103 protein-coding genes, 1 pseudogene and 1 riboswitch (1 of these 105 running past the window's edge) are annotated in these 114,248 nt (G+C 73.1%); of the genes and pseudogenes, 21 read left to right on the plus strand and 83 right to left on the minus strand.

Annotation, left to right across the window (positions count from 1 at the left end):
- Positions 1-132 precede the first annotated feature (132 nt).
- The 7 genes from truB to rimP all read right to left on the minus strand — a co-directional run bounded on the left by truB (position 133) and on the right by rimP (position 7,173).
- The gene (truB, locus tag ACH4PU_RS00005; protein ID WP_398263922.1) at positions 133-1,038 is read right to left on the minus strand and encodes a tRNA pseudouridine(55) synthase TruB; all 906 of its coding nucleotides are present in this window, start codon (positions 1,036-1,038) and stop codon (positions 133-135) included.
- Complete coding sequence (gene rbfA, locus ACH4PU_RS00010; protein ID WP_398263924.1) at positions 1,035-1,496, minus strand: 30S ribosome-binding factor RbfA; 462 nt, start codon at positions 1,494-1,496, stop codon at positions 1,035-1,037. Before rbfA ends, truB begins: the two co-directional genes overlap by 4 nt.
- Positions 1,497-1,519: 23 nt before the next feature.
- Positions 1,520-1,816: a DUF503 domain-containing protein gene (locus ACH4PU_RS00015; protein ID WP_185945999.1), complete on the minus strand. Its 297-nt coding sequence runs from the start codon at positions 1,814-1,816 to the stop codon at positions 1,520-1,522.
- Positions 1,817-1,948: 132 nt separating this feature from the next.
- Positions 1,949-4,993 (minus strand): translation initiation factor IF-2, encoded by a 3,045-nt coding sequence (gene infB, locus ACH4PU_RS00020; RefSeq protein ID WP_398263926.1) that lies wholly within the window; start codon positions 4,991-4,993, stop codon positions 1,949-1,951.
- 181 nt (positions 4,994-5,174) lie between these two features.
- Entirely contained in the window at positions 5,175-5,453 is a 279-nt protein-coding gene (locus tag ACH4PU_RS00025) for a YlxR family protein (RefSeq protein WP_185945985.1), read from the minus strand.
- A gap of 191 nt (positions 5,454-5,644) precedes the next feature.
- Positions 5,645-6,637, minus strand: a complete 993-nt coding sequence (gene nusA / locus ACH4PU_RS00030; RefSeq protein ID WP_398263928.1) for a transcription termination factor NusA — start codon at positions 6,635-6,637, stop codon at positions 5,645-5,647.
- A gap of 2 nt (positions 6,638-6,639) precedes the next feature.
- Positions 6,640-7,173 (minus strand): ribosome maturation factor RimP, encoded by a 534-nt coding sequence (rimP, locus tag ACH4PU_RS00035; RefSeq protein WP_398263930.1) that lies wholly within the window; start codon positions 7,171-7,173, stop codon positions 6,640-6,642.
- Positions 7,174-7,368: 195 nt separating this feature from the next.
- Between rimP and ACH4PU_RS00040 the strand changes: the two genes are divergently transcribed.
- The 3 genes from ACH4PU_RS00040 to ACH4PU_RS00050 all read left to right on the plus strand — a co-directional run bounded on the left by ACH4PU_RS00040 (position 7,369) and on the right by ACH4PU_RS00050 (position 9,283).
- Complete coding sequence (locus ACH4PU_RS00040) at positions 7,369-7,830, plus strand: hypothetical protein (protein WP_398265263.1); 462 nt, start codon at positions 7,369-7,371, stop codon at positions 7,828-7,830.
- Complete coding sequence (locus ACH4PU_RS00045; RefSeq protein ID WP_398263932.1) at positions 7,827-8,264, plus strand: ferritin-like domain-containing protein; 438 nt, start codon at positions 7,827-7,829, stop codon at positions 8,262-8,264. The genes ACH4PU_RS00040 and ACH4PU_RS00045 overlap by 4 nt, the downstream gene beginning before the upstream one ends.
- A 77-nt stretch (positions 8,265-8,341) precedes the next feature.
- Positions 8,342-9,283: an aminoglycoside phosphotransferase family protein gene (locus tag ACH4PU_RS00050; protein ID WP_398263934.1), complete on the plus strand. Its 942-nt coding sequence runs from the start codon at positions 8,342-8,344 to the stop codon at positions 9,281-9,283.
- Between the two features lie 194 nt (positions 9,284-9,477).
- Here ACH4PU_RS00050 and ACH4PU_RS00055 read toward each other — a convergent pair whose 3' ends face one another.
- The 12 genes from ACH4PU_RS00055 to ACH4PU_RS00110 form a co-directional block, all read right to left on the minus strand.
- Positions 9,478-11,184, minus strand: a complete 1,707-nt coding sequence (locus ACH4PU_RS00055; RefSeq protein WP_398263936.1) for a proline--tRNA ligase — start codon at positions 11,182-11,184, stop codon at positions 9,478-9,480.
- 55 nt (positions 11,185-11,239) lie between these two features.
- On the minus strand, positions 11,240-11,773 hold the full coding sequence (locus tag ACH4PU_RS00060) for a GNAT family N-acetyltransferase (protein WP_398263938.1): 534 nt from the start codon (positions 11,771-11,773) through the stop codon (positions 11,240-11,242).
- A 54-nt stretch (positions 11,774-11,827) separates the two neighbouring features.
- Positions 11,828-12,673: a GNAT family N-acetyltransferase gene (locus ACH4PU_RS00065; RefSeq protein WP_398263940.1), complete on the minus strand. Its 846-nt coding sequence runs from the start codon at positions 12,671-12,673 to the stop codon at positions 11,828-11,830.
- Between the two features lie 129 nt (positions 12,674-12,802).
- Complete coding sequence (ispG, locus tag ACH4PU_RS00070; protein ID WP_224346955.1) at positions 12,803-13,960, minus strand: flavodoxin-dependent (E)-4-hydroxy-3-methylbut-2-enyl-diphosphate synthase; 1,158 nt, start codon at positions 13,958-13,960, stop codon at positions 12,803-12,805.
- Between the two features lie 177 nt (positions 13,961-14,137).
- Positions 14,138-15,439, minus strand: a complete 1,302-nt coding sequence (locus ACH4PU_RS00075) for a M50 family metallopeptidase (protein ID WP_398263942.1) — start codon at positions 15,437-15,439, stop codon at positions 14,138-14,140.
- Positions 15,436-16,716 (minus strand): 1-deoxy-D-xylulose-5-phosphate reductoisomerase, encoded by a 1,281-nt coding sequence (gene dxr, locus ACH4PU_RS00080; RefSeq protein WP_398263944.1) that lies wholly within the window; start codon positions 16,714-16,716, stop codon positions 15,436-15,438. Before dxr ends, ACH4PU_RS00075 begins: the two co-directional genes overlap by 4 nt.
- Before the next feature lie 74 nt (positions 16,717-16,790).
- Positions 16,791-18,725, minus strand: a complete 1,935-nt coding sequence (locus ACH4PU_RS00085; RefSeq protein ID WP_398263946.1) for an acyl-CoA dehydrogenase family protein — start codon at positions 18,723-18,725, stop codon at positions 16,791-16,793.
- 130 nt (positions 18,726-18,855) lie between these two features.
- Complete coding sequence (locus ACH4PU_RS00090; RefSeq protein ID WP_398263948.1) at positions 18,856-19,554, minus strand: response regulator; 699 nt, start codon at positions 19,552-19,554, stop codon at positions 18,856-18,858.
- A 20-nt stretch (positions 19,555-19,574) separates the two neighbouring features.
- Entirely contained in the window at positions 19,575-20,831 is a 1,257-nt protein-coding gene (locus ACH4PU_RS00095; RefSeq protein ID WP_398263950.1) for a sensor histidine kinase, read from the minus strand.
- 265 nt (positions 20,832-21,096) lie between these two features.
- On the minus strand, positions 21,097-22,548 hold the full coding sequence (locus ACH4PU_RS00100) for an aldehyde dehydrogenase family protein (protein ID WP_398263952.1): 1,452 nt from the start codon (positions 22,546-22,548) through the stop codon (positions 21,097-21,099).
- Positions 22,549-22,899: 351 nt separating this feature from the next.
- Positions 22,900-24,462 (minus strand): PucR family transcriptional regulator, encoded by a 1,563-nt coding sequence (locus ACH4PU_RS00105; RefSeq protein WP_398263954.1) that lies wholly within the window; start codon positions 24,460-24,462, stop codon positions 22,900-22,902.
- 129 nt (positions 24,463-24,591) lie between these two features.
- Positions 24,592-27,036 carry an ATP/GTP-binding protein gene (locus tag ACH4PU_RS00110; protein ID WP_398263956.1) on the minus strand — a complete coding sequence of 815 codons (2,445 nt, stop codon included), beginning with the start codon at positions 27,034-27,036 and terminating at the stop codon, positions 24,592-24,594.
- Positions 27,037-27,412: 376 nt separating this feature from the next.
- Here ACH4PU_RS00110 and gabT point away from each other — a divergent pair, with 376 nt between their 5' ends.
- Complete coding sequence (gene gabT, locus ACH4PU_RS00115; RefSeq protein ID WP_185946118.1) at positions 27,413-28,765, plus strand: 4-aminobutyrate--2-oxoglutarate transaminase; 1,353 nt, start codon at positions 27,413-27,415, stop codon at positions 28,763-28,765.
- A gap of 135 nt (positions 28,766-28,900) precedes the next feature.
- Entirely contained in the window at positions 28,901-29,773 is an 873-nt protein-coding gene (locus ACH4PU_RS00120; protein WP_398263959.1) for a phosphatase PAP2 family protein, read from the plus strand.
- On the opposite strand, the gene ACH4PU_RS00125 is transcribed toward ACH4PU_RS00120, so the two are convergent.
- The 5 genes from ACH4PU_RS00125 to ACH4PU_RS00145 all read right to left on the minus strand — a co-directional run bounded on the left by ACH4PU_RS00125 (position 29,709) and on the right by ACH4PU_RS00145 (position 34,614).
- Positions 29,709-30,161: a hypothetical protein gene (locus ACH4PU_RS00125; RefSeq protein ID WP_398263961.1), complete on the minus strand. Its 453-nt coding sequence runs from the start codon at positions 30,159-30,161 to the stop codon at positions 29,709-29,711. The two genes, ACH4PU_RS00120 and ACH4PU_RS00125, sit on opposite strands and share 65 nt — an antisense overlap.
- Before the next feature lie 122 nt (positions 30,162-30,283).
- The gene (locus tag ACH4PU_RS00130; RefSeq protein ID WP_398263963.1) at positions 30,284-31,696 is read right to left on the minus strand and encodes an NAD(P)/FAD-dependent oxidoreductase; all 1,413 of its coding nucleotides are present in this window, start codon (positions 31,694-31,696) and stop codon (positions 30,284-30,286) included.
- A 4-nt stretch (positions 31,697-31,700) separates the two neighbouring features.
- Positions 31,701-32,525, minus strand: coding sequence for an ABC transporter permease (locus tag ACH4PU_RS00135; RefSeq protein WP_398263965.1), 825 nt, complete (start codon positions 32,523-32,525; stop codon positions 31,701-31,703).
- Positions 32,525-33,433, minus strand: a complete 909-nt coding sequence (locus ACH4PU_RS00140; protein ID WP_398263967.1) for an ABC transporter permease — start codon at positions 33,431-33,433, stop codon at positions 32,525-32,527. Before ACH4PU_RS00140 ends, ACH4PU_RS00135 begins: the two co-directional genes overlap by 1 nt.
- Positions 33,430-34,614 (minus strand): ABC transporter ATP-binding protein, encoded by a 1,185-nt coding sequence (locus tag ACH4PU_RS00145; protein WP_398263969.1) that lies wholly within the window; start codon positions 34,612-34,614, stop codon positions 33,430-33,432. The genes ACH4PU_RS00140 and ACH4PU_RS00145 overlap by 4 nt, the downstream gene beginning before the upstream one ends.
- Before the next feature lie 452 nt (positions 34,615-35,066).
- Between ACH4PU_RS00145 and ACH4PU_RS00150 the strand changes: the two genes are divergently transcribed.
- Positions 35,067-35,672: an NADAR family protein gene (locus tag ACH4PU_RS00150; RefSeq protein ID WP_398263971.1), complete on the plus strand. Its 606-nt coding sequence runs from the start codon at positions 35,067-35,069 to the stop codon at positions 35,670-35,672.
- Here ACH4PU_RS00150 and ACH4PU_RS00155 read toward each other — a convergent pair.
- Positions 35,618-36,457, minus strand: coding sequence for a DUF4190 domain-containing protein (locus ACH4PU_RS00155; protein WP_398263973.1), 840 nt, complete (start codon positions 36,455-36,457; stop codon positions 35,618-35,620). The genes ACH4PU_RS00150 and ACH4PU_RS00155 overlap by 55 nt on opposite strands.
- A 107-nt stretch (positions 36,458-36,564) precedes the next feature.
- Between ACH4PU_RS00155 and ACH4PU_RS00160 the strand changes: the two genes are divergently transcribed.
- Both ACH4PU_RS00160 and ACH4PU_RS00165 read left to right on the plus strand, forming a co-directional pair.
- Positions 36,565-37,599, plus strand: coding sequence for an adenosine deaminase (locus ACH4PU_RS00160; RefSeq protein ID WP_398263975.1), 1,035 nt, complete (start codon positions 36,565-36,567; stop codon positions 37,597-37,599).
- A gap of 73 nt (positions 37,600-37,672) precedes the next feature.
- Positions 37,673-38,356 carry a glycerophosphodiester phosphodiesterase gene (locus ACH4PU_RS00165; RefSeq protein WP_398263977.1) on the plus strand — a complete coding sequence of 228 codons (684 nt, stop codon included), beginning with the start codon at positions 37,673-37,675 and terminating at the stop codon, positions 38,354-38,356.
- A 33-nt stretch (positions 38,357-38,389) separates the two neighbouring features.
- On the opposite strand, the gene ACH4PU_RS00170 is transcribed toward ACH4PU_RS00165, so the two are convergent.
- The 3 genes from ACH4PU_RS00170 to ACH4PU_RS00180 all read right to left on the minus strand — a co-directional run bounded on the left by ACH4PU_RS00170 (position 38,390) and on the right by ACH4PU_RS00180 (position 41,839).
- Positions 38,390-39,577 (minus strand): spermidine/putrescine ABC transporter substrate-binding protein, encoded by a 1,188-nt coding sequence (locus tag ACH4PU_RS00170; RefSeq protein WP_398263979.1) that lies wholly within the window; start codon positions 39,575-39,577, stop codon positions 38,390-38,392.
- Between the two features lie 115 nt (positions 39,578-39,692).
- On the minus strand, positions 39,693-40,277 hold the full coding sequence (locus ACH4PU_RS00175) for a Uma2 family endonuclease (RefSeq protein ID WP_398263981.1): 585 nt from the start codon (positions 40,275-40,277) through the stop codon (positions 39,693-39,695).
- Between the two features lie 110 nt (positions 40,278-40,387).
- Positions 40,388-41,839, minus strand: a complete 1,452-nt coding sequence (locus ACH4PU_RS00180; RefSeq protein ID WP_398263983.1) for a gamma-aminobutyraldehyde dehydrogenase — start codon at positions 41,837-41,839, stop codon at positions 40,388-40,390.
- 165 nt (positions 41,840-42,004) lie between these two features.
- Between ACH4PU_RS00180 and ACH4PU_RS00185 the strand changes: the two genes are divergently transcribed.
- The 4 genes from ACH4PU_RS00185 (at position 42,005) to ACH4PU_RS00200 (ending at position 46,135) form a co-directional block, all read left to right on the plus strand.
- Complete coding sequence (locus ACH4PU_RS00185) at positions 42,005-42,526, plus strand: Lrp/AsnC family transcriptional regulator (RefSeq protein ID WP_398263985.1); 522 nt, start codon at positions 42,005-42,007, stop codon at positions 42,524-42,526.
- Complete coding sequence (locus tag ACH4PU_RS00190) at positions 42,511-43,893, plus strand: aspartate aminotransferase family protein (RefSeq protein ID WP_398263987.1); 1,383 nt, start codon at positions 42,511-42,513, stop codon at positions 43,891-43,893. The genes ACH4PU_RS00185 and ACH4PU_RS00190 overlap by 16 nt, the downstream gene beginning before the upstream one ends.
- 299 nt (positions 43,894-44,192) lie before the next feature.
- The gene (locus ACH4PU_RS00195) at positions 44,193-44,930 is read left to right on the plus strand and encodes an ABC transporter ATP-binding protein (protein ID WP_398263989.1); all 738 of its coding nucleotides are present in this window, start codon (positions 44,193-44,195) and stop codon (positions 44,928-44,930) included.
- The gene (locus ACH4PU_RS00200) at positions 44,912-46,135 is read left to right on the plus strand and encodes a hypothetical protein (RefSeq protein WP_398263991.1); all 1,224 of its coding nucleotides are present in this window, start codon (positions 44,912-44,914) and stop codon (positions 46,133-46,135) included. Before ACH4PU_RS00195 ends, ACH4PU_RS00200 begins: the two co-directional genes overlap by 19 nt.
- A 154-nt stretch (positions 46,136-46,289) precedes the next feature.
- Here the strand turns inward: ACH4PU_RS00200 and ACH4PU_RS00205 are convergent, their stop codons facing one another.
- From ACH4PU_RS00205 to rpsB, 10 genes are all read right to left on the minus strand, one after another.
- Positions 46,290-47,216: a hypothetical protein gene (locus tag ACH4PU_RS00205; protein WP_398263993.1), complete on the minus strand. Its 927-nt coding sequence runs from the start codon at positions 47,214-47,216 to the stop codon at positions 46,290-46,292.
- Positions 47,217-47,335: 119 nt separating this feature from the next.
- The gene (locus tag ACH4PU_RS00210) at positions 47,336-48,364 is read right to left on the minus strand and encodes an ABC transporter ATP-binding protein (protein ID WP_398263995.1); all 1,029 of its coding nucleotides are present in this window, start codon (positions 48,362-48,364) and stop codon (positions 47,336-47,338) included.
- Positions 48,364-50,049, minus strand: a complete 1,686-nt coding sequence (locus tag ACH4PU_RS00215; RefSeq protein ID WP_398263997.1) for an ABC transporter permease — start codon at positions 50,047-50,049, stop codon at positions 48,364-48,366. Before ACH4PU_RS00215 ends, ACH4PU_RS00210 begins: the two co-directional genes overlap by 1 nt.
- The gene (locus tag ACH4PU_RS00220; protein ID WP_398264000.1) at positions 50,025-51,122 is read right to left on the minus strand and encodes a thiamine ABC transporter substrate binding subunit; all 1,098 of its coding nucleotides are present in this window, start codon (positions 51,120-51,122) and stop codon (positions 50,025-50,027) included. Before ACH4PU_RS00220 ends, ACH4PU_RS00215 begins: the two co-directional genes overlap by 25 nt.
- Positions 51,118-51,223: riboswitch (TPP riboswitch) on the minus strand. It overlaps the preceding gene by 5 nt.
- A 68-nt stretch (positions 51,224-51,291) precedes the next feature.
- On the minus strand, positions 51,292-52,398 hold the full coding sequence (gene rlmN, locus ACH4PU_RS00225) for a 23S rRNA (adenine(2503)-C(2))-methyltransferase RlmN (protein WP_398264002.1): 1,107 nt from the start codon (positions 52,396-52,398) through the stop codon (positions 51,292-51,294).
- 144 nt (positions 52,399-52,542) lie between these two features.
- Positions 52,543-53,661, minus strand: coding sequence for a phosphatidate cytidylyltransferase (locus ACH4PU_RS00230; RefSeq protein WP_398264004.1), 1,119 nt, complete (start codon positions 53,659-53,661; stop codon positions 52,543-52,545).
- On the minus strand, positions 53,661-54,218 hold the full coding sequence (frr, locus tag ACH4PU_RS00235; protein WP_004944809.1) for a ribosome recycling factor: 558 nt from the start codon (positions 54,216-54,218) through the stop codon (positions 53,661-53,663). The genes ACH4PU_RS00230 and frr overlap by 1 nt, the downstream gene beginning before the upstream one ends.
- Before the next feature lie 169 nt (positions 54,219-54,387).
- A complete protein-coding gene (gene pyrH, locus ACH4PU_RS00240) occupies positions 54,388-55,167 on the minus strand; it encodes a UMP kinase (protein ID WP_004944811.1) in 780 nt (259 codons plus the stop codon).
- A gap of 160 nt (positions 55,168-55,327) precedes the next feature.
- Positions 55,328-56,164, minus strand: coding sequence for a translation elongation factor Ts (tsf, locus tag ACH4PU_RS00245; protein ID WP_398264007.1), 837 nt, complete (start codon positions 56,162-56,164; stop codon positions 55,328-55,330).
- A 177-nt stretch (positions 56,165-56,341) separates the two neighbouring features.
- Positions 56,342-57,217 (minus strand): 30S ribosomal protein S2, encoded by an 876-nt coding sequence (rpsB, locus tag ACH4PU_RS00250; RefSeq protein WP_398264009.1) that lies wholly within the window; start codon positions 57,215-57,217, stop codon positions 56,342-56,344.
- Between the two features lie 322 nt (positions 57,218-57,539).
- On the opposite strand from rpsB, the pseudogene ACH4PU_RS00255 reads away from it, so the two are divergent.
- Positions 57,540-58,070: pseudogene (locus ACH4PU_RS00255) on the plus strand (M23 family metallopeptidase); the annotation flags it as partial.
- A gap of 251 nt (positions 58,071-58,321) precedes the next feature.
- On the opposite strand, the gene ACH4PU_RS00260 reads toward ACH4PU_RS00255, so the two are convergent.
- The 18 genes from ACH4PU_RS00260 to proS all read right to left on the minus strand — a co-directional run bounded on the left by ACH4PU_RS00260 (position 58,322) and on the right by proS (position 73,423).
- Complete coding sequence (locus tag ACH4PU_RS00260) at positions 58,322-58,876, minus strand: TetR/AcrR family transcriptional regulator (protein ID WP_398265266.1); 555 nt, start codon at positions 58,874-58,876, stop codon at positions 58,322-58,324.
- Positions 58,877-58,995: 119 nt separating this feature from the next.
- Entirely contained in the window at positions 58,996-59,832 is an 837-nt protein-coding gene (gene whiG, locus ACH4PU_RS00265; protein WP_398264011.1) for an RNA polymerase sigma factor WhiG, read from the minus strand.
- A gap of 301 nt (positions 59,833-60,133) precedes the next feature.
- A complete protein-coding gene (dprA, locus tag ACH4PU_RS00270) occupies positions 60,134-61,303 on the minus strand; it encodes a DNA-processing protein DprA (protein WP_398264013.1) in 1,170 nt (389 codons plus the stop codon).
- A gap of 173 nt (positions 61,304-61,476) precedes the next feature.
- On the minus strand, positions 61,477-63,108 hold the full coding sequence (locus ACH4PU_RS00275; RefSeq protein WP_398264015.1) for a YifB family Mg chelatase-like AAA ATPase: 1,632 nt from the start codon (positions 63,106-63,108) through the stop codon (positions 61,477-61,479).
- Positions 63,108-63,467, minus strand: coding sequence for a YraN family protein (locus ACH4PU_RS00280; RefSeq protein WP_398264017.1), 360 nt, complete (start codon positions 63,465-63,467; stop codon positions 63,108-63,110). Before ACH4PU_RS00280 ends, ACH4PU_RS00275 begins: the two co-directional genes overlap by 1 nt.
- A gap of 93 nt (positions 63,468-63,560) precedes the next feature.
- The gene (locus tag ACH4PU_RS00285; protein ID WP_004944840.1) at positions 63,561-63,869 is read right to left on the minus strand and encodes a DUF2469 domain-containing protein; all 309 of its coding nucleotides are present in this window, start codon (positions 63,867-63,869) and stop codon (positions 63,561-63,563) included.
- A 39-nt stretch (positions 63,870-63,908) separates the two neighbouring features.
- Positions 63,909-64,412, minus strand: coding sequence for an NUDIX hydrolase (locus tag ACH4PU_RS00290; protein WP_398264019.1), 504 nt, complete (start codon positions 64,410-64,412; stop codon positions 63,909-63,911).
- On the minus strand, positions 64,405-65,184 hold the full coding sequence (gene lepB / locus ACH4PU_RS00295; RefSeq protein ID WP_398265269.1) for a signal peptidase I: 780 nt from the start codon (positions 65,182-65,184) through the stop codon (positions 64,405-64,407). Before lepB (ACH4PU_RS00295) ends, ACH4PU_RS00290 begins: the two co-directional genes overlap by 8 nt.
- 197 nt (positions 65,185-65,381) lie before the next feature.
- The gene (gene lepB, locus ACH4PU_RS00300; RefSeq protein WP_398265272.1) at positions 65,382-66,431 is read right to left on the minus strand and encodes a signal peptidase I; all 1,050 of its coding nucleotides are present in this window, start codon (positions 66,429-66,431) and stop codon (positions 65,382-65,384) included.
- Positions 66,432-66,620: 189 nt separating this feature from the next.
- Complete coding sequence (gene lepB / locus ACH4PU_RS00305; RefSeq protein WP_398264021.1) at positions 66,621-67,271, minus strand: signal peptidase I; 651 nt, start codon at positions 67,269-67,271, stop codon at positions 66,621-66,623.
- 151 nt (positions 67,272-67,422) lie between these two features.
- Positions 67,423-68,247 (minus strand): signal peptidase I, encoded by an 825-nt coding sequence (lepB, locus tag ACH4PU_RS00310; protein ID WP_398264023.1) that lies wholly within the window; start codon positions 68,245-68,247, stop codon positions 67,423-67,425.
- A gap of 45 nt (positions 68,248-68,292) precedes the next feature.
- Positions 68,293-68,643 carry a 50S ribosomal protein L19 gene (rplS, locus tag ACH4PU_RS00315; protein WP_004944863.1) on the minus strand — a complete coding sequence of 117 codons (351 nt, stop codon included), beginning with the start codon at positions 68,641-68,643 and terminating at the stop codon, positions 68,293-68,295.
- A gap of 130 nt (positions 68,644-68,773) precedes the next feature.
- Positions 68,774-69,595, minus strand: coding sequence for a tRNA (guanosine(37)-N1)-methyltransferase TrmD (trmD, locus tag ACH4PU_RS00320; protein ID WP_398264026.1), 822 nt, complete (start codon positions 69,593-69,595; stop codon positions 68,774-68,776).
- On the minus strand, positions 69,595-70,182 hold the full coding sequence (gene rimM / locus ACH4PU_RS00325) for a ribosome maturation factor RimM (RefSeq protein WP_398264028.1): 588 nt from the start codon (positions 70,180-70,182) through the stop codon (positions 69,595-69,597). Before rimM ends, trmD begins: the two co-directional genes overlap by 1 nt.
- 109 nt (positions 70,183-70,291) lie before the next feature.
- Positions 70,292-70,531 (minus strand): RNA-binding protein, encoded by a 240-nt coding sequence (locus tag ACH4PU_RS00330; RefSeq protein ID WP_004944869.1) that lies wholly within the window; start codon positions 70,529-70,531, stop codon positions 70,292-70,294.
- A 2-nt stretch (positions 70,532-70,533) separates the two neighbouring features.
- The gene (rpsP, locus tag ACH4PU_RS00335) at positions 70,534-70,974 is read right to left on the minus strand and encodes a 30S ribosomal protein S16 (RefSeq protein ID WP_398264031.1); all 441 of its coding nucleotides are present in this window, start codon (positions 70,972-70,974) and stop codon (positions 70,534-70,536) included.
- A gap of 205 nt (positions 70,975-71,179) precedes the next feature.
- On the minus strand, positions 71,180-71,770 hold the full coding sequence (locus tag ACH4PU_RS00340; RefSeq protein WP_398264033.1) for a hypothetical protein: 591 nt from the start codon (positions 71,768-71,770) through the stop codon (positions 71,180-71,182).
- A gap of 237 nt (positions 71,771-72,007) precedes the next feature.
- Positions 72,008-73,423: a proline--tRNA ligase gene (proS, locus tag ACH4PU_RS00345; RefSeq protein WP_398264035.1), complete on the minus strand. Its 1,416-nt coding sequence runs from the start codon at positions 73,421-73,423 to the stop codon at positions 72,008-72,010.
- A gap of 286 nt (positions 73,424-73,709) precedes the next feature.
- On the opposite strand from proS, the gene ACH4PU_RS00350 reads away from it, so the two are divergent.
- Positions 73,710-74,534 carry a class I SAM-dependent methyltransferase gene (locus ACH4PU_RS00350; RefSeq protein WP_398264037.1) on the plus strand — a complete coding sequence of 275 codons (825 nt, stop codon included), beginning with the start codon at positions 73,710-73,712 and terminating at the stop codon, positions 74,532-74,534.
- 93 nt (positions 74,535-74,627) lie between these two features.
- On the opposite strand, the gene ffh is transcribed toward ACH4PU_RS00350, so the two are convergent.
- From ffh to ACH4PU_RS00375, 5 genes are all read right to left on the minus strand, one after another.
- Positions 74,628-76,172: a signal recognition particle protein gene (gene ffh / locus ACH4PU_RS00355; RefSeq protein WP_398264039.1), complete on the minus strand. Its 1,545-nt coding sequence runs from the start codon at positions 76,170-76,172 to the stop codon at positions 74,628-74,630.
- A gap of 269 nt (positions 76,173-76,441) precedes the next feature.
- Positions 76,442-78,820 (minus strand): [protein-PII] uridylyltransferase, encoded by a 2,379-nt coding sequence (locus ACH4PU_RS00360; protein ID WP_398264041.1) that lies wholly within the window; start codon positions 78,818-78,820, stop codon positions 76,442-76,444.
- Between the two features lie 22 nt (positions 78,821-78,842).
- Entirely contained in the window at positions 78,843-79,181 is a 339-nt protein-coding gene (locus tag ACH4PU_RS00365) for a P-II family nitrogen regulator (RefSeq protein WP_398264043.1), read from the minus strand.
- Positions 79,178-80,509, minus strand: coding sequence for an ammonium transporter (locus ACH4PU_RS00370; protein WP_398264045.1), 1,332 nt, complete (start codon positions 80,507-80,509; stop codon positions 79,178-79,180). The genes ACH4PU_RS00365 and ACH4PU_RS00370 overlap by 4 nt, the downstream gene beginning before the upstream one ends.
- A gap of 393 nt (positions 80,510-80,902) precedes the next feature.
- On the minus strand, positions 80,903-82,309 hold the full coding sequence (locus ACH4PU_RS00375; RefSeq protein ID WP_398265275.1) for a hypothetical protein: 1,407 nt from the start codon (positions 82,307-82,309) through the stop codon (positions 80,903-80,905).
- 639 nt (positions 82,310-82,948) lie between these two features.
- On the opposite strand from ACH4PU_RS00375, the gene ACH4PU_RS00380 reads away from it, so the two are divergent.
- Positions 82,949-83,620, plus strand: a complete 672-nt coding sequence (locus ACH4PU_RS00380) for a bifunctional DNA primase/polymerase (RefSeq protein WP_398264047.1) — start codon at positions 82,949-82,951, stop codon at positions 83,618-83,620.
- Positions 83,621-83,889: 269 nt separating this feature from the next.
- Here the strand turns inward: ACH4PU_RS00380 and ftsY are convergent, their stop codons facing one another.
- Positions 83,890-85,128, minus strand: a complete 1,239-nt coding sequence (gene ftsY, locus ACH4PU_RS00385) for a signal recognition particle-docking protein FtsY (protein ID WP_398264049.1) — start codon at positions 85,126-85,128, stop codon at positions 83,890-83,892.
- Between the two features lie 53 nt (positions 85,129-85,181).
- Here ftsY and ACH4PU_RS00390 point away from each other — a divergent pair, with 53 nt between their 5' ends.
- Complete coding sequence (locus ACH4PU_RS00390; protein ID WP_398264051.1) at positions 85,182-85,469, plus strand: hypothetical protein; 288 nt, start codon at positions 85,182-85,184, stop codon at positions 85,467-85,469.
- A gap of 119 nt (positions 85,470-85,588) precedes the next feature.
- Here ACH4PU_RS00390 and ACH4PU_RS00395 read toward each other — a convergent pair whose 3' ends face one another.
- On the minus strand, positions 85,589-85,969 hold the full coding sequence (locus ACH4PU_RS00395) for a toxin-antitoxin system YwqK family antitoxin (RefSeq protein WP_398264053.1): 381 nt from the start codon (positions 85,967-85,969) through the stop codon (positions 85,589-85,591).
- Positions 85,970-86,345: 376 nt separating this feature from the next.
- Between ACH4PU_RS00395 and ACH4PU_RS00400 the strand changes: the two genes are divergently transcribed.
- Positions 86,346-87,842 carry a purine-cytosine permease family protein gene (locus ACH4PU_RS00400; RefSeq protein WP_398265278.1) on the plus strand — a complete coding sequence of 499 codons (1,497 nt, stop codon included), beginning with the start codon at positions 86,346-86,348 and terminating at the stop codon, positions 87,840-87,842.
- 100 nt (positions 87,843-87,942) lie between these two features.
- Here the strand turns inward: ACH4PU_RS00400 and ACH4PU_RS00405 are convergent, their stop codons facing one another.
- The 3 genes from ACH4PU_RS00405 to ACH4PU_RS00415 all read right to left on the minus strand — a co-directional run bounded on the left by ACH4PU_RS00405 (position 87,943) and on the right by ACH4PU_RS00415 (position 90,810).
- Positions 87,943-88,350 carry a hypothetical protein gene (locus ACH4PU_RS00405; RefSeq protein WP_398264055.1) on the minus strand — a complete coding sequence of 136 codons (408 nt, stop codon included), beginning with the start codon at positions 88,348-88,350 and terminating at the stop codon, positions 87,943-87,945.
- 529 nt (positions 88,351-88,879) lie between these two features.
- Entirely contained in the window at positions 88,880-90,124 is a 1,245-nt protein-coding gene (locus ACH4PU_RS00410; protein ID WP_398264057.1) for a helix-turn-helix domain-containing protein, read from the minus strand.
- Positions 90,125-90,246: 122 nt separating this feature from the next.
- Entirely contained in the window at positions 90,247-90,810 is a 564-nt protein-coding gene (locus ACH4PU_RS00415) for an HAD family hydrolase (protein ID WP_398264060.1), read from the minus strand.
- 329 nt (positions 90,811-91,139) lie between these two features.
- On the opposite strand from ACH4PU_RS00415, the gene ACH4PU_RS00420 reads away from it, so the two are divergent.
- Positions 91,140-93,017, plus strand: a complete 1,878-nt coding sequence (locus ACH4PU_RS00420) for an endonuclease/exonuclease/phosphatase family protein (protein WP_398264062.1) — start codon at positions 91,140-91,142, stop codon at positions 93,015-93,017.
- A 61-nt stretch (positions 93,018-93,078) separates the two neighbouring features.
- On the opposite strand, the gene ACH4PU_RS00425 is transcribed toward ACH4PU_RS00420, so the two are convergent.
- From ACH4PU_RS00425 to ACH4PU_RS00445, 5 genes are all read right to left on the minus strand, one after another.
- Positions 93,079-93,852 (minus strand): serine hydrolase, encoded by a 774-nt coding sequence (locus ACH4PU_RS00425; RefSeq protein ID WP_398264064.1) that lies wholly within the window; start codon positions 93,850-93,852, stop codon positions 93,079-93,081.
- Between the two features lie 80 nt (positions 93,853-93,932).
- Positions 93,933-95,351, minus strand: a complete 1,419-nt coding sequence (locus tag ACH4PU_RS00430) for a sugar porter family MFS transporter (protein ID WP_398264066.1) — start codon at positions 95,349-95,351, stop codon at positions 93,933-93,935.
- Positions 95,352-95,634: 283 nt separating this feature from the next.
- On the minus strand, positions 95,635-99,183 hold the full coding sequence (gene smc / locus ACH4PU_RS00435; protein WP_398264068.1) for a chromosome segregation protein SMC: 3,549 nt from the start codon (positions 99,181-99,183) through the stop codon (positions 95,635-95,637).
- A 308-nt stretch (positions 99,184-99,491) separates the two neighbouring features.
- A complete protein-coding gene (locus tag ACH4PU_RS00440) occupies positions 99,492-99,698 on the minus strand; it encodes a hypothetical protein (protein ID WP_004944922.1) in 207 nt (68 codons plus the stop codon).
- A gap of 397 nt (positions 99,699-100,095) precedes the next feature.
- Positions 100,096-100,377 (minus strand): acylphosphatase, encoded by a 282-nt coding sequence (locus ACH4PU_RS00445; protein ID WP_398264071.1) that lies wholly within the window; start codon positions 100,375-100,377, stop codon positions 100,096-100,098.
- Between the two features lie 167 nt (positions 100,378-100,544).
- Here ACH4PU_RS00445 and ACH4PU_RS00450 point away from each other — a divergent pair, with 167 nt between their 5' ends.
- Positions 100,545-102,005: a CAP domain-containing protein gene (locus ACH4PU_RS00450; protein ID WP_398264073.1), complete on the plus strand. Its 1,461-nt coding sequence runs from the start codon at positions 100,545-100,547 to the stop codon at positions 102,003-102,005.
- 124 nt (positions 102,006-102,129) lie between these two features.
- On the opposite strand, the gene ACH4PU_RS00455 is transcribed toward ACH4PU_RS00450, so the two are convergent.
- The gene (locus ACH4PU_RS00455) at positions 102,130-102,714 is read right to left on the minus strand and encodes a flavodoxin family protein (protein ID WP_398264075.1); all 585 of its coding nucleotides are present in this window, start codon (positions 102,712-102,714) and stop codon (positions 102,130-102,132) included.
- Between the two features lie 129 nt (positions 102,715-102,843).
- Between ACH4PU_RS00455 and ACH4PU_RS00460 the strand changes: the two genes are divergently transcribed.
- Positions 102,844-103,263, plus strand: a complete 420-nt coding sequence (locus ACH4PU_RS00460; protein WP_398264077.1) for a winged helix-turn-helix transcriptional regulator — start codon at positions 102,844-102,846, stop codon at positions 103,261-103,263.
- Between the two features lie 4 nt (positions 103,264-103,267).
- On the opposite strand, the gene mutM is transcribed toward ACH4PU_RS00460, so the two are convergent.
- The 10 genes from mutM to ACH4PU_RS00510 form a co-directional block, all read right to left on the minus strand.
- Positions 103,268-104,134, minus strand: a complete 867-nt coding sequence (mutM, locus tag ACH4PU_RS00465) for a bifunctional DNA-formamidopyrimidine glycosylase/DNA-(apurinic or apyrimidinic site) lyase (protein WP_398264079.1) — start codon at positions 104,132-104,134, stop codon at positions 103,268-103,270.
- Between the two features lie 98 nt (positions 104,135-104,232).
- A complete protein-coding gene (gene rnc, locus ACH4PU_RS00470) occupies positions 104,233-105,180 on the minus strand; it encodes a ribonuclease III (RefSeq protein ID WP_398264081.1) in 948 nt (315 codons plus the stop codon).
- Between the two features lie 19 nt (positions 105,181-105,199).
- Positions 105,200-105,373, minus strand: a complete 174-nt coding sequence (rpmF, locus tag ACH4PU_RS00475) for a 50S ribosomal protein L32 (protein ID WP_003951102.1) — start codon at positions 105,371-105,373, stop codon at positions 105,200-105,202.
- Between the two features lie 2 nt (positions 105,374-105,375).
- On the minus strand, positions 105,376-105,972 hold the full coding sequence (locus ACH4PU_RS00480; protein ID WP_223771882.1) for a DUF177 domain-containing protein: 597 nt from the start codon (positions 105,970-105,972) through the stop codon (positions 105,376-105,378).
- Between the two features lie 241 nt (positions 105,973-106,213).
- On the minus strand, positions 106,214-107,374 hold the full coding sequence (locus ACH4PU_RS00485; RefSeq protein WP_398265281.1) for a cell division initiation protein: 1,161 nt from the start codon (positions 107,372-107,374) through the stop codon (positions 106,214-106,216).
- A gap of 108 nt (positions 107,375-107,482) precedes the next feature.
- Positions 107,483-107,962 (minus strand): pantetheine-phosphate adenylyltransferase, encoded by a 480-nt coding sequence (coaD, locus tag ACH4PU_RS00490; RefSeq protein WP_398265285.1) that lies wholly within the window; start codon positions 107,960-107,962, stop codon positions 107,483-107,485.
- Between the two features lie 29 nt (positions 107,963-107,991).
- Positions 107,992-108,600 (minus strand): 16S rRNA (guanine(966)-N(2))-methyltransferase RsmD, encoded by a 609-nt coding sequence (gene rsmD, locus ACH4PU_RS00495; RefSeq protein ID WP_398264084.1) that lies wholly within the window; start codon positions 108,598-108,600, stop codon positions 107,992-107,994.
- Between the two features lie 104 nt (positions 108,601-108,704).
- Positions 108,705-109,148, minus strand: coding sequence for a cupin domain-containing protein (locus tag ACH4PU_RS00500; protein ID WP_398264086.1), 444 nt, complete (start codon positions 109,146-109,148; stop codon positions 108,705-108,707).
- Between the two features lie 112 nt (positions 109,149-109,260).
- Entirely contained in the window at positions 109,261-111,465 is a 2,205-nt protein-coding gene (gene recG / locus ACH4PU_RS00505) for an ATP-dependent DNA helicase RecG (RefSeq protein ID WP_398264088.1), read from the minus strand.
- A 93-nt stretch (positions 111,466-111,558) separates the two neighbouring features.
- Positions 111,559-113,217 carry a DAK2 domain-containing protein gene (locus ACH4PU_RS00510; RefSeq protein ID WP_398265288.1) on the minus strand — a complete coding sequence of 553 codons (1,659 nt, stop codon included), beginning with the start codon at positions 113,215-113,217 and terminating at the stop codon, positions 111,559-111,561.
- A 289-nt stretch (positions 113,218-113,506) separates the two neighbouring features.
- Here ACH4PU_RS00510 and rpmB point away from each other — a divergent pair, with 289 nt between their 5' ends.
- A complete protein-coding gene (rpmB, locus tag ACH4PU_RS00515) occupies positions 113,507-113,692 on the plus strand; it encodes a 50S ribosomal protein L28 (protein WP_004942804.1) in 186 nt (61 codons plus the stop codon).
- 286 nt (positions 113,693-113,978) lie between these two features.
- Here the strand turns inward: rpmB and thiD are convergent, their stop codons facing one another.
- Positions 113,979-114,248: the end of a bifunctional hydroxymethylpyrimidine kinase/phosphomethylpyrimidine kinase gene (gene thiD / locus ACH4PU_RS00520; protein ID WP_398264091.1), read on the minus strand. The gene runs 519 nt beyond the window's last position; the window shows 270 of its 789 coding nt (coding positions 520-789); the start codon falls outside the window, past its right edge; its stop codon occupies positions 113,979-113,981.

Raw genomic sequence — 114,248 nt, forward strand, 5'->3', positions numbered from 1 at the left:
CCGCCGGGCCGCCGGCTGTGGGGGTTTCGGGGGGGGGGCGGGGGGGGGCGGGGGGGGGGGGGGGGGGGGGGGGGGGGGGCCGGGGGGTGCCGCGGCCCCCCCCCCACGGTGTTCCGGAAGCGGTTCCGGGGCTCAGCCGAAGACGGCGAGGCTCTTCGCCCGGCCGCCCTGGTTCTCGACCAGGGCGAGGAAGGTGCCGTCCGGGCCGAAGACGGCGACCGGCCCGGTGGTCTCGAAGAGCGGCATCCGCACGCGGACGCCGTTGCCGAGCAGCTTCGCCTGCTCCTCGGTGACGTCCCAGCGGGTGAACGCGGCGGAGACCGCGTCCGCGACGGGCATCACGGCCAGCTCCTCCTGGAGCTGGTCCAGCGTGCGCGCCTCGCTTATCCCGTAGGGGCCGACGCGGGTACGGCGCAGCGCCGTGAGGTGGCCGCCGACGCCGGTGTCCGCACCCAGGTCGCGCGCCAGGGCGCGGACATAGGTGCCGGACGAGCAGACCACGGAGACCAGCACGTCCTGCACCGGTGTGCCGTCCTCGGCCTCCGCCGGGTGCACGGCATGCACGACGAAGGACGAGACGGTCACCGGGCGGGCGGGGATCTCGAAGTCCTCGCCCTCGCGCGCCCGCTTGTACGAGCGCTTGCCGTCGATCTTGATCGCGCTGACCTTGGACGGGACCTGCATGATGGCCCCGGTCAGCTTGGCCACGCCGGCGTCGATCGCCTCGCGGGTGACCCCGGAGGCGTCGGCCGACGAGGTGATCTCGCCCTCGGCATCGTCCGTCACGGTGTTCTGCCCGAGCCGGATGGTGGCCACGTACTCCTTCTCGGTCAGCGCGAGGTGACCGAGGAGCTTGGTGGCCCGCTCGACGCCGAGGACGAGCACGCCGGTCGCCATCGGGTCGAGGGTTCCGGCGTGCCCGACGCGGCGGGTCTTCGCCATGCCGCGCATCTTGGCGACGACGTCGTGCGAGGTGAAGCCGGCCGGCTTGTCGACGATGACGAGACCGTCGGGGCCGGGCGGTGACTTGCGCTTCATGCGGAGGCGCCGCCCTCGGCGCCCTCGTCGTCGTCCTCGCCCGGCTTGCGGTACGGGTCGGACTCGCCCGCGTAGTCCTTGCCCGAGGCCTCCTGGCGCACCTTGGCGTCCAGGTTGCGGGCCCGGTCGAGGAGGTCCTCGATGGTCCGGGCGTTCTCCGGCAGGGCGTCCGGCACGAACGTCAGGGTCGGGGTGAACTTGATCCCCGCCGCCTTGCCGACCGCGGAGCGGAGCATGCCCTTGGCGCTCTCCAGCCCGGCGGCCGCGCCGGCGCGCTCCTCGTCGTCGCCGTAGACCGTGTAGAAGACCGTAGCCTCCCGCAGGTCGCCGGTGACCCGGGTGTCCGTGATGGTCACGTGGCTGCCGAGCCGCGGGTCCTTGATGCCGCGCTGCAGCTTCTGGGCCACCACCTCCCGGATGAGGTCCGCCAGCTTCTTAGCCCGCGCATTGTCGGCCACTGGTCCGTCTCCTTCTTGGTGTTTCAGTCGTCGTGCTCGCCGTGGAACCGCCGCCGCGCGGACAGCAGGTCCACTTCGGGACGTGCGGCGACCCAGCGCTCGCAGCGGTCCAGTAGGTCCGTGAGGTGCCCCATGTCGCCGGAGACCGCCGCCAGGCCGATCGTGGCCCTGCGGTAGAGGTCCTGCTCGCCGACCTCCGCCACGCTCACCGCGTACTTGCGGTGCAGCTCGGCGACGATCGGGCGGACGACGGAGCGCTTCTCCTTCAGCGACCGCACGTCGCCGAGGAGGAGGTCGAAGGACAGCGTCCCTACGTACATGTGGTGCGGGTTCATGCCACCCGTGGGGCCTTGGGGATCCGTCATGTGTACGGCTCATTCGAAACCGTACACGCAACGGCCGGGGCCGATCGACGGGATATTCCCGTCGACCGGCCCCAGGAGCTGCGGTGATCAGCCTCGCGGCTTCTCGCGCATCTCGTACGTCGCGATGACGTCGTCGATCTTGATGTCGTTGAAGTTTCCGAGGTTGATACCGCCCTCGAAGCCCTCGCGGATCTCGGTGACGTCGTCCTTGAAACGACGCAGACCGACGATGGTGAGGTCCTCCGCGACGACCCGGCCGTCGCGGATGAGGCGCGCCTTGGTGTTGCGCTTGACCTCGCCGGAGCGGATGAGGACACCCGCGATGTTGCCCAGCTTGGACGAGCGGAAGATCTCGCGGATCTCCGCCGTACCGAGCTCGACCTCTTCGTACTCCGGCTTCAGCATGCCCTTCAGGGCCGCCTCGATCTCCTCGATCGCCTGGTAGATGACCGAGTAGTACCGGACGTCGACGCCCTCGCGCTCGGCCATCTGGGTGGCACGGCCCTCGGCGCGGACGTTGAAGCCGATGACGATCGCGTCGGAGCCGGTCGCCAGGTTGATGTCCGACTCGGTGACCGCACCCACACCGCGGTGCAGCACGCGGATCTCGACCTCTTCGCCGACGTCGAGCTGGAGCAGCGAGGACTCGAGAGCCTCCACCGAACCGGACGCGTCGCCCTTGATGATGATGTTGAGGTCCTGGACCAGACCGGCCTTGAGCACCTTGTCGAGGTCCTCGAGGGACACCCGGCGGGTGCGCTTGGCGAAGGCGGCGTTGCGCTCGCGCGCCGCGCGCTTCTCGGCGATCTGGCGGGCCGTGCGGTCCTCGTCGACAACCAGGAAGTTGTCGCCGGCGCCCGGGACGTTGGTCAGACCGAGGACGAGGACCGGGGTCGACGGACCCGCCTCCTCCACGTTCTGGCCCTTGTCGTCGAGCATGGCCCGCACGCGGCCGTAGGCGTCGCCCGCGACCATCGTGTCGCCGACGCGGAGGGTACCGCGCTGGACGAGGACGGTGGCCACGGCGCCGCGGCCGCGGTCGAGGTGGGCCTCGATCGCGATGCCCTGCGCGTCCTGCTCCGCGTTGGCGCGCAGGTCGAGCGCGGCGTCGGCGGTGAGGACGACGGCCTCGAGCAGCTTGTCGATGTTCAGACCCTGCTTGGCGGAGATGTCGACGAACATCGTGTCGCCGCCGTACTCCTCGGCCACCAGGCCGAACTCGGTCAGCTGACCGCGCACCTTGGTCGGGTCCGCGCCCTCGACGTCGATCTTGTTGACCGCGACCACGATCGGCACGTCGGCCGCCTTGGCGTGGTTCAGGGCCTCGATCGTCTGCGGCATGACACCGTCGTTGGCCGCCACCACGAGGATCGCGATGTCGGTCGACTTCGCACCACGGGCACGCATGGCGGTGAACGCCTCGTGACCCGGGGTGTCGATGAAGGTGATCTTGCGCTCTTCGTCGTTGACCTCGGTCGCGACCTGGTAGGCACCGATGTGCTGGGTGATGCCACCGGCCTCGCCCGCGACCACGTTGGTCTTGCGGATCGCGTCGAGGAGGCGCGTCTTACCGTGGTCGACGTGACCCATGACGGTCACGACCGGCGGACGCGCGACGAGCATCTCCTCGCCGCCCTCGTTCTCACCGAACTCGATGTCGAACGACTCGAGGAGCTCGCGGTCCTCCTCCTCGGGGCTGACGATCTGAACCGTGTAGTTCATCTCGCCGCCGAGGAGCTGCAGCGTCTCGTCGGAGACGGACTGCGTGGCCGTGACCATCTCGCCGAGGTTCATCATCACGGCGACGAGCGACGCCGGGTTGGCGCCGATCTTCTCCGCGAAGTCGGTGAGGGAGGCACCACGCGACAGGCGAATGGACTCGCCGTTGCCGCGCGGCAGCATCACGCCGCCCACGGACGGGGCCTGCATGGCCTCGTACTCCTGGCGCCGCTGACGCTTGGACTTGCGGCCGCGACGGGCCGGACCGCCGGGACGGCCGAAGGCACCCTGCGTGCCACCACGGGCACCGGGGCCGCCGGGACGCCCGCCGAAGCCGGGACGCCCGCCGCCGAAGCCGCCGCCGCCACCGGGGCCACCGCCACCGGGACGACCGGCGAAGCCGCCGCCGCCACCGGGACGACCGCCGCCGCCGGGACCGGCCGGACGGCCGGCGAAGCCGGGACGACCGGCGCCGCCGCCGGGACGACCGGCACCGCCACCGGGACCACGGCCACCGCCGGGGCCCGGACGCGGGCCGGCAGCGGGACGCTGCGGCATCATGCCCGGGTTCGGACGGTTGCCCGCCGGACCGGGACGCGGGGCGCCGCCGGGAGCCTGCGGACGGGGCATGCCGCCGGGGGTCGGACGGGGAGCGCCACCCTGGCCCTGCGGGCGGGGAGCGCCACCGGGACCACCCTGCGGACGCGGGGCGCCGCCGGGGCCGGCCGGGCCGCCGCCGGGGCGGGGTGCCTGCGGGCGCGGGGCCTGCGGGCGGGCCATGCCGGTGGAGCCACCGGAGGTGAAGGGGTTGTTGCCCGGACGGGGACCGGCCGGACGGCCGCCGGGACGGGCACCGCCCTGACCCGGACGGGGGGCACGCTGGCCCTGGCCGCCGTCACGCTGCTGACCCGCAGGGCCCGGACGGGCGCCGGGGCGCGGGCCGGGAGCGCCCGGACGCGGGGCGCCGGGCTGCTGCGGGGCGGCCGGCTGCGCCGGGGCCGGCGCGGAGAACTCCGCGGCGGGCACCGGGGTGACCGGGGCGGGCTTGGCCGGGGCCGGCTTCGGACCCGGACGGGGACCCGGGGTGGGGGCGCCACCGGCGGGCTTGGGGGTGCTGGGGGTACTGGGGGCCGCGGCCGGCTTCGGGGCCGGTGCGGCGGGGCGCGGGGCACCCGGAGTGGGCGCGCCCGGCTTCGCGGGGGCCGCCTTGCGCGGCGCCGCGGGCTTCGCAGCGGACTTGCCGGCGTTGCCGCCGGGCCCCTGCAGCGCGTCAGTCAGTTTACGGACGACCGGCGCCTCGATCGTCGAGGACGCCGAACGGACGAATTCACCAAGTTCTTGGAGCTTGGCCATGACGACCTTGCTCTCCACTCCGAACTCCTTGGCGAGTTCGTATACCCGGACCTTAGCCACTTCGCTCCTTCTAGGTCCGGGTTGTCAACCGGACCGTCGCTACTTCATGGGCGTACTCATCGCGTACTCATCGAGTGCTCATCGCAATCTCGACCTACTTCCAAATCGCGAGGTACCTGACCGCACGGGTACCGGGTACCCGTGCCTGGGACATCCCCGCTGATGCGGGGTCCAACTCTTCTTACCGCCCGATCGTCTCGATGTGACGGCGCAGTTCCGCGGTGTCCAGCGGTCCCGGGCTTTTGAAGGCCCGGGGGAACGCCCGGCGGCGGACCGCCAGGTCGAGACAGACCAGTGTGGGGTGCACGGAGGCACCCCGGCCGGGCAGCGTACCGCGCGGATCGGGGACGCAGGCGCCCTCGGTCAGCACGATCCGCAACAGATCGCCCTTGGCCGCTCGCTCCCGGCACCCCACACAGGTGCGCTGAGGGCATGCGCGGGCATGCGTCCGGCCAGACACTGGTTAAGTCTACCTCCCCGAGCCGAGCTCACCCCTTTGGGGCACAGATCGGCTACGTATGCTTTTTGACTCACGCCGCGTGAGACGACGGTTCGGCCCTGGATCGCGGCGGGGGCACGGCGTGGTGAACCGGCGCCGGCTCCTCGCCGCGCGCCCCCGAGTGCTTCCACCCGCCCGCGCCGAGCGCGGGCTTACTCCGGCTTGTCCTGCTGCTCGGTGTCCGGCCGGATGTCGATCCGCCAGCCGGTGAGCCGCGCGGCCAGGCGGGCGTTCTGCCCCTCCTTGCCGATGGCGAGCGACAGCTGGTAGTCCGGCACGGTCACCCGGGCCGAGCGGGCGGCGAGGTCGACGACCTCGACCTTGCTCACCCGGGCGGGGGACAGCGCGTGGGCGACGAGCTCCGCCGGGTCGTCCGACCAGTCGACGATGTCGATCTTCTCGCCGTTGAGCTCCGCCATCACCGCGCGGACGCGGCCGCCCATCGGGCCGATGCAGGCGCCCTTGGCGTTCAGCCCGGAGCGGGCCGAACGGACGGCGATCTTGGTGCGGTGGCCGGCCTCGCGGGCGATGGCCGCGATCTCCACCGACCCGTCGGCGATCTCCGGGACCTCCATGGCGAAGAGCTTCTTCACCAGGTTGGGGTGGGTCCGCGAGAGCGTCACGGACGGGCCGCGGACACCCTTGGCCACCCGTACCACATAGGTGCGCAGCCGGGTGCCGTGCGTGTAGTCCTCGCCGGGGACCTGCTCCTGCACCGGCAGGATGGCCTCCAGCTTGCCGATGTCGACCAGGACGTTCTTGGGGTCCTTGCCCTGCTGGACGACACCGGCGACGACGTCGCCCTCGCGGCCCGCGAACTCACCGAAAGTGATCTCGTCCTCGGCGTCGCGCAGACGCTGGAGGATGACCTGCTTGGCGGTGGTCGCGGCGATCCGGCCGAAGCCGGACGGGGTGTCGTCGAACTCGCGCGGCTCCTCGCCCTCGGCGAGGTCCTGCGGGTCCTCCTTGGCCCAGACCGTGACGTGGCCGCTGGACCGGTCCAGCTCCACGCGGGCCCGGCGGCGGCTTCCCTCGGTGCGGTGGTACGCGATGAGGAGGGCCGACTCGATCGCCTCGACCAGCAGGTCGAAGGAGATCTCCTTCTCTCGCACCAGGCCCCGCAGGGCACTCATGTCGATGTCCACGGCTACGCCTCCTCTTGATTCTCGTCGGTTTCCGCTTCGGCCTGGGCGGCCCCCGCACCGGACGGTCGGTTGAACTCGATCTCCACGCGGGCCTTCGCGATCTCGTCGAAGGCGAGCCGCCGGGCGGTGGGCTTGCGCCCCTTCACGCCCGGCACTTCCATGTCCAGTCCCTCGTCGTCGACGGCGATGATCCGCGCGACCAGCTCGCCGCCCCCGGTGAGCTGGGCCTTGATCAGCCGGCCGGTGGCCCGGACGTAGTGCCGGTGCTCGGTGAGGGGGCGGTCGGCGCCGGGGGAGGTGACCTCCAGGACGTACGGGGCGCCGCCCATGACGTCGCTCTCGTCGAGCTTCGCCGAGATCTCCCGGCTCAGGTCGGCGCACTCGTCCAGCTGGACGCCGTCGTCAGAATCCACCACGATGCGCAGCACACGCCGTTTTCCGGCCGGCGTCACTTCGACCTCTTCCAGATCCAGCTCCCGTGCGCTGACGAGAGGGGCGAGCAGCTCGCGGAGCCGCTCGCTCTGGGTGGTGCTCATCCGGGTGACTCCTCGGCCGCGTGTGCTGTTGTGGGAAAGTCGCGTGTCAGGTCAAAGCCTATCCGTTCCGGCACCCGGCTGACGATTCGGTGCCTTCGTCCGCGGGACACCCGCCGGGCGCCGGTACGCTCACGAACGGTGATCACGACCCCTGGTCCCGACGGTGCCCCGACGACCACCGGCAGGAAGTGGAACGTGGCGTTCACGACGACGGCGCGGGCCCGCGGCCCCCGCAGACGCGCGCTGCTGACGGGTACGGCGGCGCTCCTGCTCACCGGCTGCGCCGGCGGCGGGGACGACGACCGTGCCGACGGCCGGGCCCGCGCCGAAGCGGCCCGGAACGCGGCGGCCCTGCTGGCCCGCTACGACGCGACGCTCGCCGCGCACGCCGGCCTGGCGCCCCGGCTGCGCCCGCTGCGGGCCGAAACCGCCCGCCACGCCCGGGCGTTCGGCGCCGCCCCTTCGTCCCCGGCGCCTCCGCCCGCCGTCCCGGACGACCCCGACGAGGCGCTCGCCGCGCTCGCCGCCGCCGAGCGCCGTACGGCCGACGGCCACACCGCGGCCCTCGCGGCGGCGCCGCCCGAACTCGCCCGCCTGCTGGCCTCCGTGGCCGCGGCCGGCGCGGCCCACGCCTACCTGCTGGGAGCGGACGCATGACGGATCCGGCCGTGCTGACGGCGGCACAGGCGGCCCTGGCCGCCGAGCACGCGGCGGTCTACGGGTACGGGGTCGTCGGCGCGCGCGCCGGGGAGGAGCGGGCCCAGGAGGCCCGTGAGGCGTACGAGGCGCACCGCGCCCGGCGGGACGGGATACGGCGTACCGTCCGCGACCTGGGCGGCGCCCCGGCCGCCGCCGACGCCGCGTACGCGCTGCCGTTCCCGGTGCCCGACGCGCCCGCCGCGGTGCGGCTGGCGGCGGAGCTGGAGAGCCGGGTGGCGGCCGTCTACGCCGACCTGGTCGCGGCGGCGGACGGCGCGCTGCGCGGGGAGGCCGCGGCGGCGCTGCGCGAGGCGGCGGTGCGGGGAACGCGCTGGCGGGGCGGCAGCGTAGCCTTCCCTGGGCTCGTCGGCCGGGCCCCGGACGGCGCGTAGCCCCCGTCCCCGGCCGGCTCCGCCGGCACGGACGCCCCACCGGCAGGGACCGCACGGACGAAAGGGACAGCACAGGGATGGGCCATGCGAACGACCGCCTCGAGCCGCCGGAACGGCTGGTTCACGCCCTGGGCTCCGACCCCGATCCCGCCCGCGCGGAGGCCGCCCGCCACTGGCTGGCCGGGCTCCCGGCGACGGCCCGGGAGTGGCTGGACCGCTGGGAGCTGACGCCCGAACGGGTGCAGGCGCCGGGCGGGCGGACGGGCCTGGTGGTCCTGGCGCACCGGGCCGACGGCACCCCGGCGGCGCTCAAGCTCCTGCCGCCCGGCGACGCGGCGGCGGCCGAGCACGCCGCGCTGGAGCACTGGGGCGGGCTGGGCGCGGTCCGGGTCCTGGCGGCCGCCCCGGAGGCGGGGGCACTCCTGCTGGAGCGGCTGCACCCGGACGTCGGCCTGCGCTCGCTCGCCGAGGCCAAGGCGCAGTTGGAGGCGTCGGCGACGCTCCAGCGGCTGTGGGTCGCACCGCCCGGCGGCGCGGCGGTCCCCTCGGTGGCCGACCACACGGCCGGCCTCGCCGACGCCCTGCGCGCCCGGCGGGACGAGCCCTGGGCGGCGGACGCCCGGCCCCTCGTCGACGAGGCCCTGGAGCTGCGGGACGCGCTGGCGCCGGGGCCGGCCGACGAGCCGCCGAGCCTGCTGCACGGCGCCTACCACCAGGGCAAGGTCCTGGCCGGCGAGCGGCTGCCCTGGCTGGCGGTGGGTCCCCGCCCGCTGACCGGCGAACGCGCCTACGACCTGGCCCGCCTGGTCCGCGACCGCGCCGACACCCTCCTCGCCTCCCCCGGCGCCCCGGCGATCGTCCGCCGCCGCGCGGCCCGCCTCGCGGACGCCCTGGAGGTGGACGCGGAACGGCTGCGCGGCTGGACCCTGTTCCGCGCGGTGGCGGACGGGGTACGGGAGCGGGCGGCCGGCAACCGGAAGGCGGCCGAACTCCTGCTGGAGTTCGCGGCGTTGCTGTAGGGGGACAGCCCGGACCTCCGCACGGCGGGGAGCGGCGCCCGCGCCACCGGACCCGCGCCGGGGACCGGACGGGCCCGCCGGATGCCCGGACGTCGGGCCCCGGAAGGCCCCGGCGCCGCACCGGGACCCGTTCACCACACGTCCATGGCCGCCGGGCAGCGCGACGCCAGGACGCCGTACCGGCCCCGAACGCCCTACCGCGGCGCGACGATCCGCTCGACCGCCGCGTCCACGGACAGTTCCTCCCGATCCCCCGTGCGCCGGTCCTTGAGCTCCACCCGGCCGTCCGGCGCGCCGCGGCCGACCGTCAGCAGGGCCGGGACGCCGAGCAGTTCGGCGTCGGCGAACTTGACGCCCGCCGAGACGCCCGCGCGGTCGTCGAGCAGGACGCGGACGCCCGCGTCGGACAGCCGGGCGGTGAGGGCGTCGGCCAGTTCCGCCTGAACGGCCTTGCCGGCGACGACGATGTGGACGTCGGCGGGGGCGATCTCGCGGGGCCAGCACAGGCCGCGTCCGTCGTGGGTCTGCTCGGCGAGGGCGGCGACGGCACGGGAGACGCCGATGCCGTAGCACCCCATCGTGACGCGGACCGGCTTGCCCTCGGGGCCGAGGACGTCGAAGCCGAAGACGTCCGCGTACTTTCGGCCCAGTTGGAAGATGTGCCCGATCTCGATGGCCCGTCCGAGCCGGAGGCCGGTGCCGCAGCGCGGGCAGGGGTCGCCGGGTTCGACGACGACGGCGTCGAGGTACCGGTCGACGGTGAAGTCCCGGCCGCAGACGACGTTCCGCGCGTGGACGCCGGGCTTGTTGGCGCCGGTGATCCAGGCCGTGCCGGGCGCCACCCGGGGATCGGCCCAGTACGGGACGGACAGCTTCTGCGGGCCGACGTAGCCGCGCACCAGGCCGGGGTGGGCGGCGAAGTCGTCGGCGGTGACGAGCTCCACCGCGGCGGGGGCGAGCCGCTCGGCGACCCGGCCGAGGTCGACCTCGCGGTCGCCGGGGACGCCGATGGCGACGATCTCGCCGTCGATCTTGACGAGGACGTTCTTGAGCACCGCCGAGGCGGGCACGTCCAGGAGGGCGGCGAGGGTGTCGATGGTGGGGGTGTCGGGGGTGTCCAGTTCCTCCAGCGGCCCGTGACCGGTGGGGTCGGCGGGACCGACGGCCGTGGTGACGGCCTCCGTGTTGGCGGCGTAGCCGCACGCGGGGCAGTCGGCGAAGGTGTCCTCCCCCGCTTCGGCCGGGGCGAGGAACTCCTCCGAGGCGGAGCCGCCCATGGCGCCGGACACGGCGGAGACCACGCGGTGGTCGAGCCCGAGGCGTTCGAAGATCCGCAGGTACGCCTCGCGGTGGCGGCGGTAGGACTCCGCGAGCCCCTCGTCGTCGAGGTCGAAGGAGTAGGCGTCCTTCATCAGGAACTCGCGCCCGCGCAGCACCCCGGAGCGCGGCCGGGCCTCGTCCCGGTACTTGGTCTGGATCTGGTAGAGGGTGACCGGGAGGTCCTTGTAGGACGCGCACTGGTCCTTGGCGGTGAGGGTGAAGACCTCCTCGTGCGTGGGACCGAGCAGGTACTCGGCGCCCTTGCGGTCGCGGAGCCGGAAGAGGAGGTCGCCGTACTCCGTCCAGCGTCCGCTCGCCTCGTAGGGCTCCCGGGGCAGCAGCGCGGGGAGCAGGACCTCCTGGCCGCCGATGGCGTCCATTTCCTCGCGCACCACGCGGGCGACGTTGTCGAGCACCTTCTTGCCGAGCGGCAGCCACGTCCACACCCCGGCCGAGCTCCGGCGGACGTAGCCGGCGCGGACCAGCAGCCGGTGGCCCGGCGTCTCGGCGTCGGCCGGGTCGTCGCGCAGGGTCTTGAGCATCAGCTGGGAGAGACGCAGGGGGCGCTGTACGGGTGACATGCCCGGAGGGTAGCGGCGGGCCGGGCGGGGCTCACCGGGTTTTCCCGCCGGTCCGTCAGTCGAGCAGCGGCAGCTCCGCGCCCATCACCACGTACGGGCTGACGGCGCTGGGGAAGACCACCTGCCGGGCCAGGTCCCGGTAGCCGAGCTTGCGGTAGAGCGCGCGGGCCGGGCTCTCCACGTCGATGGCGGAGAGGATCGAGCGCGGTTCCGCCGCGTCCGCCGTGAGCGCGGTGATGAGCGCCCGGCCGATCCGCCGGTTCTGGAAGGCCGGGTGGACGTGCAGCTCGGTGATGACGAAGGCCTCGTCCAGCCAGTCCTCCGTCCCCGTGGCCCGAAGGTACGGCTCGACCACGGTGGACCACCAGTGGCCGCGGTCGTTGGGCATGCCGTAGACGAAGCCGACGAGCCGTCCGCCCGGGGTCGTCGCGCCCAGGGCGCGGGCGCCGGGGCTGGTGAGGTGGCGGAGCACGATGTGGCGCCGGACGCCGACCTCCTCGGCGGTGAGTCCGAAGGCCACGGCCTGCACGGCCAGCGCGTCGTCGACCCGCGCGGCGAGGTCCAGCGGGCCGACCACGATGTCATCCATGCGGGGAGGCTACCCGGCCGGCCGGTCTTCCCGCCGGGCGCGGGAGGCGGTGGATCAGAAGAGCACGCTCATGAAGGCGCCGGTCTCCCGGAAGCCGACCCGGCGGTAGGCGGCACGCGCGGCGGCGTTGTAGTCGTTGACGTAGAGGCTGGCCACCGGGGCCACCTCGCGGAGGGCGTAGTCCAGGACGGCGGCCATGCCGGTCACCGACAGCCCGCGGCCCCGGTGTTCGGGGGCGACCCAGACGCCCTGGATCTGGCAGGCGCGGGCGGTGGCGGCGCCGATCTCGGCCTTGAAGACGACCTTGCCGTCCTCTATCCGAGCGAACGAGCGGCCGGAGCCCACCAGTTCGGCCACGCGCGCCTGGTAGAGGAGCCCGCCGTCGCCGGCCAGCGGTGAGACCCCGACCTCCTCGGTGAACATGGCGACGCAGGCCGGGAGGATCAGCTCCATCTCGTCCTTGCGGACGCGGCGGACCAGCGGGTCGGGGGCGACGTCGGCGGGCATCGAGCGGGTGACCATGAGCGGCTGGTGGGCGCGGACCTCACGGGCCGGGCCCCAGTGCGGCTCCAGCAGCGACCACAGGGCGGCGGTGGACTCGGCGGGGCCGACGATGGAGGAGCAGCGGCGGCCGGCCCGGCGGGCGCGGTCGGCGAAGGCGCGGACGGCCTCGGGTCCGGCGCAGATGGGGACGAGGTTGGCGCCGGCGTAGCAGAGCGCCTCCAGGCGCCCGAGGACGTACCAGCCCCACATCTCGCCGCCGAGCCGCCAGGGGTCGAGGCCGGCGACCTGCACGCGGGCGGCGACGAAGGCGTTGGCGACGGGGTCGCGGTCGAGTACCGCGAGGGCGGCGTCGAGGTCGCCGGGTTCCAGGACCTTGGTCGTGGTCGTCGTCAACACGTGTGCGGTTGCCTCACCGTCGCGGCCGGGAGCCGGGAAAACAGATTCCTGGCACTTTACCTCTCCGGTTCGGCGCCTACCCCGTCCCGGCGGGAGGACGACCGGCCTCCCGCCGCGGGGTCGCACACGTCAGCCGGCGACGCTGACCTCGGGCTCGCCGGAGGCGACGCCGTCCTTCTCCATCTGGGCGGCGATCTTCATGGCCTCTTCGATGAGGGTCTCGACGATCTTCGACTCGGGGACGGTCTTGATGACCTCGCCCTTGACGAAGATCTGCCCCTTGCCGTTGCCGGACGCCACACCCAGGTCCGCCTCACGCGCCTCACCCGGACCGTTGACCACGCAGCCCATCACCGCCACCCGCAGCGGCACCTCCATGCCCTCCAGGCCCGCGGTCACCTCGTCCGCCAGCTTGTACACGTCCACCTGCGCCCGCCCGCACGACGGGCACGAGACGATCTCCAGCCGGCGCTGACGCAGGTTGAGCGACTCCAGGATCTGGATGCCGACCTTGACCTCCTCCGCCGGCGGCGCCGACAGCGAGACGCGGATGGTGTCGCCGATGCCCTCCGCCAGCAGCGCACCGAACGCCACCGCCGACTTGATCGTCCCCTGGAAGGCGGGACCGGCCTCCGTCACACCCAGGTGCAGCGGGTAGTCGCACTGCGCCGCGAGCTGCCGGTAGGCGTTGACCATCACCACCGGGTCGTTGTGCTTGACGGAGATCTTGATGTCGCGGAAGCCGTGCTCCTCGAACAGCGACGCCTCCCACAGCGCGGACTCCACCAGCGCCTCGGGCGTGGCCTTGCCGTACTTCTGCAGCAGACGCCGGTCGAGCGAGCCGGCGTTCACCCCGATGCGGATCGGCGTGCCGGCCTCGGAGGCCGCCTTGGCGATCTCCTTGACCTTGTCGTCGAACTGCTTGATGTTCCCCGGATTGACCCGCACCGCCGCACAGCCCGCGTCGATCGCCGCGAACACGTACTTCGGCTGGAAGTGGATGTCCGCGATCACCGGGATCTGCGACTTCGCCGCGATCACCTTCAACGCGTCCGCGTCGTCCTGCGTCGGACACGCCACCCGCACGATCTGGCAGCCCGAGGCGGTCAGCTCCGCGATCTGCTGCAACGTCGCACCGATGTCCGACGTCCGCGTCGTCGTCATCGACTGCACCGACACCGGCGCGTCCCCGCCCACGGCCACGGACCCGACCTGGATCTTGCGGCTGACGCGGCGGTCGGCGAGCTTGGTCGGAACGGACGGCATTCCCAGCGAAATCGCGGTCATCTGGCGAGCAACCCCAAGGTCTGAATCATGGTCCCGAGATCGGCGGGCTCCGGTCTCCGAGGTTACGGCAAGCGCCTCCCCGGAAGCACATCCCGTCCCGAACACCGCACGAACAGGCGGTGGCGGAACACGCTCCGCGCGCGGGGGGCGCGGGGCGGGAGGCGAACCCCGCGCTCCTCACGTAAGGCGCACCGGATTCACCACATCGGCCACGAGGACGAGCAGGGTGAAGCAGATGAAGATACCCGCGACGACGTAGGCGACCGGCATCAGCTTGGCCACGTCGAAGGGGCCGGGGTCCGGGCGGCGGAAGACCTTGGCGAACATCCGGCGCACCGATTCCCAGAGGGCGCCGGCGATGTGCCCGCCGTCCAGGGGCAGCAGCGGCAGCATGTTGAAGAGGAACAGCGAGAGGTTGAAGCCGGCCACCAGGGTCAGCATCAGCGCGATCTGCTGGGACGGCGGGATGTCAAGGGTGAACACCTCGCCGCCGACCCGGGCCGCGCCGACGACGCCCATCGGGGAGTCGGCCTTGCGCTCGCCGCCGTCGAAGGCCGCGTTCCAGAGGTCGGGGATCTTGCCGGGCAGGGCGACCAGGGACTCGACGCCGGACTGGACCATGTCGCCCATCCGGTCGACGGACTGGCCGAAGGACTGCTGGACGATGCCGCTGGCGGGCGCGAAGCCGAGGAAGCCGGCGGTGATGTACTCGCCGCGGACGGGGTTGCCGTCGCCGTCGTACTTCTGGACCTGGTTCTTGATCAGGTTGGCGTGCAGGTCGAGGCGCTTTCCGTCGCGCTCGACGGTGATCGTCGCCGGTCCGGTGGTCTTGCGGATGTCCTTCTGGATCGTCTTCCAGTCCGGCGTGGGGTGGCCGTCGAAGGCGACGATCTTGTCCTTGGCCCGCAGGCCGGCCGCGTTGGCCGGGGACTTCGGGGCGTCCTTGGGGCAGGTGTCGGTGGCGCTGGACGCCTTGACGACGCAGTCCTGGACCGAGCCGACCTGCGTCGTCTCGGTGCGGACGCCGAAGGTCATCAGCACGCCGAGGAAGAGCACCACGGCGAGGACCAGGTTCATGAAGGGCCCGGCGAACATCACGATCACGCGCTTCCAGGGCTTGCGCGTGTAGAACAGCCGGCTCTCGTCGCCGGGCTGGAGCTCCTCGAACGCCGCCGACCGGGCGTCCTCGATCATGCCGCGCCAGGGGGACGTGGACCGGGCCGCGATCTTGCCGTCCTCGCCGGGCGGGAACATGCCGATCATGCGGATGTAGCCGCCGAGCGGGATCGCCTTGATGCCGTACTCGGTGTCGCCCTTCTTCCTGGAGAAGATCGTCGGGCCGAAGCCGACCATGTACTGCGGCACGCGGATGCCGAACAACTTGGCGGTCGAGAGGTGGCCCAGCTCGTGCCAGGCGATGGAGAACAGCAGGCCCACCACGAAGACGACTATCCCGAGGACCGTCATCAGAAGGGTCATGCGCGGGCCTCCGAGGTCGCTCCGGCCGTACGGACCGCGGTTGCCGTACGCGCCACCAGTTCGCGGGCCCGGGCGCGGGCCCAGGTCTCCGCCTGCAGGACGTCCGGGACCGTGAGGAGGGTTCCCCGGTCGGGGGTGCCGTGCTCCGCCACGACCTCGGCGACGGTGTCCACGATGCCATTGAACGGCAGGCCGCCGGAGAGGAACGCGTCGACGCACTCCTCGTTCGCGGCGTTGAAGACCGCCGGGGCGGTGCCGCCCAGCGAGCCCACGTGCCGGGCGAGCGCGACGGAGGGGAACGCCTCCTCGTCCAGTGGGAAGAACTCCCAGGTGGACGCCTTGGACCAGTCGAAGGCCGGGGCGGCGTCGGGCACCCGCTCGGGCCAGCCGAGGCCGATGGCGATCGGGCCCCGCATGTCCGGCGGGGTGGCCTGGGCCAGCGTGGAGCCGTCCGTGAACTCGACCATGGAGTGCACGTACGACTGGGGGTGGACGACGACCTCGATGCGGTCGAAGGGGATGTCGTAGAGCAGGTGGGCCTCGATGACCTCCAGCCCCTTGTTGACCAGCGTGGCGGAGTTGACGGTGATGACCGGGCCCATCGCCCAGGTCGGGTGCGCCAGTGCGTCGGCCGGGGTGACGGCGGCCAGCTGCTCCTTGGTCCGGCCGCGGAACGGACCACCGGAGGCGGTCACCACCAGCTTGCGGACCTCGCTGCGGGCACCGCCCAGCAGCGCCTGGAAGAGGGCGGCGTGCTCGGAGTCCACCGGCACGATCTGCCCGGGCTTGGCCACCGCCTTCACCAGCGGACCGCCGACGATCAGCGACTCCTTGTTCGCCAGCGCCAGCGACCGGCCCGCCTCCAACGCCGCCAGCGTCGGCGCCAGACCGATCGAACCCGTGATGCCGTTGAGGACCGTGTGGCACTCGCTCCGGGCCAGCTCCGTGGCCGCGTCCGGGCCCGCCAGCACCTCCGGCAGCGGCCGGGCGCCGTACCGGGCGGCCAGCGCCGCCCGCAGCGCCGGGGCCGCCTCCTCCCGCGCCACGGCCACCGCCCGTACGGCCAGCCGGTGCGCCTGCTCGGCGAGCAGCTCGACCCGGCCGCCGGCGGCGGACAGGGCCGTCACCGTGAACCGGTCGGGGTTGCGCAGCACGAGGTCGATGGCCTGGGTCCCGATCGAGCCGGTCGAACCGAGGATCACGATCTCGCGCGGGCCACCGCTCCGGTGCGTGGGGGCGGAGTAGCGCAGATGCGGGTCAGCGAGGGAGTCGGTCATCCCCCCATTGTGGGGGCTGGGGCGGTGCGGGCGCCCAGGCCCCCTCCGGTCCCGGCGGACCGGAGGGACTCGGGTCAGGGGACCGGCCGGTGCACGTTGTCGTACTTGGCCGGGCCCGGGGTGGCGTCGGCGATCCAGGGGCCGTCGTCGCTCGGGTCGAGGATGCCCTCCTCCAGCCAGGTGCAGGCCCCGGCCGTCACCGCGTTCACCACCGAGCGGTCGAGGGCGTCGGTGTTGGTCCACAGCCGGGCGAAGAGCTCGTCGGCGCGGATCCGCGCCTGCCGGCAGAAGGCGTCCGCGAGCCCGTACGCCTCCCGGCCGTGCGCCCCCTCGGTGCGCAGCTTCTCGGCCCGGACGCAGGCCGCGCTCATGGCGAACAGCTCGGCGCCGATGTCCACCACGCGCCCCAGGAACCCCTGCTTCGTCTCCAGCCGGCCCTGCCAGCGGGACATGGCGTAGAAGGTGGAGCGCGCGAGCCGGCGCGAGGCGCGTTCGACGTAGCGCAGGTGCCCGGAGAGATCCGTGTGGCCGGCCGGGTGGAACTCCGCGTAGCTGGTCGGGAGCTGGCCCGGGCCCGCGACGAGCTTGGGCAGCCAGCGGGCGTAGAAGCCGCCGGCCCGGGCGCCGGCCCGCGCCTTGTCGCTCAGGGACTTCTCCGGATCGATGAGGTCGCCGGCGACCGACAGGTGGGCGTCGACGGCCTCCCGGGCGATCAACAGGTGCATGATCTCGGTGGAGCCCTCGAAGATCCGGTTGATGCGCATGTCGCGGAGCATCTGCTCGGCGGGGACGGCGCGTTCGCCGCGGGCGGCGAGGGAGGCGGCGGTCTCGTAGCCCCGGCCGCCACGGATCTGGACCAGTTCGTCCGTCATCCGCCAGCCCATCTCGCTGCCGTAGAGCTTGGCGAGTGCGGCCTCGATGCGGATGTCGTTGCGGTCCTCGTCGGCCATCTGGCCGGAGAGGTCGACGATCGCCTCCAGGGCGAAGGTGGTGGCTGCGATGAACGAGATCTTCGCGCCGACGGCCTCGTGGCGGGCGATGGACTTCCCCCACTGCTCGCGGGCCGCGGACCACTCGCGGGCGATCTTCAGGCACCACTTGCCGGCGCCGACGGACATCGCCGGGATGGACAGCCGTCCGGTGTTCAGCGTGGTCAGCGCGATCTTCAGGCCGGCGCCCTCGGGTCCGATGCGGTGCGCCGCCGGCACCCGGACCCCGTGGAAGCGGGTGACGCCGTTCTCGATGCCGCGCAGGCCCATGAAGGCGTTGCGGTGCTCGACGGTGACGCCCTCGGACGCCGTCTCCACGACGAAGGCGGTGATCCCGCCCTTGTGGCCCTCGCTCTTCGGCACCCGGGCCATGACGACCAGCAGGTCGGCGACGACGCCGTTGGTGGTCCAGAGCTTGACGCCGTCGAGGACGTAGTCGTCGCCGTCGGGCACGGCGGTGGTGGCCAGCCGGGCCGGGTCCGAGCCGACGTCCGGCTCGGTGAGCAGGAACGCCGAGATGTCGTGGCGGGCGCAGCGCGGCAGGAACGCGTCCTTCTGCTCCTGGGTGCCGAAGAGCTTCAGCGGCTGCGGGACGCCGATGGACTGGTGGGCCGAGAGCAGCGCGCCGACGACCGGGCTGACCGAGCCGACCAGCATCAGGGCCTTGTTGTAGTACACCTGGGTGAGGCCGAGGCCGCCGTACCGGACGTCGATCTTCATCCCGAAGGCGCCGAGCTCCCTGAGGCCCGCGACCGTCTCGTCGGGGATGCGCGCCTCGCGTTCGATGCGGGCGCTGTCGATGCCCGTCTCGCAGAACGCGCGCAGCCGGGCGAGGAACTCCTCGCCGCGCCGCACGTCCTCCTGCGCGGGCGTCGGGTACGGGTGGATCAGGTCGAGCCGGAACCTGCCGAGGAAGAGTTCCTTGGCGAAGCTGGGCTTCTGCCAGCCCTGCTCGCGGGCCGCCTCGGCGACCCGGCGGGCTTCACGCTCGGAGACCGGCCGTACGGATGGTGCGGTCATGGGGCACCTCGCCGCTTCAGTCGTCGCGGTTGTCACGGTCGATACCGACCGGTGCTACCGGTCCGTATGTACCCGATTCGAGGGGTGTCTACCAGACCGCGCGCGGGATTCCGGCCGGGCCGGACGGTCGTCAGGACGGCGCGCCGGGCGTCACCAGGCCGCTCTCGTAGGCGACGACCACGGCCTGGGCGCGGCTGCAGAGGCCGAGTTTGGCCATGGCGCGGTTGAGGTGGGTTTTGACGGTGGCCTCGCTGATGACGAGCTCGGTGGCGATCTCGCCGTTGGACAGGCCGCGCCCGGTGTGGCGCAGCACCTCCCGTTCGCGGCCGGTGAGCACGTCGAGGGCCTCGCTCCGCGGCGGCTCGGGGGCGGACCGCGGCCGGGTGAAGGCCTCGACGAGGCGGCGGGTGACGCTGGGCGAGAAGAGGGTGTCCCCGCCCGCCACGGCGGTGACGGCGGCCAGCAGCCGCTGCGGCCCGGCGTCCTTGAGCAGGAAGCCGGAGGCGCCGGCGCGCAGCGCGGCGTAGACGTACTCGTCGAGGTCGAAGGTGGTGAGGACGAGGATCCTGGGCGCGGGGACGAGGCCGGCGGCGAGGATGCGCTCGGTGGCGGCGATGCCGCTGAGGCCGGGCATCCGGATGTCCATGAGGACGACGTCCGGGTGGTGGGCGACGGCCAGGTCGACGGCCTCCTGCCCGTCGGCGGCCTCGGCCGCCACGGTCACGCCGGGGGCCGCGCGCAGCAGGGCCGCGACGCCGGCCCGGATGAGGACCTGGTCGTCGACGACGAGGACGCGTATGCCGGTGCCGCCGCCGTGCTCGCCGGTCATGTCCGTACCGCCCCCGCCGGTCACTGGAGGGGAAGCGTCAGCCGGACCTCGAAGCCGCCGTCCGCCCGCGGGCCGGCCGCGAGTCTTCCCCCGTAGATCCTGGCGCGCTCGCGCATGCCGATCAATCCGTGTCCGCCGGACGGCACCGGGTTGGCCGGAACGTTTCGTCGGCGCCGGGGCGAGGGCCGGCCGTCATCGGTGACGCTCAGTTCCAGTTCGTGCGGGCGGAACGCGACGCGGACCACCGCGCGGGCGGCGCCCGCGTGCTTGATGATGTTGGTCAGCGCCTCCTGGACCACGCGGTACGCGCACAGGTCGGGGCCGGCCGCCAGAGGCCGCCGCTCCCCCGTGACCTCCAGGTCCACCCGGACGCCGACCGACCGCATCCGCTCCACGGTCGCCTCCAGCCGGTCGAGGCCGGGCATCGGGTGGTACGGGCAGTCGCCTTCCGGGTGGCCGCTCTCGTCCCCGCCCTCCGGGCCGACCCGGAGCACGGCCAGCAGCCGGCGCATCTCCTCCAGCGCCTCCCCGCTGCTGGCCGATATCGTGCCCAACGCGTCCCGGGCGGTGGCCGGATCGCTGGTGAAGACGTAGCGGGCGAGCCCGGCCTGCACCGACACCACGGACATGTGGTGGGCGACCACGTCGTGCAGCTCCCGGGCGATGCGGACCCGCTCCTCGGCGACGGCGCGGCGGGCGTTCTCCTCGCGCTCCCGGCGGAGCTGGGCCGCCAGGTCGGAGAGGTCGGCGTTGCGCTGGGCGAGCTGGCGCGCGTTGCCCCCGAACTTCAGGATGATGAGGAGCATCACCGCGGCCTGGGCGACCGTCGTCACCAGGTCGCCGGTGTCGCCGAGCAGCGAGGAGAGCACCGCGCATCCGGCGCAGCAGACGCCACAGACCATGGCCACCGGCGCGGGGCGGCTCGCCGCGACCGCGTACAGCGTCACCATCGGGCAGAGGCTGTTGACGATCGGCCAGTATCCGGCGGCGACGAACACCATCCACAAGGTGCTGGTCAGGGCGAACGTGAGGACGGGCGCCAGCCGGCGGGCGGCCAGGCTCAGGTTGATGACGCAGATCAGCGCGTAGGCCAGGGCGTCGGGCCGCTCCCAGAGGTCGTTCGCGGGCGACGGCGTGCTGACGTAGACCACGGTGGCCGCGGTGCAGCACAGTGCCAGCGGCGCGTCCCGCACCCACAACGGCCAGGCCGCGGACCGCCGTTCCAGCGTCCGTATCCACGCGCGCGACCGCGCCGCTGCCGCCCCTGCCGTCCGCACCGCCGCAGCGTACCCGCGCGGCACGCGGTCCGGCATCGGCCGGGCGCGGGCAGTGCCGCCTGCCGCGCCGGGTGGAGGGAAAGGGCTCGGATACCGCAGGGGTTGACCCGGGATTCAACCGGCGAGGGGATGGGTCCCGCCCGCCGGGTCCCTAGAGTCGTTCCCGTCGGCACCCCGGGGCTTCACGGGGGAAATCGGGGGAACGTGCCGGCAGCACGGGGGCACAGTGCGCTCCGGGCCACGGGCCCGGAGCGCACTGACGTGCTCAGAGAGCCAGGCCGGTCAGGACCAGCACCCGGTCGTAGGTGTAGTCGTCCATGGCGTAGCGCACGCCCTCGCGGCCCACGCCGGACTGCTTGGCGCCGCCGTACGGCATCTGGTCGGCGCGGTACGACGGGACGTCGCCGATGACCACGCCGCCGGTCTCCAGCGCGCGGTGGGCGCGGAAGGCGGTCTGGAGGTCGTGGGTGAAGACGCCCGCCTGGAGGCCGTAGGGCGAGTCGTTGACGGCCGCGAAGGCGGCCTCCTCGCCGTCGGCCTTGGAGAGGGTCAGCACCGGTCCGAAGACCTCCTCGCAGGCGATGGTCACACCGGCGGGGACGTCGGCGAGCACGGTCGGGGCGTAGGTGGCGCCCTCGCGCTTGCCGCCGGCGAGCAGCTTCGCGCCCGCGGCGACGGCCTCGTCCACCCAGGACTCGACGCGCTTCGCGGCGTCCTCGCTGACCAGCGGGCCGACGTCGGTGGCCGCGTCCGACGGGTCGCCGGTCACCTGGGCCTCGACGGCCGCGACGACCTTGGGCACCAGGCGCTCGTACAGCGACGCGTCGGCGATGACGCGCTGCACCGAGATGCAGGACTGGCCGCCCTGGTAGTTGGAGAAGGTGGCGATGCGCTGCGCCGCCCAGTCCAGGTCCGCCTCGGAGGACCAGTCCGCCAGGACGACGGCCGCGCCGTTGCCGCCCAGCTCCAGGGTGACGTGCTTGCGCGGCGCGGAGTCCAGGATGGACCAGCCGACCGGACCGGAACCGGTGAACGAGATCACCGGCAGCCGCTCGTCCTGGACGAGGGCCGGCATACGGTCGTTGGGAACGGTCAGGACGCTCCAGGAACCGGCCGGCAGCTCCGTCTCGGCCAGCAGCTCGCCGAGGACCAGCGAGGACAGCGGGGTCGCCGGGGCCGGCTTGAGGATGATCGGCGCACCGACCGCGATGGCGGGCGCGACCTTGTGCGCGGCCAGGTTCAGCGGGAAGTTGAACGGCGCGATGCCGAGCACGACGCCGCGCGGGAAGCGGCGGGTGAGGGCCAGGCGGCCCGTGGAACCGGGGTCGGTGTCCAGCCGCTGCGCGTCACCCGCGTTGAAGCGGCGCGCCTCCTCGGCGGCCCACCGGAAGACGGAGACGGCACGGCCGACCTCACCGCGCGCCCACTTGATGGGCTTGCCGTTCTCGGCCGAGATCAGCTGGGCGATCTCCTCCGTGCGCTCGGCCAGCCGCTTGGCGACGTGGTCGAGGGCGGCCGTACGGACGTGCGCGGGGGTCCCCGCGAACTCCTCGCGCACGGCGTGCGCGGCGGCCACGGCCTCCTCCACCTGCGCCTCGGTGGGCACGCTCACGGTGCCGACCAGGCGGCCGTCCCAGGAGTTCGTGACGTCGAAGGTCTCCTCGCCGGTGGCCTTGCGGCCGGCCAGCCAGAACGCGTGCGGGGCGGTGTCGGTCACGGGTCCGGCCCTTCCGAAGTGGGGGTGGTTGATTCGCTCCCCCACGGTAGGGGGCGGGTCGACGGGCGCGGTTTGTCCGCAGTGGAGCGGTGAGCGCGGTGGGCGCGCCGGATCGGCGCGGTGGGGTGCCCCGGTCCCGCCCTTTCACCGTTTCTTGCGGGGGCAAGCCCCCGCACCCCCGAAACCGCGCTCCGCGCGGTTGTCCTCAAACGCCGGACGGGCTGGAGTGGGCGCCCTATTCAGCCCGTTGGGGGTCCCCCCTCTGGGGGAGTTTGAGGACGAGCGGCGAAGCCGCGACAAGCGGGGTCTGGGGCGCAGCCCCAGGAAACGGCGAAGGGGTGGGGCTGGGGCCTACTCCCCCGCCCCCGGCGAAGCCTTGAGCGCCAGCCACAACTCCATCCGCACATCGGGATCATCCAGCGACCGCCCCAGAATCTCCTCCACCCGCCGCATGCGATACCGCAACGTATGCCGATGCACCCCCAGATCAGCAGCCGCCGCATCCCACTGCCCATGCCGCGCGAGCCACGCCCGCAGCGAGGCGACGAGATCCCCCCGCCCGGTCGCGTCATGCGCCCGCAGCGCCCGCAGCAGCCCGTCGGCGAACGCCCGCACCGCGTCGTCGCCGAGCAGTGGCAGAACGGATCCGGCGGCGACGTCCTCGTGCTCGACGAGGGGACGCCCCCGGCGCCGGGCGACGGACAGGGCCTGTTCGGCCTGGCGGAGGGCGGCGGCGGTGGCGCCGGGCAGGGCCGGGGCGGACAGCCCGAGCGCGACACCGGAAGCCTCCTCCCGCACGGCTTCCGCACAGGCGGTGGCCGCCGCTCCCCCGTCGGGAGCCAGTAGCACCAGCCGCCCGGCCTCCGGCACGGCGAGCACCGGCTCCGCCGCCCTGCTGGCCGCCGCCTCCGCCGCGTCGGCGAGGGCGGCGAGCGGGTCGCCGGCGTCCGGACCGGCGTCGTCGGCGGGCACGGGCTCGGCGACGAGGACCCGGAAGGGCCGGTCGAGCAGGGTCCCGTAGAGCTCCCCGGCGACGGCCCGCGCGTGGTCCGCCTCGCCGGACAGCAGCATCCGCAGCACCGCCGCGCCCAGTCGCTGCTCGGCGGCCTGGAGGGCGCGGGAGCGCTCGGTGGCGAGGGTGAGCAGGGCGACGGCCGAGTGGACGGCGTACCGCTCGGAGGTGCCGAGCGGTGCCCCGGTGCCGACGGCGAGGACACCTCGGGCGCGCCGGCCGGTGCCGAGGGACTGGAGCTCGACCCGGTCGTCGCCCTCCTCCGGTGCGACGACGGCGCTGGCGGGCGCGGGCCGGCCGCGCAGCCGCTCGACGTCCGGGCCGAAGCGGGCGGCGCGCCGGGCCGCCCAGTCGGGGGCCGCGGCGACGACCGCGCCGGACGCGTCGTACAGGGCGGCCCAGCCGTCGAGGTACGCGGCGAGCCGGACGAGCAGCCCGGCCGGGCCGTCGGGGCCGAGGGCGGCGCGGGTCAGCTCCCGCTGGGCCGCGAAGCCCGCGGTGACCGCCCGGTACTGCTCGGCGGCGATGGCGGCCGAGACGGCCTTGCTGATGGCGATGAAGGGGGTGCGCCGGGGCACCTCCAGCAGCGGAAGCCCCGCTTCCTCCGCGGCCTCGACGAGGGCGGGCGGCACCTGCTCGTAGTTGACGCCGACGGCGAACCCCAGGCCGACGACGCCCGCCCGGACCAGCCGCCTGACGTAGGGGCGCACGGTGTCCGGGTCCGCCGCGTCGATCTTCATGGCGGTGATCAGCAGCAGTTCGCCGCCCTCCATCCAGGGCACCGGGTCCGCCAGTTCGCTGACGTGCGCCCAGCGGACGGGGGTGTCCAGCCGCTCCCGGCCCGCGAGAACGGTGAGCTTGAGGGAGGAGTGGTGGACGAGCGAGGCGAGCGTGGGGGGCATGGCACCTTCGGGTGGGCGGCTTCGACGAAGCGGCGCGGGACGGCACGGCGATCGGGCCGTCCCGTATGAACTGCTGTGACCGATTCTCCCTCAGTGGAGCACAGGGCGCGGTCTCGCGAAGGGCCGCCCTCAGTCCCGCAGGTTCACCAGCACCGGCGGTGTCATCACCCCCCGTACCGACGTCACCGACAGCACCGCGTGCCCCGGCGGCACCCCGTGCGCCAGCTCGGAGGCCGACCAGCGCTCGCGCTCCACCGTGCGCACGGTGACCGACTGGGCGGTGACCGCGCGGCCGGTGACCACCCGGCGCAGCACGTGCAGGGCGCGGGTGAGCGGTTCGTGGGCGATGATCTGGCGGTCGGTGACGTCGCGGGTCTCCACCCACTCCTTCCCCCAGACCTCGGCGAACCGCGCGCCGTCCCAGGTGGTCACGCCGGAGAAGGCCATCCGGCAGCCGACGGTGCCGAGCAGGGCGCTGCGCAGCGCCTCGGGCACGTCGTCGAGCGTGCGGAGGGTGAGGACGGCGCCGGCGTGCGCCGAGCGCAGCCGCTGGAGGCCGCGCACCGACTCGGCCGTCACCGTGTGGGTGGCGTCGTCGAGCACCAGGCAGGCGAAGAGGGAGCGGTCGGCGCGGGCGGCGGCGGACTCGGTGAACTGGGCGAGGATCAGCCGGGCCAGCATCCGGGACGCTTCCGCGTGCCCGCGCTCCGGCAGGTCGATCCGGACCCGCAGCGGGTGTTCGAGGGTGCGGAGGGAGAAGGTGCGCCGGGGGTCGCCGGTGTCGAAGAAGCCCGCGAAGGCCGGGCGGTCGAGCAGCGCGACGCGGTCGGCGAGCATCGGCGCCGGGTCGCCGGGCCGCCGCGCCTGCCGCTCACGGGCGTCCAGTTCACGGGCCAGCGCTTCCTGGCCGGTGACCGCGAGCCGGTCGCGGAGCGCGTCGAGCGCCGTGGGCGAGCCGTCGAGCAGCTCCCGCAGCTCCTGGACGGACGGGAAGCGGCCGTGGGCGCCGTGGTACGGGCCGAGGATCTGGGCGAGGGCGGTGGCCGCGCGGCGGCCGTCCCCGCCGGGGAGCCCGGCGGCGAGGTCGCCGACCAGCCCCTCGGCGAGGATCGCCGCGGCCTCGTCGGGGTCCTCGGTGCCGCCGTACAGGTCCAGGTCGTAGGCGGAGTCCGGCCGGCCGATGCGGATCACCACGTCGAACGCCTCGTCGGGCGCCAGGCCGGTGCCCGCGGCCCCGACGGCGACGACGGCGGCGCGCCCGGCGAGGGCCTGGAGGCACAGCGACTCCAGCACCGGCCGGACCAGGCCGGCGGTCTTGCCGCAGCCGGGCGGGCCGACGGCGAGCAGGGAGGTGCCGAGCAGGCCGGGCTCCAGCGCCCAGCCGACGCCCCGGTGGTCGTAGGGATTGCGCCGGTCCTCGGCGGCGGTGCCGATCCGGACCTGCCCGGTGACCAGGTCGTGCCGGGCGGCCCGGACGGGCAGGTCACGGGCGCCGGAGGGGTGGGCGCAGGCGGCGGCGCCGGCCCGCAGCACGGCGTCGGTGAAGGCGGGCCGCCACTCGGGCCGGTTGCGGACGGCCTCCCAGGCGCGTTCGATCCGGGCCCGGTCCACGTCGTTCATCAGGCCCCGGCGGGCGTCCGCGGCGAGCCGCTCGGCGGCGTCGGGGGCGCCCTCGGCGCGCAGCCGGGGCCAGTCGGCCGGGTCCTCGTCGGGAGCGGGGGCGACGGTCCCGGCCGGCCGGCCGGGGAGCCGGGGCGGCCGGTCGGGGGCCGTGTACCGGCGCCAGAGCTCGCCCCAGCAGCCGAACCGGGCAGCGAGGGTGAGGAAGAGGGCGATGAAGAGGGTGTAGTAGGCGTAGCTGGCGTAGAAGAACATCGGCGGCTGCATCCAGGAGACCGGGATGACCCGCATCAGCGGCCACAGCCAGATCTCGCCGAACACGTCGTAGCAGAGCTCCCAGGCGACGACCGCGCCGGCCAGGGCGAGGGCGGCGCGGCGGACGAGCAGCGGCCGGGGGATGCGGTCGGGCCGCTCGGGGAGCAGGGCGGGGGGCAGCCGGAGGCCCGTCCGGCGCTTGAGGGAGGACCAGGCGGGGCGGCCGTGGCGGCGCCACAGCTCGGGGACGCGGCCGATGCGGGCGAAGAGGACGCCCAGGCCGCAGAACCATAGGGCGTAGTAGACGTAGGAGGACAGCATCCACTCGCGGGACAGCTCGTCCCAGTCGCCGGGGACCAGCGCCTTCAGCGGCCACTTCCAGTACGGGCCGAAGTAGCCGTGCCACAGCAGGGACCAGACGAGCCAGCCGCACAGCATCGAGATCACCGCGCCGCCGAGGAGCTGCCGGCCGGGGGTGCGGCCGGGCTCCTCCGGCGGCTTGGGGCGGTGGCCGAAGCGCCAGACGCCGGGCTGGGCGGCCGGTCTGGGGGTGCGCAGCCAGGCCAGGAACGGGTGCTCGGCCTCGTCCGGCGCGGGCGCCGGCGGCCGGCGCGGTGCCGGCGGGACGGGCCGGGCCGCCCGTCCGCCGTGGAAGGGAGGCGCGCCGTACGCGTCCCCGTACGTGTCCTCGGTCGCCATCGCTGCCCCTTGCCCCCGCCGGCCGGTCCTGCCACTGCCACCACTGCTGCTGCCTGCCCGGCGTACGGCCCGGCTGCGGCCGGACCGACGTCGCGTGGCCAATCTAGCGGCCCTGAGCGGGGAGTTCAGCGTCTCCGGGTGGAGTTCCGGGGTGACTCCGGGTCGTCTCGGGGCTGACTCGGGGTGGTCCCGGAGGCGGCACCGCCCGGTCCGGCGGGGGCGGCCGCGGGCGGCAGGGCGGCCGACACGGCCCGTCTCGCCATGTACCGTCCGGACAACGGCGCGCCCGTACTTCTCCCGAACGGAACATGCCGGGCCCGTCGGCCCGCCCTTAGCCTGCGGTCAAAAGTCCGCGTTCTTCCCCCGGGAGCCCACCATGACCGCACTGACCGGAGGCTCGGCCCTCCCCCAGGAGCGCCGCGTCGTCACCGCCATCCCCGGCCCGAAGTCGCTGGAGCTCCAGGCGCGTCGCACGGCGACGGTCGCCGGGGGCGTCGGCTCGGTGCTGCCGGTGTTCACGACCCGCGCGGGCGGCGGCGTGATCGAGGACGTGGACGGCAACTCGCTGATCGACTTCGGTTCGGGCATCGCCGTGACGTCGGTGGGCGCCAGCGCCGAGGCCGTGGTCCGCCGGGCGTCGGCCCAGCTGGCGAACTTCACCCACACCTGCTTCATGGTCACCCCCTACGAGGGGTACGTGGAGGTCTGCGAGCGGCTCGCCGAGCTGACGCCGGGCGACCACGCCAAGAAGTCGGCGCTGTTCAACTCGGGCGCCGAGGCCGTCGAGAACGCAGTGAAGATCGCCCGCGCGTACACCAAGCGCCAGGCGGTCGTCGTCTTCGACCACGGCTACCACGGCCGCACCAACCTGACGATGGCGCTGACGGCCAAGAACATGCCGTACAAGCACGGCTTCGGCCCGTTCGCCCCCGAGGTCTACCGGGTGCCGGTGGCCTACGGCTACCGCTGGCCGACCGGCCCGGAGAACTGCGGCCCCGAGGCCGCGGCGCAGGCCATCGACCAGATCACCAAGCAGGTCGGCGCGGAGAACGTGGCCGCGATCATCATCGAGCCGGTGCTCGGCGAGGGCGGTTTCATCGAGCCGGCCAAGGGCTTCCTGCCGGCGATCGTGAAGTTCGCCAACGACAACGGCATCGTCTTCGTGGCGGACGAGATCCAGTCCGGCTTCTGCCGCACCGGCCAGTGGTTCGCCTGTGAGGACGAGGGCGTCGTCCCGGACCTGATCACCACCGCCAAGGGCATCGCGGGCGGTATGCCGCTGGCCGCGGTCACCGGCCGCGCGGAGATCATGGACTCGGCGCACGCGGGCGGCCTGGGCGGCACCTACGGCGGCAACCCGGTGGCGTGCGCCGCCGCGCTCGGCGCGATCGAGACCATGCGCGAGCTGGACCTCAACGCGAAGGCGAAGCGCATCGAGGAGGTCATGAAGGCCCGCCTCGCGGTCATGCAGGAGAAGTTCCCGGTCATCGGGGACATCCGCGGCCGCGGTGCGATGATCGCGATCGAGCTGGTCAAGGACCCGGAGACCAAGGCCCCCGCCCCGGAGGCGGCCGGTGCCCTGGCCAAGGCGTGCCACGCCGAGGGCCTGCTGGTGCTGACCTGCGGCACCTACGGCAACGTGCTGCGCTTCCTGCCGCCGCTGGTCATCGGCGAGGACCTGCTCAACGAGGGTCTGGACATCATCGAGGCGGCCTTCGGGCAGCTCTGATCCGCCGGTCCGGTCCTTCCGATCCGGCGTGCGCGGGCGTCTGCACGGGCGCCCGTGAAGAACCTGTGCGGGGCGGGTGGTGGACGGGTGACACGGCTACCGTCCGCCGCCCGCCCTGCCGTACGGTTTCTGCAGATGAGTGAGACACCCCGTCCGCAGGGGACTGCGGACGACGCCCCGCCGGTACGTCCCCAGTGCCGGCGCGGCCGTGCCACCGCGCACGCGACCGGGGCCGCGGCAGGAGCGGGCCCCGGGACTCCTCACCGATCGGACGGCCGCCCGTTCCACACCCCCCGGGGCGAGCGGCACGCCGACCAGGCCGGCGGCCTCGGAACCTCCCCCCCTGTTCCGGAGCCGCCGGCCCTTCGGCCGTCCCCGCTCCGGAGGGTCCTCCTCCCAGCGCTCTCCGCCGTCCTGTTCGCCCTGGTCACCTGGCAGGTCGCCGGGCACGGCCCGCTGCGCGCGCTCGACGAGCGGGTCGGGCGCGCCGTCGCCGGTGCCGCGTTCCCGCGGGCGGTCACCGGGTTCCTCGCCGATCTCGGCAACGCCTCCGTCGCCGTACCCGTGCTGGTCGCCGCGGCGCTGTGGGCGGTCCTGCGGCGCGGCCGGCCGTGGTCGCACGCCCTGGCCGCCGCCCTCGCCATGGCGGCGGTGCCCGCCCTGGTCGTCCCCCTCAAGACGCTCGTGGACCGCCCGGGCCCGCCCGCGATGGGGGCCGGCCCGCACGACGGCTTCTTCCCCTCCGGCCACGCCGCCACCGCCGCCGTGGCCTACGGCGCCGCGCTGCTGCTGCTCACCCGCTCCCGCCGCGCCGCCGCCGGGTACGTGCTGCTGAACGCGGCGGTGGGGGCGGCGCTCGTCCACCGCGGCTACCACTGGCCGCTGGACGTCCTGGGCTCCTGGTGCCTGGCGGCGCTCGTGCTGTGGTGCCTGTCCCGGGCGCTCAGCCGCGGGCGAGCCGGGCGGCGGCCTCGTGCAGGGAGAGCTCCAGCACCACCGGATCGGTGAGCGCCCCCGACCCGTCGGGCGGCACCAGCCAGCGGACGAGGGAGGCGTTGCGGACCGGGTGCGGCACCACGATCCAGGTGCCGGGCCCGGCGCCGCGCACCCCGGTCGCCAGCCACCGGGCCGCCGTCCCGGGCGGGACCAGGAAGCCGATCCGGCCCGCCCGTTCGTCGGCGAGGACGGGCCCGGGCCGGCCGGCGCGCTCGGCCAGGACGTCCACCGTGGGGCGGCCGAGGCCGCCGGGAAGAATGAGGACGTCCCAGAGCCGACCGGCGGGCAGCAGGGTGATCCCGAAGGGATTGCGCTCCCACTCCCACCGGCAGCTCGCGGGATCGGGCGCGGCCGCCGCCAGCCAGTCCACCGCGCTCGTCCTCCCCGTACCGCCGCTCATACGCCGTCCTCCTCCGTGTCGCGTGGGTGCGTCCACGAGGGAGAGGGGGCGGCCGGGCGGCCGTTACGCGGGTCCGGCGGGATTCCCCCGACCGGGTCCGCCGGGCGAAGGGTCGGCCGGCGTCAGCTGTCGAAGCCGAGCCCGACCTTGTCCATGGCCTTGAGCCAGAGGTTGCGGCGCCCGCCGTTCTCGTCGGCCCGGGTCATGGACCACTGGGTGATGCCGATGCCCACCGACCGCACCGGCTCCGGCGGGAAGGGCAGCGGTCTGCTGCGGACCATCTCCAGCTCGGTGCGCTCCGTCCGCTCCCCCGCCAGCAGGTCGAGCATCACGTCGGCGCCGAACCGGGTGGCCCCCACGCCGAGCCCGGTGTAGCCGAGGGCGTAGGCGACCCGGCCGCCGTGCGCGGTGCCGAAGAAGGCCGAGAAGCGGGAGCAGGTGTCGATGGCGCCGCCCCAGGCGTGCGAGAAGCGGACGCCCTCCAGCTGCGGGAAGCAGCGGAAGAAGTGCTCGGCGAGCCGCTGGTAGGTGGCCGGGTGGTGGTCGTACTCGGCCCGGACCTCGCCGCCGTAGTGGTAGACGATGTCGTAGCCGCCCCACAGGATCCGCCGGTCGGCGGTGAGCCGGAAGTAGTGGAAGTGGTTGGCCGAGTCGCTGAGCCCCTGCCGCCGCTTCCAGCCGACGGCCGCCAGCTGCTCCTCGGTCAGCGGCTCGGTGACGAGCACGTAGTCGTAGACCGGGGCGATGAACGGGCGCAGCCGCTTGACCAGCGACGGGTACACGTTGGTGCCGAGGGCGGCCCGCCGGGCGAACACCCGCCCGTAGGGGGTGCGGACGGCGACGCCGGCGCCGCGCGAGGACAGGCCGCTGCCGGGGGTGTGTTCGTAGATCCGTACGCCCAGCTCCAGGCAGGCGCGCTTGAGGCCCCAGGCGAGCTTGGCGGGGTGCAGCATGGCGACGCCGTCGCGGTTCCAGAGGCCGGCGAGGAAGGTCGGGGAGTCGACCTCGGCGCGCAGGGCGTCGCGGTCGAGGTACTCGTGGCCGGTGATGCCGAGGGACGCGTACTCCTCGGCGGCCTCGCGGAGTTCGGCCACCTGGTGCGGGGCCGTGGCGATGTCGATCTCGCCGGTGCGTTCGAAGTCGCAGTCGATGCCGTGGCGGCGGAGGGCGGCCTCGATGCCGTCCAGGTTGCGGCGGCCGAGCTCCTCCAGGCGGAGGAGTTCACCGGGCCAGCGGGCGAGGCCGTTGGCGACGCCGTGGGTGAGGGAGGCGGCGCAGAAGCCGCCGTTGCGGCCGGAGGCGGCCCAGCCGGTCTCCTCGGCCTCGATGAGGACGACGTCGCGGGCGGGGTCGCGTTCCTTGGCGTTGAGGGCGGTCCAGAGCCCCGAGTAGCCGCCGCCGACGACGAGCAGGTCGCAGTGCTCGTCGCCGACGAGGGCGGGGCGGGGGTCGGGCCGGCCGGGGTCGTCGAGCCAGTAGGGGCGCAGAGCGGTGTCGGAAAGTGATTGGGCAGGGTTCATGGCACGAGCGGCCATGTTCTCAGCTCCTTCGGCTGCCTCTTCGTCTGTTCTTCCGGCGCCCGGCCAGCTGTCCGGCCAGGACGCACAGGACGGCGACGGCGAACATCGCCGTGCCGACGACATTGATCTGAACGGGGGTGCCCCGCTGCGCGGCTCCCCAGACGTACATGGGGAAGGTCACAGTGGAACCGGCGTTGAAGTTGGTGATGACGAAGTCGTCGAAGGAGAGCGCGAACGACAGCAGCGCCCCGGCCGCGATGCCGGGCGCCGCGATCGGCAGGGTGACGCGGAGGAACGTCTGGAGGGGCGTGGCGTAGAGGTCCTGCGCGGCCTGTTCGAGCCGTGGGTCCATGCTCGCCACCCGGGCCTTGACGGCCGTGACGACGAAGCTCAGGCAGAACGTGATGTGGGCGATGAGGATCGTCCAGAAGCCGAACGCGACGCCGGTGTTGAGGAAGAGGGTGGCCATCGAGGCGGCCATCACCACCTCGGGCATCGCCATCGGCAGGAAGAACAGGCCGCTCGCCGCGCCGCGGCCCCGGAAGCGGTGCCGGGCCAGGGCGAACGCGGCGAGGGTGCCGAGGACGGTGGCGCCCACGGTGGCCCAGAGGGCGATCCAGAGGCTGAGCGAGAGCGAGCCGCAGAGGCCGGCGACGTCGCAGGGGTGCGTCCAGGCGTCCGCGGAGAACCGCCGCCACTCGTAGTTGAAGCGGCCGGCGGGCTTGTTGAACGAGAAGACGGTGACGATGACGTTGGGCAGCAGCAGGTAGGCGAGCGTGCCCAGGCCGGCGATCACCACCAGGTGGCGGCGGAGCCAGTGCAGCGGGCGGGCGGCGGTACGCATCAGACGACGTCCTCCGTCCCGGCCCGGCGGAGGTAGACGGTGACCAGGGCGAGGATCACGGCCATCAGCAGGAAGGACAGGGCGGCGGCGGTCGGGTAGTCGAGGACGCGCAGGAACTGCGACTGGACGACGTTGCCGATCATCTTCTGGTCCGGGGAGCCGAGCAGTTCGGCGTTGATGTAGTCGCCGGCGGCCGGGATGAAGGTGAGCAGCGTGCCGGCCACGACGCCGGGCATGGACAGCGGGAACGTCACCCGGCGGAACGTGGTGAGGGGGCCCGCGTAGAGGTCGCCCGCGGCTTCGTGGAGCCTGCCGTCGATGCGTTCCAGGGAGGTGTAGAGCGGCAGGATCATGAAGGGCAGGAAGTTGTAGGTGAGGCCGCAGACGACGGCGAGCGGGGTGGCGAGGAGCCGGTGCCCCTCGGTGACGCCGAGCGCGTCGGTCAGGCCGAGGACGTGCAGCGAGTCGAGGGCGCCGACGACCGGTCCGCCGTCGGAGAGGATCGTCTTCCAGGCCAGCGTGCGGATCAGGAAGCTGGTGAAGAACGGCGCGATGACCAGCACCATCAGCAGGGTGCGCCAGCGGCCGGCCCGGAAGGCGATGAGGTACGCGAGCGGGTAGCCGAGCAGCAGGCAGAGCACGGTGGCGGCGGTGGCGTAGCCGATCGAGCGGAGGAACTGGGGCCAGTAGGTGCTGAGGGCGTCCCAGTAGGTGGCGAAGTGCCAGGTGACCCGGAAGCCGTCCTCCAGCGAGCCGGTCTGGACGGAGGTCGACGCCTGGTAGACGAGGGGGGCCACGAAGAAGACGAGCAGCCAGAGGATGCCGGGGAGGAGCAGCCAGTGGGGGACGCGCCGGCCACGGCGGGCAGGGGTGGCGTCCTGGACGGTGTCGGGGGTGACCGTCGTCATGAGGGGGCCTCCCCCAGGTCCACGTCGGTGCCCGCCTCGATGCGCTGCGCGGCGTCCAGTCCGAAGCCGTGGCCGGGGTTCCAGTGCAGGAGCACCTCGGCGCCGGGGACCAGGCGGGGGTCGCGGTCGACGTTCTGGGCGTAGACGGACAGACCGGTGCCGCCCGTGGCGACCGGGGAGTCGACGAGGTACTGGGTGGAGACGCCGATGAAGCTCGCGGAACTGATGCGTCCACGCAGCCGGTTGCGGCCCTCGGGAACGGTCGCGGCGTCGTCGGCGTGGGTGAGCGCGATCTTCTCCGGCCGTATGCCGACGAGGACCTTGTCACCGGGGCGTGCGGGGACCTGGCAGCGGGCGGCGGGCAGCGCGAGCTTGCCGTCGGCGGCGCGCAGCACGAGGTCGTCGCCGGAGGCGTCGAGGACGTCGGCGGTGATGAGGTTGGAGGTGCCCAGGAAGTTGGCGACGAAGGTGGTGCGCGGGGTCTCGTAGAGGTCGGCGGGGGCGCCGAGCTGTTCCACCCGGCCGGCGTTCATGACGGCCACGGTGTCGGCCATCGTCATGGCCTCCTCCTGGTCGTGCGTGACGTGCACGAAGGTGATGCCGACCTCGGTCTGGATCCGCTTGAGCTCCAGCTGCATCTGGCGGCGGAGCTTGAGGTCCAGGGCGCCCAGCGGCTCGTCGAGCAGCAGCACCTGCGGGTGGTTGATGAGCGCCCGGGCGACGGCCACGCGCTGCTGCTGGCCTCCGGAGAGCTCGTGCGGCCGGCGCCGGGCCAGATCGCCGAGCTGGACGAGGTCGAGCATCTCGCCGACCTGCTTGCGCACCGACTTCACGCCGCGCCGGCGCAGGCCGAAGGCGACGTTCTCGTGGATGTCGAGGTGCGGGAAGAGGGCGTAGCTCTGGAAGACGGTGTTCACCGGGCGCTTGTACGGCGGCAGGGCGGTCACGTCCCGGCCGGCGAGGACGACGTTGCCGGTGGTGGGGGTCTCCAGGCCGGCGATCATGCGCAGGGTGGTGGTCTTGCCGCAGCCGGAGGCCCCGAGCAGGGCGAAGAAGGAGCCCGCGGGGACGGAGAGGTCCAGCGGGTGCACGGCCGTGAAGGCGCCGTAGCGCTTGCTGATCCCGGCCAGGCGGACGTCGGTTCCGCTGCCGCCGGGGCCGCTCGGGGCGGTTGCAGTCATGGGTGTGGATCCATCGGATGTGGGGGCGTAGAGCACATAACAGTGACATACGGACGGGGATGTCCGCGTACGGGCCGTGCGGGTGCCGCATCGCTCACTCCTCCGCTGCCCGCTCGGGCCGGGACCGCGGCGGTCCCAGCCGTCGCTCCTAACGGATGTGATCGCCGATCCTGGCAGAGGAGGCGGCCCGCAACAAGAGATTCCGTCGTGGAGATTTGACTCCTCGACGGATTCGGTGCTGCGGGGGGTGAGGGTCACGCGGTGCGGTCCCGACGCCGCGCCATCGGTCGCCGTCGGCCCGCCGTCGGTCCGGCATCGGCCGCCGGACCGGACGGGACGATCTTCTCATTGCCCGCCCCGTGCCCCGTGCGCCGGTCCGCCCCCCTATTCACTCTGCGTTGTCAGTGGGGGGTGCCAGAATGGTCGGCATGTCGAGGGGAACGGGGAATGACATGGTGAACAGGGGTGTGGCGGGCGCGCGGACCGTCGAGGAGCTGATGGCGGCCATTACGCGCGGTGAGCGTCCGAAGTACGTCTTCTTCTGGGGGCACCGGCCGCGGCGGGACGGCTCGGTGGGGCCGGGCTGCTTCAGCCAGTGGTGGCCGTCGCCCTTCACGGTGGACGGCACGGTCTACGCGACGGCGGAGCACTGGATGATGGCGGGCAAGGCCCGGCTGTTCGGCGACGCCGAGGCCGAGGCCCGGGTGCTGGCGGCGGCCCACCCCAAGCAGGCGAAGGACGCCGGCCGGACGGTGCGCGGCTTCGACGAGGAGGAATGGCGGCGGCACCGCTTCGAGCTCGTCGTCGAGGGCGGCGTGCACAAGTTCGGCCACCACCCGGAGCTGCGGGAGTATCTGCTCGGCACCGGGAGCCGGGTGCTGGTGGAGGCCAGCCCGCTGGACCGGGTGTGGGGCATGGGTCTCACCGCGGACGACGAGCGCGCCGCGGATCCGGCCCGCTGGAACGGGCTCAATCTGCTGGGCTTCGCGCTGATGGAGGCGCGTCAGCGGCTGGCGGGCAGCACCAGCGGCCCCCGGCCGGAGGCGCCCGCCGCGTAGCCGCCGGGGGCACCGGACGTGCCGGACGCCCGGTAGACCACGTCGGAGATCTCGGTGACGTCGGGGTCGTCGACGTAGTGGTCGTCGTCGTGCGAAGGGTCGTCCGGGGTGTTGAGCACCAGGACGAGGACGGCGACGGAGGCGGCCAGCCCGAGCGCCCCGAGGATCAGCCCGGCCAGGGCCTGGCCGCGGTTGGTCGCCACGCCCCGGACGGCCTTCGCCCGTCCGACCGCGCCGAATATGACGGCGAGGACACCGAGGACGAGTCCCAGCACCACGGAGACGGCGAGGACGAGCGACACGATGCCCAGGACGAGGGCGGCGGTGCCGAAGCCGTTGTCGGGGACGGCCGGCGCCATGGGCGCCATCGGCCCGTAGTACGCCGGCAGTCCCGAGCCGCCGGGAGGACCCGGGGCGTGCGCCGGGCCGGGGCCCGGGTAAGGGCCCGGCCCCTGGGGCGCGGCGCCGTACGCCGGGTACGCCGGCCCGTACGGCGAGCCGGGCTGCGGCACGTTCGCGTAACCGGCCGGCGTCCCGTAGGGGGCGGAGGGCCGCCACGCGCTCGGGGTGCCGGGGCCCGTCGGGGCCGGGGGGACGGGCGGCACGACGCCTTCCGGCGGCGGAGGGACCTGGGGTGGCACGGCCGCGTGCCGTGGCGGGCGGACGGCGTCCGGGCCCTTGCCGAGCGGGACCCCACCGCCGTCGAGCGGTACGCCCCGCTCCGGCGGCGGCGCCCACGGGTCGCGGTCCCGCGGCTCCTGCTGCGCACTGCCCGTGTCGGACACTGACCCTCCCCTGCTCCACCGCCATGCTACGGCCTCCCGAACGGCGGCGGCGGCCCCCCGCATACGATGATCGGCACCCGCCGACCGACCAGCCCCCGGAGGCCCGCATGTCAGCGCTCGACCCCTTCATCGCCGGTCTGCCCAAGGCCGAGCTGCACGTGCACCACGTCGGTTCGGCCTCCCCGCGCATCGTCGCCCAACTGGCCGCCCGGCACCCGGACTCCCCGGTGCCCACCGACCCCGAGGCGCTGGCCGACTTCTTCACCTTCCGCGACTTCGCGCACTTCATCGAGGTCTACCTCTCGGTCGTCGACCTCGTCCGCGACGCCGAGGACGTCCGGCTGCTCACCTACGAGATCGCCAGGGACATGGCCCGGCAGAACATCCGCTACGCGGAGCTGACGGTCACGCCCTTCAGCTCGGTGCGGCGCGGCATCCCCGACGTGGCCTTCGTCGAGGCGATCGAGGACGCCCGCAAGGCGGCCGAGGCCGAGCTGGGCGTGGTGCTGCGCTGGTGCTTCGACATCCCCGGCGAGGCCGGCCTGGACGCGGCCGAGGAGACCGCCCGGATCGCCTGCGACCTGCGGCCGGACGGCCTGGTCTCGTTCGGCCTCGGCGGCCCCGAGATCGGCGTTCCCCGCCCGCAGTTCAAGCCGTACTTCGACCGCGCCATCGCCGCCGGGCTGCACAGCGTGCCGCACGCCGGGGAGACCACCGGCCCGGAGACGATCTGGGACGCGCTGACCGCGCTGCGCGCCGAGCGCATCGGGCACGGCACCAGCGCCCCGCAGGACCCCCGGCTGCTCGCCCACCTCGCCGAGCACCGCATCCCGCTGGAGGTCTGCCCGACCTCCAACCTGGCCACCCGGGCCGTGACCGACATCGAGCGGCACCCGATCCGGGAGATGGTCGCCGCGGGCGTCCTGGTCACCGTGAACAGCGACGACCCGCCGATGTTCGGCACCGACCTGAACAACGAGTACGCGGTCGCCGCCCGGCTGCTGGAGCTCGACGTTCGCGGCGTCGCGGACCTCGCCAAGAACGCCGTGGAGGCGTCGTTCATGGACGCGGCGGGCAAGGCGCGGCTCGCCGCGGAGATCGACGCGTACACGGACGCGTACACGGCGGCCCGCGCGGGCTGACCGGCGGCGCGCGCCCGGCCGGGCCGCCGGGGCCCGTCCGGCGGACCGCGCGCCCTCCGGCCACAATGGGCGGATGCCGATCACCCGCGCCTTCCAGGCCGTCGCCCACCGCGGCGACCCGTACGTCCACCGCGAGAACACCCTGCCGTCCATCCGCTCGGCCCGGCGGGCCGGCGCGGCGGCGGTGGAGATCGACGTCCGCCTCACCCGCGACGGCGTGCCCGTCCTGCTGCACGACGCCACCCTGCGCCGGCTGTGGGGCCACGACCGCGCCCTCGCCTCGGTGACCGCCGACGAGCTGCGCGCCCTGACCGGCGGCGGCGTGCCGACGCTGCGGGAGGCACTGGCGGACGACGGCCCCGGGCGGCTGTTCGTCGACCTCCCCGACCCCTCGGCGGCGTCCGCCGCCGTCGCGGAGGTGCACGCGGCGGGGGCCGCGGGCCGCGTCTACTACTGCGGCGGCACCGACTCCATGCGCGAGGTCCGGCGGGCCGACCCGGAGGCGGAGATCGCCCTCACCCGGACCACCCTGAACCCGCCCCCCGCGGCCCTGCTCGCCGCGGTCCGCCCGCACTGGCTCAACTACCGCTTCGGGCTGGTGAGTCCGGAACTGGTCGCCCGGCACCACGCCGACGGCTACCTGGTCTCCGCGTGGACGGCGGACACCCGGCGCTCCATGCGGCGCCTGCTGGCCGCCGACGTCGACTCGATCACGACGAACCGGGTGGGCACCCTACGGGCCCTGCTGGACGCCTGACGCCGGCTGCCCTACGGCGCGCGGCCGGGGCCTTCACAGCCCGACGATCTCGTTCCACTCCTTCGCGAACCCCGGCCGCTCCCTCGCCGTGATGTCGCGCGCCGTCGCCAGCCGCTTCCGCATGTCGTCCGTCGGGAAGACCAGCGGGTTCTCCGCCAGCTCGGCGAGCTCCTTGTCCTTCGACGCGGCGAGCACGTCCCGCGCGGCGGGCACCGGGCAGACGTAGTTGACCGCCGCGGCCAGCTCCGCCGCCACCTCGGGCCGGTAGTAGTGGTCGATCAGCTGCTCGGCGCTCGCCTTGTGCCGGGCGAGATCCGGGATCATCAGGCTCTCCGCCCACAGCTCCGCGCCCTCCTCCGGCACCACGAAGGCGATGTCCGGGTTGTCGGCCTGGAGCTGGATGATGTCACCGGAGTACGCCTGGCAGGCCAGCACGTCGCCCGACGACAGTTCCTTGATGTAGTCGTTGCCGGTGAACCGGCGGATGTGCCGCTGGGCGACCAGGCGGCGCAGCCGGTCCGTCATCCGGTGGAAGTCGTCGGCGGTCCACCGGGTGACGTCGACGCCGTCGCCCAGCATCAGCAGGGTGAACGCCTCGTCCATCCCGGACAGCAGGGTGACCCGGCCGCGCAGGTCGTCCTTCCACAGCTCGGCCGTGCTGCGGATCTCGCGGCCCAGCTTCTTGCGGTGGTAGGCGATGCCGGTGATCCCGGACTGCCAGGGCACGGAGTGCTTGCGGCCGGGGTCGAACGACGGCTTGCGCAGCAGCGGGTCGAGGTTCCGGGCGACGTTCGGCTGTGCGGCCCGGTCCATCTCCTGCACCCAGCCGAGGCGGACGTAGCGGGCGCACATCCAGTCGCTGACGACGATCAGGTCGCGGCCGGTGTCCTGATGGTTCATCAGGGCGGGGCTGATCTTCCCGAAGAACTCGTCGTTGTCGTTGATCTCCTCGGTGTACTTCACCGAGACGCCGCTGCGCTTCTCGAACGCCTCCAGTGTGGGGCGCCGGCCGGGATGCTTCTCGTCGGTGTCGATGTACAGCGGCCAGTTGGCGAACGACAGCCGCCGGTCGGTGGCGGAACGATCCTTCGCGGAGCGGTCGCCGGGGGCGATGTAGGCGGCCGGCACTCCGCAGCCGGCGAGCGCGGCGGCACCCGCGCCGGCGGCCGTCGCGCGCAGCAGGGAGCGGCGGGACAGGTGCTTCACGGGCTTCTCTCGCATGACGGCAGGATGGGGGAGGCGATCTTCACGGACAAGGGGCGGGGTGTCCGGAGATCGCGGGTGCCGGCAGACGCTTCGCCGGGCCGTCGATGATACGGGAACGCCGGGGGCGGGGTCAGTCGCGGGGGAACCTGTCGGTGGCGATCGTCAGGCCGAGCGGGGTGCAGGTGAGATCGATCGGGTCACCGAAGTCGACGGTGACCTCGCTCCGGTAGGTGTCGCCCTTCGGAGACGTGAAGACGTGGCACTGCCCGCTGTACGGATCGGCGATCACGTAGACGGGTACCTCCGCCTCGGCGTACGTCTGCTTCTTGGGTCCGTAATCGTTGACCGCGGTTCCCTGGGAGATGACCTCCACGATCAGTTCCGCGTCGGAAGGGGAGAACCTTCCCTTGCCGTCGGGTGTCGCCCCGTCGGCGATTTTCACGAGATCGGGACAGAACCCGTTCAGGTAGCCCGGGAAGTCGATGCGCACGTCCGAGTCGATTTCGGCGTCTTCGCCGAAGTGCTGCCGGAGCCGACAGGCGATCTCAAAAATGATCTTCCAGTGCGTGCGACGCTGCGGTGACATGTGGACGACCCCTCGGACAACCTCGACCCTGTATCCCTCGGGGACCGGCTCCAGCTGGTCGAACAGCTCGTCCAGGCTGAGGCCATCGTTGTCGGTCACGGCGATCCTGTCCGTCAGTTCGACTGTCATCGTGCCGCTCCTCCCCCTCCCGCGCGTACGTACGCGCAGCCGCACGGTTAAACGATAAACGCGGGCCCGGGACACGGCCTGTCCCGGAACCCGCGTTCGGACGCGTGGCGTCAGCCCAGCGACGTCATCACGTGCTTGATCCGCGTGTAGTCCTCGAACCCGTACGCCGACAGGTCCTTCCCGTAGCCGGACTTCTTGAAGCCGCCGTGCGGCATCTCCGCGACCAGCGGGATGTGGGTGTTGATCCACACGCAGCCGAAGTCCAGCCGCTTGGACATCCGCATGGCGCGCGCGTGGTCCTTGGTCCACACCGACGAGGCGAGGGCGTACTCGACGCCGTTGGCGTGGGCGACGGCCTGGTCCTCGTCCGTGAAGGACTGGACGGTGATGACCGGGCCGAAGACCTCGTTCTGGACGATCTCGTCGTCCTGCCTGAGGCCGGAGACGACGGTCGGGGCGTAGAAGTAGCCCTTGTCGCCGACGCGGTGGCCGCCCGCCTCGACCTTGGCGTGCGCCGGGAGGCGGTCGATGAAGCCGGCCACCTGCTTCAGCTGGTTCGCGTTGTTGAGCGGGCCGTAGAGCACGTCCTCGTCGTCCGGCTGCCCGGTCTTCGTGTCGGCCGCGGCCTTGGCGAGGGCGGTGACGAACTCGTCGTGGACGGACTCGTGGACGAGCACGCGGGTGGCGGCCGTGCAGTCCTGGCCCGCGTTGAAGTAGCCGGCCATGGCGATGTCCTCGACGGCCTTGGCGAGGTCGGCGTCCTCGAAGACGACGACGGGCGCCTTGCCGCCGAGCTCCAGGTGGACGCGCTTGACGTCCTTGGCGGCGGACGCGGCGACCTGCTGGCCGGCCCGGACGGAGCCGGTGACGGAGGCCATCGCGGGCACCGGGTGCTCGACCATCAGGCGGCCGGTGTCGCGGTCGCCGCAGACGACGTTGAAGACGCCCTTGGGGTGGCCGAGCTCCTCCAGCACCCCGCCGATGATCTCGGCGAGCAGGACCGTGGAGGCCGGGGTGGTGTCGGACGGCTTGAGGACGACGGTGTTGCCCGCGGCGAGAGCCGGGGCGAACTTCCAGACGGCCATCATCATCGGGTAGTTCCAGGGCGCGACCTGGGCGCAGACGCCCACCGGCTCACGGCGGACGATGGAGGTCATCCCCTCCATGTACTCGCCGGCCGAGCGGCCCTCCAGCAGCCGGGCGGCGCCCGCGAAGAAGCGGATCTGGTCCACCATCGGCGGGACCTCTTCGCTGCGGGTGAGGGCGAGGGGCTTGCCGGTGTTCTCCGACTCGGCGGCGATCAGGTCCTCGGCCCGCGCCTCGATCGCGTCGGCGATCTTGAGCAGGACCTTCTGGCGCTCGGCCGGGACCAGGTCGCGCCAGGCCGGGAACGCCTCCTCGGCGGCGGCCATGGCGGCGTCCACGTCGGCGGCGCCGGACAGCGGAGCGGTGGCGTACACCTCGCCCGTGGCCGGGTTGACCACGTCGGTGGTCCGCCCGTCCGCGGCGTCCCGGAACTCCCCGTTGATGTAGTTGCGCAACCGGCGCGGCTCGGTGGTCACGGTGTGCACCTCTCCTGTGAGATGTCCGAAGGGTGAGACGCCCAGCCTAGCCAGGAGGACCACGTTTTCGATATACCCACCAGCCAGGAGCAACGGAATCGGTCATTCAACTGCCCCGCCACAACGGATTTCATCGCCGGACGCTTGTCATACGGCGGACTCCTCATGCACAGTGGCCGGGTGGCCACGCGTAACACGGATTCAGCGGTTTCAGCGGTTTCAAGGGGCGCCCGCGGCGCACCACCCCTCGACGCCATCTCCCTGGCGATCATCGAACAGCTCCAGGAGGACGGTCGTCGGCCCTACGCCGCCATCGGCAAGGCCGTGGGGCTGTCCGAGGCCGCCGTCCGGCAGCGCGTGCAGAAGCTCCTGGACCAGGGCGTGATGCAGATCGTCGCCGTCACCGACCCGCTCACCGTGGGCTTCCGCCGGCAGGCCATGATCGGAATCAATGTCGAGGGGGACCTCGACCCGGTCGCCGACGCCCTCACCGCGATGGACGAGGTGGAGTACGTCGTGGTGACGGCCGGCTCCTTCGACCTGCTCATCGAGGTCGTCTGCGAGGACGACGACCACCTGCTGGACGTGATCAACAAACGCGTCCGCGTCCTGCCCGGTGTGCGCTCCACCGAGAGCTTCGTCTACCTCAAGCTCCGCAAACAGACCTATACATGGGGAACCCGATAGCCGTGAGCAGCAAGGACCTCTCCCAGACGGCGTACGACCACCTGTGGATGCACTTCACCCGCATGTCGTCGTACGAGAACGCCCCCGTGCCGACGATCGTGCGCGGCGAGGGCACGTACATCTACGACGACAAGGGCAAGCGCTACCTCGACGGCCTGGCCGGGCTGTTCGTGGTCCAGGCGGGCCACGGCCGCGCCGAACTGGCCGAGGCCGCCGCCAAGCAGGCGCAGGAGCTGGCCTTCTTCCCGGTGTGGAGCTACGCCCACCCCAAGGCGATCGAACTGGCCGAGCGGCTGGCCCACTACGCGCCCGGTGATCTCAACAAGGTCTTCTTCACCACGGGCGGCGGCGAGGCCGTCGAGACGGCGTGGAAGCTGGCGAAGCAGTACCACAAGCTCACCGGCAACCCCGGCAAGTACAAGGTGATATCCCGTGCGGTGGCCTACCACGGCACCCCGCAGGGCGCGCTGGCCATCACCGGGCTCCCGGCCCTCAAGGCCCCCTTCGAACCCCTGGTCCCCGGCGCCCACAAGGTCCCCAACACCAACTTCTACCGCGCGCCGATCCACGGCGACGACCCCGAGGCGTTCGGCCGCTGGGCCGCCGACCAGATCGAGCAGCAGATCCTGTTCGAGGGCCCCGACACCGTCGCCGCCGTCTTCCTGGAGCCGGTGCAGAACGCCGGCGGCTGCTTCCCGCCGCCGCCCGGCTACTTCGCGCGGGTACGCGAGATCTGCGACCGGTACGGCGTCCTGCTCGTCTCCGACGAGGTCATCTGCGCCTTCGGCCGGCTCGGGACGATGTTCGCCTGCGACAAGTTCGGCTACGTCCCGGACATCATCACCTGCGCCAAAGGCATGACCTCCGGCTACTCCCCCATCGGCGCGGCCGTGGTCTCCGACCGGATCGCCGAGCCGTTCTTCAAGGGGAAGAACACCTTCCTGCACGGCTACACCTTCGGCGGCCACCCGGTCTCGGCCGCCGTCGCGCTGGCCAACCTCGACCTGTTCGAGCGCGAGGGCCTCAACCGGCACGTGCTGGACCACGAGTCGGCCTTCCGCGCCACCCTGGAGAGGCTGCGCGACCTGCCGATCGTCGGCGACGTGCGCGGCGACGGCTTCTTCTACGGCATCGAGCTGGTGAAGGACCAGGCCACCAAGGAGTCGTTCACGCCCGAGGAGTGCGAGCGGCTGCTCTACGGCTTCGTGTCCAAGCGGCTGTTCGAGGACGGCCTCTACTGCCGGGCCGACGACCGCGGCGACCCGGTCGTCCAGCTCGCCCCGCCGCTCGTCGCCGACCAGGGCACGTTCGACGAGATCGAGCAGATCCTCCGCGGCGTCCTCACCGAGGCGTGGGCGCGAATCTGACGATCCGACGGGCCCGGCGGGGGTCCGCGCGCGCCACGTCGGCGGTGTGCGCGGGCCCCCGCCGCATGCCGACCGCCCCTTCCCGCCCCTCGAGGCCGTTTCCGCCCCCGCACACCCTCTTCACACCCTCGCGCCATGAGCCCGATGGGAGGAAAGTGGGCCACTCCTGGACCACTCCCGCGCCGAGCCTGGACCGGGGCTAGGATCCCCGTTCCGTACGGTGCCAGTGACCCAATGGCCCCCGGTTCGTTCACCCGGACAGGGGAACGGACCCTCCAGCGACCCGAGGTGTGCTCGAAATGGTGGCCCCGCCGGACAACGACGTGCTCTGGGCACGCGGCCTGCACTACTCCTACAACGGTTCCCCCGCCCTCGCAGGCGTGTCCATCGGCATCCGCGAGGGCGAGGTCCTCGCGGTCACCGGGCCGCGCGGCGCGGGGAAGACCACTCTCCTCAAGTGCCTCTCCGGGCAGCTCGTGCCCGACTCCGGCGAGGTCTGGTTCAACAGCGCGCCGGTGCACACCCTCCCCCGCGCGGGGCGCGAACGCCTGCGGCGCGAGCGGTTCGGCTGGATCGACAGCACCCCGCACCTGGTGCCCGAGCTGACCGGCTGGGAGAACGCCGCCCTCCCCCTGCTGGCCCGGGGCACCGGCCACCGCACCGCCAAACAGGCCGCCGCCGAGTGGCTGGAACGCCTCGACGTGGGCGACTGCGCCCGCAAGCGGCCCGCCGCGCTCTCCCGCGCCCAGTGCCAGCGGATCGCCGTCGCCCGCGCCCTGGCCTGCGAGCCCGCCGTCGTCTTCGCCGACGACCCCACCGCGCCGCTGCACAGCACCGACCGGGCCCAGGTCCTGCGCACCCTCACCACCGCGGCCCGCTCGCACCACATCACCGTCGTCCTCGCGACGCCGGACGACGAGGGCGCCGCGCTCGCCGACCGGGCGGTCGGCCTCGCCGACGGCCGCCGGGGCGGCGGCATCCCCGCACCGGACGCGCCCGACGGGGAGGGCAGGGCCGCGTGCTCAGTCTCCGCCTGACCCGGGGCGCGCACCCGCTCGTCCTGCTGCGGCGCGTGCTGGTCGCCGCCGCCGCGGCGGGCGCCGCCTTCCTGCTGCTCTGCGCCCTCGGGTACGCCGTCGCGCACCCGAAGCGGCCGGAGGAGGGGGTCGTGCGGCTGCTGTGGTGCGCGGTCCCCTGCGCGGCGGTCGTGCACTTCGCCCTGGCGGTGGCCCGGACGGACCCCGCCACCCGGCCCCGGGACGGCCTGGACGCGATCGGCCTCGGGCCGGTGCGGCTCGCCCTGCTGGCGGCCGCCTCGACGGCCCTCACCTGCGGCGTCGGCAGCGGCGCGGCCCTGCTCGCCTACCTCGAACTGCGGGGCGACCTCGGCGGCACCCCGCTGAGCGGTACGGCGAACCGGCTGCTGGACGGCGGCCACGCCCTGCCGTGGGCCGCCACCGTGACCCTGCTCGCCCTGTTGCCCGCCGTGAGCGCCGGCGTGTGCGCCCTCGTCCTGCGCCCGCGCGAGGAGCAGCGCAAGCGCCCGGGACCGGCGCACGCCCGTCCGCAGCCGGACGACGCCCCGGCGCCGCGGCGCGGCGCGTCCCCCCGGCCCTCCTACGCCGGGCTCCCGTGGGGCATCGCCGTCATCGCGACCGGCCTGGCGCTGGTGGCGTACGTGGGCCACGCGCCCGCGCCGGAACCGGGCCGGCTGCTCGCCCTCCCCGGCCAGGACGGCGGGGCCTCCCCCGGCCTCCTCGGCGGCTGGCTGCTCACCGTGTTCGGGCTGGTCCTGGCGGGCCCGGGGCTGACGCACTGGTGCGGGGCCGCGCTCGCGGCCGGGCGTCCCGGTCCGGTACGGATGCTGGCGGGGCGCATGCTCCAGGACGCGGCGACGCGGCTGGGCCGGCCGCTGGGCGTGCTGTGCGCGGTCGCCGCCGGCGCGCTGGCCGCCGCCGAGCTCTACGGGGTGGCCTGGGAGGGCGCGGGCCCCCGGCCGTTCGGCCCGCTCACGGGGCTGGGCGCGGCCGTGGTCATGGCCTGCGCGACGGCCACGGCGATCACCGCCGCCCTGGATACGCGGCAGATTCGCTCCGAGACCACGGCGGCGCTGCTGCGGCTCGGTCTGCCGGGGTCGCTGCTGCGCGGCGCCGCCGCTGTCCGGGCTGTCGCCCTGGTCGCCGTTCTCGCCCCGCTGACGTGGGTGGTCGCGGAGCTGGCGGCGCTGCCGCTGACGCGGTGAGGGCCCCGGTCCCGCCCTCGCCGGACGGGCTGACTGGTCAGCCCGTCCGGCGATTGAGGACGCGCGCCGCAGGCGCGCTCGGGGGTGTGGGGGCCCGCCCCCGCAAGAAACGGTGAATGGGGGTGCCCCCTCTGGGGGAGGGACCGGGGCACTCCTACACGCGCTGCGCGGGCGCCTTCGCCTCCTCCACGGCGGGCGGCGTCACGCCGTGACTGTCCGGCTCACCGAACCACGCGACGGCAACCGCCCCCGCCACGGCCAGGATGAACCCCAGAACGGCCACCCAGGCGAACCCCGCCCGAGAGGCGTCACCGAGCAGCAGGACCCCGATGATCCCGGGCAGAATCGTCTCGCCGACGACCAAGGCGGCCGTAGCCCCGTTCACGGACCCGATCTGCAGAGCCACCGTGTGCAGGTACATCCCCACACCACCCGAGATCAGAATCGCGTACAGCGCCGGATCGGCCAGCATCGTGGGCAGATCGAACGGATCGATCCCATCGAGGATCCGGACGCCGACCCCGATGGCGCCGAAGCCCAGTCCGGACAGCAGACCGGCGAGAATCGCGGCCCGGGACCCCATCAGACGCACGGCCACCGTGCCACCGGCCATCAGCACCACGGAGATGATCAGCAGCCACCAGTGCGTCGACCGGGCCGTCTCCCCGCTGCCCTCGTGCCCGGCGGCCGTCGCGAGCAGCACCAGGGCGGCGCAGACGACCGCTATGGACGCCCACTCGGGACGCTTGAGCCGGATGCCGAGCAGCTTGATGCTGAGCAGCGCGGTGACGATCAGGTTGGCGCTGATGACCGTCTGGGAGAGGAAGAGGGGCAGCATCCGGGCCGCGAGGGCACCGAGGACGAAGCCGAGGAAGTCCAGGACCGTGCCGACCATGAACTCCCAGGTCACAGCGGCCTTGGCGGTGGAGGACAGGCTGGGTCCGCCGTGCTGGGTCACGCCCGCCTCGGGGGACGAGGCCGCCTCCCGGAGGGCGGATTTCCGCGATCCGACGGCTTGCAGGACCGAACCCGTGCCGTAGCACGCCGAGGCCGCGACAGCCGTCACCAGGCCGATGATCACCAATTGCTCCGTTCGCCAATGAACCGCCTGCTCCTGAACCAGACGTTCAACGCGGCGCCGAAGTTGCCCAGGGTCAAGAAAAGGTCAAGAAAAAGGTGGGCGCCTTCTCGCCGTATCGCTCAGCCGCCCAGCACTACCACGTGCTCGGCGTCGAACGCGACCCCTGCCCATGCTCCCACCTCCGGCGCGTGCGCCAGCGCGCACGCCGCCTGGAGCGCCGGACCCCGCTCCGGACGGAGCGAGAGCAGCACGTGGTCGCCCCGGAAGGTCCGGGCGGTGACCTCGCACGGCAGTCCATCCGCCACCAGCCGGACGCCACCCGGCCGCACCAGGAGCGAGCACGGGCCCTCCGCCGCACCCGCCGGGACGGGCACCTTGCCCCACGGGGTGTCGGCCCGGTCGCCGGTCACGGTCGCGGGGACGACGTTGTCGAAGCCCAGGAAGCGGGCGACGAACTCGGAGGCGGGCCGCCGCCAGACGTCCAGGGGCGTGCCCTGCTGGGCGATCCGGCCGTCCCTCATCACCACCACCCGGTCGGCGAGCGCGAACGCCTCGCCCTGGTCGTGGGTGACCGCCAGCACGGTCGTGCCGAGCCGTCCGAAGAGCTGCCGCAGTTCGGTCACCAGCCGCTCGCGCAGGCTCCGGTCGAGCTGTCCGAGGGGCTCGTCGAGCATCAGCAGCCGGGGGCTCGGGGCGAGGGCCCGGGCCAGCGCGACGCGCTGCTGCTCGCCGCCGGACAGCGCCGCGACGGACCGCCGCCCGGCGCCCGGCAGACCCACCAGGTCGAGGAGTTCGGCGACCCGTCGCCGGGCCTCGTCCCGTCCGGCGCCGCGGGTGCGCAGCCCGAAGGCGACGTTCGCGGCCACGTCGCGCTGCGGGAAGAGCTGGTGGTCCTGGAACATCAGCCCCACGCCCCGCCGGTGCACGGGCACCCCGCCGACGTCCTCGCCGGACAGGAACACCCGTCCCGCGTCGGCCCGCTGGAGCCCGGCGACCACCCGCAGCAGCGTGGACTTGCCGCTGCCGCTGGGGCCGAGGACGCAGACGACCTCGTGCTCGGCGACGTCGAGGCCGACGGCGTCCAGGACGGTCCGGTCGCCGAAGCGGACGGTGACGCCTTCCAGGCGCAGCATCGGAGCGGACGCCATCAGAACTCCCCCGTGCGGTCGGTACGTACGCGTTCCAGCACCAGCAGCGCCACGGCGCACACCAGCATCAGGATCGTGCTCAGGGCCATCGCCTGCCCGTAGTTCAGCTCCCCGGGCCGGCCCAGCAGCCGGGCCACGGCCACGGGAAGCGTGGGGTTGTCGGGGCGGGCGATGAAGACGGTGGCACCGAACTCGCCCAGGGAGACGGCGAAGGCGAAGCCCGCCGCGACCGCCAGGGCCCGGCCGACCATCGGCAGGTCCACCTCCCGCCAGACCCGGAGCGGAGACGCGCCGAGCACCGCCGCGGCCTCCCGCAGCCGCGGATCGACCGCCCGCAGCACCGGCAGCATCGTCCGCACCACGAACGGCACCCCGACCAGCGCCTGGGCCAGCGGCACCAGGATCCAGGAGGTCCGCAGATCCAGCGGCGGCTCGTCCAGGGCGATCAGGAAGCCGAAGCCGACGGTCACGGCGGAGGTGCCCAGCGGCAGCATCAGCAGCGCGTCGAAGCCGCGGACCAGCCGGCCCTCGCGCCGGGTGAGCGCGGCGGCGGCCAGGCCCCCGACGACGACGGCGATGGCGGTGGCCGCGAGGCCGTACGCCAGCGAGTTGCCGATCGTCTCCAGCGGGGCGACGCCGAGCACACCGTCGTCCCCCGCCGAGGCCAGGGCGCGGTAGAAGGCGAGGCCGTAGCCGTCGGGCCCGTCGAAGGAGCGCAGCACGAGCACCGCGAGCGGCAGGACGAGCAGCCCGGCCACACTGGCCAGCACGGCGGTCAACAGCCAACACTGGGCGGCGCCGCGCGGCCGGCGCGCGGTGCGGCGCGCGTCCACCAGGCGCAGGACGGACTCGCGCCGGCGCACGGTCCACGCGTGCACCAGGAGCAGCGCGGCGACGGCGGCGAACTGGACGAGGGTGAGGACGGCGGCCGTCGGCAGGTCGAGCAGTTCGGCGGTCTGCCGGTAGATCTCCACCTCCAGCGTGGCGTACCTGGGGCCGCCGAGGATCTGGACGGCGCCGAAGGAGGTGAAGGTGAACAGGAAGACCATCAGCGCCGCGGCGGCCACGGCCGGGGCGAGGGCGGGCAGCGTGATCCGCCGCCAGGCGGCGAATCGGCCGGCGCCGAGCACCCGCGCGGCCTCCTCCTGCCGGGGGTCGAGCTGCGCCCAGAGCCCGCCGACGGTCCGGACGACCACGGCGTAGTTGAAGAAGACGTGGGCGAGCAGGATCGCCCAGACGGAGTTGTCGAGCCGGACGCCCCACAGCTCGTCGAGCAGCCCCCGCCGCCCGAGCAGCGCGAGGAAGGCGGAGCCGGCCACCACCGTGGGCAGCACGAACGGGACGGTGACCACCGCCCGCAGCAGTCCCTTGCCGGGGAAGTCGAAGCGCGCCATGACGTACGCGCCGGGGAGCGCGAGCACCAGCGTGAGCGCCGTGGAGGCCGCCGCCTGCCAGGTGGTGAACCACAGGACGTGCCCGGTGGCCGGGTCGGTGAGCACCTCGCCGATCCGGCCGAACCGCCACCGCCCGTCCGCCTTCAGCCCCCGCGTGACGATCGCGGCCACCGGATAGGCGAAGAAGAGGCCGAAGAAGGCCAGCGGGACGGCCATCAGGCCGAGGCGGACGCCCGTCCCTCGCGCTCCGCGATCCTTCGGTGCGGCTACTTCAGGACGATCGAGGACCATGCCTTGACCCACTGATCACGGTTCTTCGCGATCTTCTCGGGGGCGAGCGTCTGCGGGGCGTCGACCGTCGCGCCGAACTTGGTGAACAGCTCGGGCAGCTTGGCGTCCGTCACCACCGGCTTGACGTACATGCTCAGTGGCACGTCCTCCTGGAACCGCTTGCTCAGCAGGAAGTCCAGCAGCGCCTTGCCGCCCTCGGTGTTCTTCGCGCCCTTGAGCAGCCCGGCGTACTCGGTCTGCCGGAAGCAGGTGCCGGTCGCGACGCCGGTCGGCGCCTCGTCCGCCGACTTCGGCCGCTGCTTCATGCCCTGCACCTCGGCCGGCGGGCTGGACGCGTAGGAGACGACGAGGGGCCGGTCGCCCTTGGCCTTGCGGCCGGCGGCGGAGCCGGAGAAGCGGTCGTTGTACGCCTGCTCCCAGCCGTCGACGACCTCGACGCCGTTGTCCTTGAGCTTCTTCCAGTAGTCCTGCCACTTGTCGTCACCGAACTTGGCGACGGTCCCGAGCTGGAAGGCCAGGCCCGGGGAGGAGGTGGCCGCGTTCTCGGTGACCAGCAGGCCCTTGTACTCGGGCTTCACCAGGTCGTCGAAGGTCTTCGGCGGCGCCAGCTTGTGGTCGGTGAAGTAGGCGCGGTCGTAGTTGACGCAGATGTCACCGGAGTCGACCGGCGTCACCCGGTGCTCGGCGTCGTCGGCCCGGAACTCCTTCGCCACCCGGTCCAGGCCCTTGGCCTCGTACGGCTCGAAGATCCCGTTGTCGAGGGCGCGGGAGAGCAGCGTGTTGTCGACGCCGAAGAACACGTCGCCCTGCGGGTGGCTCTTGGAGAGGATCGCCTGGTTCACCGCGCGTCCGGCGTCGCCGCTCTTGAGCGTCTTGACCTTGTAGCCGGTCTGCGCGGTGAACTCCTTGAGCACGTCCGGCGAGGCGACGAACGACTCGTGCGAGACGAGGGTGACCGTCTTGCCGCCGTCGGTCTCCTTGGCCTCGTCAAAGCCGCCGCAGGCCGCGAGGGCCGGAGCGGCCAGGGCGATGACGGCGGCGGCGCCCAGGGCACGCCGGAGGGTGGTGTTCATGGTCGAGCTGACTCCCTACGCCGGTACTAACCGGATCAGGTCCGAGGGTCTGCGGCGCGGGCCGCACTCTCAGCGCTGTGTGCGCTCCCCTGTCGGATTGTTCATTTGTACGAGCGGTGCGAGTGCACCGTACCAGTGCGCCCGCCCGCTCCCCCGCCGTCGGCGGGGCTCAGCGCTCGGTCGCCGCCAGCTGGCCGCAGGCGCCGTCGATCTCCTGACCGCGCGTGTCCCGGACGGTGACCGGGACGCCGTGGGCGGCGATCGCCGCGACGAACGCCCGCTCGTCCTCCGGACGGGACGCCGTCCACTTGGAGCCCGGCGTGGGGTTCAGCGGGATCAGGTTGACGTGCACCCGCTTGCCCTTGAGCAGCCGGCCCAGCAGGTCACCACGCCACGCCTGGTCGTTGATGTCCCTGATCAGGGCGTACTCGATGGAGATCCGGCGGCCGGACTTCTCCGCGTACTCCCAGGCCGCGTCCAGGACCTCGCGGACCTGCCAGCGGGTGTTGACCGGGACGAGCGTGTCGCGCAGCTCGTCGTCGGGCGCGTGCAGCGAGACCGCGAGGCGGCACTTGAAGCCCTCGTCGGCGAACCGGTGCATCGCGGGCACCAGGCCGACGGTGGAGACGGTGATGCCGCGCTGCGACAGCCCGACGCCGTCGGGCTCCGGGTCGGTCAGCCGGCGGATCGCGCCGACGACGCGCTTGTAGTTGGCCAGCGGCTCGCCCATGCCCATGAAGACGATGTTCGACAGCCGCGCGGGCCCGCCGGGCACCTCGCCGTCGCGCAGCGCCCGCATGCCGTCCACGATCTGGTGCACGATCTCGGCGGTCGACAGGTTGCGGTCCAGACCGGCCTGGCCGGTGGCGCAGAACGGGCAGTTCATCCCGCAGCCGGCCTGTGAGCTGATGCACATGGTGACCCGGTCCGGGTAGCGCATCAGGACGGACTCGACGAGCTTGCCGTCGTGCAGCCGCCACAGCGTCTTGCGGGTGGTGTCGTCGTCGCACGAGATGTGCCGCACCACGCTCATCAGCTCCGGCAGCAGTTCGCCCGCGAGCTTCTCGCGGGCGCCGGCCGGGATGTCCGTCCACTGCGCGGGGTCGTGCGCGTACCGTGCGAAGTAGTGCTGGGACAGCTGCTTCGCCCGGAAAGGCTTCTCACCGATGGCGGCGACGGCCTCCTTGCGCTCGGCGGGCGAGAGGTCGGCGAGGTGCCGCGGGGGCTTCTTGGCTCCGCGGGGGGCTACGAAAGTCAGTTCTCCGGGCTTAGGCATGATGTTTCAAGTGTCGCAGATGTGCGGGCGGGGCCCGCCGTCCTGTGGACAACGGGCCCCGCCCGAGGGGAATACGCAGGTCAGCCCAGGTTCAGCCGGCGCCGACGAAAGCGACCAGCAACAACCACGCCGCTGGCGCCCTCGTCAGCCCGCGCCGACGAAAGCCACCAGCAACAGCCACACCACCGGCGCCGTCGGCAGCAGCGAATCCAGCCGGTCCATGATCCCGCCATGCCCCGGCAGCAGCCGGCCCATGTCCTTGATGCCCAGGTCCCGCTTGATCATCGACTCGCCGAGGTCGCCCAGAGTCGCGCTCACCGCGACGGCCAGGCCGAGCAGCAGGCCCTGCCACCACACCCCGTCGTCGATCAGGAAGCGCATGCACAGCGCGCCCGCCGCCATGGCGAACAGCACCGCGCCGATCAGCCCCTCGCGGGTCTTGCCGGGGCTGATGCGCGGCGCCAGCTTGCGCTTGCCGAAGCGCCAGCCCACCGCGTAGGCGCCGGTGTCGCTGACCACCGTGAGGATCAGGAAGGTCAGCACCCGCCAGGCACCGTCGGCGGCGGCGAGCATCAGGGCCACGAAGGTGGCCAGGAACGGCACGTAGAACGCGGCGAAGATGCCCGCCGTGACGTCCTTGAGGTAGTCGTCCGGCGGCTCGGTCATCCGCCAGATCAGCACGGCGAGCGCGGTGAGGGCCATGGCCACCCACGCGCCCTCGGCACCGTCGGCGTACCCGGCGACGATCATCGCGGCCCCGCCGATGGCGAGCGGCACCAGGGGCGCCTTGATGCCCTTGCGCTCCGCGAGCCGGGAGGTGAGCTCCCACAGCCCGACCACCACGGCGATCACGATCACGCCGAGGAAGACGGGCTTGTAGACGAAGAGCGAGGCGACGATGACCGCGCCGAGCCCCAGGCCCACCCCTATCGCGGCCCGCAGATCGCGGCCCGCGCTCTTCTTCCCCGCCTTGGGCGCCTGGGGGGCGGCGGGTTCGTGCGGCCGGATGTCGGGCTCCCCTCGGTCACGGTCGTCGCGATGGTCACGGCCGTCGCGTTCGTCACGGAACAGGGGGCCACCGAGGTGAGCGGCCCCCTGGTCACGGTCCTCCTGGTCTCCGCCTGCGTCGGGCACGATCGGCATGGGCCGAGTCTGCGCCGCCACGGCCGCTTCGCGCACTGGACCCGCCGGGAACGGGGTGTGCCGGTCGGCGGATCCCCACTGCCCGGCGCGCGACGGGGTTCCCCAGGATGCGTCGTTCATCAGACCTCGAGCAGCTCGGATTCCTTGTGCTTGAGCAGCTCGTCCACCTGCGCCACGTACTTCGCGGTGGTGTCGTCGAGCTCCTTCTCGGCGCGGCGCACCTCGTCCTCGCCGGACTCCTTGTCCTTGACGAGCTTGTCCAGGGCGTCCTTGGCCTTGCGGCGGATGGAGCGGATCGAGACCTTGGCGTCCTCGCCCTTGCCCTTGGCGACCTTGATGAACTCCCGGCGGCGCTCCTCGGTGAGCTCGGGGAAGTTCACTCGGATGATGTTGCCGTCGTTGCTGGGGTTGACGCCCAGGTCGGAGTCGCGGATGGCCTGCTCGATGTTGCGCAGGGCGCTCTTGTCGAACGGGGTCACCACGGCCATGCGCGGCTCGGGGACCGAGAACGACGCCAGCTGGTTGATGGGCGTCAGCGCACCGTAGTAGTCCGCCACGATCTTGTTGAACATCGCCGGGTGGGCACGCCCGGTGCGGATCGCCGCGAAGTCCTCCTTGGCGACCACAACGGCCTTCTCCATCTTCTCCTCGGCTTCGAGGAGGATCTCTTCGATCACCACTTGCTCCTGGTGTTATCAGTAAGCAGAGCCTCGCCCCTGCGCGCGTCTTCTCCTGCACGGTGTCCGACCGGCAGGCGGTTGTCCATCCCCGGGCCGTGGTCTTCCCGCGGCCCCGGGTTGCCGTCCGCCGGTGCCCGGGGGCGCGGCGGACGGCCGTACGGGCGTCTCAGTCCCGCGTGCCCTGGTCGCTCACGAGCGTGCCGATCTTCTCACCCTTGACGGCGCGGGCGATGTTGCCCTCGGCGAGCAGCTCGAACACCAGGATCGGCAGCTTGTTGTCCATGCACAGGCTGATGGCGGTGGCGTCGGCGACCTTGAGGCCGCGCGCCAGCACCTCGCCGTACTCCAGGGCGTCGAACTTCACCGCGGCGGGGTTCTTCTTCGGGTCCGAGTCGTAGATCCCGTCGACGCCGTTCTTGCCCATGAGGATCGCCTCGGCGTGGATCTCCAGGGCGCGCTGGGCGGCGGTGGTGTCGGTGGAGAAGTAGGGCATGCCCATGCCGGCGCCGAAGATCACGACGCGGCCCTTCTCCAGGTGGCGCACGGCGCGCAGCGGGATGAACGGCTCGGCGACCTGGCCCATGGTGATGCCGGTCTGGACCCGGGTCTCCACGCCTTCCTTCACCAGGAAGTCCTGGAGGGCGAGGCTGTTCATCACCGTGCCGAGCATGCCCATGTAGTCGGAGCGCGCCCGGTCCATGCCGCGCTGCTGGAGCTCGGCGCCGCGGAAGAAGTTGCCGCCGCCGATGACGACGGCGATCTCGTAGCCCTCGCGGACCACGGCCGCGATCTCCCGGGCGATGGCGTGCACGATATCGGGGTCGACACCGAGCCCTCCGCCGCCGGCGAAGGCCTCGCCGGACAGTTTCAGCAGGAACCGGCGGGGTTTCCCGTGGTCGTCGCTCTTGCCGTCGGCGGCCCTGTGGGCGTCCGCACCCTGATTCATTGGAGTTCTCCTCGTGCACATACGAAGAAGGCCATTGCCGGTGGGTCCTTTCGGTTCCCTGTGCGGCAATGGCCTCCTCGTCACATCAGCGGCCGGCCGGTGACCGGTCGGCTGCGTACGACCCTAGCGGGTCGCGGGTCAATCGCTGCCCTGCCGGGGCTCAGGCGCCGACGCGGATGCGGGCGAAGCGCTTCAGCGTGACGCCGGCCTCGTCCAGGATCTTCTGGACGGTCTTCTTGTTGTCCTTGGCGAAGGGCTGGTCCAGCAGGACCTGCTCCTTGAAGAAGCCGGTGACGCGACCCTCGACGATCTTCGGAAGGGCGGCCTCGGGCTTGCCCTCCTCACGCGCGGTGGCCTCGGCGACGCGGCGCTCGTTCTCCACGACGTCGGCCGGGATGGCGTCACGGGAGAGGAACTTCGGCGCGAACGCGGCGATGTGCTGCGCGACGTCCTTCGCGACCTCGGCGTTCTCCTTGTCCAGCTCGACCAGGACGCCGACCTGCGGGGGCAGGTCCGCGGCGGTGCGGTGCATGTACGCGGAGACGTAGCCGCCGGCGAACGCGGCGAAGCGGTCCACGACGATCTTCTCGCCCAGGGTGGCGTTGGCCTCGTCGATGAACGCCTGGACGGTCTTGCCGGCCTCGATCTCGGAGGCGAGCAGGGCCTCGATGTCGGCGGGGGCGGTCTTGGCGACGTGGGCGGCGAGCGCGTCGGCCACGGCGATGAACTTCTCGCCCTTGGCGACGAAGTCGGTCTCGCACTTCAGCTCGACGATGACACCGGAGGTGTTGTCGTCGGCGATGGAGGAGACGACGGCGCCGTTCTCGGTCGTGCGGGACTCGCGCTTGGCGACGCCCTTCAGGCCCTTGACGCGGACGATCTCGACGGCCTTCTCGAGGTTGCCCTCGGCCTCGTCGAGCGCCTTCTTGCAGTCCATCATGCCGGCGCCGGTGAGCTCACGGAGCTTCTTGACGTCAGCGGCGGTGAAGTTCGCCATCGTTGAAATCCTTCTTGTGCACTGTGCCCCGCCGTGCCGCTCGGCACCCGGCGGGGCAGGTCCGTCTTGAGGTCACCACGACGGCCGGTCCCGTCCACCGGACGGAACCCGGCCGTGGATCCACCAGGGACGGCGGGGTCACGCTGTACGTGGCCCCCGCCGTCCGGTACGGCAGGGTCAGGCCTGCTCGGCGTCCGCGGCCGGCTTCTCGGCCTCGGCCTCGGCGGGAGCCTCGGCAGCGGGAGCCTCGGCGGCGGCCGGGGCCTCCTCAGCCTTCTTCTCGCCCTCGAGCAGGTCGCGCTCCCACTCGGCCAGCGGCTCGCCGGCCTTCTCGCCCGGCTTCTGGTCGCCGGTCGCGGCACCGGAACGGGCGATGAGGCCCTCGGCGACGGCGTCGGCGATCACGCGGGTGAGCAGGGTGACGGAGCGGATCGCGTCGTCGTTGCCCGGGATCTTGTAGTCGACCTCGTCGGGGTCGCAGTTGGTGTCGAGGATGGCGACGACCGGGATGCGGAGCTTGCGCGCCTCACCGACGGCGATGTGCTCCTTCTTGGTGTCCACGATCCAGACGGCGCTGGGCACCTTCTGCATCTCGCGGATACCGCCGAGGGTCTTCTCCAGCTTGGCCTTCTCGCGGGAGAGGACCAGGAGCTCCTTCTTGGTGAGGCCGGAGGCGGCCACATCCTCGAAGTCGATGAGCTCGAGCTCCTTCAGGCGCTGCAGGCGCTTGTAGACGGTCGAGAAGTTGGTGAGCATGCCGCCCAGCCAGCGCTGGTTGACGTAGGGCATGCCGACGCGGGTCGCCTGCTCGGCGATCGCCTCCTGGGCCTGCTTCTTCGTACCGACGAACATGATGGAGCCACCGTGCGCGACGGTCTCCTTGACGAACTCGTAGGCGCGGTCGATGTACGACAGCGACTGGAGCAGGTCGATGATGTAGATGCCGTTGCGCTCCGTGAAGATGAAACGCTTCATCTTCGGGTTCCAACGACGGGTCTGGTGACCGAAGTGGACGCCGCTCTCCAGCAGCTCCCGCATCGTGACGACGGCCATGGCCGTGCTCCTTGTGATATTCGGTTTCCACGGCGGCCGGGCGGCCGCCGCTCCTGACGCCCCGGAGCGCCCGCCGTGCGCCGCTCCCCTGTCGGGGAGCCGTTCACGGACCGAGGGACGCGGCCACCGCGCTGCCCGGAAAGGGTCTGACGCGACGGTGGCGGGGCGTGCGAAGTCGACCCGGTGACCCGGATCGCCAAGAGAAGTGTACGGGACCGGGGAAGGGGCGGGTGACGGGCTTGTCCACAACCGGCGAGTAGTCCACAGGCACGGGTCAAGATCCCCTGGAATCGCGGGGTTCCGCCACGGTGGGCGCATGTCTATGCGAAGGATCTTGCGGCTTCTTCTGGCGGCGGCGGTGGCCGCGGTCACGCTCGTCTGTGCGCTGCCGGCGGCGGCCGGTGACGAGGCCCCGGCCCCGCCGGCCGCCCGGGCCTGGCCGGTGGGCACCCGGCCGGCGGTCCTGCGCGGCTGGGATCCCCCCGCCGCGCCCTGGGCCCGTGGCCACCGGGGCGTCGACCTGGCCGCCACCCCCGGCGACCCGGTCCGGGCGGCCGCCGACGGCGTCGTCTCCTTCGTCGGGACGGTGGCCGGGCGGGGTGTGGTGTCCGTGGAGCTTCCGGGGACCGGTGACCCGCCGTTGCGGACGACGTACGAGCCGGTGGTGGCCGGAGTGCGGCGAGGGGATCGGGTGGCGGCGGGTGCGGTGCTGGGCGAACTGGGGCCCGGGCCCTGGCATTGTGCTGCGGGCTGTCTGCACTGGGGGTTGTTGCGGGGGCGGGAGTATCTGGATCCGCTGGGGTTGCTGCCGGGGTGGATGGTGCGGCGGGGGCCGTCGCGGTTGTTGCCCCTGTCCCTCCCCCAGAGGGGGGACCCCCACTTCGCCGTTTCCTGGGGCTACGCCCCAGACCCCTTTGTCCTCAAACGCCGGACGGGCTGGTATAGCGCGCCCGGGCGCGCTATACCAGCCCGTCCGGCGTTTGAGGACGAGCGGCGAAGCCGCGACAAGGGGGTGCGGGGGCTCGCCCTCGCAAGAAACTGGGGGCACCTCCCAGCGGTAGCTGGGGGAGAAAGGGCGGGACCGGGGCACCCCCACCCGGGGCGTCAGCCCCGAACCCCCCGCAACGCCATCCCCACCGCGACAGCGGTGACCCGCTCCGGCTCCTCCACACCCAGCTCGATCCGCCGGACAGCCGCGTCCACGACACCCTGAAGCATCATGGCGACCAGCCGCGGCTCCTCATGCCCGAGCGCCACCAAAGCCTCGCCCACCATCGAGATCAACCCGCCATGCGCGGCCCGAATCTTCTCCCGAGCGGCAGCGTCCAGCTCACCGGCGGAGATCGCGACGACGGCACGGTGCCGCCGGTCCCCCACCAGCGCCAGCTGCCGCCGCACATACGCCTCGATCTTCGCCTCCGGCGTATCCGCCTCCGCCATGGCGGACTCGACCTCGGCCGCCCAGACGGGGAAGTCGACGGCGCACAGCTCCTCGACGACGGCCGCCCGGGAGCGGAAGTACTCATAGACGGAGGACCGGGCGAGTCCGGTGCGCTCGGCGAGGGCGGGGAAGGTGAGCGCTTCCGTACCACCCTCGGACAACAGGGAGCGGGCGGCGTCCAGCAGGGCGTCGCGCTGCATCGTCCGGTGCTCGGCCACTGAGGCCGCTCGAATCCTGGGCACGGTTCCACTTTACGGACCTGGGAGGAAAGAGACGAGGTCGGAGCGGCGGTTGGACGCCGGGACCGGCCCGGCCCCGGCCGCCCCCGGCCCGTTCCTCAGCGGCCCACGTCCGCGAGCTTGGCCCGCAGCTGGAGCACCGACTTGGTGTGGATCTGACTGACCCGGCTCTCGGTGACACCGAGCACCTGGCCGATCTCGGCGAGGGTGAGTCCCTCGTAGTAGTAGAGGGTGACCACCGTCTTCTCCCGTTCCGGGAGGGTGTTGACGGCCCGGGCGAGCAGCCGGCGGAGTTCGTGGTCCTCGGCGACCTCGACGGGGTCGTCGGCCGCCGTGTCCTCCAGGGTGTCCATCAGGCTGAGCCGGTCGCCGCCCTCGCCCCCGACGTGCAGCAGCTCCTCCAGGGCGACGACGTTCGCCAGAGACAACTGGCTGAAGACGGTGTGCAGTTCGTCGAGGGGGATGTCCATCTCGGCGGCCACCTCCGCCTCGGAGGGCGTCCGGTGGAGGGTGGCCTCCAGGGTGGCGTAGGCGCGCTCCACGGCCCGCGCCTTCTGCCGGACGGACCGGGGGATCCAGTCCAGCGCCCGCAGTTCGTCGATCATCGCGCCCCGGATGCGGGTGATCGCGTAGGTCTCGAACTTGATGGAGCGGGCGGGATCGAACTTCTCGATCGCGTCGATCAGTCCGAAGATCCCGGACGAGACGAAGTCCGCCTGCTCCACATTGGACGGCAGCCCGACGCTGACCCGTCCCGCCACGTACTTCACCAGCGGTGAGTAGTGAAGGATCAGCTGCTCCCGCAGCCTTTCGTCACCCGACGCCTTGTACGAGCGCCACAGCTCGTCGAGGGTCGAGGGTGCGGGCGGGCGGGCGGCGCCGCGCGCCGCGGGCGGCGCCGCCGCGCGGTCCGATCCGGAGGGTTGCTGGGGCATTCGTCGTCTTGAGCCGTTCTGCTGTGACGTGGATCAGGTGCGACAGGATCCATCCGCATGGCCGGAATCCCGTGAGCGTAGCGTGACCGGCGCGCTGCGGGGAGCGACCGTGTCCCTCGGGCCCGCTCGGCGGTCCGCACGGCCGCCGGCCGAGAGCACAGCCACCGGACGTGCTCTCGGCCGGCGGCCGTGCCCCGGGACCGTGCGGGGCCCGGCGGGGGCGCGGCCCGGCGCCGGGGCCGCCGGGGTCACCGCGGTCTTGGCGGTCATGTCCTTAACCCTTTCACCCGATCGCCCCAGGTCAAGAACCGCCTCGCCGCATGGAGGGGCGCCGTCCGAGGGGCTTGGAGGGGACGGATGTTGACGCCCGCGCGACCGGGCGCCAGTGGTCGCCCCGGCGTGCGACGAAGCCCAGGCCGTGCAGTTCGTAGAGCCTGCCGAGCGTGGTGTCCCTGCTCAGCCCGGCGTTGAGGGCGATCCGGGCGGTGTCGCCGCCGGAGCCGGGGACGGCTTCCAGGACGGCCGCCGTCTGAGGGGCGAGCAGGTCCCGGGGGACGGCGGGCCCCCGGCGTTCGGGCGCCAGCTCCCCCATGGCGCCCACCAGTTCGGCGACCTCGTCCGCGTCGGTCACCAGTGTGGCGCCCTCGCGCAGCAGTTCGTGCACGCCGGCCGAGAGGCCGGAGGTGACCGGGCCGGGGACGCCCATCGTGTGCCGGCCCAACGCCCGGGCGCGCCGCGCCGTGACGAGCGAACCGCTGCGGTACTCCGCCTCCACGACGACCGTGCCGCGGGTGAGGGCGGCGATGACCCGGTTCCGCAGGACGAACCGGCCGCGGGTGGGGTGGCCGCCCGGCGGCAGTTCGGCGAGGACGAGGCCCTGTTCCGCTATCCGGCCGAGCAGTTGGGCGTGGCCGCGCGGGTAAGGCACGTCCACTCCGCAGGCCAGGACGGCCGCGGTCGCCCCGCCGGCGGCGAGCGCCCCGCGGTGGGCCGCGCCGTCGACCCCGTACGCGGCGCCGGAGACGACCACCCAGCCGCGCTCGGCGAGGCCGGCGCCGAGGACGGCGGCCATGTGCGAGCCGTAGTCGCTGCACGCCCGGGCGCCCACCACGGCCACGGAACGCAGCGCCCACAGCCGGAGGTCGGCGGTCCCCCGCACCCAGAGGCCGAGCGGCCGGGCGTCCCCGAGGTCGTCGAGCTGCGTCGGCCACTCGGGCTCGCCGGGACAGACGAACCGCCCGCCGAGCCGTGCCACGGAGGCGAGGTCACCCGCCGGATCGAGCGCGGCGGCCCGGGCCCGGCACCCGGCCAGCCGCTCGCTCCTGGCCCCCTTGGGCGGCGGCCCGCCCCCGAGGAGCCCGCGTACGAGGGCGGGGGCGCCCAACTCCCGCAGCCAGCGGCCCACGACCTCGTCCCCGGGCTCGGTGAGCCGCGTCAACGCGACCCGGGCCAGCCGCTCCTCGTCGCCCACGGCCCCACGGGCGACAACGGCCCCGGCAGCGGCCCCGGCACCGGCGTCCGCACCGTCGGCGGCGGTCGTCCGTGCGCCCGCCCGTCCGCCGGCCACCACGCCGGCGTCCCGGCCGGCTTCACCGGCTCCGGCGCCCCCTCCGGCCCCGGCACCCACACCGTCCCGCACCCCCGTCACAGCAGCCCCCCGGCCCCGGCCGCCACCGCGCCCCGCCGGACGCCGGTGCGCAGTTCGAGCGCCTGACGGACGTCGTCCGCCGACGGCCGGGCGTGGCCCGCCAGGTCGGCGACGGTCCAGGCGACCCTGAGCACCCGGTCCAGCCCGCGCGCGGTGAGCAGGCCGCGTTCCATGTCCCGTTCGGCATCCCGCAGGGCCTCCGGCTCGACGAGCCAGCGGGTGCGCAGTTCGTGCCCCGGGACCTCGCTGTTGGTGCGCCAGGGCGTGCCCGCGTACCGCGCGGCGGCCCGTTCGCGGGCGGCCCGCACCCGGGCGCCGACCGTCGCGGAGCTCTCGGCGCCCGGGCCGAGCCCCACCAGCTCCGCGCGGGCCACCGGTTCGACGGTCACCCGGAGGTCGACCCGGTCGAGCAACGGCCCGGAGAGGCGGGCCAGATAGCGCCGTACGGTCCTGGGCGCACAGTCGCAGCCGTCCCCGCTGAGCCCGTGCCGACCGCACGGACAGGGATTGGCGGCCAGGGCCAGCAGGAACCGGGCCGGGAGCCGCATCACCCCGCCCGAGCGGGCCACCACCACCTGCCCGGACTCCAGCGGCTGCCGCAGGGCGTCCAGGACACGAGGGGAGCATTCGGGCGCCTCGTCCAAAAACAAAATCCCATGGTGAGCCAGCGACACCGCGCCCGGCCTGGGCATCCCCGAGCCCCCGCCGACCAACGAGGCCATCGAGGCCGAGTGGTGCGGTGCGCAGTAGGGCGGCCGGTCGATCAGCGGCTGGCCGGCCGGGAGGGTGCCCGCCACCGAGTGGACCGCCGTGACCTCCAGCGACTCCTCCGGGGTGAGCGGCGGCAGCAGGCCGGGCAGCCGCTCGGCGAGCATGGTCTTGCCCGCGCCCGGCGGGCCCAGCAGGAACAGGTGGTGCCGCCCGGCGGCGGACACCTCCAGCGCCCGGCGCGCCCGCTGCTGGCCCGCGACCTCGGCGAGGTCGGGCGTGTGCCCGCGGTCTCCGCCGGAAGCCGCGCCCGCGCCCATGCCCTGGCCCGCGCCGGGCACCGCCAGCCCGGCGAGCAGCGGGTCGGGGCGGCCGTCCCGTTCGGGGTCCGCCTCCTCGGGCACGGGCTCGTCGGTGAGGACGGCCACCAGCTGGCGGAGGCTGCGCACCCCGAGCACCGCGACGCCGGGCACCAGCGCCGCCTCGGCGGCGGCGCGCTCGGGGACGACGACCTGCCGGTACCCGGCGTCCGCCGCCGCGAGGACGGCCGGCAGCACGCCCCGCACCGGGCGGACCCGGCCGTCGAGGCCCAGTTCCCCGATCATCACCAGGTCGGCGATCCGCCGCGGGTCGATGCGCTCGGCGGCGCCCAGCACCGCGCAGGCGACGGCCAGGTCGAAGCCGCTGCCGCCCTTGGGGACGGACGCGGGGCTCAGACCCACCGTCAGCTTCCGCTGTGGCCACTCGCCGCCCGAATTGGAGATGGCGGCGCGGACCCGGTCCCGGCTCTCGGAGAGGCTCTTGTCGGGCAGCCCGACGAGGGTGAAGGCGGCGACGCCGGGTTCGAGGTCGGCCTGGACCTCGACCACCACCCCTTCCACCCCGACCAGGGCGACCGAGCACGTACGGGCGAAGCCCATCACGCCACCCCCCTGACGTGCTGCACCTCGGGGGCGCCCCGCTCCGGGAGCACCACGCCGACCAGGTCGATACGGACCCCGCCCGGGGGCGGGCCGCCGTACCGCTCCAGCCAGCGCCCCGCGAGCCGGCGCAGCCGCTCGGTCTTGACGGCCGTGAGGGCCGCCATCGGATGCTGGTAGGCGCCCGCCCTGCGGGTCTTCACCTCGCACACGACCAGCGCGTCCCGGTCGTGCGCCACCACGTCGATCTCGCCCTCGCGGCAGCGCCAGTTGCGGGCCAGCACCGTCATCCCGGCCTCCGTCAGCCGGCGTACCGCCAGGTCCTCCCCGTAGCGCCCCAGCGCCCGTCGCGCGTCCATCCGCACCACCTCCCGGGACCGACGGTGCGGCCTCCGGGCGGAAGTGGGGGATCTTGGTCGAATCCTGTGGACAACCCGCCGGTTGTGGAGAACTCAGCCACTCGGAAGGTCGAGATCGCTCTTGTTGAGCTCCTCGATGTTGACGTCCTTGAACGTCAGGACCCGCACCTGTTTGACGAAGCGGGCGGGCCGGTACATGTCCCAGACCCAGGCGTCCGCCATCGAGACCTCGAAGAAGACCTCGCCCTGGACGGAGTGGACCTGCATCTCGTAGTCGTTGGTCAGGTAGAAGCGCCGCTCGGTCTCGATCACGTATTTGAACAGACCGACGACGTCGCGGTACTCCCGGTAGAGCTTCAGCTCCATCTCGGTCTCGTACTTCTCGAGGTCCTCGGCGCTCATGGCATGTTCCCCTTCAGCCGTGCGTCCCCCCATTGTGCGTCAGGCGCGTTCCGTCTCCAGGCGCACCGGCACCTGCGGGGGACCGTCTCGGAGCAGCGTGCTCAGCAGCTCGGCGAGCCTGGTCGGATACACCGTCTCATGGGTGGCGAGGAGTTCACCGCAGGTCCACCAGCGGAGTCCGGTCACACTGCGGCGTTCCAGCTCGGTCCCGCCGCCGGTCCAGGCGCCCGCCTGCCGGGTGCGGGCCAGGTAGTAGCGCTCCTCCTGGTCCCACCGGCGGCCGTCGAAGGGGAACGAGCAGGTGCGCCGCCACAGCGGCGGGCCGAGCTCGATCTCCGTGATCCCGGTCTCCTCGGCGAGCTCGCGGCGGGCCGCCGCCTCCCAGTCCTCGTCGCCCTCCAGTCCGCCGCCCGGAGTGAACCACCAGGTCCGCCCGGGGTCGGCGGGTTCGAAGCCGTGCAGCAGCAGGATCCGGTCCCGGGCGTCGAGCAGGACGACGCGGGCCGCCCGCCGGGTCTCCTCGGTCCGTGCCGCGTCAGCCATGGGGCGCCACCGCCTTCCCGGTCCCGTCGGAAGACCCGCGCGAAGCCGTCCGCCGCGTCAGCAGGCGGGCGAGCGGGCCGTACGCCGCACCTCCCAGGATGAGCGCCGCGCCCACCACGACGGCGATGGCCAGCAGGCGCACGGGGCCGGGCCGCGACGTACCGCCGGGCAGGGCGTCGAACGCGGCGGGGCGGGACAGCACGCCCAGGTCACCGGCCGGCCAGAGCACGGCGTCCACCCGCGCGCTCACCGCGTCGCGCGGGATCGCGCCCTGGTCCTTGCCCAGGTGGGAGCGGGAGTCGACGGAGTCGGCGCGGTGGTCGCCGAGCAGGAACAGCTCCCCCTTGGGCACGGTGGCGGAAAAGCCGCTGGAGACCGGGCCGAAAGCGCCGGACGCCGGTCCGTCGCCGTGCAGATACGGTTCCTCTACGGGGGTGCCGTTGATCGTCATCCGCCCCCGCCGGTCGCAGCAGGCGACGGTGTCGCCGCCGACCCCCACCACGCGTTTGACCATGGCCATGTCGCCCCACACCTTGTCGTGGAAGACGACGACGTCGCCGCGCCGGACGTCGTCCCCGTCGATCCGCTGGGCGAGGACGCGCGCGCCGCGGGCGATGGTCGGGGCCATGGAGTCGGTGGGGACGGTGTACGGCTTGTAGACGAGCGCCGCCCACGCGAAGCCGCCGAGGAAGAGGACGGCGCCGAGGGCCACGGCGATCCCGGACACCAGCCTGCCGGCACGTCCCGGACCACCGCGTTCCGCTCCGCCCATCGCGTCCCCCACCCGTAGAAGATCCGCTCCCCGCGCCGGGGCATGGAATCGCACCCTACCCGCGGTACGGGAGCGGCGTCAGCCCTCCCGGCCGGGAGGCCGGGGGCGGGCGGACGGGGGCGGACGGGCGGGCGGACCACGCCGTCAGGCGCCCGGAGGCCGGAACACACCGCCAGGCCCGGGGCCGGAGCGCGCCGTCAGTCGCGCACGGCCGCGGCGCGGGAGGCGAGCAGCCGGCGGCGGCGCCACAGCACCAGCGGGACGGCCCCCGCGAGGCCCAGCGCCGAGGGCGCCCCGGCGGCGGCCGCGCCCAGACCGGGCTGGTCGAAGGTGTCGGGGACGGGCAGCGTCGCCCAGCGGTTCAGCGGCCAGGCGACGACGATCGCGCGGCCGACGACGTCGTCCACCGGCACGAAGCCGCCGTCCTCGTCCTGGTGCCAGCGCGAGTCCATCGAGTTCTGCCGATGGTCGCCCATCACCCACAGCTTGCCCTTGGGCACCGTGACCGGCCCGAAGGGCTTGTCGCTGCACGGGGTGTCCCCGGGGAAGATGTACGGCTCGTCGAGCGCCTTGCCGTTGACGACGACGGGGTTGTTGCCGCCCTTGCACTCGACCTTGTCGCCGCCGACCGCGATGACCCGCTTGATCAGGTCCTTCTCCCCGGCGGACGGCATGAGCCCGACGAAGCTGAGGACCTTCTGCACCCCGTTGCCCACCGGTCCGGACTGTTCGCCCGGGGTGTCCTTCAGCCAGCTGCCCGGATCGTGGAAGACGACCACCTCGCCGCGCTCGGGCTCGGCGCCGAACCAGGGGGTGAGCTTGTCGACCAGCACCCGGTCGCCGCGCTGGAGGGTGTCCTGCATCGACTCGGAAGGGATGGAGAACGCCTGCACCAGGAACGTCTTGATGAAGAGCGCGAGGATCAGCGCGACGCCGATCAGGATCGGCAGTTCCTTCCAAAAGGACCGCTGCTTCCCGGCTTTTCCGTCCTTTCCGGACTTACCGCCCTTCCCCGGCGACACCGGCTCCCCGGGCTCCCGGCCTTCCGGCAGGTCACCGCCCGCCGGCCCGTCCGGAACCCGGCCGAGATCGTCCGGTGGCGGGGGCCCTCCCGGGCCCCCGTGAGGCCCTTGGGGCGAAGGGGGCGAGGCAGGCGAGAGGGGAACGCGTTCCCCCGCGGCCGGGTCCCCGGCACCGTCCGGGCGCTTCTCGGGCTCTCCATGGCCGGACCGGGCGCCGACCGCCACATCCCCCACATCCACTCCTCACTCCGCGCTGTCGCCTGTCGCCATCCGCCGCAGGCCCGCCACTCCCTTAACGAGCGGGAGTTCCACAGGGGTCGGGGTCCGGATCATCCCGTTCACCCCGCCCGTCCAGGAACGTCCTCACCCTCCGGAACGGGCCCGCCGGAGCCGAGGAGACGTCGGCCACCTCCGTCACCCCGGCAGCCGGCGCCAGTGCCCCGGCGGCCAGGCGATCACCATGGCACGGCCGATGACCAGGTCTTCCGGGACGGTACCGTGCCCGGACTCGGCGAGGTGGAACCGTGAATCGGCCGAGTCGGAGCGGTGATCCCCCAGCACGAACAGCCGCCCGCGCGGCACCCGTACGTCGAACGGCAGCTCGGACGGCGGATTTCCGGGGTGCACATACGGCTCGCGGACCGGCGAACCGTTGACCATGATTTTGCCGCTCGCGTCACAGCACTTGACCCTGTCCCCGCCGACCGCGACCACCCGTTTGATCAGGTCCTGCTCCCCCGCGGACGGCAGCAGCCCGACGAACGACAGCACCCGCCGCCCGGCCCTGACCGCGGCCGACCCCTCCCCGGGCTCCCCCGCCTCCCCCAGCCAGTCCCCCGGGTCCTTGAACACCACCACGTCCCCCCGGCTCGGCCGGTCGCCGAACCAGGGCGTCAGCTTGTCGACCAGCACCCGGTCGCCGATCCGGATCGTCTGCTCCATGGAGCCGGAGGGGATCACAAACGCCTGCACCAGGAACGTCTTCAGCACCAGAGCGATCAGCAGTGCCACCGACAGCAGCACGGGAACCTCGGTGACCAGGGACTTCCGCCGGTTCCGCCGCACCCGTCGCGCCGCCAGACGACGCGCCGCCCTCCCGCCCGGCGCGGAACCCGCCGGCCGGGGCCCGTACCGCACCCGGGGACGCCCGTACCGTCCGTGGGGGCGCCCGTACCGCCGGCCCGCCCCCGTACCCCGCCACCACCGGGGCCCGCCCCTACGGTGCCCCACGCGCACCCCCGCCATGGCCGCGCGGCTCGGGCACGTCGTCGAAGGTGCCCGGCCGGTCCAGCGCGGTCCACCGGCCGAGCGGCCAGCCGATCCACTCCGCCCGGCCGATCACCCGGTCCACCGGAACCATGCCGCCGCCCGGCTCCCCCAGGTGGTCGCGCGAGTCCCGGGACGCGCTGCGGTGGTCGCCCAGGACGAACAGCCGCCCCTCCGGCACCACCACCTGGAAGGGCACCCGCGAGGCCGTGTCGCCGGGGAAGAGGTAATTCTCGGTGATCACACGTCCGTTGACCGACAGCCGGCCCCGGTGGTCGCACACCACCCGGTCCCCGCCGACCCCCACGACCCGCTTCACATAGTCCGTCGGCGCCGGCTGCATCAGGCCGACCGAGGAGGCGACCTTGCGCACCGCCTTCGTCACCGCGTTCTCGGCCGGCTCCTCCTGGACGAACGACCCCAGGCCGTCGAAGACGATCACGTCCCCGCGCCGCGGCTCGTCGCCGAAGCGGTAGGCCAGCTTGTTGACCAGTACCCGGTCGCCGGGCCGCAGGGTGTTCTCCATCGACGCCGACGGGATCACGAACGGCTGCACCACATACGCGCTGACCAGCATCACGAGGCCCAGGCAGCAGACCAGCAGCACCCCCGCCCGGCGCAGCGGCCCGCCGCCGGTCACCCACCGCCACACCCGCCGGGGCGACCCGGCGAGCGTCGAACGGCCCGGTATGCGCGAAGAGCGCGACCGCTGCTCCTCGCCCCCTTCGGGGTGGGGAGAGCGGTCGCGCTCCGAAAGCTGTGCGTCGGTGTCCATCGGTCCGAGAGCCTATCCGGCCGGACCCGGACGCCGGGCGGAAGCTCAGTTGTCGCGCTTCTCCTTGATCTTCGCGGCCTTGCCGCGGAGCTCACGGAGGTAGTACAGCTTGGCGCGACGGACGTCACCGCGGGTCACGAGCTCGATCTTCTCGAAGATCGGGCTGTGGACCGGGAAGGTGCGCTCGACGCCGACCGAGAAGGAGACCTTGCGGACGGTGAAGGTCTCGCTGATGCCCGCGCCCTGGCGGCGGATGACGACACCCTTGAACTGCTGGATGCGGGAGCGGTTGCCCTCGATGACGCGGACGTGGACGTTCACGGTGTCACCGGGACGGAAGGCGGGGACGTCGGTGCGCAGCGACGCGGCGTTGACGTTGTCGAGCAGGGAGGACATGAGTCGTCTCTTCCTCGCCGATGCCACAGGTCATCGGCGGAATTCGTGCGGAAAGTAAGGGCGCCGTACTGCCCCCGGCGAACGTCGTTCCCCCTGTGGCAGGGGCGCGCGCCGGACGCAAGGCAACGGCTTATTCTTCCACGTCCGGGGCCACTCGCCCAAATCGGCCGTCGGGACCCGGGGCCCAGCCGAGGATGGAGAGCATCTCGCGGTCCTTCTTGTCGAAGGACGCGGGGTCGGCGCGCTCGATGAGGTCCGGCCGGTTGACGTCGGTGCGGCGGAACGCCTCGTCGCGGCGCCAGCGGGCGATCTTCCCGTGGTGGCCGCTGAGCAGCACGTCGGGGATGCCCCGGCCGCGCCACTCCGGCGGCTTGGTGTAGACCGGGCCCTCCAGCAGGTCGGCCATGGCGCCGGGGGCGAAGGAGTCGTCGCGGTGCGACTCGGCGTTGCCGAGGACGCCGGGCAGCAGCCGGGCGATGGCCTCGACCATGACGAGCACCGGGGCCTCGCCGCCGGCCAGCACGTAGTCGCCGATCGAGACCTCGCGGACGTCGAACCGCTCGCCGTACTCCTCGATCACCCGGCGGTCGATGCCCTCGTAGCGGGCGGGGGTGAAGACCAGCCAGGGCTTGGCCGACAGCTCGACGGCCAGTTCCTGGGTGAAGGGCCGGCCGCTGGGCGTGGGGACGACGATCGTCGGCACGTCCTCGCCGGAGCCGGAGCCCGAGCCGACGACGGAGTCCAGCGCCTCACCCCACGGCTCGGGCTTCATCACCATGCCGGGGCCGCCGCCGTACGGGGTGTCGTCGACGGTGTTGTGCTTGTCGTGCGTCCATTCCCGCAGGTCGTGGATGCGGACGTCGAGCTGCCCACGGGCGCGGGCCTTGCCGACGAGCGAGACGTTCAGCGGTTCGAGGTACTCGGGGAAGATCGTGACGACGTCGAGGCGCATCAGCGGTCACCCTCGTCACCGCTCTTGTCACCAGACTCTTCGCCGGACTCGTCCCGGCTGCCGGCGATCACGGCCCGCTCGGCGTCGAGCAGCCCGGGCGGCGGATCGACGACGGCGCGCTGCGCGTCCAGGTCGATCTCGGTGACGATCTCCTCGACGAAGGGGATCATCACCTCGCCGCCGTCGGGGCGTTCGACGATGAAGAGGTCCTGCGACGGCAGGTGGGCGATCTCGGTGATGCGGCCGACCTCGGTCCCGTCGACCGTGACGACGTCCAGGTCCACCAACTGGTGGTCGTAGAACTCGTCGGGGTCCTCCGGGGTCTCGTCCGGGTCGACGTCCGCGATCAGGAGGGTGTTGCGGAGCGCCTCGGCGGCCGTCCGGTCGGGGACGCCGGCGAACCGCAGCAGCAGCCGGCCGCTGTGCACCCGGCCGCTCTCGACGGTGAGCGGTCCCACGCCGGCGGGGTCGGTGACCAGTACGGCGCCCGGGCCGAGCCTCAGCTCGGGCTCGTCCGTCCGCACCTCGACGGTGACCTCGCCCTTGATGCCATGGGCGCGGCCGATCCTGCCCACTACGAGCTGCACGATTCCGTTCCTTCTCCACGATCCTGGGGCGCCCCGAAACGCCCCTCCCACACGACAACGGGCCGGGAAGGGGATCCCTTCCCGGCCCGTGCCGATGCCTGCCGCCCGTTCAGCGAACCTGGTCCACGTCGACGAGGTCGACGCGGATGCCCCGGCCGCCGATGGCGCCCACGACGGTCCGCAGCGCTCGGGCGGTACGGCCGTTGCGGCCGATCACCTTGCCGAGGTCGTCCGGGTGGACCCGGACTTCCAGCACGCGCCCGCGGCGCAGGGTGCGTGACGCCACCTGCACCTCGTCGGGGTTGTCGACGATGCCCTTGACCAGATGTTCAAGGGCCTCCTCCAGCATGCTCAGGCCTCGGTCGACTCAGCGGACTCGGCGGCGTCGGCAGCCTCGTCCTTCTTCCCCGACTTCTTGGCCTTCGGGGTGATGGCCTCACCCTTCGCCTCGTTGGCCTCGAGGGCCTTGGTGAACGCCTCGAACGCGGCGCGCTTGTCCTTGGGCTCGGCCACGAGCATCGGGGCCGGGGCCGGGAGGCCCTTGAACTTCTGCCAGTCGCCGGTGACCTTGAGGATGGCCATGACGGGCTCGGTCGGCTGCGCGCCGACACCCAGCCAGTACTGGACGCGCTCGGAGTTCACCTCGATGCGCGAGGGGTTCTGCACCGGGTGGTACAGGCCGATCTCCTCGATGGCCCGGCCGTCACGGCGGGTACGGGAGTCGGCGACGACGATGCGGTAGTGAGGCGAACGGATCTTGCCCAGACGCTTCAGCTTGATCTTGACTGCCACTGGAGTGGTGTCTCCTGGTCTTGACGTGGTGGGCACAACAAGATGCCACGTGGGGTTGCGGTACTCGGAGTGCCCGATGGACGCGTCAGCCGGAGGAGAGAGGGGTCCTGTACGACTGTCGAGTACAGCCCCCCATTGTGCCATACGCGCCCGGACGCACGAACATCACCCGACCCCGGCCGGAGGGCGCCGGCCGGGGCCCGCGTCACCCCACGGACATCGCCTCGGGGATGCGGAACGGCTGGCCGCAGCCACCGCACATGATCGGCGCCTGGGCGAGCACGGACGGCACCACGCGGACGTTCCGCCCGCAGTCGCACACGGCCTTGACCCGCACGCCGCCGCCCGACGAACCGTGCCGGGCGGCCGGTCCGCGGAAGGTGCGCGAGGTGTCGGCCGTGGTGGCCATCGTGTGCGCCTTCAGGGCGCGCTGCAGTCTGTCGATGGTGGCGCGGTAGCGGCGGCGCGCCTCCGGGTTGAGCACGACCAGGGAGAAGCCGCTGCTGGGATGCGGCTCGTCGCTGTGGTCGAGGCCCAGCTCCTCGGCGATCGCCAGGAACCGGCGGTTGTGGTAGCGGCCGGCGCGTGAGGTGTCCCGGACACCGCGGGCGGCCGCGATGCCGTGCACTGCCTCGTGCAGCAGCCTTTCGAAGGAGAGCTCGGCGCCGCACGCGGACGACGACTCCCCGATCAAGGATTCGGGCGCGGCGAGATCCGGCAGCTCGGGGTGGAACCGCTGAATGTCGGCCCACGCCTGCGCCAGTTCTGCGGCGAGAACAGGTGGTGTCGTGCTCACGTCGTGACAACGAGTCGGGACCGCCCGGTGTTCCGATACCGGGCCATCCCAAATAATTTGCACGTACCAGTCAGTATCCCTGCGATACCGGGCCACCCGCCGCGACGAGGGCGGGTACCCCGATCTGCACAGAAGTACGGAGAAGCCGCAGAAGTACGCGCACCTGTTCGCAAGCCGGGGCGAAACTGACGCACGAGTCAGTCCCGCCCCGGCCGGGGTTCGGTGACGCCCTGAACCTCAGTAGGCCCGCGCGACGATGGCCAGCGCGCCCGGGGCGTCGTCCGTCTCCGGCACCCCGCCGTCCTCGGTCACCAGGCAGCGCACGGTCACCGCCCGCTCGGCCAGCTTGGCCTCGCCCTCGGCGCCCAGCACCGACCACGGGATCCGCGCCCAGCCACCGGCGACGGCGGCCTCGGCGGCCTCCTCGATGGTGGACACGTCCGACGTCCGCTCCTCGCGGCGCTCACGGGACTGGCTCAGCAGCAGCGCCTGGTCCTCCTCCAGCACCTTGGGCAGCAGCGCGGTGAGCTCCTCGATGCGCACCGGCTCCTTGCCGCCGGGGATGCGGCGGGCCAGCATCGCGGTGCCGTTCTCCAGGTCGCGCGGGCCGATCTCGATGCGGACCGGAACGCCCTTGAGCTCCCAGTCCACGGCGCGGCGGCCGAAGGGGGTGTCCGTGCGGTCGTCGACCTGGACGCGGACGCCCGCGGCCTTCAGCCGGTCGCCGATCTCACGGACCTTGGCGATGACGGCGTCGTCGCCCTTGATCGCGAGGACGACGGCCTGCACCGGCGCCAGGCGCGGCGGGACGCGCAGGCCGCTGTCGTCGCCGTGCGACATGATCAGGCCGCCGACCATACGGGTCGAGACGCCCCACGAGGTCTGCCAGACGAGCTCCTGCTGCCCGTCCTTGGACAGGTACGAGGTGTTGAACGCCTTGGCGAAGTTCTGGCCGAGCTCGTGGCTGGTGCCCATCTGGAGGGCCTTGCCGTCGCGCATCATGCCTTCGAGCGTGAGGGTGTTGATCGCGCCGGCGAAGCGCTCCTTGGGCGTCTTGCGGCCGAGGACCACGTCGATGCCCAGGACGTTGACCATGAAGTCGTAGTACACGTCCCGGTGGATGCGCGCCGCGTAGTCGCGCGCGTCCTCGTAGGTCGCGTGCGCCGTGTGGCCCTCCTGCCAGAGGAACTCGCTGGTGCGCAGGAAGACGCGGGGGCGCATCTCCCAACGGACCACGTTGGCCCACTGGTTGATCAGCAGGGGCAGGTCGCGGTAGCTCTGCACCCACTTGGAGAAGTACTCGTTGATGATCGTCTCGGAGGTGGGCCGGACGACGACCGGCTCCTCCAGCTCCTTGCCGCCGCCGTGCGTGACGACCGCGAGCTCGGGGGCGAAGCCCTCCACGTGCTCGGCCTCGCGCGTCAGGTACGACTGCGGGATGAACAGCGGGAAGTACGCGTTGGAGGCGCCCGCGTCCTTGATCCGGGCGTCCATCTCCTGCTGCATGCGCTCCCACAGCCCGTAGCCGTACGGGCGGATGACCATGGTGCCGCGCACCGGGCCGTTGTCGGCCAGTTCGGCCTTGTTGATCAGGTCCTGGTACCAGCGCGGGAAGTCTTCCGCCTGCGGAGTGAGAATGGGAGCCTTTGCCATGGTGCGAATGGTACGGGCCCGGTCGGGCCGAGTGTGAATCCGTCCGGCCGCAACCCCGCGTTGTCGGCCCGTTCAGGGTTTGCGGCTGGGTATTCATCTCATGCGGTCCGGCGCGGCACATGCCATCTTGGGCGGTGGGGGAACTTCTCGCCGTACCCCCTGGACTCCCGGGCGGAAGCGGGGTTCCCTGGCTTGGGGGGCGGTTCGGCGGAACCGCGTGCACGACAGCACATGGGGGGCGGCACTTCGGTCAGGAAACCGAATTCGGTGGATTGGGGCGCATGCGATGACACCCACGCTCGTGCGACGGCACCGGCCGTCCCCGTCGCCGCCCCGGTCGCGGGTCCGCGACTGGGCGGAAATCCAGGAACGCATGCTCGTGCCGCTGTACGAAGCGGTCTACGAGCGGCTGGAAGTCGATGACGGGACCCGGTTGCTGAGCCTGGGCTGCGGATCGGGACTGGCCTTGCTGATGGCGGCCTCCCGCGGAGCCACCGTCAGCGGCATCGACACGGACGAACGCCGGCTCGACCTCGCCCGGGAGCGGCTGGCGGCCCACCCCTCCAGCGTGCCGGTCCGGCTGGGACACGGCGACGTGAACGGCGTCGCGGATCCCGCGGACCCCCCGTTCACCCTCGTCACGGCCTTCGACCCGCTCTACTGCGCGGGCGGCGGCGCCCGGGAGATGGCGGAGGCGCTGCGGCAGGCCGCCGCGCGGTCCCGGCGCGGCGCGCCGGTCGTGCTGGCCGGCTGGGGCCCGCCGGAGCGCTGCGCTGCCTCCGGAGCGCTCCGGGTGGCGGCCCGGCTGGCCGACCCGATGGCCACCGCGGCGCACTGGCGGCCGAGCGGCCGGGACGACCTGGAGGACCTGGCCCGGATGGCCGGGCTGCGGCCGGACGGCTCGGGGCGGGTCTCCTGCCCGTACGGCTACGCGGATCTGGCGAGCGCGGTCCGCGGGCTGCTCTCGACGGGCGCCTTCGACGCGGCCACCCGGACCACCGACCAGGAGCAGGTGTCGAAGGAACTCACCGAGGCCGTCCACCCGTATCTGCGCGGGGACGGCACGGTGTGGATGCCGAATGTGTTCCGCTATCTCATCGCACGCGTGTAGTAACGGCGGGTGTGACAACGGCGGGGCGCCCGGGGGCAGGTGAAAAGCCCCCGGCCGGCGGCCGGGGGCTTGTTCGGTCTCAGGCGGTGCGCCTCAGCCCATGAACTTCTTGAATTCGTCGGGGAGTTCGAAGTTCTTGGCGTCCTGGCCGGCGGGCAGGCCCAGCGGGTTGGCCGCGGCCTGTTCCCGGCGCGCGGCGGCGGCCTGCTCCTCCGCCTTGCGCTTCATCGGGTTGCCGCTCTGCCGCTTGCCCTTGCTCTGCTTCTGCTGCTTCTTCTTCTTGCCGGCGCCGCCGCCCATCCCGGGGATCCCCGGCATGCCCGGCATACCGCCGCCCTGCGCCATGCGCGACATCATCTTGCGGGCGTCGAAGAAGCGCTCGACCAGGTTCTTGACCGCGCTGACGTCCACGCCCGAACCCTTGGCGATACGCGCCCGGCGCGAACCGTTGATGATCGTCGGGTCCTGGCGCTCGGCCGGCGTCATCGACTTGATGATCGCGGCCGTGCGGTCCACGTCGCGCTCGTCGAGGTTGTTGATCTGGTCCTTGATCTGCCCCATGCCGGGCAGCATGCCGAGCAGCTTGGAGATGGAGCCCATCTTCCGGACCTGCTCCATCTGGGCCAGGAAGTCGTCGAGCGTGAACTCCTTGGGGCCCTTCGCCAGCTTGGCCGCCATCTTCTCGGCCTCGGCCTGGCTGAAGGTCTGCTCGGCCTTCTCGATCAGGGTGAGCATGTCGCCCATGTCGAGGATGCGGGACGCCATGCGGTCCGGGTGGAACGCGTCGAAGTCGTCCAGCTTCTCGCCGTTGGAGGCGAACATGATCTGCTTGCCGGTGACGTGCGCGATAGAGAGCGCGGCACCACCGCGGGCGTCGCCGTCCAGCTTGGACAGCACGACGCCGTCGAAGCCGACGCCGTCCCGGAACGCCTCCGCCGTGTTGACGGCGTCCTGGCCGATCATCGCGTCGACGACGAACAGCGTCTCGTCCGGGTTCACCGCGTCGCGGATGTCCGCGGCCTGCTGCATCATCTCGGCGTCGATGCCGAGGCGGCCGGCGGTGTCCACGATGACGATGTCGTGGACCTTGGACTTCGCGTACTCGATCGAGTCCTTGGCCACCTGCACCGGGTCGCCCACGCCGTTGCCCGGCTGCGGCGCGTAGACGGCCACCCCGGCGCGCTCGGCGACGACGCTGAGCTGGTTGACGGCGTTGGGGCGCTGGAGGTCGCAGGCGACCAGCAGCGGGCTGTGGCCCTGGCTCTTCAGCCAGAGGCCGAGCTTGCCGGCGAGGGTCGTCTTACCGGCACCCTGGAGACCCGCGAGCATGATCACGGTCGGGGCGGTCTTGGCGAAGCGGAGGCGGCGGGTCTCGCCGCCGAGGATCCCGACCAGCTCGTCGTTGACGATCTTGACGACCTGCTGGGCCGGGTTGAGGGCCTTGGAGACCTCTTCGCCGGTGGCGCGCTCCTTGACCTGCTTGATGAAGGCCCGGACGACCGGAAGGGCGACGTCCGCTTCCAGCAGGGCGATGCGGATCTCGCGAGCGGTGGCGTCGATGTCCGCCTCGCTCAGGCGCCCCTTGCCGCGGAGGCTCTTGAAGGTGGCTGCGAGGCGATCGGAAAGGGTATCGAACACGGCGCTCGTCGGTCCTCGGGGTCGGGGGCGGTGTGAATCGCCCTCCAGGGTATCCGCACCTTCGGTGGGGGTGGCCCCGGTCCCGCCCTTTCTCCGTTTCCTGGGGCTGCGCCCCAGACCCCCTTGTCGCGGCTTCGCCGCTCGTCCTCAAGCGCCGGACGGGCTGGATTCAGCCCGTCCGGCGCTTGAGGACAACCGCGCAGGGGGCTGGGGGCTCGCCCCCAGGAAACGGAGAAAGGGCGGGACCGGGGCACAGCCCGCCGCAGGCGCTACCGCAACGCCCGCTCCACCGCCTCAGCCACAGCCCCCGCCTCCCGCAGAGGAACCCCATCCACCCCCGTCACATAAAACGCATCCACCACGCTCGCCCCCAACGTCGACACATGCGCACTCCGCACCCACACCCCCGCCCCCTCCAGCGCCCGCCCGATCCGGTACAGCAGCCCGGGAGCGTCCTCGGCCCGCACCTCCAGGACGGTCGCGTCGTGGGATCCGCCGTCGCAGACGGAGACGGAGGGCGCGGCCGGAGGCAGGGCACGGCGGCGCCCCGCGTAAGCCGCCTCGCGCTCCGCCAGCCGCCCCCCGACATCCAGCGACCCGTCCAACGCCCGCACGAGATCGTCCCGCAGCCGCACCCCCGACGGCGGATCGCCGTACTCCGCCGCCACCCGCCACCGAAGTAGCAGGACGCCGGCGACCGACCGCAGATCCGCGGCCCGCACGGTGAGCCGCCGCAGCGCGAGCACGCCCGCGGCGGCGGCCAGCACGCCGGGCTGGTCGGGGACGGCCATCAGCAGCTCCACACCGTCGTCCCCGACGGACAGCGTCACCACCGGCGAGCCGGAGCTCCGTGCCTCCGCCGCGAGGCGCTCCTGCGCGGCGGAGGGCTCCGGGGCCTGCGCGCGCCCGGCGGCCGACTCCCCCGCCAGGGCCGCCGCCGCCCGCCGCACCAGACCGGAAACCAGCGACGCCCGCCAGGAGTTCCACGCCGCCGGCCCGGTCGCGAGCGCGTCCGCCTCCGTGAGGGCGTGCAGCAGATCCAGCGTCGGAGCGTCCGGAACCGCCTCCGTCACCACCCGCACCGTCGCCGGATCGTCGAGGTCCCGCCGGGTCGCGGTCTCGACGAGCAGCAGATGGTGCCGGACGAGAACGGCGAGGGTGGCCGCGTCCCCGGGCCCGAACCCGAGCCGCGGCGCGACCTCGCGGGCGACGGCCTCCCCGGTCACCGAATGGTCACCGGGCAGCCCCTTCCCCAGATCGTGCAGGAGCGCCGCGACGAGAAGAAGATCCGGGCGGTCGACCCGACGCGTGAGGGCGGCGGCCCGGACGCACGTCTCGATCAGGTGCCGGTCGACGGTCCACCGGTGGACGGGATTGCGCTGCGGCCGGCAGCGGACGCGTTCCCACTCCGGCAACAGCCGGGACATGACGCCCTCCGCCTCCAGCGCCTCCCACACGGCGACGGTGTGCGGGCCGGCCCCGAGGAGCGTGACGAAGTGCTCGCGCGCCTCGGCGGGCCAGGGTGCGGGCAGCGGTCCGGCGGCGGCCAGCCGGCGGACGGTGTGCGCGGCGAGCGGCAGTCCGGCCCGGGCGGCCGCGGCGGCGGCGCGCAGGGGCAGGACGGGGTCGTGCTCGGGCCGGGCCGTCCGGGCGAGGACCGCCTCGCCGTCCTGTTCGACGACGCCCTCGGCGAGCGGGAGCCGTTCCGGTTCGGTGAAGCCGCCGCGCCCGCCCCGGCCCCCGAGCACCCGCCGCACCCGGGGCCGTCCGGAGCGCGCCCGCAGGACCCGGCCGGCCTCGCGCCAGACGACGTCGGCCGCGTACGCGACGGTGCCCGCCGCCTCGTAGACGCGGCGCAGCAGCGCGTCGGCGTCCGGGTGGCCGAGGGCGGCGGCGACCTGGTCCTGTTCCTGGAGGGTGAGGCGGTCGGTGGCGCGGCCGGTGGTGAGGTGGAGGGCGTCGCGGGTGTCGAGGAGCAGTTCGCGGGCGGGCTCCAGGCCAGCGCGGGGGGCGTCGGCGAGCCAGGAGGCGGCGACGGCGCGCAGCGCGGTGGCGTCGCGGAGGCCGCCACGGGCCTCCTTGAGGTCGGGTTCGAGGAGGAAGCGCAGGTCGCCGTGGTGGCGGGCGCGTTCCTCGCCGAGTTCGCGGAGTTCGGGCAGCCGGGCGGGGGCGCGGTCGCGCCAGTCGGCGTAGGCGGTGGCGCGGACGGCGGCGGTGAGGGCGGGGTCGCCGGCGAGGTGGCGGGCGTCGAGCAGGCCGAGGTGGACCTTGAGGTCGTCGGCGGCGGTCCGGCGGGCGCCGGCCGGGGTGCGGACGGCGTGGTCGAGGGCGAGGCCGAGGTCCCAGACCGGGTACCAGAGGCGGTCGGCAACGGCGGCGACGTGCGCCGGGTCGGCGCCGGGCGCGTGCAGCAGGAGGAGGTCGAGGTCGCTGCGGGGCGACAGTTCGCCGCGGCCGTAGCCGCCGACGGCGGCGAGGGCGACGCCGTCGGCGCGGCCGAGGAGGCCGGTGAGCCAGCCGTCGGTGAGCCGGGCGAGCTCGGCCCGCAGGGCCGGCCCGCTGCGGCCGCGGTCGTGCAGCAGGCGCAGCCGGGCCGCCGCGTAGCAGTCGGTGCCCGAGTCGGCGGATCGCAGGTGGGTTTCGGTCAACTCGGGCTCCCTGGTGGGTGGTTCAGAGGGCGTCGGGTCCGCGTTCGCCGGTGCGGACGCGGACGACGGTCTCGACGGGGACGACCCAGACCTTGCCGTCGCCGATCTTGCCGGTGCGTGCGGTGCGGACGATGACGTCGACGACGTCGGCGGCGTCCGGGTCCTCGACGAGGACCTCGATGCGGGACTTGGGGAGGGTGTCGATCCGGTACTCGGCTCCCCGGTAGACCTCGGTGTGGCCGCGCTGCCTGCCGTGTCCCTGCACGTCGCTGATGGTCAGCCCCTGGATGCCGAACCGCTGCAGGGCGTCCTTGATCTCGTCGACGCGGTGCGGTTTGACGACGGCGGTGACGAGCTTCATGCGTCCACCTTCTTGTTGTCCGGCGTGTTGTCCGGTCGGTCTTCCGGCCGGTCTTCCGCCCGGAGGGACTCCGGCCGCCGGTCCGGGGCGGGCGCGCCGCGGAGGGCCGTGGTGGCGCTGGTACCGCCCACCGCGCTGTGGTCGTACGCGGTCTCGGCGTGGAACGCCCGGTCGAGCCCGGCGATCTCGTCGTCCTCCGTGGCGCGGAAGCCGACGATACGGTCCACGAGCTTGGCGAGCAGCCAGGAGACGGCGAACGAGTACGCCATGACCGAGAACGCGCCGGCGGCCTGCCGGCCGAGCTGGGTGGCACCGCCGACGCCGTCGACGGCGAGGACGCCGACGAGGAGGGTGCCGATGACGCCGCCGACGAGGTGGACGCCGATGACGTCGAGCGAGTCGTCGTAGCCGAGGCGGAACTTGAGGCCGACGGCCCAAGAGCAGGCGATTCCGGCGACGAGGCCGATGAGGATCGCGCCGAAGGCGTTCACGGCGGCGCCGGACGGGGTGATGGCGACGAGGCCGGCGACGGCTCCGGAGGCGGCGCCCAGGGTGGTGAAGGCGCCGTGCCGGACGCGTTCGTAGGCGAGCCAGCCGAGCATCGCGGCGCCGGTGGCCACCTGGGTGTTGAGGGCCATGGTGGCGGCGGTGCCGTTGGCGGCGAGCGCCGAACCGGCGTTGAAACCGAACCAGCCGAACCACAGCAGGCCCGCGCCGAGCATCACCAGGGGGAGGCTGTGCGGGCGCATGGGGTCCTTGCGGAAGCCGATGCGCTTGCCGACGACGAGGAGGGCGGCGAGGGCACCGACGCCCGCGTTGATGTGGACGGCCGTACCGCCCGCGAAGTCGATCACCTTGAGCTTGAACAGCCAGCCGTCCGCGTGCCAGACCCAGTGGGCGACCGGGAAGTAGACCAGGCTGACCCAGAGGGTGATGAACAGGCACCACGCGCTGAACCGCACCCGGTCGGCGAGGGCGCCGCTCATCAGGGCGGGCGTGATCACCGCGAACATCAGCTGGAAGAGGGCGAAGGCCAGGACCGGGATCCCCTCCTTGCCGCCCGTGAGCGTCTCCGGCCTGATCCCCCTGAGGCCCACGTGCCCGAGGTCGCCGAGCACTCCTCCACCGATGTCGTCACCGAAAGCGAGCGAGTAGCCGTAGAGCACCCACAGCACGGTGACGATGCCGAGGGAGACGAACGACATCATCAGCATGTTCAGAGCGCTCTTCACCCGGACCATTCCGCCGTAGAAAAAGGCCAGGCCGGGTGTCATCAGCATCACGAGCGCGGCGCTGATCAGTACGAACGCGGTATCCGCTCCATTCACGATCCGTGTCTCCTCGCAGCGGGGCCCGTGCCCCCGTGCGGGCGGGGTTCGCTGTGGGCCGGTGGTGCCTCGAGGCTGACGCAGCGCGGTTTCGGTCAGGGCAGCCGGTTGTTTCGCGCCGGTGACGAAGGCGGCGGGAGTGTTACGGGCGGGTGAAGCGCGTGGGGGTTCCGGTGCGCGGCGGGGTGACCGTACGGCCGCCGCGGTCACCCTCCGCGAAGAAGGCCGACCGCGGCGGCCGTCCGACGTCTGACTGGCGTGGGGGAGCCGAGTCGGGCTGTACGGGACGGTCGCCGCGGCCGGGGTCTGGGGGCCGTGCGTCCTGCGGGGGCCGAGGGCCCGGCGGGTCAGGCGGGAGCAGCGGGCCGGGTCAGGCGGGCTGTTGAGGCGGGCTCAGGCAGGAGCGGGCTCCACGGATTCCGGCAGATGGAGCGCGAGCTGCTCGGTGAGGTCGCGGACCTCGTCGACGCCCCCGAAGTCGCGGACCGCGGTGTCGACGGTCTTGCGGAGCCGGTTGTTGACCCGCTCCGAGCGCACCTGCTTGGCGATCCGCAGGGCCTTGGCCAGATGGACGGTGGACGCCTCGGGCTCCCGTTCCATGAGGTCGACGGTGGCCAGGCCGATCAGGTTCAGGGCGTAGGAGCGCTGGTGCTCGCCGTCCTCCTCGAAGAGGTGGACGGCCTGCAGCATCTTGGGGCGGGAGAGCGAGGCGTACATCGGGCTGCGGCCGGCGACATAGGCCAGGTCGCGGTAGGAATGGGCGTTCTCGGCGTTCAGCTCGGCCTCGGAGAAGAAGCGGATCCAGTCCGGGTCACCGTCCGCGGGGGTGCAGTCGGAGAAGCAGTCCTCCGCCATGCCGACGGCGCGTTTGCACTTGGCGGGCTGGCCCATGGTGGCGTACGCCCGGGCCTCCATCGCATACAACATGGCCTGGATGCGGGGCGTCGCCGTCTCGCGTGATCCGTACTGCCCGAGGTGGATCAGTTCGAGCGCGTCCTCGGGCCGGCCGAGGTGGATCATCTGCCGGCTCATGCTGGAGAGGACGTACGAACCGAGGGACCGGTCGCCGGCCTCCTTGGCGGCGTGCAGGGCGAGCACGAAGTACTTCTGGGCGGTGGGGTGCAGACCGACGTCGTAGCTCATCCAGCCCGCGAGCTGGGCGAGTTCGGCGGCCACCTTGAAGAGGCGTTTGGACGTCTCGTCGGCCTGCGGCTCCTGGAGCAGGTCGGTGACCTCGTGGAGCTGCCCGACCACGGCCTTGCGGCGCAGGCCGCCGCCGCACTGGGCGTCCCAGGCGCGGAACATCTTGGTGGTGGACTCCAGCAGGTCCAGTTCCGGCTTGGAGAGCCGGCCGCGGCGGGAGCGGTCGCCGCCGGCGGGCGGCGTGGCGCCCGCCGGCGAGGTGGGGACCAGCCAGCGCTGCATGGGCTCGATCAGGGCGGACCCGGCCGAGAGGGCGAGCGAGGTACCGAGGAAGCCCCGCCGGGCGAGCATCAGGTCGCTGCGCGAGAACTCGCTGATCATCTCCACGGTTTGCGGGGCGGCCCAGGGCAGGTCGACGCCGGACGCGGAGGGTGACAGGTGGGCGGTGCGGAGGCCGATGTCCTCCACGCCGACGACGCAGCCGAACCGTTCGGAGAAGAGCTCGGAAAGGATCTTCGGGATGGGCTCGCGCGGCTGCTCGCCGTCCAGCCAGCGGCGGACCCGGGAGGTGTCGGTGCTGATGTGGTGGGCGCCCAGCTGCCGGGCCCGGCGGTTGACCTGCCGCGCCAGCTCGCCCTTCGACCAGCCGCTGCGCAGGAACCAGGAGTTGAGCTGCTCGTTGGGGCGCTTCTCCGACTTCTCGACCTTCTCCGCCTTCCGGGCGCTCCCCGCCGCGTCTTCCGCCTTCTTCCCTGCCTGCTCAGCCCTGTCGGCACCGCCGGTGCCGCTGACGCTGCCGTCCACTGGAACGCCCCCATCCAGACCGTCCGCTCCCGCGCTCACCCGCACGGGACCGCTGAGTCGCGAACCACCGGCGCACCGCGCCGCTCACGCCGCCCGCCACCCACACCACGCCATCGCGGCACAACGGCCGCACGGGCAAAGGGAGAACGGGTGCGAACGTGGTGGCGGCACCCCGTGGCGCCGCCGCGGTTCACACACCGAAAGTAATCCTACGATCACGGTCTAAGCGAGTGCAGTCCAGTAAACGCCACCATTCGCCACCCCAAGGAATGAACGCGCCACGCCCGCCGCGCGATTGACTTGACATGGGCACCGGAGAGCACGGGGGACCGGCGTCCGGCAAGGGGTGAACTGGCGCACGACACGGCGCGCGCCGCAGGTCACACACCCCGCCGCACACCGTCGCGCCGCCATGAAGCAGGTCCCGCGACGGTACGTGTCCAGGACACTCCGACCCGTAACCAACCGCGTAGAGGACCCGTTGGAGGGGGCATGGGCTTCACAATCGGCGGCATCCGGGACCTGCGTGCGAGTTCTCGGCGCCGGGGCCGTACGTCCGATGACGTGACCGTGGTCGCGGAGTGCACCGGACTGTGGGGCTGGGACGTGGTGCCCGGCGCCCGCGCGGTGCGCGCCGGGCAGCAGGTGTCGTGTTCGTGCGGGGCCGGCGACTGTCCCTCCCCCGGAGCCCATCCCCTCCCCTTCGCCCCCGTCGTCCCGGCGGGCGCCACCCTGGACGAGGCCGCGGCCGCCTGGGCGCGGGTGCCCGGCGCCGCCGTCCTGCTGCCGGTGGGACGGTCGTTCGACGCCCTGGAGGTCTCGGAGGCCGCCGGCCGGCACGCGCTCGCCCGGCTGGAGCGAATGGGGCTCCCGCTGGGCCCGGTGGCCCTCACCCCGCACGGCCGCGCCCTGTTCTTCGTCGCCCCGGGGGCCGCCGCCGAACTCCCGCAGCTGCTCTACCGGATGGGCTGGGACGACGCCCGGCTCGACCTGCACGGCCTCGGCATCGGCGATCATGTCACCGCGCCGCCGTCCGACTTCGCCGGGCTCGGCCCGATGCGCTGGCTGCGCCCGCCGGCCCTGGACACCGCCTACCGCCCGCCGGAGGCCCGGCTGCTGCTGGGCACCCTCGCGTACGTCTGCCACCGCTCGGGCGCGGCCTGACGCCCGACCCGCCGGACGCCGACCCGCCGGGCGCCGACGCCCGCACCGCCCCCACGCGCGCTCCCCCACGCGCACCTCCGCCGCCGGCCGGCGAGCCCCGGGCCGTCCAGGACCGTCCAGCAGCTTTCGGCGAGCCCCGGACCGTACGGCCGCACCCCGACCCCGCGCAGCCGCACCCCGCCCTCGTACCGCCGCCCCCGGAACGCGAAACGGGCCCTGCCGCGCGTCTCCGCGGCAGAACCCGTTCCCACGCTCCGGCGAGCCGCCCGTCAGTCCCCGATCAGGGCGTCGACGAACGCCTCCGGCTCGAACGGCGCGAGGTCGTCCGCGCCCTCGCCCAGGCCGACCAGCTTCACGGGCACACCCAGCTCGCGCTGGACGGCCACGACGATGCCGCCCTTGGCCGTTCCGTCGAGCTTGGTGAGCACGATGCCGGTGATGTTGACGACCTCGGCGAACACCCGGGCCTGGACCAGGCCGTTCTGTCCGGTGGTGGCGTCCAGGACGAGCAGCACCTCGTCGACCGAGCCGTGCTTCTCGACGACGCGCTTGACCTTGCCGAGCTCGTCCATGAGCCCGGTCTTGGTGTGCAGGCGGCCGGCGGTGTCGATGAGGACGACGTCCGCGCTCTCCGCGATGCCCTCCTTGACCGCGTCGAACGCGACCGAGGCGGGGTCGCCGCCCTCGGGCCCGCGGACGGTACGGGCGCCGACGCGCTCGCCCCAGGTCTGGAGCTGGTCGGCGGCGGCGGCGCGGAAGGTGTCGGCCGCGCCGAGGACGACGGACTTGCCGTCGGCGACGAGGACGCGGGCGAGCTTGCCGGTGGTGGTGGTCTTGCCGGTGCCGTTGACGCCGACGACCATGACGACGCCGGGCTTCTCCTCACCGTTGACACCCACGCCGGGCTCGGTGTGCACGGCACGGTCGGCGTCGGTGCCGATGAGGTTCAGGAGCTCCTCCCGGAGCAGGTCGCGCAGCTCCTCCGGGGTGCGGGTGCCGAGCACCTTGACGCGCTCGCGCAGCCGCTCGACCAGCTCCTGCGTCGGCGCGACGCCGACGTCGGCGGTGAGCAGGGTGTCCTCGATCTCCTCCCAGGTGTCCTCGTCGAGGTGCTCCCGGGAGAGCAGCGTGAGCAGCCCCTTGCCCAGGGAGTTCTGCGAGCGCGAGAGGCGGGCGCGGAGCCGGACGAGGCGGCCGGCGGTGGGCTCGGGCACCTCGACGGCGGGCGCCTCGGGCTCGGGCGCCGGCTCTTCGGGGGCCTCCGGGGGGGCCGCCTCCTCTTCCGGGGCCGGCGGGAGCTCGACCTCCTCGACGGTGCGGCGCTTCTCTTCGCGCGGGGTCTCGGCCTCCTCGCCGACGTGGGGCTCGGCGGGCGGCGCGGTGACGGACGGGCTGCTCGGCGGCGGAGCCGGGGGCAGCTGCTTCTTCTTGCGGCTGCTGACCACGAGCCCGCTGATCGCGCCGAGCACGACCACAGCGATGACTACAGCAAGGATGACGATTTCCATAACGGACCCAGTATCGGACACCGAAGGTCGCGAATCGCAGAAGCCGCGAACTCGTGACGGTACGCGCACGGGCCGTCACTTCATCTTGCGGCGCCGCGGTCGGCGCCGAGTCCAGCAGCATGCTCGGCTGGGTCATGCTCCTGGCCGGGGTGGCCCTGATCGTGACCGCCTGCCTCATCGGGGGCGGCGGCGCTGCTCCCGGCTCGGCCGGCGTGACCCGCTTGTTCGCCGTGCTCGGCAGCTTCGGGGTGAGGAGCGCGAGCAAGGCCTACCCAGGGGCCGGCCTGGATCGGGACCAGCCCGCCGCCATCCGCGATCCGCACCGGATCTTCGTCCGCTGACGACGGGCCTGGCATCAACCGCTGGGCCTGGGCCCCACAGCCTGCCGGGCCGGGACGGGTAACTCGGTCGACTCGGTCGGGCGAGGAAGCCTCAGGCCGGCTCGTCCGGTGCGGCCGGATCAGCCGGGTCGGCGGATTGCTTTGTCCATGGTGAGCTCACCGGCGGCGTTCCAGCGCTTTCTGCTCATCATCCGGCCGTGCTCGTCCAGGACGACCAGCTCCGACAGCCGGCCGTCGGAGTGCCAGTGCCGCCACTCACCCACGGCGGCGCCCATCCTGGTGACGCCCTCGGTCCGCTTGGTTCCGTCCGGCCACCACGCCTGCTGCGGCCCGTGTTCGACGCCGTCGGCGTAGCTGAAGAGCATCACCAGCTGCCCGCTGTCCGCGTGGCTCTCGACCTCGCCGGTGAAGAGTGCGTCCTGGTAACAGGTGCGCCCGTACTCGTCCAGCTGCACCTGATCGGCACCGATTCGCATCGCCTGCTCCGTCACGGGGGTCATGGCCGCTCTCTCGACCGTGGATCAGTGTTTCTTTGGGGCGTTCTCGACGTCAAGCAGCGTGCGAAACGCTTCGGCCGAAGCGCTTCGCACTGGCGGCACCGGCTGCTCGCGACATCCCGATATCCGACGTCGTCAGTCCTGCCGCCAGGGCGCCTCAACGCCCGACGACGCGGCACTCCCGTGTTCTTCTGTTCTTCCGCCGCCGCTCTTGTGCTTTTCCACAAGGACCAATGGCACTAACTGCGCAAAGTTGGAAGTAAGTACGATGGTCCGGGCTGCGCGACGCGCGTAGAGTCCGACTGTTCCTTTCTGTCCCCCGCTGTTCAGGGCCCGCCCTGTTCACACCCCGCACGGAGCCCCCGATATGGCCCCCACCATGGACAACGCTGCCGAAGGCGCCAACGTGTCCAGCACCGACGGCGTCGCGAGCGCCATCGAGACGCGCGGCATCGAGCCTGTCCCCGACCACGAGCGGCACGGCCGGGTCCGGGAGCTCTTCCCGACCTGGGTCGCCGCCAACATCAGCGTCCTGCTGCTCACCATGGGCGCGGCGCTGATCGTCTTCAACTCCCTGAACTTCTGGCAGGTCCTGATCGTCGCCGCCTGCGCGGCGCTGGTCTCCTTCGGTCTCGTGGGTGTCCTGTCGGTCTCCGGCAAGTGGGGCGGCGCGCCGGGCGCGATGCTCTCCCGCGCGACGTTCGGTGTGCGGGGCAACCTCTTCCCGGGCGCGATCCTCTGGGTGGCCCGTTTCGGCTGGGAGACGATCAACGCGGTCACCGGCGCGTACGCCGTGCTGACCGTCCTCGACCTGGTCTTCGGCGTGAAGAGCAACACCGCGCTGATCGTGGTCACGCTGCTCGCGTTCGTGGCGAGCACGTTCCTGGTGAGCGGCATGGGGCGCAAGGCGCTCAACGTCTGCAACACCTGGTCGACGTACCTCTTCGGCATCTTCAGCGTGCTCGTCCTCGGCTACCTGATCGCCAACATCGACTGGGACGAGGTCTTCTCGAAGCCCGCGGGCACCACGGCCATGGTGGTCGCCGGTGTCGGCACCATCGCCGCCGGCGGCATCAGCTGGGTCCCGACCGGCCCGGACTTCGCCCGCTATCTGCCGCACTCGGCGTCGGGCAAGAAGATCGTCGGGACGACGATCTCCGGCGCGGGTCTCGTCATGGTGCCGATGGTGCTCATGGGTGCCGTGATGGCCGTGTCCACCCCGGACCTGGCGAACGCCGCCGACCCGGTCTCCTTCCTCGGCGACATCCTCCCGACCTGGCTCGCGGTCCCGTACCTGATCACCGCCATCGTCGGCATGCTGCTGATCAACAGCCTCTCCATGTACTCGGCCGGCTTCACCGCCCAGACCATGGGCGTCAAGCTGCCGCGGGCGATGGCCGTGAGCATCAACGCGGTGATCTCGCTGGTCGGCGGCCTGATGCTGATGCTGGTGGCGAAGAGCTTCCTGAGCTCCTTCATCACCTTCCTGATCCTGCTCGCGGTCTCCTTCTCCGCCTGGATCGGCGTCTACGCGGTCGACATGTTCCGCCGCCGTTCGCGCGCCGTGCGCTACGACCCCGAGGCCCTCATGGACACCGGCCGCACCAGCCGTTACTGGTACGTCGGCGGCTTCTGCTGGCAGGCCATGACGTCCTGGGCCGTGGCCCTGCTGGCGGGCCTCTGCTTCACCGACTGCGCCTGGTTCACCGGCCCGCTGGCCACGACCTTCATCGGCAAGTACGGCCTGGGCTGGGCCGCGACCATCGTGATCTCCGCGATCATCATGGCCGTCCTCCCCACCCCGCGCGAGACGGGCGCCGCCCCGGTCCCGTCCCAGCGCGACGACGAGACGGCCCGCCCGAAGGCCACCGTCTGACGGCTCCGCCGTTCACGTCCACCTGACGGCTCCGCCGTTCACGTCCACGACGCCCCCGCACCGGCCACCGGTGCGGGGGCGTCGCGCGTGAAGCGGCCCGTCAGCGCGGCGACGCGCCCCCGAGCAACTCCCGCAGCCGGTCGGGAGCGCACAACATGCCCTCCCCGTCCGGCGCGGGCAACAGCCAGAAGGCGCCCGGCGGACGGCGGCGCGTGGGGACCGGGACGGCCAGGTAAGGGGTGTGACGAGTCGCCCCGAGGCAGTGGGTGTGCACCACGTCCCATCCTGTGGCGGCGTCCGGCGGCACGAGCGCGGTATACCGGTCCCGCAGCCGGGAGACGATCACCGCCGCGGTGATCCCGCCCTCCCGGAACCACGCCTCCACCGCGCCACGCTCCCGGCTCGCGGCCCGCCTCTCGACGAGCGCGGCGGAAACGTGGACGGCGTCAAAGTGGACCCCGGCCCGCAACGTGGCCGGCAGCCCCTTGGCCCGCGCTTCCCGGGCCACCCCGGGGTGCACCTCCCGCGAGACGAGCTAGGCGGCGGGGCCGGTGGCGAGCCAGGGGTGGAGGCGGAGGAGAGAGGTCATGGGCGGGGCTTTCCCTTGGGGGCCGAGATGGCATCGGTGGACCGCGGCTGGCTCCCGGCCCGGCCCGCCACTCGCTCATGGCAAGGGCAGTCGCACAGCGAGCGCTCGGTACGGTCACGGTCGGAGTCGCCGGAGATCCAGCGGATCACCGTGGCTCCGGGGCACCGCGCATGCTGTCCGAAGTGACACAGGTCGGATGTCCGAGGCTGTGCCACGTCCGGGACGGGCCCTTGGTCGCGGTGGTCGGGCCGGGCTCGCAGGTTGCCCGTTGCCGGGCGCCCTGAGGCGCTCTGCTCGGCAGGCAGGGCGGTCGCCCGATCCGTCGTGGTGATGTCCATAAAACTCCCTGAGCCGCTGACGGACGTGGTGTGGCGCCGACCGTACGGCTCTGGGAAAAGCGGAAGGGACAGGATTCCTGCCCCTCGCTCATGAGTTCCAGCAGGCGCAGTCAGGCCGCCAGAACCCCCAGTTTCACGGCGAGTTCGCCGGCACGCCGCCGTCGCTCCGGGCTCCGGGACTCCGTTTCCTCCAGCACGATCCGCCGCGCGTAGCCGTTGTAGGCGATCGTCTCCGGTGCCGTCGCGTGGGCCTCGGCCAGGATCGCCAGGGCGGCGTCCGGCCGGCCGGCGAGGTGGTGGGCGCGGGCTTCCTCGATGCGGTGCCGCGCCCTGCGGGGGCGGGACGGGATCAGGTTCCCGTTCGCCCGGGCGGACTGCCTGACGGACTCGGGGCCCGCACGCAACTCGACGGCGACGGTGACGGCGTGGGCCGACATCACGGTCGTGGAGAACGAGGTGACGGGGTGGTAGTAACCAGAGGGCAGCCCTTCCGCGACCCGACGAGCCCTGTCCCACCAGCCCCACGCGGTCCCCGCCTCACCACGCCGTGCCGCCGTGTACCCCGCCTCGAAGCGCAGAGCCCCGGTGACGGCACGCACCTCGGTGCTCGCCTCGGGGAGCAGCGGCTCCAGGAACCGCAGCGTCTCCGCGTTGACGGTCTCCGCCGCGTCGAAGTGCCCGGCGTCGCGGTGGGCCTGGACGGTCAGCCAGGCGGCCACGCCGATGGCGTGCGGATCCTCGGACTCCTGGGCGGCGACCATGCCGCGTTCGGCCACCCGCCAGAGGAGGGCCGGGTCGGGCTGGTAGGCCACGAAGAACTGGGCCAGGGAGTACACCTCGGACAGGACCGCCTGCACCGCCCGCCGCTCGGCCGACGACTCGGCGGCCCGCGCGCCACACTGCGCGTCACGGATCAGGCCGGGCAGCAGCGCGCCCACGGCCGCACGATGGTGGGCGGCGGAATGGCGCGCCGCCCAGGCGCGGTCGAGCCGCAACCGCAGGTGCGTGGCCGGCACCGGCTCGCGCTCGCACCGGACCGGAAACGCGTCCACCGCCTCCCGTACCGCAGGCAGGAGCCGGTGCCCCGGGCCCGTGAACAGCTCGGCCGACATGCCCGGGTCGCCGGTCAGTTCGACCAAGTCGCGCACGCGCAGGACCTCGGCGATGCGCAGGATCATCGACAGGGACGGCATGTTGAGGACGCCGTTCTCCACCTGCTTCACCCACGACGGCGACCGCCCGAGCAGCCCGGCGAGCACCGGACGGCTCATTCCGCGGCGAGTGCGCAGGATCTGCATCCGCTGGCCGAAGACCAGCGGATGGGCGTACGGGTCCGGGGCGGCCTCGTCCGGCATGGGATGCCCTTCTTCGCGTGGCTCGACACGGCAGCGGCTCGACACGGCAAGCGTAGAGCGCGGGCGCGTGGTCACGTCAGCGCTCACCCCTATGCGGGACTGCAGTTGGGGCGGCGGATCGCCTACTCAGAACTCTGAAGCACATCTTTCGAACGCAGTAGTACAGCGAGCTCCGTCAAGGGCCGGACGCGCCAGTCCGCCACGGCCGCTTCCGCGCTGTCCGCCCAGAGGTGCCCCAACGGCCCTCGCCGCAGGTGCGCCGTGCGGAACCCGGCCGCCGCCGCGGGAACGCAGTCGTGGGCAGGGTGATCACCCGCGTAAACCGTACGCTCCGGCGAGGTCCCGGCCAGCTCGGCCACGCGGGCGAAGAAGGTGGGGTCCGGCTTGGCCACCCCCCACTCCCCCGAGGTCGCGACGGCGTCGACAGGAAGGTTCATGGCCCGGAGCAGGTCACCGGCCCGGGCGGTCTGGTTGCCGGCCAGAAACACGCGCAGACCGGTGGAGCGGAGCGCCCGCAACGCCGGGCGGGCGTCCGGGTACAGATCCGACTCATCCAGCCGTTCGCCGAGTCCCGCCGTTTCCTTGGCGCGGGTCTCAGCGGCGAGGTCGACACCCGGCCGGAACATCCGAATCGCGTCGGCGTTGTCCCGCCCCTGCGCCACGACGGCGCCGACCAGCGCGGACAAAGTGTGCCGGGGAACCGCGAGCCAGTCCGCCCAAGAGGCCCAGCCCCGGTCGTCCTTGATGATCGTTTCACCGACGTGTCCCTCGCCGCCGGAGCGGGATCGCGGTCACGGCCGCCCCGGGCACCACCCCGCGGTCGCCTTCGAACGGTGCCGACGGTCCGTACGCGCGGAAGAACAGGGCGGCTGTGTGGCCGAAAGCCTTACTGCAGAGGGCAGTTGAGGCACGGGAAACCCTTGACGCGGACCTTCCCAACATGAACGGATCGATTCCGCACTTGTCTGCGCTTGTCTGCGCTTGCCCATTCCCGTTCTCCCGTGAGGAGACCACGATGCGCACACCCTTATTACCCGGGCCCCGGCCCCGCTCCCGGCCCGGCCCCGTCTCCCGTTCCGGAACCCCCAGATCGCGGCTGACCGCCGTCCTCACCTCCGGGCTGCTGGCGGCCGGGCTGCTGGTCGGGGCCGGGGCCGCGCCCGGGGCGGGCGGTGACGTGGCGCGGGCGGACGGCCGGGACGTGCAACAGACCGGCGGCGACCGGCCGTTCACCACGTACAACATGCAGGGCTCGGACCACGGGCTCCGCTGGTCCGGCGAGGTGGGCCCGCTGACGATGCGGAACGAGGTGGTCGCCCTCCAGGAGGCGGGCAGCGGGCCGCCCGCCGCGGCGCACCAGCGGTACGGCGTCGGTGAGTCGATCCGCATCCCCGGCCCGTTCCCGTACGGGCTGCCGGGCCATGTGAACCACACGGTGTGGCGCTACCGCCACAACACCCGCCACGTGTACTTCCTCCAGACCGACCCGCAGCGCGACAACAGAACGCGGCGGGACCGCTGGCAGGGCGGCCGGGTCAACCTCGCGGTGGTCACCCACGCCCGCGCGGACGAGATCCGTGTCATCGAGAACCCGCTGTACAACCGGGACGAGCCGCGGAACGAGTACCGCTACCGCCGCGCCCTCGGCGTACGGATCGGCAACACCGTCTACTACAACGTCCACGCGCGCGGCGCGGACGTCGGCCCGCTGCTCCGGCGGATCCGGGCCGCCACCCGGGCCGGCGAGAACTGGGTGATGGTCGGGGACTTCAACCTCGACATCCGCAACCGCACCGACCGGCAGGCCCGCGAGCAGAGCCTCCGCCTGCGGCCCGACGAGCGGCTGGCGCGGACGGGCCGCTCCACCCACCAGCGGGGCGGCGAGCTCGACTACGCGATCACGCGCGGCACGCCCGCGTTCAACGCGGGCATCCCCTCGGCGCGCGGCGCGGACCACTACCCCGTCCAGTTCGAACCGGCTCCGACGCCCGTGCCGGCCGCGCCCGACGGGCCGGTCCAGAACTTCTCCACCGGCCTGGAGAACGCCGGGACCGGTCTGGTCCTGGACGCCCCGGACGGCGCCGGAAACCGGGTGACCACCGCGCAGCGGCGGTACAACACCCGCCAGCGGTTCCGGATGGACACCGTGCAGGGCCACTGGTACCGCTTCGCCCACGGCGGCAGCCCCCGGTTCGCGTCCGGTGCACGCGCCGCCGCCCCCACCCTGTGCCCGGGCGTCAACCCGTTCCTCCCGCTGTCCGTCATCATGCTGCCGTGCGACGCGCCGGGAGCGCAGTGGCGTCCCGAGGACCCGGGCGCGCCCGGCGGCCCGCTGCGCTGGCGCAACTCCCTTCGCTCGGAGCTGTGTCTGACCGGCGGCCGGAACGGCGAGGCCGGCGCGCTCCCGTGCAACGACAGCGCGGAACAGCAGTGGTGGGACAGCTCCCGCGCCGTGCCCGAGCGGGTGTGGGAGGAGACGGACGGACGGGTCCGGCTGCGCGCCTCGAACGGCCTCGACCTGGACACCTACGGCGGGATCGGCCGCGACGGCACCGCCCTGACCGTCCGGCGGCCCGACAGAATCAACAGCCAGCGCTGGGACGTCCAGTACGCGGGCGAGGGCAACAACATCGTCCGGCTGCGGAACATCGCCGGCGGCAAGCTGTGCGCCGACCTCCTGAACGGCGACCGTTCCGTCCTGCACGGCTGCACCGCCGGCAAGAACGACGGCACGAACCACCGCTGGCAGGCGGAGACCTACCGCGACGGTTCCCTCCGCTTCCGCAACGAGACATCACACCTGTGCCTGGTGGCGCCCGCGCGGGAGGCGGCCTACGTGACGATGGAGACCTGCGCCGAGGACGCCCGGCAGCGCTGGACGGTCGTGCCGTGAGGCGGTGACGCCGTAGCGGTGTGACACGACGGGCCCGGGGACGGTCGTCCCCGGGCCTCCGTCACCCGCTCCTACCCCCGCTCCCCCGCCGTCCCCCGAGCTCGTGCCGCCGCTCCCACACCCCCGCCGAGACCCGCGCCAGCAGCCGCGCCGCCGGGTCCTCGACGTCGTCGCCCGAGCCGAGCGGGCCCGTGTAGCAGACGGCGATCGTGTAAGGCGGGGCGTCGGGCGGGTGGACGACGGCGGCGCTGTGGCGAAGGCCGGTGATCCAGCCGTTCTTGCCGGCCAGGCGGGTGCCCGGGGGCAGCCCCGCGGCGAGGTCGACGGCGTGGGCGTTGTGCTCCAGCAGGGCCAGGACCTCGGGTTCCAGCGAGACCAGGAGGGCGCTGAGGTCGCGCGCGGTGACGTGGTTCTGGAGGCCGGCCGCGCGGGCGCGGTGGTCCTCGATGCCGCGGGTGACGGTGCTGCGGGTGGCCCCGGCCCGGCGCCAGACCTCGGCCACGGCCGCGTACCCGGCCTCGGCCAGGCAGAGGTTGGTGGCCAGGTTGGACGAGTGGGTGACCATCCGCTCGGCGAGCCAGCGCAGCGGGACCGTCTCGCCGAGCCGTCGCCAGGGCAGCGGATCGCTGTCCTCGGCGGGGTCGTTGGCGTACGTGCCGCCGGCCGCGGAGGCGAACCGGTTGACGACCGGGACGGGCCGGTCGAGGTCGGTGCCGGAGCGGTGGAGGGCGGCCAGGACGGCCACCTTCATGGTGCTCGCGGCGTAGTGCACCGCGTCCGCGTTCCGCTCGATCACCGGGGGGCGGCCGTAAGGGGCCACGACGAGGGAGAGCACGGTCTCAGAGTAGACAGCGGACAGGCCGCCCCGGTGCGAACCGGGACGGCCTGTCCGTGGAGAAGGGCGGCGGGGGGATGTCAGCCCATCTCCTCCAACGCCTTGCCCTTGGTCTCCTTGACGTACTTGAGCACGAAGGGGATGGAGAGCACGGCGAAGACCGTGTAGATGATGTAGGTGCCGGACAGGTTCCAGTCCGACAGGCTCGGGAAGCTCGCCGTGATGGCCCAGTTGGCGATCCACTGGGCGGCCGCGGCCACGCCCAGCGCCGCGGCGCGGATGCGGTTGGGGAACATCTCGCCGAGGAAGACCCAGACCACGACGCCCCAGGAGAGGGCGAAGAAGAGGACGAAGGCGTGGGCCGCGATCAGGGCGACGGTGCCCTGGGCGGTCGGCAGCGAGCCGTCGCCGGCCTGGGAGGAGAACGCCCAGGCCTCCAGGGCCAGGGAGACGGCCATACCGGCCGAACCGACGATCGCGAGCGGCTTGCGGCCGATCCGGTCGACGAGGAGCATCGCGACCACGGTGCCGACGATGTTGATGATCGACGTGGTGAACGAGTAGAGGAACGAGTCGCTCGGGTCGATGCCCACGGACTGCCACAGGGTCGCCGAGTAGTAGAAGGCGACGTTGATGCCGACGAGCTGCTGGAAGACCGAGAGGCCGATGCCGACCCAGACGATCGGGAGGAAGCCGGCCTTGCCGCCCAGGAGGTCCTTGAAGCTGGACTTGTGCTCGCTGCGCATCGCGTGCTCGATCTCGGCGACGCGGCCGTCGAGGTCGACGTCCTTGCCCTCGACGTCCGCGAGGACGGCCTTGGCCTTGTCGATCTTGCCGACGGAGATCAGGAAGCGCGGGGACTCGGGGATGGCGAAGGAGAGCAGGCCGTAGAGGACGGCCGGGACGACCATGACGCCGAGCATCAGCTGCCAGGCCTCGATGCCCAGCACCTTGCCGCGCTGGTCGCCGTCGGCCATGTTGAGGATGCCCCAGTTGACCAGCTGCGAGATGGCGATGCCGACGACGATCGCGGCCTGCTGGAAGGAGCCGAGGCGGCCGCGGTACGCGGGCGGGGAGACCTCGGCGATGTAGGCCGGGCCGATGACCGAGGCCATGCCGATCGCGATGCCGCCGAGGACGCGCCAGAAGGCCAGGTCCCAGAGGGCGAAGGGCAGCGCGGAGCCGACGGCGCTGATGGTGAAGAGGGTCGCCGAGATCTGCATGACGCGGATGCGGCCGATGCGGTCGGCGATGCGGCCCGCGGTGGCGGCGCCGATGGCGCAGCCGATCAGCGCGATGGCGATGACCTGGGCCAGGGCGGCCGAGCCGATGTCGTACTTCCCGCGGATGCCCTCGACCGCGCCGTTGATCACGGAGCTGTCGTAGCCGAAGAGGAAGCCACCCATGGCCGCGGCCGCGGTGATGAAGATGACGTGGCCGAGGTGGTCCGGCTGGGCCTTGCGGCCCTCGGCCCCCTGCGCCATCGCAGTGCTGGTCAACGTGTACTCCTGGGTTCCTCGGCGACATTGCCGGGAAAGGTGTGGGGGTGGCCTTTCCAGTGGGTCACATGATCCAAGTGCCCACCAGTTGAAGGCATAAGCGACGCAGCAGACCCTATGTCTTCATTTGGCGAAGTCAATACTTTGTGACGAAGAACTATCCCCTGCCTTTGGGGTAGTTTGCCTTCAATACTTGAAGGCGATCATGAAAAATGCCCGGAATGTGGGGCCGTTCGGGGCACAGACGATCACCAGTCCGCCGACCGGCAGGGACGAGATCCGGTCACCGCAACCGCTGGCTGATCACCTTTGAGACACCGTCGCCCTGCATGGACACGCCATAGAGCGCGTCGGCGACCTCCATCGTCCGCTTCTGGTGCGTGATCACGATCAGCTGCGAACTCTCCTGGAGCTCCCGCATGATCCCGATCAGCCGCTGGAGGTTGGTGTCGTCCAGCGCCGCCTCGACCTCGTCCATCACGTAGAACGGGCTGGGGCGCGCCTTGAAGATCGCCACCAGCAGGGCGACGGCGGTCAGCGACCGCTCGCCGCCCGACAGCAGCGACAGCCGCTTGACCTTCTTGCCCGGCGGCCGCGCCTCCACGTCCACGCCGGTGGCCAGCATGTCGTCGGGGTCGGTGAGGACGAGCCGGCCCTCGCCGCCCGGGAACAGCCGGGAGAAGACGCCCTCGAACTCCCGGGCCGTGTCCCGGTACGCCTCGGTGAAGACCTCCTCCACCCGCCGGTCCACGTCCTTCACCACCTGGAGCAGGTCGGCCCGGGTCTTCTTCAGGTCCTCCAGCTGCTCCGAGAGGAACTTGTGCCGCTCCTCCAGCGCCGCGAACTCCTCCAGCGCCAGCGGGTTGACCTTCCCCAGTTGCTGGTACGCCCGCTCGGCGGCGCGCAGCCGCTTCTCCTGCTCGGCCCGGACGTACGGGACGGGCGCGAGCTCCCGCGGCTCCTCGCCCTCCGCCGGGGGCGACGGCGGCACCGGCTGGTCCGGACCGTACTCGGCGGCCAGCGCCGCCGGTTCGATGCCGAACTCCTCCAGCGCCTTCGCCTCCAACTGCTCGATGCGCAGCCGCTTCTCGGCGCCCAGCACCTCGCCCCGGTGCACCGAGTCCGTCAGCTTGTCCAGCTCGGACGTGAGCTCCCGGGCCCGGTTGCGGCCCACGACGAGCTCGCGTTCGCGCTCCGCCTTCGCCGCCTCCGCGGTCCGCCGCTCCTCGTCCGCGCGGACCAGCGACACCTCGACGTGGGCCAGCAGTTGCCGGGCGCCGGCCGCGACGGCCGTGGCGACCTCGGCCTCGTGCCGCAGCCGCGCGCGCCGCCGCTCGGCGCGCTCCCGCGCCTCCCGCTCGGCGCGCGCCGCCCGGTCCAGCGCGTCCGCCCGGCCCGCCAGGGCCTTGGCCCGCTCCTCGTGGGTGCGCAGCTGGAGCCGGGCCTCCATCTCGGTCTGCCGGGCGTTGGCGCCGTCGGCGGCCAGCCGGTCGCGGACGGCGGTGTCCGGTTCCTCGACGAGTTCGTCCTCGCCCAGCTCCTCGGCCGCGGCCAGCCGCGCGGCCAGCTCCTCGGCCTCCTCGCGCGCCCGGACCAGGGCGTCCTCCGCGTGGGCGGCCGCGGCGGCGGCCCGTTCGGCCTCGCCCGCCGCCGCGCGGGCCTGCCCGGCGAGCCCGCCGAGCAGCTGCGCGGACCGGGACTTCTCCCGGTCGGCGGCGCTCAGCCGGGCGGCCAGCTCCTCGACGAGGGCGGCGCGACGTACGCGCTCCTCCCCCGCCTCCTGCTGCGCGCGGGCCAGCGCGGCGCAGCGTTCGTCCAGCCCGGCCAGCTCGGCGGCGGCCTCGTCGACGGCCGCCCGCACCTCCAGCAGGCTGGGCGCGCCCTCGGACCCGCCCTGGGCGAGGTGGGCGCCGAGGACGTCGCCCTCGGCGGTGACGGCGGTCAGCTCCGGCCGCGCGGCGACCAGGCGTTCGGCGTCCTCCAGCGCGTCCACGACCACGACGCCGTCCAGCAACCGCCGCACGGCGGGCAGCAGTTCGTCGGGACCGGTGACCAGGCCGGCGGCGTACCGGCCGACGGGCGGCGCGGGCCGCTCCGGGGTGGCGGCGAAAGGGGCACCGCCGAGCAGCAGGACCGCGCGGCCCACGTCCTCCTTCTTCAGCAGCCGCAGGGCCTCGGCGGCGGCCGGGAGGCCGGTGACGGCGACGCCGTCGGCGGCGGCGCCCAGGGCGGCGGCGACGGGAAGTTCGTACCCGGGGGCGACGGTGAGGAGTTCCGCGGCCGGGCCCAGCAGCCCGTCCCACCGCTCCCCCGCCGCCAGCAGGGCGCCCGTGCCGTCCTTGCGGCGCAGGCCCAGGGCCAGCGCGTCGTGCCGCGCGGTGACGGCGGCCCGGCGGCGCTCGGCGTCCGTGGCGGCCTCGCGGGCGGCGGCCAGCGCGGCGTCGGCCTCGGCCAGCGCCTCCTTGGCGGCCCGCAGCCGGCCGGCGAGTTCGGCGTCTCCGGCATCGGTGCCGTCCGCCTCGGCCTGCCGGAGCTCGTACTCCTCCCGCGCCGCCGCCGCACGCTCCCGGGCCTCGTCGCGGGCGGTCGCCAGCCGGCCGGCCTCGGCCTCGGCGGAGGCCACCCGGCCGCGGGCCGCGGTGACCCGGCCCTGGAGCCGGGCGAGCTGCTCCCGGCGGTCGGCGAGGGCGCGGGCGGCGTCGCGCAGCCGGCGCTCCTCGTCGGCGAGGCGGCGTTCGAGGTCGGCGCGGTGGGCGGAGGTGTCCTCCAGGGCCCGGCCCGCGGCCTCCACGGCGGCCTCCAGCTCGGCCTCCTGCTCGCGGATCCGGGCCGCCTCGCGCTCCAGGTCCTCGGGGTCGCGGCCGCGCCGCTCCTCGGCGGGGGCGGCGGTGGCGCTGGTGACCCGGGCGTCCGCGAGGCCGATGGTGCCGCGCACCCGCTCGGCGAGGCGGGAGAGCTCGTACCAGGTCTGCTGGGCCGTGGCGAGCCGCGGCGCCAGCTCCTCGACCTGCCGCTCCAGTTCGGCCTCCCGGCGGGCCGCCTCGCGCAGCTCGGCCTCGGTGGCGTCCTTGCGGCTCTTGAGCGCGGCCTCGTCGGCGATCTCGGCGCGCAGCGCCTCGCGCAGGGCCGTCAGGTCGTCGGCCAGCAGCCGCAGCCGGGCGTCGCGCAGGTCGGCCTGGATGACGGCGGCCCGGCGGGCCACGGCGGCCTGCCGGCCCAGCGGCTTGAGCTGGCGGCGCAGTTCGTCACTGAGGTCCTGGACGCGGGCGAGGTTGGCCTTCATCGCGTCCAGCTTCCGGAGCGCCTTCTCCTTGCGCTTGCGGTGCTTGAGGACGCCCGCGGCCTCCTCGATGAAGGCGCGGCGGCCGGCGGGGTCGGCGTGCAGGACGGAGTCGAGCTGGCCCTGGCCGACGATGACGTGCATCTCGCGGCCGATGCCGGAGTCGGAGAGGAGCTCCTGGATGTCGAGGAGGCGGCAGGTGTCCCCGTTGATCTGGTACTCGCTGCCGCCGTTGCGGAACATGATCCGCGTGATGGTGACCTCGGCGTACTCGATGGGGAGCGCGCCGTCGGAGTTGTCGATGGTGAGCGAGACCTCAGCGCGGCCGAGCGGCGGCCGGCCGGTCGTCCCGGCGAAGATGACGTCCTCCATCTTGCCGCCGCGCAGCGACTTGGCGCCCTGCTCGCCCATGACCCAGGAGAGGGCGTCCACGACGTTCGACTTGCCGGAGCCGTTGGGGCCCACGACGCAGGTGATGCCGGGCTCGAAGCGCAGGGTGGTGGCGGAGGCGAAGGACTTGAACCCGCGCAGGGTCAGGCTCTTGAGGTGCACGCGGACCGACTTTACCGTTCTGTCCTGCGCCGTTCCGGGCCCGTGCGGGCCGCTGGCGCGCCGCGACGCGATCCGCGGGCCGTGGTTTCGCCTCGGAACGGGGAGGGCACAGTTGCGGTACGGGACGGGGGGCGAACGCCAGTGGACGACGGAAGGAACGACGGGGGACGCCCGGGGAACGGAGCGGCCGGCCGGCGGGAGCCGTCGGCGGAGGCGGGTACGACGAAGGGACGCCGAAGCGTCCCTTGCAGATTCTCGAGCGGCTGACAGTGCAGCCCGACCGGGCCCCCGGAGCGGGACCGTTGCGGTCAGGCGAGCGCAGGCTCCGCCTTGGAAACGTCGATGCTGTCGAGCAGCGAGTCACCGCGGTGAGCGGCGGCAGACAGCGCGTCGTTCTCGGCCTGCATCCGGATGAGCTCGGATTCCAGGTCCTGGACTCGCTGCTGAAGCCGTCGCATCTCGGAGAGGACTCGGGGGTCGGAGCCGCCGACGTAACCGAGAAGCGCCTTTGCCATGATGGATGGTCCTCCACACTGAGTGACCGACCTAAGCGGTGTGGGTCGTGAGGGATTCGCACCCGCGGTGCTTGGCCTTCGCTCTTGCTCGTGTCTTCCATGCCAAACAGCTAAGGTGCGCGGGGCTTCCAGAGTCTCACCAAATGGTTTGACGGTCAACACGATCACACCGCGTATCGACGGGCGTCCCGGCGGTGCGCGGCGGTCGAATGCGCGGCGCCTTTCCCTGACCGGGCCCGGAGGGCGGGGAGATCATCCGTTGGGGTGCAGCCTTCCATGGCGGCGCCGTCTTGGCAACCATCAGGCAATATCCACTGAGCGCATATGCCATTGGCATATAAAGAGACCCCGGGGCGCGCCGGATTCCGGCTTCTTCCGCCCTTTCGGCGGTACCCGGTCAGCGCATCTCGAAGCCGTCGTAGCCGCCGCGCGGTGTGGCCCAGATCTCGGTGACACCGTCCACGCGCCCGGGCGTGTCCCCGCTGCGCAGCCAGTCGAGCAGTCCCTCGCACGCCGCACGGGAACCCTCGGCCACCACCTGGACGCGGCCGTCGGCGAGGTTCGAGGCGAAACCGATCAGCCCGCCGATGCGCAATGCGTTCTCCCGGGTGAACCAGCGGAAGCCGACACCCTGCACATGACCACGAACCCAGGCGGTGAGACGGACACAGTCGTTCATGTCTGCACGCTAACCGGCCAATTAGATAAGCAGCACTTCGACCCCTGATTTCGTGCCGTACAGTCGCGCCTCGAAAAGGACTAGCCCGTACGAGTGACACCCCACGCACCGTGACGCCGAGCACCCAAGGAAGGCAGCGGATGGGTCGCCATCGACGCTCTGCCCCCGTGACCTCCGAAGAAGCGACAGCGAGTCCCCGGGCATCCAGGGATCCCCTGACGAGCGAGACGACCGAGCCGGCCAAGGCCGTCACACCGGCCCCGACGCCCCCCTCACACGCGGCCGCCGAGCCGTACGACCCGGACGAGGCGCCCACCGTGCCCCTCCCGGTGGCGGTGCCGGTGGAGGTCCCCCTCCCGGCCGGTGACGCGCGTACCGGTCCGGGTGCGGCGACGCCGGGCGAGCACCGTCCGGCCAACGGCCGGCATCGCGGCCGGCGCCGGGCCGGGCGCGGGGAACGGCGGGCCGCGACGCCCGAGAGCGGCCGGTACCGACCGGATGAAGGGCCGGACAAGGCGTCCGCGCCGCGGCCGGAGAAACAGCCCAAGGAGAAGAAGGCCGCGCGCGAGAGGCGCGAGTCCGGCCGGGGCGCCGTGGCGAGGACCGGTGCCGTCGGCGGCGGCGCCGTCCGGCCGCCGAAGGCGCAGAAGGCGAAGGCCCCCGCCCGGACCGGCCTGCTCGGCGCCTCGGCCGCGGTGGCCATAGGAGCCGTGGCCATGGTCTCCGGCCTGCTGCCCGGCAATCCGCTGACCGTCGGCGACAGCAGCGGCGGCGGGCGCGGCGGCGTCCCCGGCGGCCAGGTCCGTGCCGACGCCCCGATCGAGGTGCCGCCCGGCGCCCGGCCCGGGCAGCCGCCGACCGGCGGGCACACCGGCCCGACGGTGCCGGTGGCGCGGCCGGGAACAGCGGTCGGTACGGCGTACGACCGCGGGAGCGCCCGTTCGCTGGTGCAGGCCGTCGCCCGGACGTCCGCCGAGCGTCCGCCGGCCGTCGCGGACACCACGACGGCCTCCACCGCCGCGTCCACCGCCTCCACTGCCGCGTCCGCCTCCGCATCCGCCGCGTCGGCGTCCGTCGCCGTCCCCGGCTCCGCCGCGGCCCGGGTCGCGGTCGACGCGCGGCGGCGGGACGCGGTACCGGCCGCGGCCGCGCGGGCGGAGCAGGCGGCGGCCGCCCGGCTGCGGGCCGACCATGCGGAGCATGCCGGCGAGGCGGACGCGCGGGCGGCCGCGGAGGCCGCCGCCGACACCCGGGGCGCCGCGGCGCGGACGGTCGTCGCCCTGGTCAACGCCGAACGGGCGAAGGCCGGTTGCCGGCCGCTGCGCACGGAGGCGCGGCTCACCTCCCTCGCCCAGTCGATGAGCGAGGACATGGCGCGGCGCGGCTTCTTCGACCACACCGATCCGGACGGCCGCTCCCCCTGGGACCGGGCGGCCCGGCACGGCGTCCGGAACCTGGGCGGGGAGAACATCGCCCGCGGTCATGCCGACGCGCACGCGGTCGTCGACGCGTGGATGCGCAGTGCGGGACACCGGCAGAACATCCTCAACTGCGACTACCGGACCCTCGGCGTCGGCGTCCAGCACGGCGCGGGCGGCCCGTGGTGGACGCAGGACTTCGGGTACTGAGAGAGCCGCCGCACGACGAGAACCGCGAACGCCGGCGGGCGGACCGCATCCCGGGCTTCCGGGTGCGGCCCGCCCGCCGGCGCGTGGGGGGGGGCAGCGGTCAGTGCCGTGGGGGGCGCTGCCGTCAGAGGGCGGCGCGGCCGGCCGCGAAGACGCGGGCCTGCTCGGCGACACGGCGGCCGAGGTGCGCGGCGGTCTCGGTGTCCGCCTTGTGGACGCCCTCGGGGCCCTGGTCGTTGTTGCTCTGGGCGCCGGCGCCGAGGAAGAAGCCGAGGCGGTTGAGGTCGTTCTCCGACGCCTCGGAGGTGTTCCAGCCCGGGTGCAGGCCGAGGCTCACCCAGTGCATGCCGTGCTGGCCGGCCAGGATGCCGAAGAACTGGAGGGTGTGCAGCTTGTCGCCGCTCTTGGAGCCGGAGTTGGTGAAGCCGGCGGCCAGCTTGTCGCGCCAGGCGTGGGTGAACCAGCGCTTGGAGGTCGCCTCGGCGAAGGTGTGGAAGGCGCCGGAGGCCGTGCCCATGTAGGTCGGCGAGCCGAAGACGATCGCGTCGGAGGCGTCGAGCAGCGCCCACTGCTCCTCGGTGATCTTGTCGACCTCGATCAGGTGGACGGTCGCGCCGGTCTCGGCGGCGCCGGCGCGGACGGCCTCGGCGAGGACGGCGGTGTGGCCGAAGCCGGAGTGGAAGGCGATCGAGACAACGGGCGTGGTCATGGGGTTCTCCTGAGGCAGAGCTGAGGGGGCCGGCCGGCCGTTGCGGGCCGTGCCGATAACCAAAGGAAAGCACTAACTTTTGGTTAGCGCAACCCCTAGGGAAGCGCTGTGGGAGAGTACGCTGGGTCCATGACAGCCGACGGCACCGCAGCACCGACCAGGAAGATCACCTGTACCGAGGCGCTCGCCTTCAACGTCTACGCCCGCGACTGCCCGTCCCGGGAGACCCTCTTCGACATCACCGGCCGCTGGGGCTCGCTCGCCCTCACCGCCCTGCTGGAGAACACCCTCCGCTTCAACGAGCTGCGCCGCCGCGTCGAGGGCGTCAGCGAGAAGATGCTGTCCCAGACGCTCCAGGCCCTCGAGCGGGACGGCATGGTGCACCGCACGGCACAGCCGACCAACCCGCCGCGGGTGGACTACAGCCTGACGCCGCTGGGCGAAGAGGTCGCCGAGCGGCTGATGGGCGTGATCGAGCTGGTGCAGGCCCGGCAGGCGGACATCGACGCCGCGCGGGAGCGGTACGACGCCGGCCTCCGGCCGGCCTGACGGCTCAGGCGCGCGGCGGCCGCTGACAGCGCGGGCAGAAGTAGCTGGACCGGTTCATCCAGGGGCTGCGCCGCATGGCCGTGCCGCAGCGTCGGCAGGGCTCGTCCTCCCGCCCGTAAGCGTCCAACGAGCGGTCGAAATAGCCGGATTCGCCGTTCACATTGACGTAGAGGCTGTCGAAGCTGGTGCCGCCGACGGCCAGCGCCTCGTTCATGACCTCACGGATATGGGTGAGGAGTTCGGCCGTGCGGGGGCGGGTCAGGCCGGCCGTCGGGCGGTCGAAGTGCAGCCGCGAGCGCCACAGCGCCTCGTCGGCGTAGATGTTCCCGACCCCGCTGATCAGCGACTGGTCGAGCAGGGCGCGCTTCACCGTGGTGCGGCGGCGGCGCAGGGCGGCGTGGAACGCGGCCTCGTCGAAGGCCGGGTCCAGGGGGTCCCGCGCGATGTGGGAGATGACGTCGGGGAGCGCCTCGTCGTCGCCCGGCACGGTGTCGTGGAGCGAGAGCCCGCCGAAGGTGCGCTGGTCGACGAAGCGCAGCTCGGTGCCGGCGTCGTCCTCGAAGCGCAGCCGGATCCGGAGGTGCTTCTCGTCCGGAGCGTCCTCGGGCTGGACGAGGAGCTGGCCGCTCATCCCCAGGTGGGCGAGGACGGCCCGGCCCGAGGGCCCCTCCAGCGGCAGCCACAGGTACTTGCCCCGGCGCCGCGCGGGGCCCAGCCGCTCTCCGGTGAGCTGCGCGGCGAAGTCGGCGGCGCCGGCGAGGTGCCGGCGGACGGCCCGCGGGTGCCGGACCTCGACGGAGGCGACGGTACGGCCGCACGCCCAGGCCGCCAGCCCGCGCCGGACGACCTCGACCTCGGGCAGTTCGGGCACGGTGCTCCTCCGGGGAACGGTTCGTGGGGGGTGCGGACGAGGGGGAACGCGAAACGGCCGGCCCGGGGCGCCGAAAGCACCCCGGACCGGCCGGTCGTTCACTGCGCGGCGGGCTGCGCTCCGCCGCCGGCGGGATCGGTGTCCCCGTCGACGGCCGGCTCCCGCGCGGACGCGGTGCCGGTCGCGGCGGGTGCCGCCGTCCCGTTGGCCTTGACGGCCTTGTCCTGCTGCTTGGCGGCCTTCGCCGGCGAAGCCGGCTTCCCGGTCCGCTCGGCCTCCGCGGCCTTGGCCCGGGCCTCCGCCGCACCGTGGATGGCGCGCCAGGCGGACTCGGCCGCCTGCTGCTCGGCCTCCTTCTTGCTGCGGCCGGTGCCGGTGCCGTACTCGACACCACCGACGCGGGCAGCAGCCGTGAAGGTCTTCTCGTGGTCCGGACCCGTCTCGGTGACGAGGTACTCGGGCACGCCCAGTCCCTCCGTCGCCGTGAGCTCCTGGAGGCTGGTCTTCCAGTCCAGGCCGGCGCCGAGGTTCGAGGACTTCTCGATCAGCGGATCGAAGAGCCTGTGCACCAGTTCGGCGGCGGCGTCGAGCCCCTGGTCGAGGTAGACGGCGCCGATCACGGCTTCCAGGGTGTCGGCGAGGATGGAGGCTTTGTCACGGCCGCCGGTCCCCTCTTCGCCCCGGCCGAGCCGGATGAAGGAACCCAGGTCGAGGCCGCGTCCCACCTCGGCCAGCGCCCGCGAGTTGACCACCGCGGCCCGCAGCTTGGCCAGCTGGCCCTCGGGCAGGTCGGGGTGGATGCGGTACAGCGTGTCCGTGACCACCAGGCCGAGGACGGAGTCACCGAGGAACTCCAGCCGCTCGTTGGTGGGCAGACCGCCGTTCTCGTAGGCGTAGGAGCGGTGGGTCAGCGCACGCACCAGAAGGGCGGTCTCGAGTCTGTACCCGAGCCGCCCTTCCAGAAGCGTGTGAGACGAGGCTGCGTCCTGTGGCGCCGGTCCGGATCCTGTCCCGCGTCCGCGGGACGGCGAATTGGCGTCTGACATGGAGCCTGTCACCCGCCGATCAGACCTCGAGGACCTGACGCTTGTTGTAGGTGCCGCAGCTCGGGCACGCGATGTGCTGCTGCTTCGGCTCGTGGCAGCGCTCGCACGCCACCAGGGTGGGGACCGCAGCCTTCCACTGCGACCGGCGGTGGCGCGTGTTGCTGCGCGACATCTTCCGCTTCGGAACAGCCACGGCTACTTCTCCTGTGAGTCATCCCCGGCGGGCCGGGGTGCGTTGTCCATCTCGCCGTCCTGGTCGGATCCGGCGAGTCCCTGCAGTGCCGCCCAGCGAATGTCGTGGACGTCGTGGTGGTGGTCCGGGTCGTCCGCCAGCCGCGCTCCGCACTCGGAGCACAGGCCGGGGCAGTCTTCCCGGCACACCGGCTGCAGCGGCAGTGCGAGCACCACCGCGTCGCGCAGCACGGGTTCGAGGTCGAACAGGTCGCCCTCGAGGAAGAGCGTGTCCTCCTCGTCCTCGGCGTCGTCCTCCGGTTCCGCCACGGGGCGGTTCCGGCTGTCGGCGTCGGGGTAGGAGTACATCTCCTGGAAGTCCGCTTCGAGCTCTCGCTCCAGCGGCTCCAGACACCTTACGCACTCCCCGGTGAGCGGTGCACGGGCGGTGCCTGTGACGAGCACCCCTTCCATGACCGACTCCAGTCGGAGGTCGAGCTCCACGGTCGCGCCCTCGGCGACTCCGATGACCTCGATGCCGAGGTCGGCGGGGGCCGGGATCGAGCGGGAGAGCCGCTTCAGCGCACCGGGACGCCGGCCCAGCTCGTGCGTGTCGAACACGAGGGGGGAACGGTGATCGAGGCGGGCGTTCAGGGCTTCCTGCTTTCTACGCTGCGGCGAAGGCGGCCCGTGATCACGCGCCGTACGAAACCTCGTACGCCACGACGCGGGCAGCCGGGATCGCGAATGTACGCGCGACCGAACAGTCAGGATACTGGACGGTCCGCCCCTGGCCCAATCGTGCCTTCCGCACCGACTTCGGACCCGGCTCCGGACCGCCCGCGGGACCGGCCGGGCCGGCTCAGCGCCCCTGCTCGTAACGCCGGAGCTGTTCCAGGTCGATCATGCTCGTGTCGAAGAAGCTGGTCTCGTCGAGCGCGCCGCCGCCCTGGGGCGGGACGACGACGCCCTCCAGCGGAGCGTCCTGCCGAGGGGGCGCGGGCGGGTATCCCTGAGCGGGACCCTGACCGTACCCCTGGTCGTATCCCTGCCCGTAGCCGTGCCCGTGCCCATGCCCGTGCCCGTACGCCTGCTGCCCCGCGTCCTGGGCCGGCCAGCCGTAGCCGGTCTCCTGGCCGGTGTGCCCCCCGCCGGCCCCGCCGACCGCGTACGGGTCCGTCTGGCCCGGGTACGGCTGCCAGCCGTACCCCGTCTCCTGGACCGGCTCCGGGGCCGGCTCCTGGTGCGGGACCTGGGGGGGCCAGTCGGAGCGCGGCCCGGCGGCCGGGGCCGGGTGGGCGGCGAGCTCCGCGAGGAAGTCGGCGTCCGTGGCGGGGTGCTCGGCCGGGCGGCCGTCCTGGGCGGCCAGGTGGGCGCCGAGCTCGTCCGCCGGGCGGGCGCCCAGCAGCTTCTCCCGGCCGCGGCCGACCGCCTCCAGCGTCTTCGCCAGCACCGCGGAGACGGCCGTGAGCTTGGCGTCCACGTAGGCGTCGGCGTTGCGCCGCTGGGTGGCGGGGTCGCCGCTGCGCTCGGGAACGTCGGCGCCGGGGCCCTCGGGGTCGTCGAAGCCACTGCCGTCGCCGAGGCCGAGCAGCTTCTCCCGGCCGCGCTCGACCGAGCCGCGGGTCTTGGTGAGGACGACCTCGAAGTTGGCGAGCTTGCCGTCGACGTAGTCGTCGGCCTGGGCGCGGATCTCGGCGGCCTCCCGGCGGGCCTCGGCAAGGATGCGGTCGGCCTCCTCGCGGGACTCCCGGGCGACCTCGGTGTCGGAGATCAGGGAGCCGCGCTGGGCGCGGGCGGACTCGATGATCCGCTCGGCCTCCTCGCGGGCGTCGGCGACCATCCGCTCCCGGCCGCCGATCACCTCCCTCGCCTGTGCGAGGGAGTCCGGCAGGGCGGCCCGGACCTCCTCCAGGAGGCCGAGCAGCTCGGCCCGGTTGACCACGCAGGACGCGGACATGGGCAGCGAACGGGCGCCGGCGACCGTCGCGACGATCTCGTCGAGCTTCTTCTGGACGTCCACCTTGACGATCGCCACTCTCTCCCGGACGACGGCTACGAACGCCACGACTGTACGGCCGCCGGCCGCCGCCCGGCAGCTACTGACGAGTCGTCAGTTCCCGGTGGCGGGTCAGTCGCGCGCGAGGCGCCCGGTGAGAGCGTCCAGCACGGCCGGCGGGACCAGGTGGGAGACGTCGCCGCCCCAGGCCGCGACCTCCTTGACCAGGCTGGAGGAGAGGAAGCTGTAGGTGGGGTTGGTGGGGACGAACAGGGTCTCGACGCCCGAGAGCCCGTTGTTCATCTGGGCCATCTGGAGCTCGTAGTCGAAGTCGCTGACCGCCCGCAGGCCCTTGACGATGGCCGGGATGCCGCGGTCCTTGCAGAAGTCGACCAGCAGGCCGTGGAAGGACTCCACCTCCACGTTCCCGTACTCGGCGGTGACCTCGCGGAGCAGGTCTATCCGCTCGTCCACCGTGAAGAGGCCCTGTTTGGATTTGTTGATCATCACGGCCACGTGCACGACGTCGTACAGCCTGGAAGCGCGGGCGATGATGTCGAGGTGTCCATTGGTGACGGGGTCGAACGACCCCGGACAGACGGCGCGGCGCAACAACGGTGGTTCCTCGCTCTCCGGTGCTTTCATGGCGTGCGTGACGTGCTCGGAGCGTTGTCGGTGCCGCACGCCGAGGCGGCGCGACCGTACCAAAGGGTTCCCTCGCCGTAGCGACGGGCCCTCAGCCCCTCGAAGCCCCCGGGCCACTCGAACGTGCCGCCCCGGGTGGCGCGCTCGACGGTGACCAGCGCGTCCTCTGCGAGCCAGCCGCCGGCGCGGAGTGTGAGGAGGATCTCCCGCAGTTCGTCATCGGTGACCACGTAGGGCGGGTCGAGGAAGACGATGTCGTAGGGCGCGGCCGGGGCGGGTCCCGCCGCGATCTGCTCGGCCCGGCCGGTGCGCACCTCGGCGCCCGGCAGGCCGACGGTGCGGACGTTGTCCCGGATCACCTTCGCCGCCCGGGTGTCGGCCTCCACCAGCAGCGCGTGCGCCGCGCCGCGCGACAGCGCCTCCAGGCCGACGGCGCCCGAACCGCCGTAGAGGTCGAGGACGCGGGCCCCGTCGAGCGGGCCCAGCAGGGCCGTCCAGGTGGAGAACAGGCCCTCGCGCGCCCGGTCGGAGGTCGGGCGGGTACCGGTGCCGGGCGGTACGGCGAGGCGGCGTCCGCCGGCGGTTCCGGCGATCACGCGGGTCATGGGGGTGCGGTCCTTCGGGGGTGCGGGCGGAGGGCGGCGGGGTTCGCCGCTGCCCTCAGCGTAGGCCGTGCCCCGGGGACCCGCCCCGGGGCTCTCCCCGCCGCCTACTCCGCCGGGAGCTCCGTGAGCTGGTAGAGCTCGGGCACGGAGACCTTGATCGGCTCCTGGGTGGTGCGCGCGATCACGACGACCACGGGCTCGTCCGCGGAGGGGTTCTCCTCCCGGTGCGGGACGAACGGCGGGACGAGGAGGAAGTCGCCGGGGTGGGCGGTGATCCGCACCTCCTCGGTGCCGTCGTGGAAGACGAACACCGGGTGGCCGCTCACCACGTAGATCCCGGCCTCCGAGGCGCCGTGGTGGTGGTTGTCGGTGGCGCTCAGCGGCGGGTTCTCCACCATGCCCATCCACAGCTTTTTCGAGCCGACGGTGTGACCGCTGATGGCGGCGTGGCCGTCGAGCTCGCCGGCGCGCACGTGGTGGACGCGGTTGTCGGGCCGCCCGTCCCCGTCGGTGCCCGGCGTGGTCGCGGCGTTCTCCTGCACGGTCATCGTCTGCCTCCCTGATCGCTTACGGCCCCTTGCGGCCGGGTCACAGGCTGCGGCGGGCGTGGCCGGACGGGCAACCTTTGTTGCTCGAATGGCAACGCGGCCTCGAGAGGCGTCACCCCTTGTCCAGGTACTGCTCCCGTTCCTCGTCCAGCAGGGCGTCCAGGGCCGTGCGGAGCGCCGGGAGGGACTCCAGCTCGGGGTCGGCGGCGACCACGGCCGCCGCCTCGTCGCGGGCGGCGGCGATGACCTCCTCGTCGTCAATGACGGTGAGCATCCGGAGCGAGGACCGGACGCCGGACTGGGCCTGGCCGAGGACGTCGCCCTCGCGGCGCTGTTCGAGGTCGATGCGGGAGAGCTCGAAGCCGTCCAGGGTGGCGGCGACGGCGCCCAGCCGGGCCCGCGCGGGGCTGGCCTCGCCGGCCTCGCTGACCAGCAGGCAGAGGCCGGGGGCGGAGCCGCGGCCGACCCGGCCGCGCAGCTGGTGCAGCTGGGAGACGCCGAAGCGGTCCGCGTCCATGATCACCATGACGGTGGAGTTGGGGACGTTCACGCCCACCTCGATCACGGTGGTGGCCACCAGGACGTCCACCTCGCCGGCGGCGAAGCGGCGCATCACGTCGTCCTTGGCCTCGGGCTGCATCCGCCCGTGCAGCACCTCCACGCGCAGGCCCGCCAGCGGCCCCTTCGCCAGCTGCGCGGCGACGTCGAGGACGGCGAGCGGGGGCCGCTTCTCGGGATCGTCCGGCCCCTCGGCGGCCTGCTTCTTCCCGCCCTTGGGACCGCTCTCCTCCTCGTCTCCGATGCGCGGGCACACCACGTACGCCTGGTGTCCGCCCTCGACCTCCTCGCGCACCCGCTCCCAGGCGCGGGTCAGGAAGTGCGGCTTGTCCTTGGCGGGGACGACGTGGGTGGCGATGGGCGAGCGGCCGGCGGGGAGCTGGTCCAGGACGGACGTCTCCAGGTCGCCGAAGACGGTCATGGCCACCGTGCGGGGGATCGGCGTGGCCGTCATCACCAGCAGGTGCGGCGGCTGCTTTCCCTTGGAGCGCAGCGCGTCCCGCTGCTCGACGCCGAAGCGGTGCTGCTCGTCCACCACGACCAGCCCCAGGTCGTGGAACTGGACCTTGTCCTCGATCAGGGCGTGGGTGCCGATCACGATCCCGGCCTCGCCGGTGGTCAGGTCGAGCAGGGCGCGGCGGCGGGCCGGGGCGCCCATCGAGCCGGTGAGGAGGACGACCTTGGTGCCCTGTTCGGCACCGCCGAGCAGGCCGCCCTCGGCGAGCTCGCCCATCATCTCGGTGATCGACCGGTGGTGCTGCTGGGCCAGCACCTCGGTGGGCGCCAGCATGGCCGCCTGCCCGCCCGCGTCCACGACGGCGAGCATGGCGCGCAGCGCGACCATCGTCTTCCCCGATCCGACCTCGCCCTGGAGCAGCCGGTGCATGGGGTGTTCGGTGGCCAGGTCGTCGAAGATCTCGGCGGAGACGGTGCGCTGGCCGTCGGTGAGGGTGAACGGCAGCTTGGCGTCGAAGGCGTCGAGCAGGCCGCCGGGGGCGGGCTTGCGGGCGACGGCGGGGAGCTGGGTGTCGGCGTGCCGGCGGCGGGCGAGGGCGACCTGGAGGACGAACGCCTCGTCCCACTTCAGCCGGGCGCGGGCGTCCTCGATGTCGGCCTTGGTGCGCGGCCGGTGGACCTTGCGGAAGGCGTCCGGCAGCTCGGCCAGGCCGCGGCCCTCGCGGAGCGCGGGCGGCAGCGGGTCGACGAGCCCGCGCCAGCCGTCGGCCTCGAAGAGGTCGAGGAGGGTGTCCACGGCCTTGGTGAGCTTCCAGGACTGGAACTGCTTGCAGGCCGGGTAGAGCGGCAGCAGCCGGCCCGCGAAGTCGGCGGCGGCGTCCGCGCCGCTGTCCCGGTCGAGCAGCTCGTAGTCGGGGTGGAGCAGCTGCCGGGTGCGGTTGAACACCGACACCTTGCCGGCGAACATGCCGCGGCGGCCCGGGACGAGCTCCTTCTCGCGCGCGTAGGCGCCGCGCCCGAAGAAGACCAGGGTCAGGGCGCCGCTGCCGTCGGTGACGACGACCTCCAGGCGAACGCCGCGGCCCTGGTTGAACGTCTTCATGGCGGCCTTGGCGACCTGCGCGACGACCGTGACGTGCTCGTCGAGCGGCAGGTCGGCGAGCCGGGTCAGCTCGCCGCGCTCGGCGTAGCGGCGCGGGTAGTGGTGCAGGAGGTCGCCGGCGGTGTGCAGGCCGAGGTGCTCGGCCATCACCTTCGCGGTGGTGCCGCCGAGGATCTTCTTCAGGGGCTGATCGAGCTGCACGGTGTTCTCCGGGTCCTCCGGACGTCGGGTACGGGCACGGTCCCATTGCACACCACGGCACTGACAACGCCGGGCAGCACCGCTGTCCGGCGCCTACTCGACGCCGATGAGGAGCGGCGCCGGCTGCCGGCCGCCCCGGTAGACGACGGTGTCCACGGCGAGGTGGCCGCCGCGGACGTGCCGTTCCAGCTCCTCGGCGAAGCCGGGCGGGGCATCGTCGGCGACGACGAGGGTGACCAGTTCGCCGCCGGCCGCGAGCATCCGGTCCAGCACGGTGGCGGCGGTGGCGGCCAGGTCGGCGCCGATGACGGCGACGTCCCCGTCGATCAGCCCGAGCACGTCGCCGGCCTGGCAGACGCCCGCCATGGTCCAGGACCGGCTCTCGGCGACGGTCAGTTCCGCGTAGCGGGTGGCGCCGGCGGCGGAGGTCATGGCGACGACGTCCTCGTCGAAGCGGCGGCCGGGCTCGTGGACGGCGAGGGCGGCGACGCCCTGGACCGGGGAGCGGGTGGGGATGAGCGCGACCCGGACGCCCTCGGCACGGGCCTGCTCGGCCGCCGCGGCGGCGGTGTGCCGCAGGTCGGGATCGTTGGGCAGGAGGACGACCTCGCGGGCGTGTGCGCGCCGGACCGCCTCGACGAGCTCGCCGCTGGCGGGCGGTTCGCCGGGCCGGACGGGCACGACGGTCGCGCCGGCCTCGGCGCACAGGGCGGCCAGCCCCTCGCCGGGGACGACCGCCACGACGGCTCGCTGGACGGGCTCGGGGGCGCGGGGGCGCTCGTCGGCGGTGCCGAAGTGGGTGATGCGGATCCGGTACGGGCGTCCGGCGTCCACGCCGGCCTCGACGGCGGCCCCCGCGTCGTCCACGTGGACGTGCACGTTCCAGAGGCCGTCACCGCCGACCACGACGAGCGACTCCCCCAGCGCGTCCAGCCGGGCCCGGAGCCGGGCGACGGCGACGTCGTCCGCCTCCAGCAGGTAGATCACCTCGAAGGCGGGGCCCGCGCCGGGCGCGGTGCCGTGCGCCGTCTCGGTCGGGCAGGTGTCGACGGGCCGGGCGGCGCGGGATGTCCGTGCCGGGCGGCCGGCCGGCGCGGCGCCACCCTCCAGCGCCGCCACGAGCGCCCCCAGGACCTCCACCAGGCCCTTACCGCCCGCGTCGACCACCCCTGCCCGGCCGAGCGCCTCCAGCTGGCAGGGGGTGGCCTCCAGGGCCGTACGGGCGGCGGTGTGCGCCGCGCGGGCCACGGCGGCGGCGTCGCCCTCGGTACGGGCGGCGGCGCCGGCCGCGGCGGTGGCCACGGTGAGGACGGTGCCCTCGACGGGCCGGGCGACGCCCTCGTACGCGGAGTCCACGGCGCGGCGCAGGGCGCGGCCCAGCAGGTGACCCTCGTCACCCGGCCCTTCCCCGTCCGCGCCCCCGTCCCTCAGGACCTCCGCCATGCCGCGGAACAGCTGCGCCAGGATCGTCCCGGAGTTGCCGCGCGCGCCGATCAGGGCGCCGTGCGCCATGGCCCGGACCGCCTCCGACAGCCCCGGCCGGGCCCCCGGCCCGGCGGTGGCGTGCGCCTCGAAGACGGCCTCGACGGCGCGGCCGGCGGACTCGACGGTCAGGTAGAGATTGGTCCCGGTGTCGCCGTCGGCCACGGGATAGACGTTGATCGCGTCGATCTCCTCACGGGCCCGGCCCAGGGCGTCGAGCGCCAGAGCGCACCAGGCGCGTACCGCGGCGGCGTCGAGGGGATGCGGCACCTGGGAGTCCTCCTCGGCGGTGGCGGTGGGTGGCGGTGGCGGTCTGCGGTGACGGTGGGCACAGTAGTCGTGCGGGCCGCTCCACCGGACCGGCCGGGCGGGATACGGGCCGGTCATGGTAGTTTCGTTGTCCTGGAGCGGTCGTTGTATGCTGCTCCGGTTGCCTGACGAGAGTCAGGCCATCCCCCTGATACTGCCGGTCACTCTCTGAGATCTCGGCACGCAGGGATTCACCGTACGTGCCTGTCGTCCTCGCGTGAGCGAGGGTGACCCGTCTTTGGAGTAACCCGTGGCTGCCAACTGCGACGTCTGCGGCAAGGGGCCGGGCTTCGGCAACAACATCTCGCACTCGCACCGCCGTACCTCCCGCCGTTGGAACCCCAACATCCAGCGGGTGCGTGCGAAGGTCGGGGCGACGCCGAAGCGGCTCAACGTCTGCACCTCGTGCATCAAGGCCGGCAAGGTCTCGCGCTAGCGGCTTCGCGTACGCGCAGCCCTTTCCGGTTGCTGAAGGCCGGCCCCCTAGGGGGCCGGCTTTTTGCTGTGCCCCGGTCCCGCCCTTTCGCCGTTTCCGCAGAGAGGGCCCCGCACCCCCGGAACCGCGCTCCGCGCGGTTGTCCTCAAACGCCGGACGGGCTGACTATTCAGCCCGTCCGGCGTTTGAGGACGAGCGGCGAAGCCGCGAAAAGGGGGTCTGGGGGCTTGCCCCCCAGGAAACGGCGAAAGGGCGGGACCGGGGCACCACCCCGCCGCAGGCGGACTCAGCGCAGCGCCCACCCGTGATCCACCGGCCCGATCCCCTCCCCCAGCGGGAAACCGGCGGCGATCGCCCCGGTGACGTACTCCTTCGCCGCCGACACCGCGTCCGGCACGGGCAACCCCTTCGCCAGCCCGCAGGCGATCGCACTCGCCAGCGTGCACCCCGTCCCGTGCGTATGCCGGTTGTCGTGGCGCGGAGCCCGCAGCAGATGCTCCGACGTTCCGTCCGTCAGCAAGTCCACCGCGTCACCGGGCAGGTGACCGCCCTTGAT

Source organism: Streptomyces sp. NPDC021100, from assembly GCF_044333095.1.
GTDB lineage: Bacteria > Actinomycetota > Actinomycetes > Streptomycetales > Streptomycetaceae > Streptomyces.

Coding starts and splice junctions, on each gene's coding strand:
- truB (WP_398263922.1), bottom strand. CDS start 1,038: ATGAAGCGCAAGTCACCGCCCGGCCCCGACGGTCTCGTCATCGTCGAC.
- ACH4PU_RS00015 (WP_185945999.1), bottom strand. CDS start 1,816: ATGTACGTAGGGACGCTGTCCTTCGACCTCCTCCTCGGCGACGTGCGG.
- rimP (WP_398263930.1), bottom strand. CDS start 7,173: ATGAGCACCACCCAGAGCGAGCGGCTCCGCGAGCTGCTCGCCCCTCTC.
- ACH4PU_RS00045 (WP_398263932.1), top strand. CDS start 7,827: ATGACGGATCCGGCCGTGCTGACGGCGGCACAGGCGGCCCTGGCCGCC.
- ACH4PU_RS00050 (WP_398263934.1), top strand. CDS start 8,342: ATGGGCCATGCGAACGACCGCCTCGAGCCGCCGGAACGGCTGGTTCAC.
- ACH4PU_RS00055 (WP_398263936.1), bottom strand. CDS start 11,184: ATGTCACCCGTACAGCGCCCCCTGCGTCTCTCCCAGCTGATGCTCAAG.
- ACH4PU_RS00060 (WP_398263938.1), bottom strand. CDS start 11,773: ATGGATGACATCGTGGTCGGCCCGCTGGACCTCGCCGCGCGGGTCGAC.
- ispG (WP_224346955.1), bottom strand. CDS start 13,960: ATGACCGCGATTTCGCTGGGAATGCCGTCCGTTCCGACCAAGCTCGCC.
- ACH4PU_RS00075 (WP_398263942.1), bottom strand. CDS start 15,439: ATGACCCTTCTGATGACGGTCCTCGGGATAGTCGTCTTCGTGGTGGGC.
- dxr (WP_398263944.1), bottom strand. CDS start 16,716: ATGACCGACTCCCTCGCTGACCCGCATCTGCGCTACTCCGCCCCCACG.
- ACH4PU_RS00085 (WP_398263946.1), bottom strand. CDS start 18,725: ATGACCGCACCATCCGTACGGCCGGTCTCCGAGCGTGAAGCCCGCCGG.
- ACH4PU_RS00090 (WP_398263948.1), bottom strand. CDS start 19,554: ATGACCGGCGAGCACGGCGGCGGCACCGGCATACGCGTCCTCGTCGTC.
- ACH4PU_RS00105 (WP_398263954.1), bottom strand. CDS start 24,462: ATGCCCCCCACGCTCGCCTCGCTCGTCCACCACTCCTCCCTCAAGCTC.
- ACH4PU_RS00110 (WP_398263956.1), bottom strand. CDS start 27,036: ATGGCGACCGAGGACACGTACGGGGACGCGTACGGCGCGCCTCCCTTC.
- gabT (WP_185946118.1), top strand. CDS start 27,413: ATGACCGCACTGACCGGAGGCTCGGCCCTCCCCCAGGAGCGCCGCGTC.
- ACH4PU_RS00120 (WP_398263959.1), top strand. CDS start 28,901: ATGAGTGAGACACCCCGTCCGCAGGGGACTGCGGACGACGCCCCGCCG.
- ACH4PU_RS00125 (WP_398263961.1), bottom strand. CDS start 30,161: ATGAGCGGCGGTACGGGGAGGACGAGCGCGGTGGACTGGCTGGCGGCG.
- ACH4PU_RS00130 (WP_398263963.1), bottom strand. CDS start 31,696: ATGGCCGCTCGTGCCATGAACCCTGCCCAATCACTTTCCGACACCGCT.
- ACH4PU_RS00135 (WP_398263965.1), bottom strand. CDS start 32,525: ATGCGTACCGCCGCCCGCCCGCTGCACTGGCTCCGCCGCCACCTGGTG.
- ACH4PU_RS00140 (WP_398263967.1), bottom strand. CDS start 33,433: ATGACGACGGTCACCCCCGACACCGTCCAGGACGCCACCCCTGCCCGC.
- ACH4PU_RS00145 (WP_398263969.1), bottom strand. CDS start 34,614: ATGACTGCAACCGCCCCGAGCGGCCCCGGCGGCAGCGGAACCGACGTC.
- ACH4PU_RS00150 (WP_398263971.1), top strand. CDS start 35,067: ATGGTGAACAGGGGTGTGGCGGGCGCGCGGACCGTCGAGGAGCTGATG.
- ACH4PU_RS00160 (WP_398263975.1), top strand. CDS start 36,565: ATGTCAGCGCTCGACCCCTTCATCGCCGGTCTGCCCAAGGCCGAGCTG.
- ACH4PU_RS00165 (WP_398263977.1), top strand. CDS start 37,673: ATGCCGATCACCCGCGCCTTCCAGGCCGTCGCCCACCGCGGCGACCCG.
- ACH4PU_RS00170 (WP_398263979.1), bottom strand. CDS start 39,577: ATGCGAGAGAAGCCCGTGAAGCACCTGTCCCGCCGCTCCCTGCTGCGC.
- ACH4PU_RS00175 (WP_398263981.1), bottom strand. CDS start 40,277: ATGACAGTCGAACTGACGGACAGGATCGCCGTGACCGACAACGATGGC.
- ACH4PU_RS00185 (WP_398263985.1), top strand. CDS start 42,005: ATGCACAGTGGCCGGGTGGCCACGCGTAACACGGATTCAGCGGTTTCA.
- ACH4PU_RS00190 (WP_398263987.1), top strand. CDS start 42,511: ATGGGGAACCCGATAGCCGTGAGCAGCAAGGACCTCTCCCAGACGGCG.
- ACH4PU_RS00195 (WP_398263989.1), top strand. CDS start 44,193: ATGGTGGCCCCGCCGGACAACGACGTGCTCTGGGCACGCGGCCTGCAC.
- ACH4PU_RS00210 (WP_398263995.1), bottom strand. CDS start 48,364: ATGGCGTCCGCTCCGATGCTGCGCCTGGAAGGCGTCACCGTCCGCTTC.
- ACH4PU_RS00215 (WP_398263997.1), bottom strand. CDS start 50,049: ATGGTCCTCGATCGTCCTGAAGTAGCCGCACCGAAGGATCGCGGAGCG.
- ACH4PU_RS00220 (WP_398264000.1), bottom strand. CDS start 51,122: ATGAACACCACCCTCCGGCGTGCCCTGGGCGCCGCCGCCGTCATCGCC.
- rlmN (WP_398264002.1), bottom strand. CDS start 52,398: ATGCCTAAGCCCGGAGAACTGACTTTCGTAGCCCCCCGCGGAGCCAAG.
- ACH4PU_RS00230 (WP_398264004.1), bottom strand. CDS start 53,661: ATGAACGACGCATCCTGGGGAACCCCGTCGCGCGCCGGGCAGTGGGGA.
- pyrH (WP_004944811.1), bottom strand. CDS start 55,167: ATGAATCAGGGTGCGGACGCCCACAGGGCCGCCGACGGCAAGAGCGAC.
- tsf (WP_398264007.1), bottom strand. CDS start 56,164: ATGGCGAACTTCACCGCCGCTGACGTCAAGAAGCTCCGTGAGCTCACC.
- rpsB (WP_398264009.1), bottom strand. CDS start 57,217: ATGGCCGTCGTCACGATGCGGGAGCTGCTGGAGAGCGGCGTCCACTTC.
- whiG (WP_398264011.1), bottom strand. CDS start 59,832: ATGCCCCAGCAACCCTCCGGATCGGACCGCGCGGCGGCGCCGCCCGCG.
- ACH4PU_RS00275 (WP_398264015.1), bottom strand. CDS start 63,108: ATGGGCTTCGCCCGTACGTGCTCGGTCGCCCTGGTCGGGGTGGAAGGG.
- ACH4PU_RS00280 (WP_398264017.1), bottom strand. CDS start 63,467: ATGGACGCGCGACGGGCGCTGGGGCGCTACGGGGAGGACCTGGCGGTA.
- ACH4PU_RS00285 (WP_004944840.1), bottom strand. CDS start 63,869: ATGAGCGCCGAGGACCTCGAGAAGTACGAGACCGAGATGGAGCTGAAG.
- ACH4PU_RS00290 (WP_398264019.1), bottom strand. CDS start 64,412: ATGGCTGACGCGGCACGGACCGAGGAGACCCGGCGGGCGGCCCGCGTC.
- lepB (WP_398265269.1), bottom strand. CDS start 65,184: ATGGGCGGAGCGGAACGCGGTGGTCCGGGACGTGCCGGCAGGCTGGTG.
- lepB (WP_398264023.1), bottom strand. CDS start 68,247: ATGGACACCGACGCACAGCTTTCGGAGCGCGACCGCTCTCCCCACCCC.
- rplS (WP_004944863.1), bottom strand. CDS start 68,643: ATGTCCTCCCTGCTCGACAACGTCAACGCCGCGTCGCTGCGCACCGAC.
- trmD (WP_398264026.1), bottom strand. CDS start 69,595: ATGCGCCTCGACGTCGTCACGATCTTCCCCGAGTACCTCGAACCGCTG.
- ACH4PU_RS00330 (WP_004944869.1), bottom strand. CDS start 70,531: ATGCTGGAGGAGGCCCTTGAACATCTGGTCAAGGGCATCGTCGACAAC.
- proS (WP_398264035.1), bottom strand. CDS start 73,423: ATGGCAAAGGCTCCCATTCTCACTCCGCAGGCGGAAGACTTCCCGCGC.
- ACH4PU_RS00350 (WP_398264037.1), top strand. CDS start 73,710: ATGACACCCACGCTCGTGCGACGGCACCGGCCGTCCCCGTCGCCGCCC.
- ACH4PU_RS00365 (WP_398264043.1), bottom strand. CDS start 79,181: ATGAAGCTCGTCACCGCCGTCGTCAAACCGCACCGCGTCGACGAGATC.
- ACH4PU_RS00380 (WP_398264047.1), top strand. CDS start 82,949: ATGGGCTTCACAATCGGCGGCATCCGGGACCTGCGTGCGAGTTCTCGG.
- ftsY (WP_398264049.1), bottom strand. CDS start 85,128: ATGGAAATCGTCATCCTTGCTGTAGTCATCGCTGTGGTCGTGCTCGGC.
- ACH4PU_RS00395 (WP_398264053.1), bottom strand. CDS start 85,969: ATGACCCCCGTGACGGAGCAGGCGATGCGAATCGGTGCCGATCAGGTG.
- ACH4PU_RS00400 (WP_398265278.1), top strand. CDS start 86,346: ATGGACAACGCTGCCGAAGGCGCCAACGTGTCCAGCACCGACGGCGTC.
- ACH4PU_RS00410 (WP_398264057.1), bottom strand. CDS start 90,124: ATGCCGGACGAGGCCGCCCCGGACCCGTACGCCCATCCGCTGGTCTTC.
- ACH4PU_RS00420 (WP_398264062.1), top strand. CDS start 91,140: ATGCGCACACCCTTATTACCCGGGCCCCGGCCCCGCTCCCGGCCCGGC.
- ACH4PU_RS00440 (WP_004944922.1), bottom strand. CDS start 99,698: ATGGCAAAGGCGCTTCTCGGTTACGTCGGCGGCTCCGACCCCCGAGTC.
- ACH4PU_RS00445 (WP_398264071.1), bottom strand. CDS start 100,377: ATGAACGACTGTGTCCGTCTCACCGCCTGGGTTCGTGGTCATGTGCAG.
- ACH4PU_RS00455 (WP_398264075.1), bottom strand. CDS start 102,714: ATGACCACGCCCGTTGTCTCGATCGCCTTCCACTCCGGCTTCGGCCAC.
- ACH4PU_RS00460 (WP_398264077.1), top strand. CDS start 102,844: ATGACAGCCGACGGCACCGCAGCACCGACCAGGAAGATCACCTGTACC.
- rnc (WP_398264081.1), bottom strand. CDS start 105,180: ATGTCAGACGCCAATTCGCCGTCCCGCGGACGCGGGACAGGATCCGGA.
- rsmD (WP_398264084.1), bottom strand. CDS start 108,600: ATGACCCGCGTGATCGCCGGAACCGCCGGCGGACGCCGCCTCGCCGTA.
- ACH4PU_RS00500 (WP_398264086.1), bottom strand. CDS start 109,148: ATGACCGTGCAGGAGAACGCCGCGACCACGCCGGGCACCGACGGGGAC.